The 115,343-nt window shown below is 27.0% G+C and carries 132 protein-coding genes, 1 other RNA gene, 1 pseudogene and 1 riboswitch; of the genes and pseudogenes, 31 read left to right on the top strand and 103 right to left on the bottom strand.

Translation table 4 applies throughout. The features are described from left to right. Positions 1 to 45: 45 nt before the first annotated feature. From ACOBWH_RS00670 to ACOBWH_RS00610, 13 genes are all read left to right on the top strand, one after another. Entirely contained in the window at positions 46 to 516 is a 471-nt protein-coding gene (locus tag ACOBWH_RS00670) for a hypothetical protein (RefSeq protein WP_424526631.1), read from the top strand. Next, a complete protein-coding gene (locus ACOBWH_RS00665; protein WP_424526630.1) occupies positions 500 to 1,033 on the top strand; it encodes a hypothetical protein in 534 nt (177 codons plus the stop codon). The genes ACOBWH_RS00670 and ACOBWH_RS00665 overlap by 17 nt, the downstream gene beginning before the upstream one ends. A 298-nt stretch (positions 1,034 to 1,331) precedes the next feature. Next, positions 1,332 to 2,588 carry a DNA cytosine methyltransferase gene (locus tag ACOBWH_RS00660; protein WP_424526629.1) on the top strand — a complete coding sequence of 419 codons (1,257 nt, stop codon included), beginning with the start codon at positions 1,332 to 1,334 and terminating at the stop codon, positions 2,586 to 2,588. Positions 2,589 to 2,911: 323 nt separating this feature from the next. Then, the gene (locus tag ACOBWH_RS00655; RefSeq protein WP_424526628.1) at positions 2,912 to 3,157 is read left to right on the top strand and encodes an Mbov_0395 family pilin-like conjugal transfer protein; all 246 of its coding nucleotides are present in this window, start codon (positions 2,912 to 2,914) and stop codon (positions 3,155 to 3,157) included. A gap of 30 nt (positions 3,158 to 3,187) precedes the next feature. Further along, positions 3,188 to 4,291: an Mbov_0396 family ICE element transmembrane protein gene (locus ACOBWH_RS00650; RefSeq protein ID WP_424526627.1), complete on the top strand. Its 1,104-nt coding sequence runs from the start codon at positions 3,188 to 3,190 to the stop codon at positions 4,289 to 4,291. Between the two features lie 353 nt (positions 4,292 to 4,644). Next, on the top strand, positions 4,645 to 4,782 hold the full coding sequence (locus ACOBWH_RS00645; protein WP_424526626.1) for a hypothetical protein: 138 nt from the start codon (positions 4,645 to 4,647) through the stop codon (positions 4,780 to 4,782). A gap of 38 nt (positions 4,783 to 4,820) precedes the next feature. Further along, on the top strand, positions 4,821 to 5,117 hold the full coding sequence (locus ACOBWH_RS00640; protein WP_424526625.1) for a hypothetical protein: 297 nt from the start codon (positions 4,821 to 4,823) through the stop codon (positions 5,115 to 5,117). Next, on the top strand, positions 5,087 to 5,338 hold the full coding sequence (locus ACOBWH_RS00635) for a hypothetical protein (protein WP_424526624.1): 252 nt from the start codon (positions 5,087 to 5,089) through the stop codon (positions 5,336 to 5,338). The genes ACOBWH_RS00640 and ACOBWH_RS00635 overlap by 31 nt, the downstream gene beginning before the upstream one ends. Before the next feature lie 58 nt (positions 5,339 to 5,396). Then, positions 5,397 to 5,606, top strand: coding sequence for a S1 RNA-binding domain-containing protein (locus ACOBWH_RS00630; protein WP_424526623.1), 210 nt, complete (start codon positions 5,397 to 5,399; stop codon positions 5,604 to 5,606). Positions 5,607 to 5,785: 179 nt separating this feature from the next. Next, positions 5,786 to 5,941, top strand: coding sequence for a hypothetical protein (locus ACOBWH_RS00625; RefSeq protein WP_424526622.1), 156 nt, complete (start codon positions 5,786 to 5,788; stop codon positions 5,939 to 5,941). Positions 5,942 to 5,989: 48 nt separating this feature from the next. After that, on the top strand, positions 5,990 to 6,118 hold the full coding sequence (locus ACOBWH_RS00620; RefSeq protein ID WP_424526621.1) for a hypothetical protein: 129 nt from the start codon (positions 5,990 to 5,992) through the stop codon (positions 6,116 to 6,118). A 162-nt stretch (positions 6,119 to 6,280) separates the two neighbouring features. Then, on the top strand, positions 6,281 to 7,201 hold the full coding sequence (locus tag ACOBWH_RS00615; RefSeq protein WP_424526620.1) for a hypothetical protein: 921 nt from the start codon (positions 6,281 to 6,283) through the stop codon (positions 7,199 to 7,201). 747 nt (positions 7,202 to 7,948) lie between these two features. Then, positions 7,949 to 8,389: a hypothetical protein gene (locus ACOBWH_RS00610; protein WP_424526619.1), complete on the top strand. Its 441-nt coding sequence runs from the start codon at positions 7,949 to 7,951 to the stop codon at positions 8,387 to 8,389. 285 nt (positions 8,390 to 8,674) lie between these two features. Here ACOBWH_RS00610 and ACOBWH_RS00605 read toward each other — a convergent pair whose 3' ends face one another. The 10 genes from ACOBWH_RS00605 to ACOBWH_RS00560 form a co-directional block, all read right to left on the bottom strand. After that, a complete protein-coding gene (locus ACOBWH_RS00605) occupies positions 8,675 to 8,800 on the bottom strand; it encodes a hypothetical protein (RefSeq protein WP_424527470.1) in 126 nt (41 codons plus the stop codon). Beyond that, complete coding sequence (locus ACOBWH_RS00600; RefSeq protein WP_424526303.1) at positions 8,793 to 9,806, bottom strand: hypothetical protein; 1,014 nt, start codon at positions 9,804 to 9,806, stop codon at positions 8,793 to 8,795. The genes ACOBWH_RS00605 and ACOBWH_RS00600 overlap by 8 nt, the downstream gene beginning before the upstream one ends. After that, entirely contained in the window at positions 9,806 to 10,009 is a 204-nt protein-coding gene (locus tag ACOBWH_RS00595; protein WP_004028252.1) for a DUF2649 family protein, read from the bottom strand. Before ACOBWH_RS00595 ends, ACOBWH_RS00600 begins: the two co-directional genes overlap by 1 nt. A gap of 152 nt (positions 10,010 to 10,161) precedes the next feature. Then, on the bottom strand, positions 10,162 to 10,596 hold the full coding sequence (locus tag ACOBWH_RS00590) for a DUF3627 domain-containing protein (RefSeq protein ID WP_424526304.1): 435 nt from the start codon (positions 10,594 to 10,596) through the stop codon (positions 10,162 to 10,164). Between the two features lie 1,135 nt (positions 10,597 to 11,731). Next, on the bottom strand, positions 11,732 to 11,983 hold the full coding sequence (locus ACOBWH_RS00585) for a hypothetical protein (RefSeq protein ID WP_126821177.1): 252 nt from the start codon (positions 11,981 to 11,983) through the stop codon (positions 11,732 to 11,734). Continuing rightward, positions 11,983 to 12,132, bottom strand: coding sequence for a hypothetical protein (locus ACOBWH_RS00580; RefSeq protein WP_127092929.1), 150 nt, complete (start codon positions 12,130 to 12,132; stop codon positions 11,983 to 11,985). The genes ACOBWH_RS00585 and ACOBWH_RS00580 overlap by 1 nt, the downstream gene beginning before the upstream one ends. 106 nt (positions 12,133 to 12,238) lie before the next feature. After that, on the bottom strand, positions 12,239 to 12,388 hold the full coding sequence (locus tag ACOBWH_RS00575; protein WP_424527466.1) for a hypothetical protein: 150 nt from the start codon (positions 12,386 to 12,388) through the stop codon (positions 12,239 to 12,241). 52 nt (positions 12,389 to 12,440) lie between these two features. Continuing rightward, complete coding sequence (locus ACOBWH_RS00570) at positions 12,441 to 13,121, bottom strand: hypothetical protein (protein WP_424526618.1); 681 nt, start codon at positions 13,119 to 13,121, stop codon at positions 12,441 to 12,443. Next, on the bottom strand, positions 13,081 to 13,935 hold the full coding sequence (locus tag ACOBWH_RS00565; RefSeq protein WP_424526617.1) for a phage terminase large subunit: 855 nt from the start codon (positions 13,933 to 13,935) through the stop codon (positions 13,081 to 13,083). Before ACOBWH_RS00565 ends, ACOBWH_RS00570 begins: the two co-directional genes overlap by 41 nt. Before the next feature lie 46 nt (positions 13,936 to 13,981). After that, positions 13,982 to 14,296, bottom strand: a complete 315-nt coding sequence (locus ACOBWH_RS00560; RefSeq protein WP_424526139.1) for a hypothetical protein — start codon at positions 14,294 to 14,296, stop codon at positions 13,982 to 13,984. A 278-nt stretch (positions 14,297 to 14,574) separates the two neighbouring features. Between ACOBWH_RS00560 and ACOBWH_RS00555 the strand changes: the two genes are divergently transcribed. Beyond that, the gene (locus ACOBWH_RS00555) at positions 14,575 to 15,513 is read left to right on the top strand and encodes an IS30 family transposase (RefSeq protein WP_424527357.1); all 939 of its coding nucleotides are present in this window, start codon (positions 14,575 to 14,577) and stop codon (positions 15,511 to 15,513) included. 28 nt (positions 15,514 to 15,541) lie between these two features. On the opposite strand, the gene ACOBWH_RS00550 is transcribed toward ACOBWH_RS00555, so the two are convergent. From ACOBWH_RS00550 to ACOBWH_RS00460, 19 genes are all read right to left on the bottom strand, one after another. Next, positions 15,542 to 16,543: a rolling circle replication-associated protein gene (locus ACOBWH_RS00550; protein WP_424526616.1), complete on the bottom strand. Its 1,002-nt coding sequence runs from the start codon at positions 16,541 to 16,543 to the stop codon at positions 15,542 to 15,544. A gap of 79 nt (positions 16,544 to 16,622) precedes the next feature. Then, positions 16,623 to 16,823, bottom strand: coding sequence for a hypothetical protein (locus ACOBWH_RS00545; RefSeq protein ID WP_424526615.1), 201 nt, complete (start codon positions 16,821 to 16,823; stop codon positions 16,623 to 16,625). A gap of 181 nt (positions 16,824 to 17,004) precedes the next feature. Next, complete coding sequence (locus ACOBWH_RS00540; RefSeq protein WP_424526614.1) at positions 17,005 to 17,241, bottom strand: hypothetical protein; 237 nt, start codon at positions 17,239 to 17,241, stop codon at positions 17,005 to 17,007. Positions 17,242 to 17,529: 288 nt separating this feature from the next. Then, the gene (tuf, locus tag ACOBWH_RS00535) at positions 17,530 to 18,720 is read right to left on the bottom strand and encodes an elongation factor Tu (protein ID WP_424526613.1); all 1,191 of its coding nucleotides are present in this window, start codon (positions 18,718 to 18,720) and stop codon (positions 17,530 to 17,532) included. Positions 18,721 to 18,834: 114 nt separating this feature from the next. Then, positions 18,835 to 20,913 (bottom strand): elongation factor G, encoded by a 2,079-nt coding sequence (gene fusA, locus ACOBWH_RS00530; RefSeq protein ID WP_424526612.1) that lies wholly within the window; start codon positions 20,911 to 20,913, stop codon positions 18,835 to 18,837. Positions 20,914 to 20,936: 23 nt separating this feature from the next. After that, on the bottom strand, positions 20,937 to 21,404 hold the full coding sequence (gene rpsG, locus ACOBWH_RS00525) for a 30S ribosomal protein S7 (protein ID WP_070406314.1): 468 nt from the start codon (positions 21,402 to 21,404) through the stop codon (positions 20,937 to 20,939). A gap of 22 nt (positions 21,405 to 21,426) precedes the next feature. After that, on the bottom strand, positions 21,427 to 21,849 hold the full coding sequence (rpsL, locus tag ACOBWH_RS00520; RefSeq protein WP_070406313.1) for a 30S ribosomal protein S12: 423 nt from the start codon (positions 21,847 to 21,849) through the stop codon (positions 21,427 to 21,429). Positions 21,850 to 21,984: 135 nt separating this feature from the next. Then, positions 21,985 to 25,737, bottom strand: a complete 3,753-nt coding sequence (rpoC, locus tag ACOBWH_RS00515) for a DNA-directed RNA polymerase subunit beta' (RefSeq protein WP_424526611.1) — start codon at positions 25,735 to 25,737, stop codon at positions 21,985 to 21,987. A gap of 15 nt (positions 25,738 to 25,752) precedes the next feature. Then, a complete protein-coding gene (locus tag ACOBWH_RS00510; protein WP_424526610.1) occupies positions 25,753 to 29,667 on the bottom strand; it encodes a DNA-directed RNA polymerase subunit beta in 3,915 nt (1,304 codons plus the stop codon). A 169-nt stretch (positions 29,668 to 29,836) separates the two neighbouring features. Beyond that, positions 29,837 to 29,992, bottom strand: a complete 156-nt coding sequence (locus ACOBWH_RS00505; protein ID WP_424526609.1) for a hypothetical protein — start codon at positions 29,990 to 29,992, stop codon at positions 29,837 to 29,839. Between the two features lie 63 nt (positions 29,993 to 30,055). After that, positions 30,056 to 31,003 carry a hypothetical protein gene (locus ACOBWH_RS00500; protein WP_424526608.1) on the bottom strand — a complete coding sequence of 316 codons (948 nt, stop codon included), beginning with the start codon at positions 31,001 to 31,003 and terminating at the stop codon, positions 30,056 to 30,058. 92 nt (positions 31,004 to 31,095) lie between these two features. Then, positions 31,096 to 32,010 (bottom strand): ABC transporter permease, encoded by a 915-nt coding sequence (locus ACOBWH_RS00495; protein ID WP_424526607.1) that lies wholly within the window; start codon positions 32,008 to 32,010, stop codon positions 31,096 to 31,098. Continuing rightward, positions 32,010 to 34,175, bottom strand: a complete 2,166-nt coding sequence (locus tag ACOBWH_RS00490) for an ABC transporter permease subunit (protein ID WP_424526606.1) — start codon at positions 34,173 to 34,175, stop codon at positions 32,010 to 32,012. Before ACOBWH_RS00490 ends, ACOBWH_RS00495 begins: the two co-directional genes overlap by 1 nt. Then, positions 34,159 to 35,724: an ABC transporter ATP-binding protein gene (locus tag ACOBWH_RS00485; RefSeq protein WP_424526605.1), complete on the bottom strand. Its 1,566-nt coding sequence runs from the start codon at positions 35,722 to 35,724 to the stop codon at positions 34,159 to 34,161. Before ACOBWH_RS00485 ends, ACOBWH_RS00490 begins: the two co-directional genes overlap by 17 nt. A gap of 18 nt (positions 35,725 to 35,742) precedes the next feature. Next, the gene (locus ACOBWH_RS00480; protein WP_424526604.1) at positions 35,743 to 37,143 is read right to left on the bottom strand and encodes a BMP family ABC transporter substrate-binding protein; all 1,401 of its coding nucleotides are present in this window, start codon (positions 37,141 to 37,143) and stop codon (positions 35,743 to 35,745) included. Between the two features lie 647 nt (positions 37,144 to 37,790). Continuing rightward, positions 37,791 to 40,664, bottom strand: coding sequence for a hypothetical protein (locus ACOBWH_RS00475; protein ID WP_424526603.1), 2,874 nt, complete (start codon positions 40,662 to 40,664; stop codon positions 37,791 to 37,793). A 21-nt stretch (positions 40,665 to 40,685) separates the two neighbouring features. After that, positions 40,686 to 41,348: a hypothetical protein gene (locus tag ACOBWH_RS00470; RefSeq protein WP_424526602.1), complete on the bottom strand. Its 663-nt coding sequence runs from the start codon at positions 41,346 to 41,348 to the stop codon at positions 40,686 to 40,688. Next, positions 41,335 to 41,697: a hypothetical protein gene (locus ACOBWH_RS00465; protein ID WP_424526601.1), complete on the bottom strand. Its 363-nt coding sequence runs from the start codon at positions 41,695 to 41,697 to the stop codon at positions 41,335 to 41,337. The genes ACOBWH_RS00470 and ACOBWH_RS00465 overlap by 14 nt, the downstream gene beginning before the upstream one ends. Positions 41,698 to 41,814: 117 nt before the next feature. Beyond that, entirely contained in the window at positions 41,815 to 41,988 is a 174-nt protein-coding gene (locus tag ACOBWH_RS00460; RefSeq protein ID WP_424526600.1) for a hypothetical protein, read from the bottom strand. Positions 41,989 to 42,042: 54 nt separating this feature from the next. Between ACOBWH_RS00460 and ACOBWH_RS00455 the strand changes: the two genes are divergently transcribed. From ACOBWH_RS00455 to ACOBWH_RS00385, 15 genes are all read left to right on the top strand, one after another. After that, positions 42,043 to 42,279, top strand: a complete 237-nt coding sequence (locus ACOBWH_RS00455) for a hypothetical protein (protein ID WP_424525690.1) — start codon at positions 42,043 to 42,045, stop codon at positions 42,277 to 42,279. A gap of 392 nt (positions 42,280 to 42,671) precedes the next feature. Continuing rightward, the gene (locus tag ACOBWH_RS00450; protein WP_424525688.1) at positions 42,672 to 42,830 is read left to right on the top strand and encodes a hypothetical protein; all 159 of its coding nucleotides are present in this window, start codon (positions 42,672 to 42,674) and stop codon (positions 42,828 to 42,830) included. Between the two features lie 12 nt (positions 42,831 to 42,842). Continuing rightward, on the top strand, positions 42,843 to 43,067 hold the full coding sequence (locus ACOBWH_RS00445; protein ID WP_424525686.1) for a hypothetical protein: 225 nt from the start codon (positions 42,843 to 42,845) through the stop codon (positions 43,065 to 43,067). Then, positions 43,046 to 43,228, top strand: coding sequence for a hypothetical protein (locus tag ACOBWH_RS00440; RefSeq protein ID WP_424525740.1), 183 nt, complete (start codon positions 43,046 to 43,048; stop codon positions 43,226 to 43,228). The genes ACOBWH_RS00445 and ACOBWH_RS00440 overlap by 22 nt, the downstream gene beginning before the upstream one ends. A 1-nt stretch (position 43,229) precedes the next feature. Beyond that, entirely contained in the window at positions 43,230 to 43,472 is a 243-nt protein-coding gene (locus ACOBWH_RS00435; RefSeq protein WP_424525683.1) for a hypothetical protein, read from the top strand. Between the two features lies 1 nt (position 43,473). Next, positions 43,474 to 43,755, top strand: coding sequence for a hypothetical protein (locus ACOBWH_RS00430; RefSeq protein WP_424525738.1), 282 nt, complete (start codon positions 43,474 to 43,476; stop codon positions 43,753 to 43,755). A 1-nt stretch (position 43,756) separates the two neighbouring features. Further along, complete coding sequence (locus tag ACOBWH_RS00425) at positions 43,757 to 43,948, top strand: hypothetical protein (protein WP_424525577.1); 192 nt, start codon at positions 43,757 to 43,759, stop codon at positions 43,946 to 43,948. 28 nt (positions 43,949 to 43,976) lie between these two features. Beyond that, positions 43,977 to 44,132, top strand: coding sequence for a hypothetical protein (locus ACOBWH_RS00420; RefSeq protein WP_424525579.1), 156 nt, complete (start codon positions 43,977 to 43,979; stop codon positions 44,130 to 44,132). Continuing rightward, complete coding sequence (locus tag ACOBWH_RS00415; RefSeq protein WP_424526599.1) at positions 44,132 to 44,920, top strand: hypothetical protein; 789 nt, start codon at positions 44,132 to 44,134, stop codon at positions 44,918 to 44,920. The genes ACOBWH_RS00420 and ACOBWH_RS00415 overlap by 1 nt, the downstream gene beginning before the upstream one ends. A gap of 1 nt (position 44,921) precedes the next feature. Next, positions 44,922 to 45,779: a recombinase RecT gene (locus ACOBWH_RS00410; protein WP_424525734.1), complete on the top strand. Its 858-nt coding sequence runs from the start codon at positions 44,922 to 44,924 to the stop codon at positions 45,777 to 45,779. Next, the gene (locus ACOBWH_RS00405; RefSeq protein WP_424525732.1) at positions 45,764 to 46,240 is read left to right on the top strand and encodes a hypothetical protein; all 477 of its coding nucleotides are present in this window, start codon (positions 45,764 to 45,766) and stop codon (positions 46,238 to 46,240) included. Before ACOBWH_RS00410 ends, ACOBWH_RS00405 begins: the two co-directional genes overlap by 16 nt. A gap of 2 nt (positions 46,241 to 46,242) precedes the next feature. Then, a complete protein-coding gene (locus ACOBWH_RS00400; protein WP_424525671.1) occupies positions 46,243 to 46,434 on the top strand; it encodes a hypothetical protein in 192 nt (63 codons plus the stop codon). Then, positions 46,427 to 46,924, top strand: a complete 498-nt coding sequence (locus ACOBWH_RS00395; protein WP_424525669.1) for a Panacea domain-containing protein — start codon at positions 46,427 to 46,429, stop codon at positions 46,922 to 46,924. The genes ACOBWH_RS00400 and ACOBWH_RS00395 overlap by 8 nt, the downstream gene beginning before the upstream one ends. Continuing rightward, entirely contained in the window at positions 46,917 to 47,105 is a 189-nt protein-coding gene (locus tag ACOBWH_RS00390) for a hypothetical protein (RefSeq protein WP_424525667.1), read from the top strand. Before ACOBWH_RS00395 ends, ACOBWH_RS00390 begins: the two co-directional genes overlap by 8 nt. 4 nt (positions 47,106 to 47,109) lie before the next feature. After that, positions 47,110 to 47,265 (top strand): hypothetical protein, encoded by a 156-nt coding sequence (locus tag ACOBWH_RS00385; RefSeq protein ID WP_424525665.1) that lies wholly within the window; start codon positions 47,110 to 47,112, stop codon positions 47,263 to 47,265. Positions 47,266 to 47,301: 36 nt separating this feature from the next. On the opposite strand, the gene ACOBWH_RS00380 is transcribed toward ACOBWH_RS00385, so the two are convergent. The 6 genes from ACOBWH_RS00380 to ACOBWH_RS00355 form a co-directional block, all read right to left on the bottom strand. Beyond that, complete coding sequence (locus tag ACOBWH_RS00380; RefSeq protein ID WP_424526598.1) at positions 47,302 to 47,634, bottom strand: hypothetical protein; 333 nt, start codon at positions 47,632 to 47,634, stop codon at positions 47,302 to 47,304. A gap of 75 nt (positions 47,635 to 47,709) precedes the next feature. Continuing rightward, on the bottom strand, positions 47,710 to 48,327 hold the full coding sequence (locus ACOBWH_RS00375) for a hypothetical protein (RefSeq protein WP_424525661.1): 618 nt from the start codon (positions 48,325 to 48,327) through the stop codon (positions 47,710 to 47,712). A 15-nt stretch (positions 48,328 to 48,342) separates the two neighbouring features. After that, positions 48,343 to 49,626: a hypothetical protein gene (locus ACOBWH_RS00370; protein ID WP_424525659.1), complete on the bottom strand. Its 1,284-nt coding sequence runs from the start codon at positions 49,624 to 49,626 to the stop codon at positions 48,343 to 48,345. Further along, on the bottom strand, positions 49,616 to 50,554 hold the full coding sequence (locus tag ACOBWH_RS00365; RefSeq protein ID WP_424525657.1) for a hypothetical protein: 939 nt from the start codon (positions 50,552 to 50,554) through the stop codon (positions 49,616 to 49,618). Before ACOBWH_RS00365 ends, ACOBWH_RS00370 begins: the two co-directional genes overlap by 11 nt. A gap of 6 nt (positions 50,555 to 50,560) precedes the next feature. Further along, the gene (locus ACOBWH_RS00360; RefSeq protein ID WP_424526597.1) at positions 50,561 to 51,931 is read right to left on the bottom strand and encodes a hypothetical protein; all 1,371 of its coding nucleotides are present in this window, start codon (positions 51,929 to 51,931) and stop codon (positions 50,561 to 50,563) included. Positions 51,932 to 51,948: 17 nt separating this feature from the next. Beyond that, a complete protein-coding gene (locus ACOBWH_RS00355; RefSeq protein ID WP_424525653.1) occupies positions 51,949 to 52,410 on the bottom strand; it encodes a hypothetical protein in 462 nt (153 codons plus the stop codon). A gap of 273 nt (positions 52,411 to 52,683) precedes the next feature. Between ACOBWH_RS00355 and ACOBWH_RS00350 the strand changes: the two genes are divergently transcribed. After that, positions 52,684 to 53,199 (top strand): lipoprotein, encoded by a 516-nt coding sequence (locus ACOBWH_RS00350; protein ID WP_424526596.1) that lies wholly within the window; start codon positions 52,684 to 52,686, stop codon positions 53,197 to 53,199. Between the two features lie 29 nt (positions 53,200 to 53,228). On the opposite strand, the gene ACOBWH_RS00345 is transcribed toward ACOBWH_RS00350, so the two are convergent. From ACOBWH_RS00345 to ACOBWH_RS00330, 4 genes are all read right to left on the bottom strand, one after another. After that, a complete protein-coding gene (locus ACOBWH_RS00345) occupies positions 53,229 to 56,459 on the bottom strand; it encodes a hypothetical protein (RefSeq protein WP_424526595.1) in 3,231 nt (1,076 codons plus the stop codon). 3 nt (positions 56,460 to 56,462) lie between these two features. Further along, positions 56,463 to 57,854 carry a hypothetical protein gene (locus ACOBWH_RS00340; protein ID WP_424526594.1) on the bottom strand — a complete coding sequence of 464 codons (1,392 nt, stop codon included), beginning with the start codon at positions 57,852 to 57,854 and terminating at the stop codon, positions 56,463 to 56,465. Positions 57,855 to 58,123: 269 nt separating this feature from the next. Then, a complete protein-coding gene (locus ACOBWH_RS00335; RefSeq protein WP_424526593.1) occupies positions 58,124 to 59,584 on the bottom strand; it encodes a PBSX family phage terminase large subunit in 1,461 nt (486 codons plus the stop codon). Next, the gene (locus ACOBWH_RS00330; protein WP_424525643.1) at positions 59,577 to 59,993 is read right to left on the bottom strand and encodes a hypothetical protein; all 417 of its coding nucleotides are present in this window, start codon (positions 59,991 to 59,993) and stop codon (positions 59,577 to 59,579) included. The genes ACOBWH_RS00335 and ACOBWH_RS00330 overlap by 8 nt, the downstream gene beginning before the upstream one ends. 328 nt (positions 59,994 to 60,321) lie before the next feature. Between ACOBWH_RS00330 and ACOBWH_RS00325 the strand changes: the two genes are divergently transcribed. Beyond that, positions 60,322 to 61,305, top strand: a complete 984-nt coding sequence (locus ACOBWH_RS00325; RefSeq protein ID WP_424526592.1) for an IS30 family transposase — start codon at positions 60,322 to 60,324, stop codon at positions 61,303 to 61,305. 108 nt (positions 61,306 to 61,413) lie between these two features. Here the strand turns inward: ACOBWH_RS00325 and ACOBWH_RS00320 are convergent, their stop codons facing one another. The 64 genes and pseudogenes from ACOBWH_RS00320 to dnaA all read right to left on the bottom strand — a co-directional run bounded on the left by ACOBWH_RS00320 (position 61,414) and on the right by dnaA (position 115,343). Beyond that, entirely contained in the window at positions 61,414 to 61,674 is a 261-nt protein-coding gene (locus ACOBWH_RS00320; RefSeq protein WP_424526591.1) for a hypothetical protein, read from the bottom strand. Positions 61,675 to 61,684: 10 nt separating this feature from the next. Continuing rightward, positions 61,685 to 62,224: an L-threonylcarbamoyladenylate synthase gene (locus ACOBWH_RS00315; RefSeq protein WP_424526590.1), complete on the bottom strand. Its 540-nt coding sequence runs from the start codon at positions 62,222 to 62,224 to the stop codon at positions 61,685 to 61,687. 20 nt (positions 62,225 to 62,244) lie between these two features. Beyond that, positions 62,245 to 63,675, bottom strand: coding sequence for a polypeptide chain release factor methylase (locus ACOBWH_RS00310; RefSeq protein ID WP_424526589.1), 1,431 nt, complete (start codon positions 63,673 to 63,675; stop codon positions 62,245 to 62,247). A gap of 34 nt (positions 63,676 to 63,709) precedes the next feature. Then, entirely contained in the window at positions 63,710 to 64,567 is an 858-nt protein-coding gene (gene prmC / locus ACOBWH_RS00305; protein WP_070406300.1) for a peptide chain release factor N(5)-glutamine methyltransferase, read from the bottom strand. Continuing rightward, complete coding sequence (prfA, locus tag ACOBWH_RS00300; protein ID WP_424526588.1) at positions 64,567 to 65,643, bottom strand: peptide chain release factor 1; 1,077 nt, start codon at positions 65,641 to 65,643, stop codon at positions 64,567 to 64,569. The genes prmC and prfA overlap by 1 nt, the downstream gene beginning before the upstream one ends. 111 nt (positions 65,644 to 65,754) lie before the next feature. After that, entirely contained in the window at positions 65,755 to 66,063 is a 309-nt protein-coding gene (locus ACOBWH_RS00295; protein WP_424526587.1) for a hypothetical protein, read from the bottom strand. A 17-nt stretch (positions 66,064 to 66,080) separates the two neighbouring features. Continuing rightward, positions 66,081 to 66,665 (bottom strand): thymidine kinase, encoded by a 585-nt coding sequence (locus tag ACOBWH_RS00290; RefSeq protein WP_424526586.1) that lies wholly within the window; start codon positions 66,663 to 66,665, stop codon positions 66,081 to 66,083. After that, entirely contained in the window at positions 66,665 to 67,630 is a 966-nt protein-coding gene (locus ACOBWH_RS00285; protein ID WP_424526585.1) for a DHH family phosphoesterase, read from the bottom strand. The genes ACOBWH_RS00290 and ACOBWH_RS00285 overlap by 1 nt, the downstream gene beginning before the upstream one ends. Positions 67,631 to 67,646: 16 nt before the next feature. Then, on the bottom strand, positions 67,647 to 69,572 hold the full coding sequence (locus ACOBWH_RS00280) for a hypothetical protein (RefSeq protein WP_424526584.1): 1,926 nt from the start codon (positions 69,570 to 69,572) through the stop codon (positions 67,647 to 67,649). 108 nt (positions 69,573 to 69,680) lie between these two features. After that, positions 69,681 to 70,322, bottom strand: coding sequence for a hypothetical protein (locus tag ACOBWH_RS00275; RefSeq protein ID WP_424526583.1), 642 nt, complete (start codon positions 70,320 to 70,322; stop codon positions 69,681 to 69,683). 2 nt (positions 70,323 to 70,324) lie between these two features. Continuing rightward, the gene (locus tag ACOBWH_RS00270; RefSeq protein WP_424526582.1) at positions 70,325 to 70,579 is read right to left on the bottom strand and encodes a hypothetical protein; all 255 of its coding nucleotides are present in this window, start codon (positions 70,577 to 70,579) and stop codon (positions 70,325 to 70,327) included. Between the two features lie 51 nt (positions 70,580 to 70,630). After that, a complete protein-coding gene (locus ACOBWH_RS00265; RefSeq protein ID WP_424526581.1) occupies positions 70,631 to 71,098 on the bottom strand; it encodes a hypothetical protein in 468 nt (155 codons plus the stop codon). A 79-nt stretch (positions 71,099 to 71,177) separates the two neighbouring features. After that, a riboswitch (cobalamin riboswitch) is annotated at positions 71,178 to 71,346 on the bottom strand. A gap of 56 nt (positions 71,347 to 71,402) precedes the next feature. Then, a complete protein-coding gene (rpmE, locus tag ACOBWH_RS00260; RefSeq protein ID WP_424526580.1) occupies positions 71,403 to 71,708 on the bottom strand; it encodes a 50S ribosomal protein L31 in 306 nt (101 codons plus the stop codon). Positions 71,709 to 71,792: 84 nt separating this feature from the next. After that, a complete protein-coding gene (locus ACOBWH_RS00255; protein ID WP_424527355.1) occupies positions 71,793 to 72,401 on the bottom strand; it encodes a nitroreductase family protein in 609 nt (202 codons plus the stop codon). 57 nt (positions 72,402 to 72,458) lie between these two features. Continuing rightward, the gene (locus tag ACOBWH_RS00250; RefSeq protein WP_424526579.1) at positions 72,459 to 73,802 is read right to left on the bottom strand and encodes an FAD-dependent oxidoreductase; all 1,344 of its coding nucleotides are present in this window, start codon (positions 73,800 to 73,802) and stop codon (positions 72,459 to 72,461) included. A gap of 74 nt (positions 73,803 to 73,876) precedes the next feature. Then, positions 73,877 to 75,424: a dicarboxylate/amino acid:cation symporter gene (locus tag ACOBWH_RS00245; protein ID WP_424526578.1), complete on the bottom strand. Its 1,548-nt coding sequence runs from the start codon at positions 75,422 to 75,424 to the stop codon at positions 73,877 to 73,879. 107 nt (positions 75,425 to 75,531) lie between these two features. Beyond that, the gene (locus tag ACOBWH_RS00240; RefSeq protein ID WP_424526577.1) at positions 75,532 to 76,017 is read right to left on the bottom strand and encodes a hypothetical protein; all 486 of its coding nucleotides are present in this window, start codon (positions 76,015 to 76,017) and stop codon (positions 75,532 to 75,534) included. Then, positions 75,977 to 77,389 carry a YhgE/Pip domain-containing protein gene (locus tag ACOBWH_RS00235; protein WP_424526576.1) on the bottom strand — a complete coding sequence of 471 codons (1,413 nt, stop codon included), beginning with the start codon at positions 77,387 to 77,389 and terminating at the stop codon, positions 75,977 to 75,979. Before ACOBWH_RS00235 ends, ACOBWH_RS00240 begins: the two co-directional genes overlap by 41 nt. Positions 77,390 to 77,410: 21 nt before the next feature. Continuing rightward, positions 77,411 to 78,721, bottom strand: coding sequence for an ABC transporter permease (locus tag ACOBWH_RS00230; protein WP_424526575.1), 1,311 nt, complete (start codon positions 78,719 to 78,721; stop codon positions 77,411 to 77,413). A gap of 75 nt (positions 78,722 to 78,796) precedes the next feature. Further along, a complete protein-coding gene (locus ACOBWH_RS00225; RefSeq protein ID WP_424526574.1) occupies positions 78,797 to 79,168 on the bottom strand; it encodes a hypothetical protein in 372 nt (123 codons plus the stop codon). Positions 79,169 to 79,188: 20 nt separating this feature from the next. Further along, entirely contained in the window at positions 79,189 to 79,443 is a 255-nt protein-coding gene (locus ACOBWH_RS00220; RefSeq protein WP_424526573.1) for a hypothetical protein, read from the bottom strand. 88 nt (positions 79,444 to 79,531) lie between these two features. Then, positions 79,532 to 79,759, bottom strand: coding sequence for a 30S ribosomal protein S18 (gene rpsR / locus ACOBWH_RS00215; RefSeq protein WP_370281048.1), 228 nt, complete (start codon positions 79,757 to 79,759; stop codon positions 79,532 to 79,534). Between the two features lie 15 nt (positions 79,760 to 79,774). Further along, on the bottom strand, positions 79,775 to 80,224 hold the full coding sequence (locus ACOBWH_RS00210) for a single-stranded DNA-binding protein (protein WP_424526572.1): 450 nt from the start codon (positions 80,222 to 80,224) through the stop codon (positions 79,775 to 79,777). Between the two features lie 20 nt (positions 80,225 to 80,244). Then, the gene (gene rpsF / locus ACOBWH_RS00205; RefSeq protein WP_424526571.1) at positions 80,245 to 80,694 is read right to left on the bottom strand and encodes a 30S ribosomal protein S6; all 450 of its coding nucleotides are present in this window, start codon (positions 80,692 to 80,694) and stop codon (positions 80,245 to 80,247) included. A 113-nt stretch (positions 80,695 to 80,807) separates the two neighbouring features. Further along, the gene (locus ACOBWH_RS00200; protein WP_424526570.1) at positions 80,808 to 81,494 is read right to left on the bottom strand and encodes an IspD/TarI family cytidylyltransferase; all 687 of its coding nucleotides are present in this window, start codon (positions 81,492 to 81,494) and stop codon (positions 80,808 to 80,810) included. Next, a complete protein-coding gene (locus tag ACOBWH_RS00195) occupies positions 81,495 to 82,499 on the bottom strand; it encodes an asparagine synthetase AsnA (RefSeq protein WP_424526569.1) in 1,005 nt (334 codons plus the stop codon). It lies immediately after the preceding gene. 8 nt (positions 82,500 to 82,507) lie between these two features. Then, on the bottom strand, positions 82,508 to 84,010 hold the full coding sequence (gene lysS, locus ACOBWH_RS00190; RefSeq protein WP_424526568.1) for a lysine--tRNA ligase: 1,503 nt from the start codon (positions 84,008 to 84,010) through the stop codon (positions 82,508 to 82,510). Positions 84,011 to 84,026: 16 nt separating this feature from the next. Then, positions 84,027 to 85,004: pseudogene (gene dusB / locus ACOBWH_RS00185) on the bottom strand (tRNA dihydrouridine synthase DusB). 177 nt (positions 85,005 to 85,181) lie between these two features. Continuing rightward, entirely contained in the window at positions 85,182 to 85,796 is a 615-nt protein-coding gene (locus ACOBWH_RS00180; RefSeq protein WP_424526567.1) for an FtsX-like permease family protein, read from the bottom strand. Positions 85,797 to 85,940: 144 nt separating this feature from the next. Then, entirely contained in the window at positions 85,941 to 87,071 is a 1,131-nt protein-coding gene (locus ACOBWH_RS00175; protein ID WP_424526566.1) for a spiroplasma phage ORF1-like family protein, read from the bottom strand. Positions 87,072 to 87,131: 60 nt separating this feature from the next. Further along, a complete protein-coding gene (locus tag ACOBWH_RS00170) occupies positions 87,132 to 87,362 on the bottom strand; it encodes a hypothetical protein (protein WP_424526565.1) in 231 nt (76 codons plus the stop codon). A 16-nt stretch (positions 87,363 to 87,378) separates the two neighbouring features. Then, positions 87,379 to 87,618 (bottom strand): hypothetical protein, encoded by a 240-nt coding sequence (locus ACOBWH_RS00165; protein WP_004027929.1) that lies wholly within the window; start codon positions 87,616 to 87,618, stop codon positions 87,379 to 87,381. Next, the gene (locus tag ACOBWH_RS00160) at positions 87,611 to 87,901 is read right to left on the bottom strand and encodes a hypothetical protein (protein ID WP_424526196.1); all 291 of its coding nucleotides are present in this window, start codon (positions 87,899 to 87,901) and stop codon (positions 87,611 to 87,613) included. Before ACOBWH_RS00160 ends, ACOBWH_RS00165 begins: the two co-directional genes overlap by 8 nt. 69 nt (positions 87,902 to 87,970) lie before the next feature. Then, entirely contained in the window at positions 87,971 to 88,678 is a 708-nt protein-coding gene (locus tag ACOBWH_RS00155) for a hypothetical protein (protein WP_424526564.1), read from the bottom strand. Position 88,679: 1 nt separating this feature from the next. After that, positions 88,680 to 88,877: a hypothetical protein gene (locus ACOBWH_RS00150; protein WP_004027932.1), complete on the bottom strand. Its 198-nt coding sequence runs from the start codon at positions 88,875 to 88,877 to the stop codon at positions 88,680 to 88,682. Positions 88,878 to 89,056: 179 nt separating this feature from the next. After that, positions 89,057 to 89,263: a hypothetical protein gene (locus tag ACOBWH_RS00145; RefSeq protein ID WP_101519332.1), complete on the bottom strand. Its 207-nt coding sequence runs from the start codon at positions 89,261 to 89,263 to the stop codon at positions 89,057 to 89,059. Between the two features lie 89 nt (positions 89,264 to 89,352). After that, positions 89,353 to 89,526: a hypothetical protein gene (locus ACOBWH_RS00140; RefSeq protein WP_424526228.1), complete on the bottom strand. Its 174-nt coding sequence runs from the start codon at positions 89,524 to 89,526 to the stop codon at positions 89,353 to 89,355. A 1-nt stretch (position 89,527) separates the two neighbouring features. Continuing rightward, on the bottom strand, positions 89,528 to 89,716 hold the full coding sequence (locus ACOBWH_RS00135) for a hypothetical protein (protein ID WP_424526199.1): 189 nt from the start codon (positions 89,714 to 89,716) through the stop codon (positions 89,528 to 89,530). Beyond that, on the bottom strand, positions 89,709 to 89,885 hold the full coding sequence (locus tag ACOBWH_RS00130; protein WP_424526227.1) for a hypothetical protein: 177 nt from the start codon (positions 89,883 to 89,885) through the stop codon (positions 89,709 to 89,711). Before ACOBWH_RS00130 ends, ACOBWH_RS00135 begins: the two co-directional genes overlap by 8 nt. A gap of 3 nt (positions 89,886 to 89,888) precedes the next feature. Then, the gene (locus ACOBWH_RS00125) at positions 89,889 to 90,110 is read right to left on the bottom strand and encodes a hypothetical protein (protein ID WP_424526201.1); all 222 of its coding nucleotides are present in this window, start codon (positions 90,108 to 90,110) and stop codon (positions 89,889 to 89,891) included. A 125-nt stretch (positions 90,111 to 90,235) separates the two neighbouring features. Then, positions 90,236 to 90,583 carry a hypothetical protein gene (locus tag ACOBWH_RS00120; protein ID WP_424526202.1) on the bottom strand — a complete coding sequence of 116 codons (348 nt, stop codon included), beginning with the start codon at positions 90,581 to 90,583 and terminating at the stop codon, positions 90,236 to 90,238. A gap of 405 nt (positions 90,584 to 90,988) precedes the next feature. After that, a complete protein-coding gene (locus ACOBWH_RS00115; RefSeq protein ID WP_424526563.1) occupies positions 90,989 to 91,918 on the bottom strand; it encodes a rolling circle replication-associated protein in 930 nt (309 codons plus the stop codon). Between the two features lie 158 nt (positions 91,919 to 92,076). Continuing rightward, a complete protein-coding gene (locus tag ACOBWH_RS00110; RefSeq protein WP_424526562.1) occupies positions 92,077 to 92,538 on the bottom strand; it encodes a hypothetical protein in 462 nt (153 codons plus the stop codon). Between the two features lie 72 nt (positions 92,539 to 92,610). After that, positions 92,611 to 92,742: a hypothetical protein gene (locus tag ACOBWH_RS00105; protein ID WP_424526561.1), complete on the bottom strand. Its 132-nt coding sequence runs from the start codon at positions 92,740 to 92,742 to the stop codon at positions 92,611 to 92,613. 60 nt (positions 92,743 to 92,802) lie between these two features. Further along, positions 92,803 to 93,696 carry an FtsX-like permease family protein gene (locus ACOBWH_RS00100; protein WP_424526560.1) on the bottom strand — a complete coding sequence of 298 codons (894 nt, stop codon included), beginning with the start codon at positions 93,694 to 93,696 and terminating at the stop codon, positions 92,803 to 92,805. A gap of 59 nt (positions 93,697 to 93,755) precedes the next feature. After that, positions 93,756 to 94,826, bottom strand: a complete 1,071-nt coding sequence (locus ACOBWH_RS00095; protein ID WP_424526559.1) for a hypothetical protein — start codon at positions 94,824 to 94,826, stop codon at positions 93,756 to 93,758. A 46-nt stretch (positions 94,827 to 94,872) separates the two neighbouring features. After that, positions 94,873 to 95,487, bottom strand: coding sequence for a hypothetical protein (locus tag ACOBWH_RS00090; protein WP_424526558.1), 615 nt, complete (start codon positions 95,485 to 95,487; stop codon positions 94,873 to 94,875). After that, positions 95,487 to 95,708, bottom strand: a complete 222-nt coding sequence (locus ACOBWH_RS00085) for a hypothetical protein (RefSeq protein WP_424526557.1) — start codon at positions 95,706 to 95,708, stop codon at positions 95,487 to 95,489. The genes ACOBWH_RS00090 and ACOBWH_RS00085 overlap by 1 nt, the downstream gene beginning before the upstream one ends. A 92-nt stretch (positions 95,709 to 95,800) precedes the next feature. Then, positions 95,801 to 96,736, bottom strand: coding sequence for an ABC transporter ATP-binding protein (locus ACOBWH_RS00080; RefSeq protein WP_424526556.1), 936 nt, complete (start codon positions 96,734 to 96,736; stop codon positions 95,801 to 95,803). A gap of 114 nt (positions 96,737 to 96,850) precedes the next feature. Then, positions 96,851 to 97,720 (bottom strand): Hsp33 family molecular chaperone HslO, encoded by an 870-nt coding sequence (locus ACOBWH_RS00075; RefSeq protein WP_424526555.1) that lies wholly within the window; start codon positions 97,718 to 97,720, stop codon positions 96,851 to 96,853. 89 nt (positions 97,721 to 97,809) lie between these two features. After that, a complete protein-coding gene (ftsH, locus tag ACOBWH_RS00070; protein ID WP_424526554.1) occupies positions 97,810 to 99,831 on the bottom strand; it encodes an ATP-dependent zinc metalloprotease FtsH in 2,022 nt (673 codons plus the stop codon). Positions 99,832 to 99,903: 72 nt separating this feature from the next. Then, positions 99,904 to 101,211 (bottom strand): tRNA lysidine(34) synthetase TilS, encoded by a 1,308-nt coding sequence (gene tilS, locus ACOBWH_RS00065; RefSeq protein ID WP_424526553.1) that lies wholly within the window; start codon positions 101,209 to 101,211, stop codon positions 99,904 to 99,906. A 9-nt stretch (positions 101,212 to 101,220) separates the two neighbouring features. Further along, positions 101,221 to 101,943 carry a tRNA1(Val) (adenine(37)-N6)-methyltransferase gene (locus ACOBWH_RS00060; protein WP_424526552.1) on the bottom strand — a complete coding sequence of 241 codons (723 nt, stop codon included), beginning with the start codon at positions 101,941 to 101,943 and terminating at the stop codon, positions 101,221 to 101,223. Position 101,944: 1 nt separating this feature from the next. Beyond that, on the bottom strand, positions 101,945 to 102,781 hold the full coding sequence (locus ACOBWH_RS00055) for a DNA polymerase III subunit delta' (RefSeq protein ID WP_424526551.1): 837 nt from the start codon (positions 102,779 to 102,781) through the stop codon (positions 101,945 to 101,947). Then, positions 102,774 to 103,418: a dTMP kinase gene (tmk, locus tag ACOBWH_RS00050; protein ID WP_424526550.1), complete on the bottom strand. Its 645-nt coding sequence runs from the start codon at positions 103,416 to 103,418 to the stop codon at positions 102,774 to 102,776. Before tmk ends, ACOBWH_RS00055 begins: the two co-directional genes overlap by 8 nt. A 19-nt stretch (positions 103,419 to 103,437) precedes the next feature. Beyond that, positions 103,438 to 104,019 (bottom strand): recombination mediator RecR, encoded by a 582-nt coding sequence (gene recR, locus ACOBWH_RS00045; protein WP_424526549.1) that lies wholly within the window; start codon positions 104,017 to 104,019, stop codon positions 103,438 to 103,440. Between the two features lie 18 nt (positions 104,020 to 104,037). Further along, a complete protein-coding gene (dnaX, locus tag ACOBWH_RS00040; protein WP_424526548.1) occupies positions 104,038 to 106,113 on the bottom strand; it encodes a DNA polymerase III subunit gamma/tau in 2,076 nt (691 codons plus the stop codon). 59 nt (positions 106,114 to 106,172) lie between these two features. Further along, positions 106,173 to 106,616 carry a deaminase gene (locus ACOBWH_RS00035; protein ID WP_424526547.1) on the bottom strand — a complete coding sequence of 148 codons (444 nt, stop codon included), beginning with the start codon at positions 106,614 to 106,616 and terminating at the stop codon, positions 106,173 to 106,175. Between the two features lie 16 nt (positions 106,617 to 106,632). Then, positions 106,633 to 106,723: signal recognition particle sRNA small type (gene ffs, locus ACOBWH_RS00030), an RNA gene on the bottom strand. A gap of 70 nt (positions 106,724 to 106,793) precedes the next feature. Continuing rightward, positions 106,794 to 108,065 carry a serine--tRNA ligase gene (serS, locus tag ACOBWH_RS00025; protein ID WP_424526546.1) on the bottom strand — a complete coding sequence of 424 codons (1,272 nt, stop codon included), beginning with the start codon at positions 108,063 to 108,065 and terminating at the stop codon, positions 106,794 to 106,796. Between the two features lie 13 nt (positions 108,066 to 108,078). Next, positions 108,079 to 110,532: a DNA gyrase subunit A gene (gene gyrA, locus ACOBWH_RS00020; protein ID WP_424527462.1), complete on the bottom strand. Its 2,454-nt coding sequence runs from the start codon at positions 110,530 to 110,532 to the stop codon at positions 108,079 to 108,081. A gap of 15 nt (positions 110,533 to 110,547) precedes the next feature. Further along, complete coding sequence (gene gyrB, locus ACOBWH_RS00015) at positions 110,548 to 112,470, bottom strand: DNA topoisomerase (ATP-hydrolyzing) subunit B (RefSeq protein ID WP_424526545.1); 1,923 nt, start codon at positions 112,468 to 112,470, stop codon at positions 110,548 to 110,550. A 237-nt stretch (positions 112,471 to 112,707) separates the two neighbouring features. Then, positions 112,708 to 113,829, bottom strand: coding sequence for a DNA polymerase III subunit beta (gene dnaN / locus ACOBWH_RS00010; RefSeq protein ID WP_424526544.1), 1,122 nt, complete (start codon positions 113,827 to 113,829; stop codon positions 112,708 to 112,710). Between the two features lie 161 nt (positions 113,830 to 113,990). Beyond that, a complete protein-coding gene (gene dnaA / locus ACOBWH_RS00005) occupies positions 113,991 to 115,343 on the bottom strand; it encodes a chromosomal replication initiator protein DnaA (RefSeq protein WP_424526543.1) in 1,353 nt (450 codons plus the stop codon).

Genomic DNA, 115,343 nt, shown 5'->3' with positions numbered 1-115,343 from the left:
AGGAAAAATAAAATTAAAAGCAAAAAAATGAGGTAGGTGTTAAATATGATAAAAAAAATTTATTTAAACCAAAATTTAATTTCACAAGAAATAAAAAATAAAACGCATATTTTAATAAACAAACAAAAAGATTGTGTTGTTTTAGATAAAAATTGTTTAGGTTTATCAAATTATAAAAATTATTTTTGTTTAAAAATTGATGAAAATAAAAATTATGCGGTTCATAGTAGTATCAATAATAAAAATGGTAATATTGTGGGAAAAAATTTAATTTTATCTTTTGAAAAATTAAAACATGAAAACAAAAAACAGTTTAATTCGCAAAACAACATTGATGCTAATAATGATTTACTAAATAAATATGATAATCATTATAAAAATAATAAAATACAACAACAAAAATTAACATTAGAAGAATTAAAACAATTACTAGAAGATTTAGAAAATATTGATAACCCCAATTATTGAGATAATGGTTTTTATTTAGGATACAACAAATATGAAAAAATTACTTAGTTTTTTAGCAATATTTTCGTTTTTATGCACAAACACAGTGAATTTGATTAGTTGTGGTAATATTGCAAATAACAAACCACACTTACCACCAGCAAAACCAAAAGAACCAATAGTCAAAGATGTTTTTTACTATGAAAAATTAAAACAAGAAATTACAGCAGAAATCAAAGAATATGATGAAGTAATTAAAGAAATTGAAAATAGTAAAAATGATTATGAAAACGAAACAGATTATCATACAGAATTAAACCAATCACAAGCAGAAAAATTTATTAAAATTTCTGAACTAAATAATTGCGAATATCAAATTTTACTATGTCAAAAAGAAAATGAGTTTACAGACGAACAAAAACAACAAGCAATTAAGTTGTTAAAAAAACAAATAAACAACTTAAATAGTACTTTAAATTTATTAAGCGAAAATAAAAATAGTGATTTTGACCAGAAAGATTTAGAAAAAATAAATACAAAAATTAAAAATATAAAAACAATTTTAGACGAAATTAAAAACAATTAAGGAAGAAATGATTTATGTATAGATAACAAAAAACAAAATAAAAGCAAATATAAAGATGAAAATACATCAATAGATTAAATTAAAAAAAACATAAATAATGAAAATAACACAAAACAAGATATTAATTATCTTGTTTTTTTAGAAAGAGGTGCAGAAATGATTAATTGCCCATTTTGTAAATATATTCATAATATTTATAATGAAAACAATATTAATATATTATTTTTTTGTTCTTATAGGTATCCCAATCCATGAATCGTTTTAGATAAAAGAAAAATTAGAAGAATGATTGTTTATTATGCTTAAAGTAATTGAATTATTTGCTGGGATTGGGAGTCAAAGAAAAGCATTAGAAAAGATTGGAATTAACCACAAAGGAATTGCTTTTTGTGATAATGATAAATACGCTGAAAAATCATATCGAGCGATTTTTAATGATTATGACACACCAAATTTAGGTGACATTACTAAATTAGAAACTTTACCGTATGCTGATTTAATAACTTGATCATTCCCATGCCAAGACATATCAAATGCCAATAATAATGGCCAAGGATTAAATGGCAAGCGAAGTGGTTTGGCTTACAAAGTTGTTGATTTAATAAGCACAATGGCAATAAAACCGCAATATCTTTTAATGGAAAATGTACCAAATTTATTAAGTAAAAAGTTTTTTGTTGGATTTCAAAATCTACAAAATCAACTTAATAAATTAGGATATCATAACCAATATTTTACAATGAATGCCAAAGATTATGGAATTCCCCAAAATAGAAAACGATTATTTATGATTTCAACATTAAAGCAAGATTTTAAATTTCAATATCCCCAACCTTGTAATTTAAAATTTTTAGTAAAAGATATTTTAGAAAACAATGTAAATAAAAAATATTTTATTAGACAAGAATCAATGAAAAAAGCAATTGAAAACAATAAACTTAAAATCATTCAACAATGTTCTTATACAATTACAACAAAACAAATGCGATGAGGAAACGCAGGAATTATTGCAATTCCCAATGATATAAAAAAACTTAATGATGGAAAATTAATGATTAATCTGAGAAATTATAATCAAGTTAATATTTTTAATGATATAACAAAAAATAATCTTATTCCAACCATTACAACAGGACACGGGAGACCACCACAAATTGCATTGCCAATTAAGGATTATGGTAATTTTATTGTTTTACCACGAGCAAAAGATGGTTTGCTAATTAATGGATCATATAATCGGTTTTGAAAAACAGAAAATAATTATATGGGAACAATCGCAGCAAGTAATGTCAATAAAATTATGATTGATAATAAAAGACAACAACAAGATAGTAGTAAAATACTATCTTTTTTAATTGCTGAAAAAGAATACTTTTTACGAGTGTTAACCCCTTGTGAATGTTGATTATTAATGGGATTTAGTAATAAAGATTTTGATAAAGCAAGCAAAGTTGTTTCAGAAACCCAACTTTATAAACAAGCTGGTAATAGCATTGTTGTTGATGTGTTAGAAAAAATATTTACAGCAATGTTTCAAATAGAAAGGAAAAATTAAAGATGCAAAATAAGAGAAAAGTTTGGTGAAAATGACTTTTATATCCTTTAACAATTATTATTGGAATTTTGTTGCTAGTAATTTCCCCTATTTTGTTTTTAATTGCCCTTGGAATTGATTGTGATTTTATGATTGGTAATTTATTATTGCATTTATTTTACTTACCTTTCAAAAGAAAAGAAAAAAATGACTAAGAAAAACAATATTAAAAATTACTTTAATAATCAACAGCAATATTATCAAAAAAAGAAAAATATTTATTATCAAAAAAGAAACAAATTAAGTAAAAGCAAATTTTTAAAATAACAAAGGAGGATGAAAATATGAAATCAAACAACACAGCAGATTTTAGCGGAATAATGGGTTTGGCAGTTGTTTTTGCAATTTGAAAATTAATTATTATTTTAATTTCAATAATGCGAAATGCTGATAATCCCGAAGCGAGAGGAAATGATTTAAGTGCTTTAAAATGACCGATTATAGCAATTATTATAATTTTAGTTGTAATTGCTGTTATGAATGTTATTTTACAAGTTATCAAAACATATAACCCTAGTATTGGAACATAGTTGATAAAAAATGAAAGGAAGTGAAAAATTATGATACTTAATGCACTGTATAAACTAATATGATCAATTTTTGTACAAGGGCCATTGCAATTAATTGCATCATTTAACACAGTCCTAAATTATTTAACGGGAGGCGTGGTTGGTGATTTAATGTTTGGATCAAAACAAGAATTTAGTTTTCAAAATATCCCAATGGCATTCTGATATTTTGTCATAACGGCTTTGTGTTTATTTTCCTTAATATTTACAATTACTATGATTAAAATTTTGTTTCAAGATGCTACCGAAACAAAAACAAAATTTATTGTTGCTTTACAAAATGGTAGTAAAGCGTTTGTTTTTATCTTTTTAATTCCAATCTTTTTCTTTTTGGCTAATTTTGCAATTGCTAACATTGCCAAAATGATTACATCGGGATTTGGTGGTGAAAACGGAAATATTGCAAACTATCTATACAATATCGGAAATACCAATTGAGATGGTAGTGGTGATAATATACCAAGCAATTATGCTTATCCTGATAATATTGGTGATTTTAATATGATTGCCGAAGTTTTTGGAGTGTGATTTATGTTATTTGCAATGTTTATGATTGGAATTGCTTTGGTACAAAAAATAATCGAATTGTTTTTCTTATTTATTATTTCGCCATGAGTAATGGTTATTATGACAATTGACAATGGTAAAGGAGCATTTATTTGAAAAGATATGGTAATTGCAAAATTTCTAGCATCAACCGCCACTTTAACAGGATATTTTATTTTTATGACAACAATTCAAACAATTTTAAGCACTAATTTAGCAGGTTTAGGCATTGAGGGGATTGGAAAATCATTGTTTGTTATTTTGTTTATGTGCGGTGGCGGATTAGCAGTGATGGCGTTTTCGGATGTTGTTGCCAACTTAATTGGTGAAGCAGCTGGTGTTCGTAAGGGAATGAGTTCAAGAGCTGGGATTGTTGGTTTAGCGGGCTTTGGACTTGGGGTCACAACACTTGCCACAAGTAAACTAATTGGTGCAGCTCGCGGTGGTGGAGCAAAAAGATTTTTCCGCCAAATTAGAATTGGAGTTGCAACACCATTCAAAGCAATTGGTAAAAGATTTAACCCACAATTGGCTAGCAAAGGAAATTAAGAAAACAAAAGAAATACAATAGATTCTAGTAGATTAAGAGAAGGATTTTTAAATAAAAAACTAGGGAAAGTAAACAAAATAAAAAATAAATTAAACATTCCAAATAATACTTTTGTTTTTGTTAATCCACAAAATAAACAACAAGCAAAACACAATAAGCCAGTTAAAAAAGTTTATAAAAAAGCAGATAAACTTAATAAAAATATTGCTAGTCATATTACAAAACAAAATACTAGAAATAAAAAATGGGATGAAAAAGTTGCCAAAAAAGCAGAAAAGAAAAAGTCATAAATAAAAAACACCTGGCAAAAATTATAAATTTGGTATAATGTAAATAAAAGGAGTGATAAATTATGGGATTATGACGATTATTAGGTGGCGAAGTCAACTGAGAACGCGTTGCCAGAATGCAAAATAAAGAACATTTGAGAGAAATTCATGCTGCAATTATTGATGCACTCGGGGGGGATCATCAATCAATGTTGCTCTAAGTATTGATAGATTAAATGATGATGACAAAAATAATGTCATGTGAGTATTAGAAAAATTTGGTCGTAGTGTTCCAACAACTACTAAATATCCATGATTAAAACCAGTTGATGGTATTGGAAATTTACATCAAAAAAGAGAAAACATAAATCAAAAAGACTGAGATCAAGCTTGAGAATGATACGACAAATATAAAAAAGGTGCAATTCCATTTCTCGAATATCGCATTCAAATTCGCGAAAAAGAATTGGAAGAAGATGAAAATAAATTTATTCTTTATAAACAAGAAATAGAATATTATGAAATATGAAAAAAAAGTGAAAATGAAATAAAATAGATAAACCATCTAAAACAACACATAAATTAATAAAATACTATGAAGAAAATATTACTAAACAAAAAGCAGAAATTGCAAAATTAAAAAGAGAATTGGAATCATTGAAAGCAAAAGAAATGGAAAAACAACCTGACTTATCACTTGAAAATGAAAATTTACGCTTAAAAAAAGAAATTTTAGAAATGGAACTAAAATTAAAAGAAACAAATAAACAAAGATAAAATGTATCAAATATCAACTTATCAAAATTTAATTTAGAAAAGGAGATATATTTTATTTATGTATGAAAAAGGAAATAAAGTTATTGTTAAAATAACAAACATTACGCCCTATGGTGCTTTTTGTAGAGCAGAAAAAGCTGATGGTTTAATCCATATTAGTGAAGTTTCAGATTACTTTGTTAAAGATATTAAAGATTTTTTGATATTGGTGATGAAATTGAAGTTGAGGTACTTGATTTTGATTCAGTTAGGAAACATCTTAAATTAAGTTATAAAAAGTGTCACCCTGAACTATTAAAAAATGATGATAAAAAAATTCAAGAAATAAAAGCAGCTTTTAAAAGTTTAAATAAAAAACAAAATAAAACAGACAATATTGAAAACATTAGTAAAACAACTGAAAACGAATAAACCAGTAAAAATAATTAAATGTAAAGGGAGGAAAATATGTTAGAAATTTGTTGTCCTGGTGGAGCTCATAATTGCTATACTTGTCGTGTTTGCACGGGTTCTTTCCAAGGTTGTAAAAGTTGTTTAAAGTGTATTTCTTGTCAAGTTTGCTTAACAAAAAAATGTCAAGTTTGTATTAACGGTAGTATTTAGACAACAAGAAAATAAGAAAAAGTATAAAAAGTAAAGGATGTGATAAAAATGAAATGTTGATTTAAAAAACTATTTTGTAGAAATAAAAAACAAAATAAAGCTAACTGTAAAAATGAAACAAAAAATATTGAAAATATTAGTGAATCAAATGAAAACAAAAAATATTGAAAATATTAGTGAATCAAATGAAAACAAATAAATTATCAAAAGTAATGTAAGTTATAAACAGCAATTAAGTTTGCTGTTTTTTTATTTTGTCAAAATAGAAAGGAAAAATAAAAATGTATGAAAAAATTACTTAGTTTTTTAGCAATATTTTCGTTTTTATGCACAAACACAGTGAATTTGATTAATTGTGGTAATATTGCAAATAATAAAGCACATTTATATCCTAATTTAGAAAATGTTTTAAAAGTTAATTTAGAAACAAATATTGATTTAGAAAAAATGTACTTGCCGCACTCCGTTTTAATGCAACAGCGAGGTTATAAAGGAACTTTATTTAACCGATATAAGACAGATACTATTAAAAATTTAACAAATGCTTTTTTAAGTAAAGCAGATAATAATTTAGCAATTAAATTTAAAGCAGAATTTAGTACTTTTCAAAAACTACAAGGTTATTTAAAAATAGAACAACAAAATTACTGACAAAATTTATTGAATAATATTTGTCAACAATACCAAGATAATTTAAAGCAACTTATTTTATTGTTTTATAATTTTGTTGCTAATATTTGAAATAAAACAAATATTAGTGAAATTTTAGGAAAAATAGAAATTAAAAATATCATTGATGGTGATAATAATGTCTTAGGACAAACAAATAATCACCAAACTATTTTGCTAAACAAAAAAGTTTTATCTTGTGCGTTTGAAAAAACAATAAATAGTGAATGACACAAAGGACAATTTACAACCAATAACTTTCTGCATATTTTAATCCATGAATTAGGACATATCTTTTATTTTTATGATTGAGAAACATTTAAAATCAATCATATTTTTTATTTAAAACAATTTTTAGGACAGAAAATTAATAACTTAAATAAATTCGCAGAATTAGACAAAGAAAAAGTGTTAAAGATATTTGCCAACAGTAATTATGGATTGAGCGATGATGACGAGTTATTGCCAGAGGGATTTGCATATTGGTTATTAACAAAACAAAATATGCAAACAAAAATATGAGAATTTTGAAACGAATACTTTACAAGTTATTTACCACAAATAAGAGATAAAAAATGAAAGGAAGTGTAAATAATAATGTTAAACACAATAATCGGAATGATGGGAACAATAGCCGTAATTGGATTGTTTGGTTCTTTATGGAAGTTTCTTGGTATTAAATTACAAAAAATGAAAAAACAAATTGAGTTAACGAAATACAAAAAAACTTGTCGAATAATATTATATATTAGTATAAGTTGTTTCGTGTTATTTTTGTTGGTAATTGGATTGTGGTTTGGATTAATATATCCAACTTTGAAATAAAATGAAAAAAATATTCATATTTTTAATATTTGTTTTTCGAATTGGCAATTATTTAACTGGGATATATTTTTTCTTAACAAATTCAATATATTTAATTAAAAATTACAATACGAGTGAATGATTAATTTGATTTGTTATTATGCCAATTCATTTAATACTTTTTTATTTTATAGATTGAATATTATATAAAATAAAATGCTATATATAATTATTATTTAAAAAAGGAAATGAAGTTATATAATGTTATCTATCTATTTATTAGTTTCATTTCACATTTTTTAGATTATAAGTTTTATTACATTTATTTTATTTACTGAAAAGAAAATAAGAGTAAGCGTAAAAAAATATATATTGTGATACTTCTTTTATGGTTTCGTATTAATATTTCATATTATTTTGCAATTTCTTTTCGTTATATATTATATTTTAATATTTCAATAAAATTATTTTTTTAAAATAGAAAGGAGGTTATATGTTCTGAAAAAGATTATATTATCATGTTTATTAACATCGTTGATTGGTGTAAGTGAACCACTTATTGTCAAATCACCCATCAATGATAGTTTTTCAATCACAAAACAAGAACAAGTTATTAGTAAAAATGCAAAGAAAAGTTTTAATCCAACAGCACCAAGTTTTACAAAAAATATTAATTGAAATGATGATATTTATGCTGAAACGGGCGGGGTTTGGGGCGGTGATTATACAGAAAAAGTAGAATCATCATATTATTATATTAATATAATTGATTATGCTAGTAGTTGAAATGATTTTAAAAATAAGTATTCACAAATTAAAATAGATTTTGAGGGTTATGTTGATCATAACAAAGCAGCAAAAGTGGATTATAATTCTTATCACTATATCAATCTAAATCAAATAAGTGGCATAGCAAAAACATCACAAATTTTTCATCACTATCAAGGTTATACCCAAAATGAAGAATGAGGATAAGCAAATGTAAGATATCAATTAGAAAATAATCAAATCAAAATCGATTTTCTAGTTTATGCACGTGCAAAAAACGGATGAAATTCAAGCAATACATGAGCTAAAACATGATTAAAAGTTAATGAACTAATTTTTAATACAAGTTTTAGTTTTAATGATATGAAAAGTAATTTAACAAGAGAACTAAATAAAGAATTTAGTTATTATTCTAATATTGATAATAATCCACAAAGTTCACATAATTGAAACCAAATTAAAACACAAGTAGATAACAAAATCAAAAAAGCACTAAATGATAATAATTGTCATTGGTAATTTTGTATTTCAAATTACATCAAAAATAAACAAAAATACATCAAAAATAAAACTAAAAATCTTATCTCAATTACTACTTTCTGATAATAAATTAATCATTTTTACCACTTCCTTTTTCTTTTTTAGGTTTTAAATTCTTTTTCAAAATATCAATATCAAACAATTCTAAACGCTCTTTAACACTCAATTTAGTAATTTCTGACCAGTAATATTCTTTATAATTAACTATTTCATCATTTTTTAAATCACGAACAAACTTTAATCATTGACTATCATATTTCTGTGCAAATTCTAAAGGAATAATTATCTTAAAAAACCGAATTCCTAACCCAACATCCAACTTATGTTTTGCTCGTTTACCTTCTGCTGTTCTTTCTACTGATTTTGTTTTTCAAATTTCATAATCCGTAATATCTTGAAAAATACCAATTCGCATAATAAAGAAACGATTAAAAAAATTAAATCCTTTTTTAGCAATCGGTTTTTTCAATGAAATAGGAATAATAATACCACTTGCTAATTGTCGGATATTATTTCAAATCATACCCTCACGCTGTGCTGTAAACAAAGCACGATTACCAAAATGTCTTGCTAAAACAATTCACGGAATTTTACCACTATGAACTTTTTTCTCATCGTGCGGACTAGTTCCATCAATATATAAATAACTTTCATCAAATAAAATAACACTATCATCAGGGGGAACTGGTTTTGTTCGATCGGTAAAATCTAAATTTTTAAATGTTAAAACTTTAACTTTATCATCTTCTAACGGATAATTACTATAAATTTTATCTGTTAATAATTTCATAGTTTGTGATAAATAAGTTAAAAGTAAAGTTTTTCCAGTTCCTAATTTACCAATAATAACTGATAACGGATTATCTCAAACAAAATTAACTAACCGAAAAGCATTTAACTGATAAAATATGTTTTTTCAAACTCATCATACAAAATAAACACATTGCAAAGCAAACAATAATCAGAATACTAAACCAGTATAATTTAATGAAATTATTCAAAGTAATAAATCAATTAAACTAAACAAAATCATTGAACCACTAATATAACAATAATTTTTTAAGAAAAATATAAACTTTTTCATTACTTAAAATACCCAACTATTTTAAAAATCATTCATAACAAAAACCAAGTTAAAAACAAAATCACAATTCAAACACCAACCATCAGAGTTAAATATTCATTTTGAGTCAAAGTCCAAGTTGTAATACTTTCAACATTTATTTTATCTATAAACAAAAATATATGAATAAAAAACTCTTTTAATTTTTCTCAATCATTTTGCATATTTAAAAACTCCACATTTTTTGAATAAGTTTAAAAAACATCCCAAAAAATAAAACAATAAATAATACAAACGATATCACATATAAAAATTCAGGGGCATTTGAACCAATAATATAACTAACAAATTGAACTCAATAGTCATATAAACTCATTTAATTTAAATCTTTCAAATCATTAATCAATTCTTGCTGTTTTTCAACAGTTCAATTTGTTAAATTATTTTTAGTTGTTTTTACTTTTTTAGGTTCATTTGAAAATAATGCTTTGTGCATATTGTTAAAATAATTTTGTTTATATTGATTATACAAATTAATTAATTCTGTTCCAGTTAAATATTTTCAAATATGGCGTTTTAAATTTTCATCATATTTTACAATAGGATAAGAATTATCATAAATTAAACCAATAGCAACTTGATCAGAATGTTTTTCACTCGGATAAATAAACTTATTACTTAATCAAAAACCAATATGGCGATTATGATTAGGCAAATTTATAAAACTTGCTTTATCTGTTTCAAAAACTATTAACTCTTTACAAATAAAATAATTTTCTATATTTTTATTTTTCTTAACAAAATTACTCAATTTTATCAACTCCTTAATAAACATTGTTTCTAATTAACAATGTTATATTTAATGTTCATATATTGCTTATTTATTGATAAAAACATTGATTATTAACAATGTTATACATAATGCTAATATATTGTTTATTTAATGTTTAATAAACAATGTTATTAACAATGTTAAATATATAAAATAGTAAAAATTGGCACACTGAAAAATACTATTTAATTTATAACAATAACTATTAAAATATAAAATCATAAGTTTATAATTAAGTTGATATTATTATGGTTTTCTCTCTGTATAAATTATTTTAAATAGAAAGGAGAAATAAAATATCGAAGAAATAATAAATTCATTTTTCTATTTAATAAATTCATTTTTTACAAACGTGATACCATCTATTTTTTGCTTATCATAATGGTATCACCAATTAAAACAATTATTTCAATAATAATAGTTTTAATAACAACTTTTAACTTTATTATTTGAATTTTTAATAAATTAACAAATTTATAAATATTTTATACAGAGAGAAAACCATAATAATACCTTAAATATCACATAAAAACTAGTGTGCCTTAGTTTCTTTAAACAGGATTTTTCATCTTGTTAACTTTGTAGACAGTGTATAATGCAAAAATAAACAACAAAATTATTTATTCAATTCACATAAAAACTAGTGTGCCACTGAAAAATACTATTTAATTTTTAATAATATTTATTAAAATATAAAATTAATAATTTATAATTAAATTGATATTTTTACACTATACACTGTTTACAAATTTTAAAGAAAGTAGGTGTATTTATAAAAAATATTATAAAAATTTATTTTCCAAATCTATTACTAATATGACCTTTAATAGAAATATTCTTATTTTTATTAAATCCTACTAAAAAAATATTTTTCATAATAGACTCAATATTATGAATAATAAACAATATAGATTTATCCACTATAGAAAATATAGTTAAACTTATATGTATAATAGGAATTTTTATTATTCCAATATTAACAATAATAAAGTTTATTAAAAAATAAATTTGTAAACAGTGTATAGTGTAAAAATAAACAATAAAATTATTTAATAAAATCACATAACAAAGTTAGTGTGCCACAGCTAAAATATATAATCAGTTATACTAAATATTAAAATCCTTTAACCATAACACGGAAAAAGTTTAATATCTTAACAATAACAAAAATACCAAATGGAATTAAAATAATTCACGCATCACCTAAAAAGGTCATTAATTGTGGTAATACAGCATAAATTGCTTCTTTAACTTTCATCATTGCTTGTCCTAAACCACTTCAAATCGAACCCATTCCATCTGAAATAGTAGGCTTATCACCAACTGCTAAAAAATTAATTGCTGTTGTTAAATACATCCCTAACATTATTTCTTATCCTCCTTGTTTTCAATTTCTTTTTTATCTTTTTTCTTACCTCGAATTTGGCGAATTTTTTGATAAATTGATAAACCAATTCAAGCAAAAATCCCTAATATAATAACAACACTAAATATTGTCGTTAATCAAAATGGCATAATTTAATCCTCCTAAAAATCTAATTTTGCGACACGCTTCGCGTGTTCGCTACGCTCAAAATAAACAATATTGAATAAATTACCGCTAATAAATTACGCGAATAATTTATTCATCTTCTTTTTCATTATTAATTACAATGTTATTAACAGTATTAATAACATTATCTTTCCCATACTTAGTTACTAAGGACCGCAAAATAAAATAATGTTTCTTTTCAATAAAAAATCAACCCCTTTCTGAGTTGATTTGTTGCACTTCACTTACACGATGCCTATTTATTAGAATAAAGTATCACCAACCGAATAATTTACTCCCTCAATGGATTATCTAATGTTTTTATAAAATATTCCATAATATCCATAACAGCATAAGTCATAGCATCAAAACCATCATCAAATAATTTATTATCTTCTAATTTATAAGTAGACTTATTTGCAGGTGGTTTTCTTCATTCCATTTTTAACATATCCTTAAATAACTCTGGTGTTAATCGTTGACTAATTTGTAAATAATTCTTATTTAGCAGGATGATTATAGCATCAATTCTATCAGTTCGATATCAAACATCTTTTACTACTGGTTTAAATCTTAATCAATTAGCATCAGGAAAATATTGTCGCCTAATATTATTTAAGGTATCAATACTTACTAAACCACCATTACCATAGTCAACATTTACATCTAAACCATCTTGTAAATAATCTCATTGTGTAGCACATGTTATATAAAAATGTACTATTTCAAATAAAATCTTAGTTGTATCTTTATGTATCATTTCAGCATTACTATGTTTATATTCCATTAATGGTGACATTTTTTGATAATTTCTATCTAACCCCATTAAAATTGCATGAGTAGCATGTCCTAATGGACTATCTGTATATCCTAAATCTAATCCTGCTTTAAAATTAACTGGTTCAAAATCATATAATTTACTAAATAAATAATTAGCAAAAATAGAGCCATCTAATGCTCCTCGGCATTCCAATTCCTCAAACCTCATATTTTTTAGGTCATTCTGCTTTTAATTCATATAATTTCATTAATTCATCATAATTTAAATTATCTTTATTAATTAAATAATTAGTATAATGATTAATTACTTTTTTATCATATGCTTTTTGACCTGTTTTAGGGTCTAATACTGGAATTACTAATTTAGATATTTGTTCACCTTTACTTTCTAATTCTTTACGATTAAAAGGCATTAATTTATTTAAATAATCGATATGATCTTGATAAATACTATCAGGGTTAGTACTTGTAATTAATATTAATTTTTTATAATCACGAACTGCTTGCATAATTGCTTCTTTTTCTGATTTACTAAATTCATTAGCTTCTTCAAGTCAAATAATACATAAATCAGCACCATTTGCTCTAGCTGTTCCTTTACCTAATACTTGCGATGAATTACTTTTTCTTGCTCCTTGTAATTTAATAAAACTACCATTAGGAAATGTTCAAGTAGGTTTATTAAAACGAGCATTATATTGATAATGACCACCTTTTCATTTTTTAGTAGGGTTAAGGATTAAACCAACTTTATCTAATGCATCTTGAATATCTTGTTGCATTTCAGCAGTATCAGCACTATTTAATCTAAAACCATATATAGCTATTTTTTTATCTTTATTTGCTAATACAACACAACTTAATAATGCTATTAATTCATCAATAGAATATGTTTTACCTGCTTTACGACTACCTGCTAAATTAATCTCATCAGCAATATAATCAGTATTATTTAATAAACTAATTACTATCTTATTAAGATAACTATATTCATATAACATTGCCATTATATTTTTCTCCCATCTGTTATGTTAATTACTGGTGGAGTATAATTTATTTCAGTTTCATTTTCACGACCATAATACTGAGCATATACGGATACCCCCCCCCCTTAGTTTCGTTTAAGAGATGTAATTTTATATTATTTTCTAGTATTCTTATTTTCATTTTAAGTTCATTAAATGCTAATAAATTAGTGTCTTTTAAGGTATTATATTCATCTTCTTCTAATTTTAAATAGATTAATAATGTTTCTTTTGTTGCTAATTTATAATTATTTTCCTCACAATAGTCATCAAATTTACTTATTTTTACATCAATATTACGCTTTTTTGCATCTTTTCATCAATTAATTCCCACTTTTGCCATCTTTTTTACCTCTTTTTGTCATCACCATTCTACAAAAAAATAAAAAAAGTAAAATAAAAAAAGACTTTTTCAAGTCTCTATTTTTAGTAATTTTTAAACAAGAGATTAAGGGCTAGAAAATCCTACTTGTATTAAATTACATCACCATCCTAACATTTTTTAATAAATTATCAACAAGATTTAATTTTTATTGTATAACTTTTTTTAAGAAAGAGTTAGATTTTATGAAAAAAGAAAAGAAAAAATATAAACATACAGGTCTTGATCAAAGATAAAATTTAAAAGAACATTTGCTAGCAGAAACATTTAAGAAAAAGAATGGTACACCTAATTTATCAAAAATAGCAAAAGTATTGGATAAAAGTCCTAACACAATCAGATTAGAAGTTAATAGACTTAAAGAAGAATACGATCCTGAAAAAGCAAATGATGATTATAAAAAGAAAAGAAAAAAATCAATAAAATATACAACAATTACAAAAAAAGTTGTAAATCATGTAATAAAAATTTTAAGTAAAAAAATCTATTCACCAATGTTAATTATTCATGAATATGAAAAAAAATATAATGAAAAAAATCCATTTTCACATGTGACACTTTACAAATATATTGATCATGGTGTTTTTGATGATGAAAATACTGAAATTAAGAAAAAAATACCATTTAAAGGTAAAAAAATTAAAACAAAAAAGAGAAAAGATGATAGTGGTCAATTAACTAATATTAGATTTATTGAAAAAGCAGAACATAAAAAAGGTACTTTTGGTTGATTTGAAATGGATTGTATTGTTGGAAAAGAACATCAATCTGCTTGTTTAACTTTTACCGAAGAAAAGAGTTTATATACTATTTGTTTTAAATTAGATCATCATAATTCAGAAGAAGTTAATAAAGCAATTAAAAGTATTTTTAAAAATAAACTTTATAAAGAAAACATAAAAGGAATTATAACTGATCAAGGTAAAGAATTTAGTAAATGAAAAGAAATTGAAAAAATTACTGGATCTAATGTTTATTTTTGTGATGCTGGAACTCCGACACAAAAACCCAAAGTTGAAAGAATGAATAGAGATATTAGAGAATATCTCATTAAGGGAACAGATTTTAATCAAATTACTCAAAAAGAAATTAATAAAATTATGAAAATTATTAATGAAAAACCGCGACCGAGTTTAGGTTGATTATCCTCCAAAGAGGTATTTTTACAAAATATTTAATAATTTAATTATTAATTTTAGACTTTTATTAAAAATCATTTTTCGTGGTGCTAAAATAACTACATAATTTAAAAAAAAAAAAAAAAATATTTTTTGAAAAAATAGTTGCAATTTTTAATAAAAGATATACTATTGGATTAATAAGGGTTAAAAATCCTACTTGCATCTTTACTTTACATAACTTTAAATTAATTTGTAAATCATCTGAAAATATGACTGTCGGATTATGGGCATATCCTTTAATTTTCAAATCCAGACTATCAAATGTTGAACCATTAGCAAAAGTATTTTCATCTTTCATTTTTTCTAAATCACATAAATATTCAAAAATCAATCTAGCTGATTCAATATCAAATTCAAAATTAATTGTATAACCTATTTTCTTTAAAGTTCCATCAGATGCTTCTACTTTAATATCATTTTTCCGACCACCATATAGCTTTTTCTGAAATAACTCTTGAATGACAACATTCATTTTGTGTTCATAATTAGTTACTAAACGTTTTTTAACGGGTCTGATTAAAGTCTTGCTAGCTCTAAATAATCTTGATTTATAATCATTAATATTTTTCATTTTGCATTCTTTTGTATATTTAGAAACCTCATCAGTTTCAGAATTATTATCATAAAACATTTTAGTAATGTATTTTGACATATAAGTCGATAATTTGCCAATGGTATCTTTTTCACTAAAACTTCTATTTTCAATTTTTAAACATGTATTAAAACCATAAGGTCACAATTTTTCAATAACATTGGATTTAAAAACTGTCTGGTAACCTTTTCATTTTCCATCTTTAAATTTATTAACTGTTAATTTTTCCAAATCTAAATTAATAGTGTTTTTAAGCATTATATGAAAGTGTACTGCCACACGTTGTTGATATTCATAAACCAATAATCATTTATATTCAGCATTTCTTGTTTTTAAATATTTATTAAAACGGATATTAAATTTATTAAAATATTCATTAGCTTTCTTAATATCTGTTATATTCTCCTTAAAAGTTAAAGTTGAAAAAATAATCACCAGGAGCAAAGTTTAACTTGCATAAGTGTTGAACGTTTTGTCGACTACGGTTTAAACTACTTCTTGATTTTACAAAATCTTATTCCATCAAATTTTCATTTAATTCGTCATCAATTTGCATCGGTGAATCAGTTCCTAATCTTTTCTTATTAGCAAATAGATATGAAATCGGGATTCTAGTAGGTTTAGTCTGAATATATCTTCCTAATGTATAACTATAGTATGATTCACCATTATCCACTTTTATACTATCTAGTTCACTTCAGACTTTATAAGGCATCTGTGTGAAACGAAGATTGGCAATATCACCCAATTCAGTAAGGGTAATAATATTTTTTAATCTATATTCTCTTGAATTTGGTTCAATTATTTTAAACACCTTACTTACTCCTCTCAAAATGGAGGCGTTAAAAATTACATTATTTCTAAAACGCCTAAATTAGAAATAATAAGTTATATTTTTAATTTGATACTTCTGATAAATCAATAAAGTCCAAATCATTTAAAAACTCTTCAGTTTTTTCAAATTGCTGGTCTTCAATGTCATATTCAAAATATTTGGGAGCTTCTTCTGCAGCATAATCGAAACAAATTAAAGTTCCTAATGTTTCTTCAAAATATTTCATATCTTGATTATGTTTTTTACAATAGAATTCACATGTTAAACGTAATTCCAATAAAAATTCTCTTCTTGTCATATTAAATTAACCTCTTTCTGAAAGTTTGTGCATATATATAAATCTTGAATTTAATTAAAGCTAGAAATTATTATTTAAGTATCTAATTTAGTAAATCATTTTAGAAAGAGGTCCAACCTAACTAAACCCAAGATTTATATATATGCACTTTGCAACAAAAAAAGACTGAATTTCTTCAGTCTTGTTAACTTTATTAAATTTATGCCTAATTTACTGGGCTTTTCCAGCAAACACTTATTTTATTCCGTCAAAAAATAGCTCTTAAGCGAGCTATTTTTAAAAAGTTAATTATTTGATGATTAAAACAACTGTTCCAGCACCGATTGTACGACCACCTTCACGAATTGAGAATTTTGTTCCTTCTTCAATCGCAACTGGGGCAATTAATTCAACTGTCATTTCAACATTATCAGCTGGCATAACCATTTCTACTCCGGCTGGTAATTTAATTGAACCCGTAACATCAGTTGTACGGAAATAAAATTGGGGACGGTAGTTTCCAAAGAATGGCGTATGACGCCCTCCTTCTTCTTTACTTAAAACATAAACTTGTGCTTTAAATTCTTTATGTGGTTTAACTGAACCTGGTTTTGCAATAACTTGTCCACGTTCAACATCGTCACGGTTTACTCCACGTAATAAAACCCCAACATTGTCTCCAGCTTTAGCGTCATCTAATAATTTTCTGAACATTTCTAAGCCTGTTGCAACAACTTTTTTTGTTTCTTCTTTTAATCCAATAATTTCAACTTCTTCATTAACTTTAACAACCCCACGTTCAACACGTCCTGTTGCAACTGTTCCACGTCCTGTAATTGTGAAAACATCTTCAACTGGCATCATAAATGGTTTTGCAATATCTCTTTCTGGCTCGTCAATTCATTCATCAATTGCCTTCATTAATTCCATAATTTTTTCTTCTCATTGAGAATCACCTTCAAGTGCTTTTAATGCTGATCCTCTAATAACTGGGGTATTTTCTCCATCAAATCCATATTCACTTAATAAGTCTCTAACTTCCATTTCAACTAAGTCGATCATTTCAGTATCGTCACCCATCATATCACCTTTGTTTAAGAAAACAACCATTTTTGGTACACCAACTTGTCTTGATAATAAGATATGTTCTCTTGTTTGAGGCATTGGCCCATCAGTTGCAGCAACAACTAAAATCGCACCATCCATTTGTGCAGCCCCTGTAATCATGTTTTTAACATAATCGGCATGCCCTGGACAGTCAACATGAGCATAGTGTCTTTTATCAGTACGGTATTCAACGTGTGAAGTATTAATTGTAATTCCACGTTCTTTTTCTTCAGGCGCTTTATCGATATTATCATATCCTTGTGCTTCTGCAAATCCTTTTTTAGCTAATACAGTTGTAATAGCCGCTGTTAAAGTTGTTTTACCATGGTCAACGTGACCAATTGTTCCAACATTTACGTGTGGTAAACTTCTATCAAATTTTTGTTTTGCCATTTTAATCTTTTCCTCCTATATTTAATAGACAAATGTCATAACTATTGTAAATTAATTTGTCTTGCTTTGCAATCTTTTTTTATAATGGTGGATAAAACCATGTTTTTAATAAACTTACTCGGCTAATTTTCCAGCTTTTTTAATAATTTCTTCAGTAACTGATTTTGGTGCTTCTTGATAGTGTGAGAATAACATTGTGTATGTTCCTCGCCCTTGGGTAAAGCTTCGTAAATCAGTTGCATATCCAAACATTTCTGATAATGGAACTTTTGCCTTAACAACTTGAGCATTTCCACGTTGGTCGTTTCCTTCGATTTGACCACGACGTGATGATAAGTTCCCCATTACATCTCCATAGTATTCTTCTGGAACAGTAACTTCAACGGTCATAATTGGTTCTAAAATAACTGGTTTACATTTTTTTGCTGCTTCTTTTAATGCTAAACTAGCAGCAAATTCGTAAGCCATTTGTGATGAATCGACATCATGGTATGACCCATCATATAAAGTTGCTTTAATATCAATCATTGGATAACCAGCTAATTTCCCAGTTTGCATTGATTCTTCAATTCCTTTTTTAACTGATCCAATAAATTCTTTTGGAATTTTTCCTCCAACAATTCCATCAACAAATTCAAAACCTTTATCATGGTTTGGTTCAAACTTAATTCATACGTGTCCATATTGTCCACGTCCCCCTGATTGCTTAATGTATTTTCCTTCTACATCTGCACTATCTTTAAAGGTTTCACGATATGAAACTTGTGGTGCTCCAACATTGGTTTCCACTTTAAATTCACGCTTCATTCGATCAACTAGAATGTCTAAGTGTAACTCACCCATTCCAGCAATAATTGTTTGCCCCGTTTCTTCATCTGTTCATGTTCTAAATGTTGGATCTTCTTCCGCTAATTTTTGTAATGCTAAACTCATTTTTTCTTGGTCTGCTTTTGTTTTTGGTTCTAGGGCTAAACTAATAACTGGTTCTGGAAAGACCATTGATTCTAAGATTACTTCATTTTTTTCATCACAAAGCGTATCTCCCGTTGTTGTTAATTTTAGTCCAACTGCTGCTGCAATATCACCAGCATAAACTTCCTCAATTTCTTCACGATTATTAGCATGCATTTTTAATAACCGTCCAATTCGTTCACTCTTATCTTTTGTTGAATTTAAGATAGAACTTCCTTTTTTTAACACTCCTGAATAAACACGGAAAAATGTTAATTTTCCAACAAAAGGATCAGTCATAATTTTAAATGCTAAAGCCGAAAATGGTTCACTATCATCAGCATGACGTTCAACTTCGGTTCCGTCTTCTAAAACCCCTTTAATCGATGGAATATCAACTGGTGAAGGCAAGTAATCAATTACTCCATCCAACATTAATTTAACTCCTTTATTTTTAAAGGCACTTCCACAAAAGACTGGAAAAAACTCTCCGGTTAATGTTGCGGCACGAATTGCACTTTTAATTTCAGGAACTGAAATTTCATTTCCATCTAAGTATTTTAGCATTAACTCTTCATTAAAGTTAACAACTGCTTCAACTAATTTCGTACGATATTCTTCCACTAAATCTTTTAAATCATCAGGAATTGGAATTTCTTGAGCATCCTCATTCGCTGCGCCATCGTAATGATAAGCTTTTCGTTCTATGATATCAATAATTCCTGAAAATTGATCTTCAGCTCCAATTGGAATTTGCACTGGATGTGCATTTGCTTGTAAACGATCATGAATTGTTTTTACTGAATATAAAAAGTCAGCTCCAATTTTGTCCATTTTATTAACAAAGACAACACGTGGTACCCCATAAGTTGATGCTTGTCTTCAAACAGTTTCTGTCTGGGGTTCAACTCCTGACTGTCCGTCAAGAACTGCAACGGCCCCATCTAGTACTCGTAATGACCTTTCCACTTCCACGGTAAAGTCAACGTGACCTGGAGTATCAATAATATTTAATCGCATATTTTTTCAAAAGGCTGTTGTTGCCGCTGAAGTAATTGTAATCCCACGTTCTTGTTCTTGAGCCATTCAATCCATCTGACTAGCCCCATCATGTGTTTCTCCAATTTTATGAATTTTACCAATATGGAATAAAATCCGCTCTGTTGTTGTGGTTTTTCCAGCATCAATGTGCGCCATAATTCCAATATTTCTCGTATTTTCTAGAGAATATTCTCTTGCCATTTTTATATTCCTTTCTATGTCTCTTATCAACGATAATGGGCGAAAGCTTTATTTGCTTCGGCCATTTTATGAGTATCATCTTTTTTCTTTACTGCTCCCCCAATTCCATTTGATGCATCAATAATTTCCCTCGCTAAGCGATCAATCATACTATTTTCATTACGCAATCTTGCATAACTAATTAATCATCTTAATCCTAAAGTAACTTTACGATCATCATTTACTTCAACTGGAACTTGGTAATTAGCTCCCCCAATTCGACGAACTTTTAATTCTAAATGTGGTGTAATGTTTTCAATTGCTTTATTAAACACATCTAATGGATTACTATTTGTTTCTTCTTTTATCATATCAAATGCACCATATAAAATTGTTTGAGCATTTCCTTTTTTCCCATCAACCATAATTTTATTAATTGTACGAGTCACTAATTTTGAATTATAAATTGGATCTGGTAAAACATCTCTTTTTTCTGCTTGGCGTTTACGCATAAAATTCCTCCTTTCTTTCTAACTAAGCTTTCGCTGCTTTTGGTCTTTTTGTACCATATAGTGATCTTCCTTGTTGACGGTTATTAACTCCGGCAGTATCTAATGTTCCACGAATAATATGGTAACGCACCCCGGGTAAGTCTTTAACCCTTCCTCCACGGATTAAGACAACACTATGTTCTTGTAAGTTATGTCCTTCACCTGGAATATATGCTGTTACTTCCATTCCGTTTGTTAAACGAACACGGGCATATTTTCGTAACGCTGAGTTTGGTTTTTTTGGTGTCATTGTAGCAACACGTGTACAAACCCCTCTTTTTTGTGGTGAGGTTATATTAGTTGGTTTCTTTTGCAAAGAATTTAACCCTCTATTTAAAGCGGGGGCTTTTGTTTTTCACACTTTATCTTTACGTGGTTTACGAACTAATTGGTTAATTGTTGGCATTAAACTTGCTCCTTTCTTTTTCACATATCCGAGTGTATCAAAGAATACAATCCATATATAATATTACATAAAACCCAAAATTAAGTCAATAATTATTTAACGGTTTATTAGAGAAAAGACCATACGGTCTTTTCTCTAATATTCTTCAGCTTTAGCAGCAATTCCGGCGGTAATAATATCTTTGGGATTTTTTAATCCTGTTCCAGCTGGAATTAAATGTCCTAACATAATATTTTCTTTTAAGCCTTCTAAACGATCAACTTTTCCTTTGATAATCGCTTTAACTAATACCCGCGTTGTATCCTGGAATGAAGCTGACGATAAGAATGACTCTGATTCTAATGGTGCTTTTTTAATTCCAAAAATAACATGTTTAGCTGTTGGTGGTTTTTTCATTGAGCGGACAGCTTTAATTGTTTCATTACGATAACGTTTAATTGTCACAATTTCACCTGGTAATAATTCAGTATCTCCCGCATCAATAATTTTAACTTTATTCAACATTTGTTTAACAATAATTTCAATATATTTGTCTGAAATTTCAATTCCTTGTAAACGATAAACACGTTGCACTTCTTTTAAAATATAATTGTGAACATCTTCAATTTTAGCAACTTCTAATAATTCTTTAATGTTAATTGAACCTTCCGTTAATTTTTGACCACGAACAACTTTATCACCAATTTTAACTCTTAAAACAGCATTATATTGTGTTTTATATTTTCGTTCATCACTATCTGACGCAACATAAATGGTATGGATTCCACTTTCATCACGAATGTCACTAATAACACCATCAATTTCTGAAATAACAGCAATTGATCCTTTTGGTGTTGTAACATCTAATAATTCTTTAATCCGTGGTAACCCTTGAGTAATATCAGCTCCCCCGGCAACCCCTCCAGTATGGAAAGTACGCATTGTTAACTGTGTCCCCGGTTCTCCAATTGATTGTGCGGCAATTGTTCCAACTGCTTCACCAATTTCAACTTCCATTCCTGTTGCAAGGTTTTTCCCATAACAACGTTGGCAAATTCCTTTTTCAGCTTCACAAGTTAAAACAGAACGAATAATTACTTCTTTAATATCACTAGCAACAATCGCTGCACTATCTTCTTCTGATAACAATGTATTAGCTGGAATTACTTTACCATTTTTTAATTTAATGTCTTTTAAATTATAACGCCCGACTAGGCGATCAAATAATGGCACAATAATATTTGAGTGCTTTTGTTCAATAATATCAGAAACAACAAAACCACGACGAGCATTACAATCTTTTATTGTAATAATAATTTCTTGTGAAATATCAACTAAACGTCTTGTTAAATAACCTGAATCGGCGGTTTTCAACGCCACATCAGCCATTCCTTTTCGCGCCCCATGGGTTGAAATAAAGAACTCTGATACGGTTAATCCTTCTCGGAACGAAGACTTAATTGGTAATTCAATAATATCTCCTTTAGGATTATTCATTAAGCCCCGCATTCCAACTAACTGTGTAAAGTTTGAAACATTCCCCCGTGCCCCTGAATCAGCCATCATAAAGATTGGATTCTTAGGGTCTTCTCGTAAAACATGCTCTAATTCTGTTTGAATATTATCTTTTACTTTTGATCACACATTAATAATTCGGTGTTGTTTTTCACGACTTGTTAACATTCCCATTTTAAAGTATTCATTAATTTCTTTAACCTTATTATCTGCTTCTTTAAACTCTTCTTGTTTTTTATCATAAACCTTAACATCGCCCGCTGAAACAGTTACTCCTGATTTTCCTGAGTATTTAAACCCTAGATTTTTCATATTATCTAACATTTCAGCAGTTTTGTTAGCACCATAAATTTTAAAATAACGATCAATAATATTTGATAAATCTTTTTTCTTAAATGGTGGATTTACTTCCCATTTTTCTAAATATTCAATTAAATTAACATTATCTTTAATCAATGAACGGGCTGGTAATGCTGATAAGTTTTCAACATTTGGTTCATTTAAATATGGGAACTCTTCTTTAAAAATTTGGTTAAAAATAATTTTTCCTGGTGTTGTAATGATGTAATCATTCATTTCCTCAGATTTAAATTTTTTATTAACAAAACCACTAGCAGGAATTGCAACTAAGGCATGTAAAGCTACAGCTCCAGTTTCATAAGCAATAACTGCTTCGTTTAAATCTTTAAAAATTGTTCCTTCCCCCAACTGTCCTTTTTCCTCGTATGTTAAGTAATAATTTCCTAACACCATATCTTGGGTTGGCGTTACAATTGGTTTCCCATCTTTTGGTCCTAAAATATTACGACTTCCTAACATTAAACTACGTGCTTCAGCAACTGCTTCATCTGTAATTGGCACATGAACCGCCATTTGGTCACCATCAAAGTCAGCATTAAAAGCTGTTGTTACTAAGGGGTGCAAACGGATTGCTTTTCCTTTAACTAATTTTGGTTCAAAAGCCTGAATTCCTAAACGGTGCAATGTTGGGGCACGGTTTAATAACACTGGTCGTGATTTAATTACTTCTTCTAAAACTTCTCATACTTTGTCATCTTGGTTTAAAATTAATTTTTCCGCAATTTTAATATTTGCTGCTAAACCATATTTCACTAATTTACTAATAACAAATGGCTTAAACAATGTAATTGCCATATCACGAGGTAACCCACATTGATACATTTTTAAATCGGGACCAATCGCAATAACTGAACGCCCTGAATAATCAACTCTTTTTCCTAATAAGTTTTGACGGAAACGACCTTGTTTTCCTTTTAAAATACTTGTTAATGATTTTAATGGTCGTTTGTCTTTTCCGGTTACTGGACGTGCTTTTCGTTCATTATCTAATAATGCATCAACAGCTTCTTGTAACATCCTTTTTTCATTATTAACAATAACACTTGGAGCCCCCATTACTTTAACTTTTTTTAATCGTTCATTTCGAATAATAATACGACGATATAAATCATTAATTTCTGAAGTAGTAAAACGACCACCATCTAATTGAATAATTGGACGAATATCTGGTGGAATAACTGGAACTGCTCGTAAAATCATTCATTCTGGGCGTGAACCTGATTTTTTTAATGAGTCTAACACTTCTAAACGTTTCATTAATTTATTTTGATCTAATTGCGTTTTTTTATCCTTTAAATCTTGTTTAATTTTTTCAATCTCATCATCAATATTTAAATTTTTTAATAATATTTCAACTGCTTCAGCTCCAATTCCAAAACGAGCATTAGTATGACGATTAATAAACTGGGCACATTCATCCATTGAAAAAGGTAATGAAGTATTTTTTAAATCTTCAATCATTGTTTCACCAGCTTCATAAGCAATAGTGCCTTGTTCTAATGTATCTAAAATTTCTCGTAAGGTTTTTGTTAAACGTTGACGAGTTGCCGCCGAAGTTTTAGCATTTCCTAAATCTAAAACCATTTTTTGTTTTAATGATTTAGCATCACCAGAATCTAAAACAATATACGACACAAAATAAACAACTTCTTCTAGTTCTTTTGTTTTCATATCTAAAATTAACGCAATTCGACTTGGCGCTGCTTTTAACATTCAAATATGACTAACTGGTTCTTCTAATTCAATGTGTCCCATTCGTTCACGGCGAACAATTGCTTCAGTGATTTCAACCCCACAACGTTCACAAATTTTTCCTTTATTTTTTGATTTTTTATACTTTCCACAAGCACATTCAAAATTTTTAGTTGGCCCAAAAATTTTTTCATCAAATAAACCATCTCGTTCTGGTTTTAAAGTTTTATAATTAATTGTTTCTGGTTTTTTTACTTCTCCATATGATCAACTGCGAATATCTTCGGGGTTCGCTAAACCGATCTTAATCATACGATTATTTTTTTCATTATTTTCAATCATTTTTTTCTTTCCCCCTTAATTTAATTCTTCTTGATCATCAACATAATCAACTTCACTTTCAATCTCACCGTTACCATAAGAATCTTCTTCTAAATTATCTTGCAAATCAAACTCATCTTCGATTTTAGCAAAGCCATCTAAAATGTCATCTTGTTGTGGTTCACGATTTGTATTTAAAATAAAATTGTCAATATCAAATTCATCTTCAAATTCATCACTATCTGTTAATAAGTCTTCATCAACATAATCTGATTCATCATAACTTTTAATATTTTTAATGTTTCCTTCTTCATCAATCATATGAATATTAAATCCTAACCCTTGAATTTCACGAGTTAGAACATTAAATGATTCTGGAATACCTGGTTCAGGAATTTTTTTATCTTTTACAATTGATTCATAAGCACGAGTTCTTCCTTTAATATCATCTGATTTAATTGTTAAAATTTCTCGTAATGTATGTGCCGCTCCATAAGCTTCTAACGCTCATACTTCCATTTCTCCAAAACGTTGTCCCCCATTTTGGGCTTTTCCTCCTAATGGTTGTTGGGTAATTAATGAGTATGGCCCAACATTTCGGGCATGTAATTTATCATCAACCATATGTGATAATTTCAACATATACATTACTCCAACCGAAACTGGATTATCAAATTTTTCACCACTACGACCATCAATTAAAACTTCTTTCCCAAAGTTTTTCATATTAGCTTTTTCCATAATTTCAATTAATTCTTCATTTGTCATTCCATCAAAAACAGGAGTAGAAACTTTTTGTCCTAATTTTTTGGCAACCATTCCTAAGTGAATTTCTAACACCTGACCAATATTCATCCGTGATGGTACTCCTAATGGATTTAACATAATATCAATTGGTGTTCCGTCTTCCATGTGTGGCATATCTTCTAATGGTAAAATTTTCGAAATAACCCCTTTGTTTCCATGACGTCCGGCCATTTTGTCTCCCTCTTGGATTTTTCGTTTTTGAACAATATAAATTTTAATTACTTCTAAAACATCAGCAGATAGTTCATATTTTTCACGCGGAAAGCATTTAATTGCTTGAATAATTCCTTCTCCACCATTTGGTACTCGTAATGAATTATCTTTAACATTTTTTGATTTTTCACCAAAAATTGCTTGTAACAATTTATCTTCTGGTGATAATTGTGTTTGACCTTTTGGGGTTACTTTTCCAACTAAAATGTCACCTGGTTTAACCTCTGTTCCAATAATAACTAAACCATCATCATCTAAGAATTTACGAGCATTTTCTGAAATATTTGGAATTTCACGGGTAATTTCTTCTGACCCTTGTTTTGTTTGACGACGTTCAATTGTATATTCTTCAATATGAATCGATGTAAAAACATCTTCTGATACTAAACGTTCAGAAACAATAATAGCATCCTCATAGTTATAACCATTTCAAGTCGTGAAGGCAACAACAACATTTTGCCCTAACGCTAACTCACCCTTATCAATTGATGGTCCATCAGCTAAAACTTGGCCTTTTTCAACTTTTTGCCCATGTTTTACTAATGGAACATGTGTTAATGAAGTTCCTTGATTACTACGCACAAAAGTATCTAAATTATAGTTCTTTAGACCTTCTTTTGTTTTTAAGACAATTCTTGTTGCATCAACATAATCAACACTACCATCATATTGTGACACAATTGCTAATCCTGAATCACGTGCCGCCGCATATTCAACCCCTGTTCCAACATATGGTGAATTTGGCGAAATTAAAGGAATTGCTTGACGTTGCATATTGGCTCCCATTAACGCACGGTTTGCATCATCATTTTCTAAAAAAGGAATACAACTTGTCGCAATTGAAACAATTTGCTTTGGCGAAACATCAACATAGTCAACATCATTACGTGTTGCAATAATATTTTCTCCCTGGAACCGTGCAACTACTTGCTCGTCTAGAATTTCTCCTTTATCGCTTAAACGAATATTTGCTTGCGCAACAACATAATTTTTTTCTTGATCTGCTGTTAAATAATCATTTTCAGCAGTAACCTTACAATCAATCACACGACGGTATGGTGTTTCAATAAACCCAAAGGCATTAATCTTAGCATATGTTGCTAAATTATTAATTAACCCAATATTCGGTCCTTCTGGTGTTTCAATTGGACAAATTCGACCATAATGTGAATAATGGACATCCCGTACTTCTAATCCAGCACGTTCTCTTGATAACCCCCCTGGTCCTAAAGCTGTTAAACGACGTTTATTTGTCAACTCTGCTAATGGATTTGTCTGATCCATAAATTGTGATAACTGTGACAAATTGAAAAATTCTCCAATAATAGCAGACAACGGTTTATTATTAATAATATTTGATGGTTTCATTTTAAATAAGTTTGATGTTGACATTTTTTCTTTAACATTTTTTTCAATTCTTAATAAACCAATACGAAATTGATTTTGTAACAATTCCCCGATTGTTCGAACACGACGGTTTCCTAAATGATCAATATCATCAACTTCACCAACTCCATCTGTTAAATTTAATAAGTATGAAAATGTTGCCAAAATGTCTGGTACAGTAACATATTCATCTGTTGCATTTGGATCGATTCCAATAATATTCGCTACGCGAGTGCGAACCTCATTATCAACATAAACTTTAATTTTTTGGATTTTATTTGAACAAAGAATTTCATCACTAAATTTAACTTCTTCTAAACAAGCTCCTGCTTTTAAAATTCCTTTTAATTTATTAATGGCCTCTTTATCCATTAAAGTTCCTTCTTTAAAAACAACTTTACCATTAACATCTTTAATATCTTCAGCTAAAACTTTATTATAAATTCGGTTTTCAACTGATAATTTTTGAACTAATTTAAAGCGTCCCGCTTTTGTTAAATCATATTTACGTTTATCAAATAATAATCCATATAAATATTTTGTTGCTCCATCAGGGGTTGCTGTCTCTCCCGAACGAATTTTTTTATAAATTTCTTGAACAGCAACACTTTGATCATATGCAATATCACCAGTATATAGGTCTAATTCATAAGTACTTTTTACTAGTTTATTATCCCCAAAGATATCTAACGCATCTTCTTTAATAATTCCTAATGCTGTTAAGAAATTAGCAACCGAAACTTTTCGTGATTTATCAATTTTTACATAAAAAACATTATCAAAGCGTTCTTCTTTCCCAACTTTAAGTTTTTTATAATCTGATTCAAACTCTAACCATGTTCCTCGCGATGGAATTAAATCAACATAATAAACGTTTTCTCCATTTTTACGGTTTAAATCAATTTTATAATATGCTCCTGGTGAACGAACTAATTGTGAAACAACAACTTTTTCTGAACCATTAACAATAAAAGTTCCTTTTCCGGTCATTAATGGAAAGTCGCCAAAAAAGACCTCTCCTTCTTTTTCAATTGTAATATCCACTAATAACTTATCTTCTAGTCTTTCCTTAATTGTTACCGTACATGTTGCTGTTTCATCGCCAGAGTGAATATCATAATAAATAACATCTGTTGATTTTTTTAAAATTGTGATCATGTGCCCAACACGTTCTTCAATTCATGATTTAATTAATTCTGGTTTCCCTTTAACAATTAATTTTTCTACTTCTAAATCTTTTGAATTAATTGTTAATTTTAAATTGGAATAAATTGGTGCTTCAAAAATTTTTGATTCATCTTTTGCTTGAGAAATAGTTCGTCGTGGTTCTCTAAATTCTCAATTTAACATCTCTAAAACAATATTTCCCTCATGTCCCACAATTGGAAATACCTCACTGAACACTTCGCTGATACCGATTTTCTTAAATCAATCATATGTTTCGGTTTGAATTTCAATTAAGTTTGGTAAATCTAAATTCCCACTTACTTTCGTATAATCAATTCTTTTAGCGTAATGCCCAAATTCTTTTTCTTTTAATGCCATTAATTATTAACCTCACTTTTCACAATATACGCTTATAAATTTTATATTGGTTTAAAAGAAAAGTCAATCATTTTTGTTATTTCATTATTTTTTTATAAGTTTTTTATTCCTTCTTGTTGTGATAATTAAAAAAAGCACATTGTGCTTTTTTTAATTATCACAAGTCTTATTACTTATGACGATCACAGGCAAAAATCTCATCATCAACTGAACCAACCATTGCTTGTTTCATCTTTCCAAATAAAACTCCTGCTGTGCCGCCAGCGACACCTTGTTTTTCTTGTTCTGCAACACATTTAAAACATTTTGGATTAAAATTTGCCATCTGTTTTACCTCCTTTAAGGCCTCCTTAATTTTACTAATAAATAATTAAGTTTAACAACTTAATTATTTATTAATTAAAATTCATGCTCATCACCCGTGTTGTACCTTAATATCCCCCGCATTTGAACCATATGCCGTATAAAAAATTGAATTTATCCGATCTTGCCCAAAAGCAAATGCTAAACAAAATGACCCGTTTTTAAAATTGAAAACTATTTTGTCTTGAATTGATTCATAATCATTTTGCCCCCCAATCCACAATGGTTTGTCCTTAACTAGGTTATACATATTAAATAACCCAAGGTCAGGTAATTCTTTTGCCATCTGACTACGTTTAAAATTAGTCAGAAGTTTTTTAAAGATTTCATTTGCACTGCTAATATTATTTTTAAATTCTGTAAAGATACCTCCAACATGGAAGACACTACTATTTTTAAAATTATTAGCATCATTGCTTCCAAGAACTCGTTTTTTCAACTCAATATTATAATATTGATGAAATGCTACAATAATTTTTCCAAAATTAATTAATTTGTTTTCTAACCCTTGCCGACTAATTAAAATATTACTTTCAAAAGTTTGATTATTAATTTTTAAAGCCCCCACTAATGGTAAGCCATATAATGAAATATAATTTAAATTAACATTTAATTTTGCTAACATCATATTGTTGTGATCAACATTAAAAATTGGCAGACTTTTCTTATATGCTGTCACAAAGTTCTCTGCTGTTAAACCAGGTGGATCAACGGTCGACTGATCTTTGTTAACTAAATCATAAAACGCTGTTAATTCTGGAAAGGCATTTGAATCCTTTACATTACCATTGTTATCATAATCAGTAATAACAGAACTAACTTTACTAGCAATTTTAGTTAAACTTATCATATCATTTTGCAAATTCAAATTGTCATAATCATTAACAACATTTTTCTTATAACAACCAACCATATTGACTGTTCCACTAGTTGTTATAACCGAAATGGTTAAAATAGTTAATAGTTTTCTCATACTTTATTTCCTCCAAAAAAATACCTTTTCTATATTATAAAAAAGCAAGGAAATGAACAATAATTAATAAAAAAACAACCAATGGTTGTTTTTTAACGAAGGGACTTGTCAAAAGGAATTCCTGATGCTTTTGGAATTTTAGAGTATTTGGAGAACGCGACCATTGTTACCAATGCTAAAACAAATGGTAAGATTTTTAGCAATTGGTTTGATGGGTCAGCAATATTTCAACCAGTAAATCGTCATAATGTTCCTGCTAACGCAATTAGGAAACTAAATAAAACGGCCCCCAAAGTGATGTATTGAATTCTTCACTGACCGAAAATCATAATTGCTAAGGCAATATAACCTTGTCCTTGCACATCGCCACGAAATTGACCTGAAACATAATGGGTAAACATTGCTCCTGCCAAACCAGCTAAACATCCTGAAATAATAACTGCTTTATATCTTGTTTTAATCACATTGATTCCAGCAGCAACAATTGCATTTGGGTTTTCTCCACACCCAGCATAACGAATTCCTGTTTTAGTAAATTTAAAGAAGACAAAGGTAAAAATGGCTAGAATAATTGCAATAATTAAGAAAATATTAATAATTTGCGCTCGATCAATCCCAATTGTACTAAAACCAGTTTGAATCATATTTCCGGCAGCTAAAGCTGGAATACTGACAAAGAATAATCCTAATCCAGTTGCTAATAAGTTTAAGGCTGTCCCCGAAATTACTTGTTGTGCTTTTAAAGTAATTGAAGCAAAACCATGTAATAAGGCAAATGCTCCGCCAGCGATCGTTGCAATTAGTAAAGCAATAATTTGCATACCATTGCCATATTGCGAAAGAAATTTTCCTAATAGAGCATAAACTAAAGCCCCGATAATCATCATTCCATCAATCGCAATATTCACAACACCGGCTCGTTCTGAATATAATCCAGCCATTGCAGCAATTAATAGTACAGCAAAAAGGACTGAACCATTGGCAAATAATTGTGAAACTGCTTCCATTAGTTTTTTCCTCCTTCTTGCATTAATTTATGATATGCCGTCTTTTGACGAAGATACTCTATTTTTAAAATTTTATTATCTTCACCAACAGCCGTAATAATTGTATTTAACTTTTGATTTAATTCATTTCTTCATTGTGGTAAATTTAGACGATGTTTTTCTTTAGCAACTTTATTTTCAGCATTAAATTGTTGTTTCATTGTTGCTAATTGTGTTGTTAAGTTTTGTTTTAACACCATCACTTCTTTTTGAACGCCAGGATCATTTCTTAATTTAACATCAATTGTTTTTAATTCCTGCTTAATTTCTTTTCGCACCTGACGATTTGTTATTTTAAACTGATGCATTTCTTGCCGCTGTTGTTGTTTTAGTTTTTTGATTTCTTGATTTAATTGTTTAATAACAACCTTTTCTTTACTCTGCAATGTTTTAAAATCAGTTAAATATTTTTGTTGAATTTCATCAAAGACAGGATAATAACTTTCTCGTAATTTTTTAATAACTTCTTCTTGTCTTAAGACTAAATCACCATATTGTGTTTGTAATTGCGCTAATTTAGCATATAAATCTTTTTTAGGCAAACTATAAAGCTGTGAAAGTTCTTGTCTTGTTTGTCCTTTGCTTTTTTTAACTGCTTGAGCATAATTTCGTTTTAAAAAAGTAGCTTCTTGTTTTTTTACTAAGTACTCGTTTTTTACTTGCACAAAATGATCCATTGCTGAGCCAAGAGCAATAAAAACAGCTAAATCATATTTTGTTTTAATTCCTCGTTGACCAATTTTTGCCGCTTCTTTATATTTTGAATTTTTTAAAAAACGCATTTCTGTTTTTAAAGTTGTAAGCTTCCCAACATATAATGTTAACTGATCATTAATTTCATTTCGATAATTTTTAATTAGTTCCTTATCCCCTTGTTGTTTTAATTTATGAATTTGAGCCCGATAGGTTTTATTAAGCACTTTAATCTCTTTTTCATATGTTCTAATTTGTTGTTTATATTCATCATATTCCTGTTTTCAATCAATATGATGCCGAATATTTCACCAACGACGAATTCAAAAGATTGGTTTAAAATAAATAAACAATGCCGAAATCGCAGTCATATAAATAATAATTCCAAAGATTAACTGTCCCATTTGTTTTGACATTTGAAAATCTGGTAATTGTGTTGCTTGTAAAGCTGCTGTCTTAATAATTCCTCATAATAAGGCAATTGGTAAAATTGCAACTCCATTGGTAAAAGCAACTAACGCAACAGCAATCGCATCAAACCCGACCACTGGTAAAGCATCCGTTGTAAACTGTAAAACTGTTGATTGGGTCATATAATATAACATTCCCAAGACCCCAGCCAGACCACCTGATAAGGCCATTGAAACAATCATATAGGCAGGAACATTTGTTCCAGCATATAATGATGCATTTTTTGATTTTCCAACCGCTTTAATGCGGAATCCTAATACTGTGTAATTCATAATAAAAATAATTGTTACTAACAATAATATTGCAATAATAAACGGAATGATCCATGTTTGACCATTTAATATTAAATTAAAATTAGGTGCTGCTGTAACAATGTCAATTGTTGAGTTATGATTTGAATTTCACATTCCGTGAGCTGGATTCATAAACATTCATTTCATTACATATCAAACAATTCAGTTTAACATAATTGTTGAAACTACTTCATGAATATTAAAATACGCTTTTAATACTCCAGCAATCGCTGCTAAAGCTGCTCCAACTAAAATTGAAATAAGTAACGCTCCAACAATACCAGCCCCTTGACTAATAGCTGGGTTTTTTAGTCCTAAAACAATCGTCATACTACCAGCAAGTAGCATTTGTCCAGGAACTCCAATATTAAATAATCCCGCTTTAAACCCTACCGCAACAGCTAACCCTGCAACAATATAAATTGCTCAATATGTTAACGTTTGATTTTTTAATAAAGAATGAAAAGCTAAACGAAAAACATAACTAAAAAATAGCAATGGATTTGAAGCATTTATACCAATAATAATAAAACTAAGAATAGCTCCAGCAATAATGGCACAAATAGATGCCTTAAAATAATTCATTTTTGTTTTGAATTCATTTGAACGAAAGAAAATTTTAGTTTTTTGTCTTAACAATCAACCATAACTTTTAATTTGTTTTTGCATTAATTTGACTTCCTTTCTGTTGATATGTGCCAGCCATCATTAGCCCAATTTCTTCACGTTTAACCTTGTTTCCAAAAACTTCTCCTGTCACCCGACCATTATGTAAAACGACAATCTGATCAGCTAAACTGATAATTTCTTCTAATTCATAAGAAACAAGGAGAACTGCTTTACCTTGTGCCTTTTCTTCTAAAATTTTATTATGAATATATTCAATCGCCCCAACATCTAATCCCCGCGTTGGTTGAACAACAACTAAAATATTATGTTGGCGTGATAATTCACGACCAATAATTAATTTTTGCTGATTACCACCTGATAACCCTCTTGTCATAGCAAAACCTGAATTCGCCCCTCGGACATCATATTTTGTAACAATTTGTTGGGCATATAACTGAATTGCAGCTTTGTCTAATAACCCATAATTTGAAAATGGTTTTTGATTAATATTTTGTAACACAACATTATCAATTACATTAAAATCCAAAATCAAACCATATTTATGACGATCTTCAGGAATATGTGACATTCCATTTTGATAATGTTCATAAATACTTTTTTTTGTAACATTAATATCATTAAAAATTATTTTTCCTGATGTTACTTTTTCTAATCCTGCTAAAGCATTAACTAACTCAGTTTGACCATTTCCTTCAACACCAGCAATCGCAACAATTTCACCAGCTTGGACTGTCAAATTAAAATCATCCAAAGCCATTAGACGGGTTAAACCTTTTTTCTTTACTGATAAATTTTCAATTTTTAATAAGGTTTCCTTTCGCGGTGCTTTTCCAGCATTTTTAATGGCAACCAAATTTCGCCCCACCATTGCTTCTGCAATTTCTTTTTCATTTTTATCTTTAACATCAAATGTTTCAATAACTTTTCCACGCCGAATAACAGTTGCCCGATCAGCAATTTTTTTAACTTCATCTAATTTATGCGAAATAAAAATAATTGTTTTTCCATCCTTTTTTAAATCTAACATAATTTTTAATAACCCCTCAATTTCTTGCGGTGTTAAAACTGCTGTTGGTTCATCAAACACTAAAATATCAGCACCACGATATAAGATTTTTAAAATTTCTACTCGTTGTTGCATTCCAACTGAAATATTGGCAATTTTCGAACGAAAATCAACTTGTAAATTATATTTAATCGCAATTTGTGCAATATCTCGTGTTTCTTTTTGCCGATCAAGAAACACTTTACCAACTACTTTTTCATACCCTAACGTAATATTGTCTAAAACAGTAAAAATATCAATTAATTTAAAATGTTGGTGAACCATTCCAATTCCTAATTTGTTTGCTTTAATTGGATCACTAATATATTCGGGTTTACCATTAACAAGGATTTCACCTTTAGTTGGTTCATATAACCCAAATAAAATACTCATTAAAGTTGATTTCCCAGCACCATTTTCACCAATTAAAGCATGAATTTCACCTTTTTTAACTTTCAGGGTAATATCATCATTTGCAATTAAATCACCAAAAACTTTTGTAATTGACTTCATTTCAATTGCATATTCATTATTATTTGCCATTATTATGTCCTTTCTTAACTATAAAGCTGCTTCAATTACATTTAAAATATAATCTTTTAATTTATCACTACTTTGGTAAGTATTTGTTAATGTATGTGAAAATGCTTCAGCAGCAACTGGTGGCTGCCCGCTAATTCCGCGTGAATAAACATCTTGTAATACTTCAACGATTTTATCAAAAACAGTATCTTTTGCATGTTCATCTATTTCATTATGAATGAACGCAACAGTATCTGCATTAATTGCTTTTGTTTTTTCAATTCCCGTTCAAGTTGGATGCTGAATTGATGATTGATCAGTATTAATTCAACAATCAGAAGTTGCTTTACTATTATCTCATGTTTTATTATTTTCTTGATAACCACATGTTGATGAATAAATATTTTTTAATGCTTCTGAAGTTGAAGTTGCAATTTCTTTTAAAGCACTTGTCACAATAATTTCTTCCCCATAAATTTTTGATTGCTCAGTATCAACTCCAATAACTTTTGCCATTGATTTATTATATTTAATGCGATCAATTGTGTCTTGTGTTTGGGGTCCAGCAACTGGGAAAATAATATTTGCTTTACGAGAAATTAATTCGTCAGAAATATCTTTTCCATGTCCAACCTCAAATGATTGTGAAAACCACGATTCATTACTCTTAACAACATTTTGAACTTTGCCAATTGGTTGTAATGTGTTAACCTTTGGATTCATTTTTTGAACTTGTTTTAAAACATCATTTTTAATCTGATGTAGTTTCGGAAAACTACTATTATTAATAATTGTATTAAAGATATCAGCTGCAACAATAAAACCTCACATATAGTTTGAAACAGCACCAGGGTTATCCATTCCACCATAAGTTGCAATTTTTAAACCATCAGGATATCTTTCTTGATTAGCATTCAATCACAAGGCTGCTGCAATTCCAGCAAAGAAACCAGAAGATTCAGCTTCATAAGTTATTCCAATAATATTTTTCGCTAATGATCTTGTTGCATCCATTCCCAAGTGAATGTTTTGACTGCTTCCATCAATATAGATAATATTTTGTGCTACTTCTGCTGCCCAACCAATTGTATTACCATGGGCAAACCCTGGTAAAATTATAGTTTTAGCTCCAGCAATGTTTGCTGTTACATAGGCGGCTCTAAAGTCAGAAGGGGTTTGACTTGCTGGTTCAAAGTAACTAGCCCGTCAATTACTTTTTTTCCAATCTGCAGCGGAAACTTTCGGGTCTTTTTGTGAAAGAACATATTTACTTGCTCCATCTCATGCCGATTCATTAAATGATGCGTCAGTAATTGTTCCAGCATCAGTAATAACCCAAATATCACTATCAAAAGTGTATTTTTTTGCACAAGCGACAAGAGAAATACCTGAAGTAGTTACTAACGCTGCTGCCGTTAAAAAACTGAGCAATTTTCTCATCGTGTATTTCCTCCTATTATATTTTTAATTTTCTTTTGGCAATTGAATATTTTCTTTTATATTATATTTATGATTTTTGACGCCCCAACAATGTAATATATCATTGCTAATTTATTTTTAACATATTTTTAAAAGAAAGAAAAGCAAATAATTTTACTTTCTGCTAATAAAAAATAAATCCAACTTAATTCGGATTTATTTTTTGATAAATTTATTATTATTTTAACTATTTGCCAAAAATAACATAATTTATAACAAAAAAATAAAAAATATTGCATTATTATTAAAATTTATATATAGTTAATTTGTGGTTAAAAAAATGACTTTACCAGCCAAATAAACTACGATTCTCAGTCAGGTTTTCAAAGCGACTGAGTTTTCTTTATTAGGTTAATTTAGTTAATATTCATATTAATACAAACATTAACAACATGATTTTGTAATTTAACTGGTAAAGCTATTAATGAAGGAAAGTTCATACATAACACCTCCATTAATGCAGATATCCTGATTATCTATTAAGGTAAGCATAACAGAAAAAAATAAAATTGTCAAATTTACTATTTTTTATGGTATAATATTTTATTTTAAAATTATAATAAATTACCTTAATAAAAAAATACCTTAGATAAAACTAGGGTATTTTTTTATTTACTATTCTTTTTGCAAAATGGACAATTGGTCTCAAAAGGAATATCTTGTTTTGTATATTTTGAAATATTATGTAAATTAAGATGATTATAATCGACACGTTGGTTATTATTTAGCATCACTTCATCTTGTCCTGATGAAGGATTCTTTGCACGATAATAACTTCCCAAACCATACGGGGCATCACTAGCACTAGCTGCGCCATATGTATTTGAATATCCCTTTTTATTGTATAAATTATAGCGTGTTGAAGCTAAGTTAAGATTATCAATTTGTGGATAAAACTGATCAATTGGAACTACCCCATGATAATTAATATATTTTTTTGTTTCAACATCGGCAATTTTTTTTGCAAAATCAACTGCTTTTGTCTCCAATGTTTCCACTTTTAAAATTAAACTAGTTAAATATTCTTGTACTTCACCTAGTGTTTTTGTATGTGCTGATTGTAAATCAATTGAATTTTTAATTAAGTCTTCCAGTTTTTCAAATCGACATTCAAGATTATTATCACCTTCTGGTTGAGATGGTACTGGCACCTGTTCTGGTCCTAGTTCTTGTTTCATTGTTGTTTTGGCCACTGGTGCGGCTACTTGCTCAGTTTCATATTCAATTACTTCATCATTAAGATTTGAAAAATCACCATTCAAAATTTTATTATCTAATTCATCTAAACTATATGATATTTCATCATCTAAAATTGGTTTAATTTCTGATGGTAATGATTTAATTGGTCCACTTAAAACCACATCATCTAATAACTCACCTTCATTATCGACATTGTTCATAACTAACTTATCTTTAATATGTTCCAAATTATTTACTGTTGCTGCTTCTGTTGAAAAAGATGCTATTTTACTATCGGTAACTGTTGCGCTAAAACTTGCTATTTTTTCAGTAGTTGCTGTGGTCGTTTCTGGCTCAACAGGAGATTCTGGATCTTCGGGTAAACTTGAATCATTTACATTTCCGTCTGCTTCTTTTGACATTTCTTCAACATGTTCATCATTTTTCAATGTTACAACTTTATCATCATCAAATTTATTTGCAGTTACAATTGAATCTGCTTCATTATTAAAATCATCTAATCCTTCTAATTCAGCAAATGTATAACCATGGCTATCATCAACATAATTAATAACTTCCTTTGTCTGATTATCTGAAGTTTGAATATCCGATAATAATTTACCTTCCAATTTATCAATATTATATTTTTTTGGAATAAAGGTAAGATCTTCTTGTGGACTATCTTGTGCTGTTTCTACTGCAACAGTTGTTTCAAGAATAACTGCATCATTTTTAGAATTTTCTATTGTAGTAGCATCACTACCATCATTGAATTCATCAAGCACTAGATCATCTGTTTTTATTGAACTATCAACAACATTATTATCTTCTTCCCTAGCAATTGTTTCATTAGAAATGTTATCTAAAAGATCATCGGTTGGTGCAATAACGTTTTCGTTAAGAAAATCAGTTGTTGCTTGTGAATTATCCCCGAAGATTTCAGCAATATGCATTATTCCCAAATGCTGGTCAACCCCCAATTTTAACTTTGTTACCAACCCATTTGCTTCTTTCGCAATTAAATTATAAATTTTAGTTTTCTTTTTAATTGATTTAGTTGGCGCATTATTATTTTGAACTTCTTCTTCTATCAAGTTTTTGATATTAAGAGCTTGTTGGTACATTTCACTTCATTTATTGTAAAGTTTTTTCTCTTTTTTTGTTAATACTCTTGCATCAGATACTGATAACGGATTTAATAATTCATCGTTTAAGAAACCAAAATCAATTTCTTTAGCTGCCGTTGAATCTTCTTTTGACCCCTCATCACTTAAGTTATCATTTTCTTCTAAAGTTGTTGTTTTATCAACAAAAAACTCAACATCAGCATTAACTGCATAATCAGCGTTAATATTAGTTTCTTTGTTAAAGACATTAACATCTTTATTTTCTAACGTACTTGCCTCAGGTTCAACATCTGCTGTTGGTGCAACCGATAGTTCTTCCGCCTTTGCTGTTTCTATTGTTACATCCTTAACAATATCTGTTGGCAATGGTGGTTTTGTTAAATCATTAGGTTTATTCAATTCTGAATTAGAAGTACTAGACACTGTGTGTGTCATATCACTAATTAAATTAGCTAATTCATTTTCATCAACATCATTTTTACCGGAATTAAATAAATTATTTAATTCATTTGATGTAAAAATTGCATTTGATTTCTGCGTAAATAATTTTTTATTATCATCCACGTTTACGTAATCATTGTCTTTGAAATTTTTTCCGGTATCTTCGATCCCTGCGGTAGTCGCGCCAACTCCCATAGTTGCGCTTCCATGATACTTTCCCTCTTTATTTACCTCTCTTTCAAGTTTTTTATCCTGATGGTAAATAACAATCATGTTTCGTTCTTCAACAAAATTTTGTAAAGCTTCTACATCAAATAATGATGATTCAATAAATAATAAACCAATAAAGATGAATGCAGCAAGAACTAAAACAGCTACTTTTCCATATACTAATGAAGCAATAATTAATGCCACAAAAATCATCTTAATATATGGTTTTGCAATTCGTTGTCCTTTTTTAACGCGGTTAATTTGAAATGCTACTAATGTAATTGTTGCTAAAGCAACAAAGATTGATAATGCGATAATAGTATATGCTCATGCATCCCCAGTTAACTGGTTTAAAATTTCTTCTTGTTTAAAAATTGATGTTTGAAAAATATCGTTTATTGAATTTAAAATTGTTGGAAGCGCAACTTGTTGAATTACCAAAAGATTTAATATTGCCGCAAAAATTTGAACTATTGCGCCAATTATGATTAGGACTCATCCTAAAGTTACTAAAAATGTAAACATATCAACTTATCCTCCTCTAATTTACTTTCCGCCACGCATAGCTCAATAATCAAACCCAATTGTGTCGTCATCTTCTTCCTCTTCAACTGGGGCAAAATTTTGCATTGAATGCTGCGTCTCTTCTTCTACTTTTGATGTTACTTTTTCTACAGAACTACCTTCATCATCTCTAATAATATAGCATTTATTAAAAACACTAATTTCATGTTTTATTAATTGGTCTATTAAATTATTACCATAAATTTGTTTAACATAAGTTTCAATTAAGACTGGATTCAATGCAACAATAAACTTGAATTGAATAATTCCTTTAAAAATTGCGTGCACTAAACTAAAAACCGTTTTAAACTTAGCATATCCAACTAAATCAATGTTATTAAAAAATATTACAATATTATCTTTAATTTCATATGCTCGTAAAATTTCTTCAAATTCTTTCTTAATATATTCTAGTGGATCATCAAATTCTAATTCATTAATAATTACCACTGAATTTGAATCATTAGTTTGTTCTGATAATTCATTGTTTTTTAAAGTTCTTGCAAACAATTTAACACGATCTCATAAAACTTTTTTATCTTCTAAACTAACTTTTGGTAACCCTTTAATAATTCTTTTAAGCAAGAATAAGAATGGTGAAGCATATAACTCAATACGTAACAAATCAATATTAACCAGTGGCATTGAAAAAAAATGAACTAACAATTTCGGGCATTGAATCTTGATGTTGATTATCAATTATTGTTAAGAAAAACTGCATCTCATTATTTTTTTCTTTAAATGTTTTTATTAAATCACGAACAATTTCATAATTTGATAATACCATACCATCAATCTTACCTAATTCTTCTTCGTTTTTATTTTTTTTAACCTCATGACCACTATTTTTAAATAACTTTACTGCCATATCTTTATCCCCATTAACAACCTGTGTTAAATTCATTTTTTGTTCATTGTTCTTTGAATTATTTGGTTTTGTTTCTTCTGTATTTAATTTTAAATTTTTCATTCTTTCGAATGGATTGATGTACATGTTTAGCCCTCCTGCATCATTTCTCCATATTTAAATTATATCATATTTACTAAAAAAATTATAAAAAAAATTGCAATTTAAATTGCAATTTGGTATGATATTATTTTTTTTATAAAATTAATCTTCTTCCTCTTTTTTTAACTCGGCTAGTTCTTTTTCTAATTGCTTAATTTTTTCTGCTTTTGATTCTTTATTTTTATCTTTTTTACGGTAATCATCAAATAACTTTCTTGTTCCATCTTTAATGTTTTCTTTATTTGTATAATGTACGATGAAGCTCCAAAAAAACAACTCTTGTTAGGGTTGTTTTTTTATTTGAAATAAAACAACTCCTAAAAGGAGGTAATGATAATTAAACAACAAAAAATATGTGATGTTAATGATTGCTATAAAGTAATATCATTCATTACCGAAGAATTTTTATCAAATAAAGTTTTATGAACTTGTGAAAAACATAAAGATTTATTGAATAAAGTAAAAGATAAAACACAAAAACAATTTTATCAAAAATTAGAAAATTCAAAAATTATCTTTGATTGAGAAACTGGGTTTTTAAAACTTAAATTTTATAAAACAACTTAATGCAGTGTGGGACGGTTATTTTTAATAACTAAGTGTTTTTATTCCACAGCCTGCCGAGGCAAGTACTGAAATAGTGTATGAGGAAAAATGTAAATCGGCGCTGGTTTTTATAACTAAGCGATAGTCGTGATAAGTCCAAGGCTAATATCAAACGACAATAAAAAAAGAGATAGTGACTTAAACAATTAAATTTGCGTTTAGCATTCGGTCCTTCATATGGGTGCAAGTAAATTTAATTTCAAAAACTGAGCGTCAAATCCCAGAGCGAAAGCACAAATGGGCACGGAAGAAGGAAGACATATATGTCTGGCGTACCAACTATACAAACAACTACAAATTGTAGAACATTGTAGTTGATTTACCAACATTTACCAAGATTATAGGAGGTTTATATGAAAAAGTTAAATAAAATTTGTCTTAAACAAAGATATTGAGGTTATTGCTCAAAATGTAATCAAGAAAATAAATTAAATCAATTAATGCTTAAAAGTTATCCAGTTTCATTTGAAGAAATGACTGATGAACATTGAGCATTAGGCAGAAAGAATTAAGAGGAAAAATATATGAATTGAGAAATTAATTATAAAAACGCTTGATTAACTTTTATTAGTGTTAATTGAAATAAATGTAAAGATAAAAAATATAAGTGTTATTGAAAAGATAATTCTATTGACATATTAACATTATCAGAATTATATTTTAATTTTAAAAATACAAGCGAGTTAAATAATTTATTAAGATTGAAAATTGTTAGGAGGAATAAATTATGAATAAAAGATATTTATTAGTAATGAGATGATTTGATCATTTTAATGAGGAAGATATTTTTCAAACATCATTTTTTTATACATTAGAAGAAGCAAAGATTACTGCTGAGTTTCAAAATAAACAAGAATGATTAACAACAATTATTGATTTAGAAAGCATTCAATGAGAAGGAGTTGAATAATATGAAAGAAAAAATTAAAATTAGAGATTATGAAATGACATTAGAAGAATATCAAGTAGATACTTTATTAGATATATTAAGAGAATTTATAAAAGCAAATATTCTTAAAAATAGTGAAGAATTGATTAAAAAATTAGAACTTATAGTAAAGGAAAATACTTCAGAATTATATTCTAATATAGAAAAATTAAAAATTATGGACCCTAAAAAATACAATGAATTATTTGGTAAAGGAGATGAATAATATGGAAAAAAATAATATTAGTATTAATGAATTTTTAAATAAATATAAAGCTAACGAAGATGAAGATGATTTTAAATATGATGTTAAAGTTGGTCATTATTTTGTTGAAGGAGATTGGTCATTAAATTTTAAAGAATTACATCTTGATAAATATAATATTGATGAATTTAAACAGTTAATTAAAGATTATGATAATAATCGTAAATATTGAGAAGAAAATGAAATTTGTAAAGATTGTGAAAGAAGAAAAAGACTAAGTGAAATTTGTAAAGGAGATGAATAATATGAACTTAAAAGATTTATTAAATGAAATGTTTGATAATTATCCAGATTGTTATAAAGATTATGGTTTAGCAATTATGGATCGTTATGAAATTGAAGTTGAAAAGAAAAAATTAACACCTGAAGAAATTGATAATCTTACTCATTTATATTTTGATAAACCCAAAAATAATTATATTGTAAATGAAGATTAATACTTATTTTAGAAAGGATGATTAAAAAATGAGTAAATATGCTAGTAAAGATTGAATTAAGAAACATTCAAAAGATGGATTATATCTAAGTTATAATGAAAATTATATTTTTTGTCCAACTCATCGAAAAATGTTAAAAGTTGTAATTAATGATTTAAAAAAATTGATTGGAGATGATAAATAATGAATGATGTAGTTAAAAATATAGTAAATAATATTACATTTCAATTTCCTTTAAAAGGAGATGATTTTAAAAATGCAAGTCTTTTAGCGTATAATATTCAAAAAATTAAAGAAGAAAATAAACAAGAATTAACTGAGTATATTTTTAGACATATTAATCATTATGCATTAAATGGTTATCAAGATGTTCATTTAAAAGATATTCCAAGTGCTATTACTAAAAATAATTTTGTTTTTAAAGAATGATTAGAACCTATTCAAAAATTATTAGATGAACATAATAGAATTGGCAAAATAATTACTAATTATAGAAATTATATTGAAAGATACAGAGTTGAAATTAATAATAATTTGACACAAGCTCGCAAACAAAAACAACAAGAGTTTTTAAAAGAACAAGAATTAAAAAAGCAAGAATTAATTGAAAAAGCAAATAATTTAACTGTTGATATGGGTTTAGACATAGACCAAATTCAAGATGAACAAGTTCGTGTAATGGAAAAAATTGAAGAAATTGATAAATCACTTGATCCAAAACAATTAAAAAAAGTTGGTATTAATATAATTAAAGAAAAATTATTAGTAAAAGATATTGAATTAATTGGTATTAATGATGATTTTTTACAAAATGCAGATAAATTAGAACTTATTAATTTAATTAAAAATTATTTAATTATTGATGAAAAAATTGTTAAAAATGAAATTAAAAACCAATGAGATAGTAATAAAGATATTAATTTAATTGGCATTAAAGGTATTAATTTTAAAATAAATAAAGGAGATAAATAATATGGCAAATGAATTACAGCAATATATTAAAGGTGCAATTATTAAATATGAAATTAAAGTTAATGATAAATATTTAAAAGAAAATATTTTAGCACTTGAAGAATTAAAAATGAAAAATGGACAATCTTATATGCAATTAATTAATAATGCTGATAATGCTAAAATCACAGCATTAGGAATTATTAAATTAAGTAATAAAGGATTAATTTTTAGTAAAGATTTTAATATTATTCCATTTAAAAATAAATTAACAACTATTATTGATAGTAAAGTTTATTGTAAAAAAATTGAAGAAGCAGGATATAGTCCACGAAAAGCAATTATATTTAAAGGTGAAAAATTTGAATGAGATACTTTAAATTCATGTCCTAAAATACATGATATTAATTTTAATGCAAATACTAGTGATTATAATGAAATTATTGGTGCTTATGCTTTTGCAAAAGATATGAATGGAAATTATCAAGGTATTTTATTAAGAAAAGCAGATATTGATCGTTTAAAAAATAGTAGTCCAAGTGGAAATAGTGAATATTCACCTTGAAATAAATGACCAAAAGAAATGGTTGAAGCTAAATTATATCGTAAATTAGCATTAGAAATGGGTATTGATATTTCAGATATTGATTTAGATGAAAAAGAAATTAAAGAAGATGGTAATTTTGAATATATTCCATTTAATGATATTACTGTCGCCAAAAATAAGGGGCAAATGAGCGATGAACCATTATCAAATAATATAAATACCCCATCTTATACAGAAATAGCTAACACAAACGATAATGTAGTTAAAGAAGAAGATATATCAAATGTAGTACCAGCAGTTAATAACAATGATGAAGAATGAGCAACTTGATAAAAATTGGTATTGACCCATCAGGAACTGGTACTACCGCTATTGCTATTTTTGAAGATAATAAACTTATTAGAAAAGAATTGTTTGATAATAAAGATTGAAAATGTCATGCTACTTATATTATTGAAATTATTTGAGAATATCTATATCAAAATGAAATTATAAATATTGAAAATTGCTTATATACAAATTCTAATGGTTCAAAAGACCGTGATGATTTATTAAGATTATTAGGTGTTGTTGAAAAACAATTTTGAAATAGTATTAATTGAGTATCACCAAAACATACTAAATCAGTTGTTAAAAATATGGAAAATTTAAGTAAATATAATGATAATTGTTTATGAGAATTTGAAAAAGATGTTAATTTAACTTATGAATATGGTAAAGGTTGATTCTATAATAATGAAAAAATAAGTAATCATCTCCGCGATGCAATTATTATTGCTAATTATGAGGGTTAATTATGAAACAATCATATAATCAAAAAACAGGAAAATATTATTCTAAATTAATTCGTAATGTTAATGTTTACTTAAATGAAAACCAAGAAAAAGTATGAAATGAATTACCTGAATTATATACTAATAATCAAAAAATACAGCATTTTATTAATTATTATATTATAAATAATAAAGGAGGAAATGATAATGAATAAAGTAAAATATAAAATTAACAACGATATTATTTTTTCTATCACAAAGTATTTAGTTGAAAAATATAATATTAAAGAACCTGTTAAATTACAAAAAATTTTATATTTTTTATATTTAGATTATTTAAAACAATATGATGAAAAATTATTTGATGATGAATTTGAAGCATGGATTTATGGTCCAGTTATAAGAAAAATTTTTAACCATATAAGATATAATGGATATAATTTTATTGAAATAGAAAGTTATACTGATAAATATTTAGAAATAGAAAAAATACAATACTTAACAGATGAAAAAGTGAAAAATTTTATTAATGAAAATATAAAAAAATACATAAATATGTCATCAATAGAATTAGTAGAAAAAACTCGTTATTCATTACCATGAATAAAAGCAAGAAAAAATTTAGGGCCACACGATATATCAAAAAATAAATTATTATTTAAAGATATTCAAGAATTTACAAAAGGCAACAATGATAATGAATAACTATATATTATGTTATAAAACCTTACAAGGTAATAGGCCTTGTAAAACACCATTAGGTAATTATATTACTGGATCAGATATTGAAGATATAAATATTAATTCAACTGAATACTGAGAATATTATAAAAAAACATATGGGGAAAAGAATTTAGTTATATTAGAAAATAAAAAAGGAGGTTAAATAAATGTGTGGAAATTGTAAGTGTCAAAATTGTAAAGATGAAAACAGAAGAATTAGAAAGAAAAATTATGCTTTTGAATTTTGTGAAGAACAAATAAAGAGAAATCCAAATCAATTTGGAATCAGAATAATAATGCGTATGATAGAAGATAACTTTTAGAAAACAAATAAAAAATAACCTTAATTGGTTATTTTTTTAAATACTATTTGTTAGTTGTCTAATAGCATCTTTTTGTGCTTGTTTTTTGTCGTTTACTTTAACTTGTTTTTTAACATTTTTAATTTGACCTGTTTTTAATACTAATTCTGTTGCATATTCAGGTCCTCGTAAATGTTTTTCGTGTGCAATAACAGCAGTTCTTAATTCTCTAATTTCTGCTTTATATTTTTTAATTTTTTTAGCAGATAATCCAAGAATACCAAGACTACCCATTCCACCAGCACCTGCTAACACAAGTAAAGTAATCATTAATGTTTCATTCATTTTTTTAATTCCTTTCTTATCCTTACTCAAACAGTGGCCATCCATCCTTTCAGAACAAAATAATTTATAAATTAAACTATATAACCACCCAAAATATCAACCGCCCCTATATAGTTTATCTTAATTTATATTTAATTCTTGTTTTTGTTTTTTAATGTTTTCATTCTGTATATTTTTAAATATATCTTCTGTTATACCATCTAATTTATTTCATGCTTTTGCTATTCGTGGTTGAATAACACGCGGATTAATTCGACAATCTAAACAATGTCTTAAATGGTCTTTTTTTCATTTTGATTTATCAATTCAAATAATAATTAAAGAAATTATTAAAGTAATTAAAGGTAATATTGTAAATACTAATCCCATTTTGGATATTTTTAATCGTGGTATATCAATTTTCATATCTACTTTGGGTTTACTACTAGCAACAAATATACCCTGAATTCCGTGTGTAAATAAAGGTGTTAATAAAATAGCAATGCCATTACCTCAATATTGACCATAATTATACCAATTAATATTATCTTTAATTGCATTAATCATTCCATATTCTAATCAACAATTTAATACTAAAAATATTAATGTATAAAAACTAACTACTCAACTACGAATTTTATATTTTCTTTCTCATTCTCTAATATCTTTATGAGTTCAATTATAAGTCGGAATAGGGTCTTTTTTAAATCAATTTCACGGTAATGCACCCTTTAATCAAGTTGTTTTATCTTGTTTCATTAATTAAACTCCTTTCTAACTTATTTTTTTCTTACGCATAATTACAATATTTTTTATTTTTTCATATATTATATTTTTTTTATAAACTCTTATTTTTTTATCAGATACTTTAAATGAAATAGTATATAAATTATCTTGATTTCAAATAGCAATACAATTATTATAATAATTAATATTATCATTAATTGGATAAAAACTTAACATTCCTGATATGTTATCGTTTCCTAATCCATATACTGATATTTTATATTCATAATTGCTATCATATTTATTAAAAATATAACTTGTGCTTTCTGATATAAAATCACTAGTATCTACAATTTCTCAATAATGATGTTGCGTTGGAGTATAATCTTTTACTTCAATTGTATTATTTTCTCCCATTGTTAAAGTACGACCTAAATTAAAATTAATATGATTATCATTACTAATACTAATACCAACGCCATTTTGGATTTTATCTTGTTTAGTATTAATATCTTGTGATGTTTTTACAATATATTTACCATTTTGCTTATCAATATAATTTTTATCTAAATCACTATTTTTAATAACATCTGATGGAACATCGCCACCTTTTTTTGCTTTTCAAACTCCATTTTCATTATAAATTGTATCATTATCAAATGGAACTATTAATTTAATATATTCGTTATAATCAATCTTACTAAAATCATTAATAGTTGGATAAGTAATATTTATTGAATTATCTGTTTGTAATCGTTCTTTTAATCAAAATAATAATGTTGGATAAAAAGTTTTTTTACTAATATGTTTATATTCTTCCTCTCATGAATGAGCATAATTATCTAAACTATAATTATAAGGTCTAGATACTGTTTTACTAGATATAATATCAATAATTTCACCTGCTAATTTTAAAGCATTTTTAACATCACGAGTAATATTTTCATTTGCCTCAGGGTCATTAGTTTGTGAATAAGCAACGCCACCTTGTGAAAATGAAGCACCACCAGTTAAATCATTAACTCCTTTTGGTAAATATCAATTAATAACTGCTAATAAACAAGCAGATTGAATATAACTTAATCATTTATCATATTCAATTAAACCAGTATTATCTTTTTTTACTCAGGGAAATAAATCTTTTTTATTTATTTTATCGGAAATTGTTCCACCTGATAATCTATCCATTCATAAACTAGTTTTTAAAATAGCATTATAAATTAAATTATCATTATAAGCAGATTGTTTTCTATCATTAATAGGTTGTCAAAGTTTACTTTCTTTCACATCTTCAACTGTTATAAATAACAAATTACTTAAATTATTTTCCATATAAAACACCCCTTAATTGATTACGATATTTATTTTTTAAATTACTTGGCTTATAACTATTAACTCTTGTTCTTGTTTTCTTAATTGTTTTAATAGATTTATTAACCTGATAAAATTTATTATTAACTGGTGTTTTATATAAATTCTTAATGTTTTTAACATCACTTCGGCGTTCACGATACCATTTTTTATTATTAATTTCACCAGCAAAATTAAAATTAAAATGTCCAATTTTTAAATTATTAATAAAGTTTTTAATTTGTTGTAATTTTTGAACTGTTGGTAATGTTAATTTAGTAGTTCCTTTGGGGTATTTTTCTTTTAATGCTTGTGGTAATCGTTTTTTAATATAATTTCTTAAATGACTAGGTAATCATTTTCTTAATCAATAACGCCAAAATAAAGTTCCAGCATTAGAAACAGCATTACTTAATAATTTTCAAATTTCAACTGGAACACTAGGATAAACATAAGGTCCATAAAATTTTGGATGTTTTGCTGTTTTTGTATATATTAAAATAGTTAAATTACCTGTTAAAGTTAACTTATTTGTAATATTAAACATTCCACTATCAAGTCAACTACTATTTAAAGGTTGTCAATTAGTATTTAGATAATTTTCATTTTTAAATTGTTCTCTATTTTTAATATTATTATCTTTTTCTAATTGACTTAATATTTGTTGTATTTCTTTTTTATGACCTTTTTTAATTAAATCTAAATAAGTAAATGGATTTAATCACTGATAAATATCTTCAACTTTATTTGTAATTTTATTATATTTATCAGTAATATAATTAATTGGCTTTAATACTTTATTTTGAATTTGATTAACTTTATTAATTAAATTTACAAATTTACTTATTAAAGGTTTATTTTCTAAATTAGATACTAATAAAGTTAAAACTCGTAATATTAGTAAGTTCATTATTTATTAAGGTGCAATAGGTCTTAAAACAACTTTAATAGGATTTGTTTGACCAGTAGCGTTATTTTTACCCTCAATTTGAACAAAAACATTTTCTCCATCTACTAAATTAATAGGTCAATCAACGCCCTCACTTTCAATAAAGTAATTAAAATCATTTTCTGATAAAGAATTATCTATTTCTTTAACCGCTTTAAAAACAACATCTTTAAATTGTGGTGTTAATTCTTGTTGCGTAACACTGTTCGGATTTTTTACTTTTATATTTGGTTCATCAATTTTATTAATTTTACTAATATCTATTTTACTTGCTGCTGGAATTACATAATCAATTGGAACTCTAAATGTTTTATTTAGATTACTTTTAGCAGTATTAATTTCATCTTGTGTTGGTTGTTTTTCTAAAATAATTTTACATGTTTTTGGATATAAAATTGTTGGTGTTGCATATTGAACTTTACCAATTCATTTAGGGTTAGCAGTATCATTATCTAAAACTTGTTGAATAGTATCCATATTAATTGGATATGCTCATACTTGTTTATTAATAATTAAACCATTTACATTATTAAAATTATAACCTTTATCTCGGTTAACTTGTCCTTTTGTATATGTTTTTTCTAAATGAAAACTTTTAGATACAGGAATTCCCATTGCTGTATTTTCATATAATTCACCATTTACCATTGCTTTTAATTGAGCTTGTGAACCAATTACTTTTAAATAAGCAGGTGTTAATCCTAAATATGCTCTTCGCCCTAAAACCATAAACATTTTATCTGTTGGCAAACCAAAATATAAATTACTAATTTGGTTTGTTAATTCAATCAAAGTTTCATTTAATGTAAAGAATGCTTTATTTGCATCATCAGCATTTTCAGCTGTATAACTACGAAATGGAATTACCTCATATTGACCATCTGATAAACAATAATCATAAATAGCCTGAATTAATTCACATTCTAAATTAACAAATTTATTCTGTACAACACTAGAAATAGCATCAGCAATAACACCATTTTTAATATTTTGTTCTATTAATGCTAAATCAAAAGCCTCATTCATTAATTTTAAATTAAATCTTTTATCAATAGGAACTGGAATTCTTGTTAATCCCATTGTTTGAGTTGTTCCACCATTTGGTAATGAATAATCATTTTGTCATACCACACGATGAGTTAAATTATATAATGCTTGACCAGCATTTGGTAATCAAGCAACTTGTTCTGCTGTTGCAGTTGCATATTGCATAATACTTGCATATTCATTATATAAAGGTCCACGCAATAAAGCATTAACCATATCAACATATGCTTTTTGATCTGTTGTATTACCTTCCAATGTAAAAGGTACTTGTGGCAAATTAATTGTTGCCATAATATTTCACTCCCTTATTATCTAAGGTTTTTAAGTGTATAATCAGTTATTTTTTTAATTTCATCAGGAGTATATGCTCCTTTTTCTTTAATAGTTTCAATTTCATCATTTTTATTTTCAGTTGATTTTTCAATCATATCTTTAATAAAATTAGTTGGTGAAATTGATTGTTGTTCTTCAACAAACAAATCAGGTTTTAATTCTTTTAAAGTTTGCATTTTTTCAGTTAAAGAATTACCACTAACTTTATCTAAATTAGTTTTAATATCTTCAATTTTAGTAGATGGAACACCTTTAAATGCTTTTAACTCATCTAATTCATTAGCAACTTTTAAATACTCTTCTTTTGAAATAGTATCTTTTCGTTTTTGTATTCCCTCAATAATTTGTTTTGTTTCATTATGAAATTCATTTAAAATATTATCTGCTATTTCTTCACTTAAACCTTGTTCTATTAATTGTTCTTTTGTAAGTGCCATTTTATAAACCTCTCTTTTTTTATTCTTGTCCGAATAACAAGTCAGCATAAGTCTTTTTAAGGCGGAAAGCATAAACCGTAAATTACTTTTTTGTTAAAAGGATAAACCGTTAACTTTATTTTACACTATTATTTTAGTAATACAACTATTAATATAAATATTATAACTTAATATATTTCATTGCTAATATAGCTCTTAAAACAATTAATAAAGGTATTTACATTTATTTATATTTTTATATAATTTAACTAATAGAAAAGAGGGTTAATTGGAATGAAAAGATTATTAAGTATTATTGGTGCAATATCATTAGTAGGAACAAGTACAACGAGTTTAGTTGCTTGTAATAAACCACAACAAGAATATACAAAAGAAGAATTAGCAAAATTAAAAGAAGAAAACAAAATAAATACAACAAATCAACAAATTAAAAATAACTTAGAATGAATAGCACCACAAGAAAAACCATTTAATAAGGTTGATAATAAATATTATTATGTTGTTTGGCGTGGTGATGAAAAAATAGAATGAAAAATTATTAAATTTCAACACAATATAGATTTAAATTCTATTTCATTAAAAAGAAAACTTGACCATTATAAAGAACATGATTTATTTGTTTCTCCAAAAGGTTTAGTTATAAATAGATACGATTTTACTTATGAAAGGCCTAAATGATGAGAAATAAATAGTAATTATTTTAAATCAGTTTATCGTTGAAATTTAGATACACAAGAACCTGATTTAATTATTGATAATAATGGAAATATAAAAATTAATGGAGAATAAAAAAGATATTTAATATCTCTTTTTTATTTTTACCTTGGTTTAATTGTAATTTGAATAGGGTTATCACTATTATTTACCATATTTAATACACCCAATGCATTTAAGTCTATTGTTATATTTTTGTCATTACCAAAATATTTATAAAGTTTTACAACTGGCATATCTGAATAATAAAATGAAAAATCAGGACGAACCACTTTTGTAAATCTAATTTTTAATTTCATATTATTTGTATAATATGCTTGTAAATATGTTTCTTTAATTTTATTATCACCATTATCAAATAATTTTGTTGTTTGTAATAAAAAAGTAAAATCACAATTTTTAGAAAGAGAATAACGATTTTGATAACTTACACTTGGTAAACCATTAGTATAAGCAGTAGCAAATGTTTGAACATCATTTACTTTTATATTATCAGTATATAAAGTTATTATATTCTCAAAATTAATATTATCCTTTTGTGGTTCACCATCAAACTTTAATTTTCCGTTGGAAAACCAACCGAGATTATTTTCACAATTAGAATAACCTCCTAGAATATTTACATTCCTATCTTTAATAAATCTTTCTATATCAGGTTTGAAACAATTAACTTGTAAATTATTAAGATTACTTATTTCTATTGTTTTATAAGAACTAATAAATTTATCTATACTTTGAATTGTGGGGTCAATTTGTTTTAAATCAATTTCAGTTTCATAATAAGCATCATAATAATTATTATTAAATAAATTAATTCAGTCTTTTTTTCAAATAAAAGAAATAGTTGATTTACATTGTGCTAGTGCTGTAATTTTAGTTTTTAATGCTTTTCCTATTTTAGCATCTCAGATATCTTGTGTATAAGGTTTATAGTTATATGGTACTGGTGGGAGAACATATTGTGGGTAATTAAAGGTAGGTATTTCATAGTCGTGTGGTAATAAGAAACTAGTTTTATAGTTAGTTGTCATATCACGTAAATAATTATTTAAGGTACTTTTTGTTTTACCTCTGAAACTCCATACTGATAATCTTAAATAATCTTCTTCATTATTTGTATATGGATTATCAGCATAAAAGATAATTTCAAAATTACCTTTATATAAGGCTTGTATTGAAAACATATCAATAATATAACTACAATTTGTACCATCTGGTGTTTGTAAAAATTCTAAATCATTATCTTTTTCACTATCACTAACTGGGGTTTGAGCATCTACTGCTTTGGTTTGTTCGTTAATTAAATAAACTCGGTTAGTTTTTTCATTTAATTGTTTTAAATTATAAGTTGAATATACTAATTCTTCAGTTGGTTTACCATCATTAGTTAAAACAGTACCTTTTACTTTATCAGTTAATAAAGTAGTAAAACCTAAACTAGTAGCATTTGCTCCAAAGATAGCACCAACTTTATCATTACCTTGTTCTCTAAATATTTCAAATGGTAAATAACCTTTACCTTTGGCATCATCACCTCAAAATGCATCATTATAAAAACTATAAATATTAGCACTCATAAAACCATTAAGAAATTGAAAATTAGGTCAAGTTTTTTCATCTTGATTAATAACTCAACCTCAAGGAATACCAAATGAAATAAAGTTTAAGAATTTACCAACTCCACCTGGTATTGTAAAAGGATTAAATACTAATTTTTGCGTATAGTTTAAGGGTAATACTGTAATTTGGCGATTAATAAAATTATTCATATTTAAAATATCTCAAACATTAGAAGAACCCATTTTATTATATTCAATTTGAACTTGACCAACAGTATTACCAAATTCATCTTTTCTTCTAAAATATGATGATGCTTGCGTACTAATAATATTATCAACATTACCACTATTTACTTTAACTTTATTTGGTGGTGTTATATTTCAATTTTTAGATCAATAAAATTTAGAATTATCATCTTCTGTATGAATATTTCTACCAACACTAGAATTAGTTGCTGATGTAGTAGTTGGGTCAGTTATAACAATACCCTCACTATTTTTTTGTTTTCAAAAGTCATATCTACTTTCCATATCTGTTTTTCAATCTTTAAATCCTGTTATCATTGTTGGTTGAATACCTTGAATGTTATATCAACTTACATCAGGTGAAGCATAAGTATTAATTTTATCAGGAGCAGCAGGATACATGTTATACATTAATAAATCACGAGAATTCATTACTTTTTTATTAAATTGACCTTTAATAATTGGTCGGCCAATAAGTGGCATATCAAAAAAGATAGGATTACCATAAAATTTAACTGCCATTGCTCTAACACCAGGGTCTTTTAATAAGATATCATCTAATTCAACAATACCTTTATTTAATTTTTCATCATAAGTTATTTTAGGAAAACAATAACCTTCCCCTGGGGCACTTGTTTGTATAAATTGTCTAACTGATAAACCGCTATTACTAATTTTATCATTAATACTTGAAAATGTAATTTCTTGTCATAAAAAACTACCATCATAAGGTGAATAATAATTAATAACATTTGAAGGATATAATCATTGTCTATCTTGCGGTGAAGAATTAATATCACCACCACCAATATTTAAACCACGATCATTAAATACAGTATAAAAATTATAATAATCATTAATATTTAATTTCTCTGCATCTTCATCTAAAATTAATAAAGTATATTGTCTTTCTGTTGATTGTTGAGTAAATACTTGCTCAAATTTAGCATCACCAAATTGAATTGAGCTTCTATCATCAATCATATATGCATCTCAATATTTACCAACTTTAACCTCTTTTGTATAAAAGTTATCGGCTTTATTATCATTATTAATAAAATAACTTAATTTATATTGATTTAAGTATTCTAACATTCTATTAATATCATAAATATTTTCACCATCAATTAATTTTCAATAAACAGTATTATTTTCATCTTTTAATTTTATCGCAAAAGGTGTTTCATTATTGGCTCATATAGTTGAGTTAATAGGTTGATTTTTAAAATCATCAATAGTTAAGATATTAATTTCTTCACCTTTATATTTTTGGATTATTTTTAAACTACCTTGTCATTGAGCAATAGTACTTTCCATATTATCAAATATTCGTGTATAACTACCATAATCACTTGGTTTAGCGTTATTAGGTTTTCATCCTGTTTCTGTATCAGGTATATATGAACTATAAACATTAAAAGGAAATACCATTCAATGTCTATTATCTCGTATGTTTTCTCTAATATCTATTAAAGTATCGTGGGCTTGTCTTCTTAATTCTTCCATAACCCCTGGGTTAATTCTACTCATTTGTTAATTCTCCTTAATTTCTGTTCTACCTTGTACAGCATTTTGATTATTACCAGTTTCATCATATTCCATTAATTTATTATTATGTTCTATTTCTTTTGCTTGCATTTTATCTTGTCATGCTTCTACTTTTTCAAAATATTTTGTTGCTTCTAATTCATCAATATTATCATATTCAGTTATGGCTCTTATTGGTTCCATTGTGCCATTTTCTAATCTAGCAGTAATTAATTCATTTTGTCGCATTTGATCTACTAAACTAGCACTAACAAAATCAAATCCATAAGGTCGTTCACCATTTCCATCTCATAAACCATAATATTTTAAAACAGTATCAAACATTTTAGTATAATATTGTTTACGATATGCTTGTAAATATGCTTGTTTTTCTAAATCTTTTGTTTTAGTTAATAATGATTGTGTTTTATTTTGGTCATTATCTGATTTATCACCAAATGGACTAGAATAATGACATGCTAAATATACTTGCTCAATAATTGCTTTTTGGTCTTCTGTATATGTTTCTAAGGTTGGTGTACCTTGTACTACTTGTAAAGATTGAGATAATTGACCATCTACTGCTGATTGACCTGATTGAATAAAAATATCATCAAAAGCATTTTGTAATACTTTTTTATTACCTTTATTGTAAGCAGTCATTAAATCATCATCTAATATTCCATATCAATGAGTACGATTTGCTCATCGTTCTTTTGATTTAATATCAAAACTATCTTCTAAATCAAATTGTAATTTATAACAATTTGCCATAGTAGGTCATGGATTTAAAGTGGTTGATGTTGATAAAAATAATGGATTAGGTTCATTTATCATTTCTCAAAAAGGTACAATACCTAATTTATTTTTAAATTCTTGTACTAAAACAGGTCTAACATCATCTTTAATTTGTGTTTTACTTTGCCCAACAACTATTTCATTATTTTTAGGTCAACCTTTAATAACTATTTTATCTTTGGTACAAATTAAATTTAAAATAAAACCACTATCTGATTGATGATAATTTAATCAAATATCAGCACCTTGTTCAATTTCGTTTATTTTACTTACACGTGATGTAAAGTTAAAAGGATTAATTCATAAATCAATATTACCATCTGATGTTTCTAATAAACCAAAGATAGTTTTACCCATTAAACTTGCTGTTAATTCATTTTTATCTAATTTTTCTTTTATTTTATAAGTTTCATATCATCAATTTAATTTTTCTAAAATATCTTTACGATGAGACTTAAATAAAATATCTTTACCATTTACTAATCGCATTTGATGGCGAGCAATAATATTGGCTAAATTAATAGTTCAATCATAATTATAAAATTTTAAAACACTATTAATATCATTTAAGTTTGGTAAACTAGGGAAAGTATTATTCATGGTTATTTTGCTCCTTTAAATTTAAGATAAGTGCATAATTAATTATATTTACTGTTAATAAACTAGGTTCATTTGCTAAAACTTGTACACATACTTTAACTTTTTGATATTTCTTAATATATTCGTTATATAAATTTAATTTACATATTGCGATATTATCTTTTTTTAATTCTTGACAAACCCTTTTTTAACTTGTCCACAAACAGACATATAAGGTCTTTTTGCATTTATTACACGTTCATCATGTATTACATAAATATCTTTTTTCATTAAGTTATTCACTCCCTTTGTTGTCATAATTTATAATCTGCTGAATTATTATGTTTAACCATTGGAATTAATTCAAAGTGTAAGGCATAAAAATCACTATCAAATGTATCATCATATAAGTCCAACATTCGTTCTTCTCTGGCATCTGGTTTATCTTCTCATTGAATTAATTCATATTGAGTTTTACTTACAAGACATTTTTCTCATAATCATTTTAATTGATTAGTATTTATTAACATTGTAAACGCTTCAATACGATGTTTTATTTTAAACTTCTGCTTTTGTGCTGGTTTAAAATTCATGTATTGACCAAAAGTATAATTATATTTTTCTCTATTTAAACTTTCTAGTGTTGCATAAGCACTATCATCAACATTAATTGTGATACCTTGTTGTATTAAACTAAAATATTGATTTAATTGATTGTTGTAAAACTCTAAAATATCTTTTACTTGTTCTAATGGTCCTTTAAATTGTTGCGTAGCATTTGAATGAGTATATTCTGCTACTTTATATGCTTTTTTATCAAATGAATTATATATTCAAAAACTCGCTGCTGTTGTATGTCCCTTAGGACTGGTAGAGTTTGCTAAGTCAACACCACCTAATAACTTAGTTGGTTGTATAATATCTGTTGCTTGCATAATATCAATATATCTTGCAAAGATTGACCCACTAGTATTGCCTGGTAAACCTCAACTCCAAACTCTTGCTCTTTCAATATCTAATTGTTCTAATCTTAATTGTTCATTAACTTTATCTTGTGGTAATTCATAATTAAGTCTTCAACTAGAATAATGAATAATAATTTTCATATTTCATTTTTCAATATAGTTAATTTGTTCATATTTACTACGCATTATTTCTTCATTAAAAGGTAATATTTGATTACAATAACCAACAATATATCTTTTTAAACTTTCAGGATTACATGTATTAATTGTTATTTTATTTTGATAACCACGAATAGCAAATTCTAAATCACTTAAATCTTTTTGTTGAAATTGATCACATTCTTCTCTTCAATCAATAACTAATTTATATTTATTCAAATCAGCAAAGGCTTTTAATTTTTCTTTCCGACTTGGTGAATGTAACCCTTTACAATATATTTTGCTACCATTTGATAAAGTAAAAGTAAAATTTGATAAATTAATAGTATAAGGAATATGATTTTCATCTAACATATTTCATATGTTTTGAAATACACTATCTTTTAAATCTTTACTTCAATACATACTAGCAATAATACAAATTGGCTCTTGAATTAATAAACTAATTTTTAATAATTCACCAAACATTTTAATATTTGAAATAGTCTTACCACTATATCGTGTTCCAATTTGATTAATTTCATTAACTAACTCATATTTCTTAGCAAAGGGATATTTATTACCAATACTACTATTTTGTAATAACCAATAAGGTGTTTCTAACAAATAAGTAAAATGATTAAGCATTATTATCACTTTCTTTTTTAATATCTCTAATATCAGTTTGTAAATTAACAATTATTGGCTGTTGATTATTTAAGTTTAATTCTTTTTCAAGTTCTTTTTCTTGTAGTGAATATTTATAATTAAATGCTCGTTGTCAATATAATTTAGCACCATCAGGTGATTTCATCATAAAATTAATTATTTCACTTTCAATTCTATCAACTTGTTTTTCAAGTAAAGGAACTATCTTTTCGCTCCGATAAATTTCTTGCCTTCAATGACGAGAAAGGTTGAATTCATTGGTTAAATCATTCAAAGTATATGGTTTATTAGGTGATTTATTTTGCCAAAATTCATCTATTTTACGATAGAATGTTCGTAAACTTGCTTTATTTGGATTAAATTCTTTCATTTTTACTCCTTTTTGCATATTAAAATTGCTATTATTTAACGAATATGATTAAATAAAAGAGTAATAAAACCTATAAAACTGTATCAATATATAAAAGAACTTAATATAATATTTTGTTCTTTTTTATTATCTATATTTTACATCAAAATTAAAAAAAAGTAAATTACTTTACTTTTTATTTTAGTATACAAGCATATAGAGATAAATTGGAGCTTGTTACAATATAATTATATAATTAATAATATATTTGTCAATAATTTTAATTTAAAAAAATGTGAAAATTTATCTTTTTTATAAATTTAATGTATAACTATTTTTATAAAAGAATTGGAGGAAATATAGAGTAATGAAAGATTATACACATGTAAAATATGATGAACGAAAATTTTTTAAGGATTTATTTTTATCTGATAGTTGCAAAAAGAAAAATGGCACACTTAATTTATCTGAAATATCAAGACAAATAGGAAGAGATATTAATACTGTTAAAAGAGAAATTAATAGATTTACAAATATAGAAGATTATAATGCCCGTGAGGCACATGATGATTACTATAAAAAACGAAAAAAATCTATTAAAAAACTACCTACATTTACAGAAGAACAACAAGAATTTTTAAATTTAAGATTTAATATTTTGGGTGATTCACCAGCAGAAATTATTCAGCGATTTTTAATAAAATTTGGTATCAAATTTCCCGCTTGCCTTAAAACATTTTATAAATGAATTTTTTTAGGTCTTTTGGGTTTGTTAAAGAAAAATTTATTAAATGGTGGTAGAAGAAATAGAACAAAGAAAAGACCTGATAATCGTGGAAAATTAGATGAAAGATTTAAATCAATATGAGATATTGAAAATAAAAAAACTAATACTGGTTGATTTGAAATGAATACAGTAGTTGGTAAAGACCATCAATCTAGTTGTTTAGTATTAGTTGAACAAAATAGTAAAAATTATTTTGCTATGAAATTAGAAGAACATACTGCTAATGAAGTTTTAAAAAAACTTGAAGAATTAGTTAGAATTAATGGTTTAGTTGGAAAAATTAAAGGAATAATAACAGATAGAGGAAGAGAATTTAGTAAGTTTGAAGAAATGGAAAAGATTACTAGTTCTAATATTTATTATTGTGACCCAGGTTCACCTAAACAAAAACCCTTAATTGAAAGAATGAACCGTGAATTTAGAAAACGATATGGTAAAGGAACAGATTTTAATCTTGTTACGCAACAAGAAATAAATTTAGTAGTTGATATTATAAATGAAAAATTAAGGCCTGTTTTAAATTGAAGAACGGCAAAAGAGGTATTTTCAGAGAATTTTAAATAAGTTTATTTGAATAATTTAATAAACTATTTTTCAGTGTGTTAAAATTAAGATAAATTTACAAATAATTTAACAAATAATTTATTTTTTTTAAAAAATAGTTGCATTTCTTTAAAAGAGTGTTATTATCAAAATAACAAGAGATAAATTTGGAGCTTCATCGTACATAATACAATTCATAAATAAAAAATGGCCCATAAAATAACCAGTTACTCAAATTCCTAGCAACAAGACGCTAATTAAAAATGCAATTGTATATTTTTTTTGATTAATTACAAACAACACTGTAAAAACAATAGTTAAAATAATTAAAACAACAAGATTAACAATTTTATATCATGATCATTTTTTTAGTTTTGATTCTTTTGTCATTGTTTACCTCTTATCTAATAAATTTTTTGGTTAAAGAATTGTAAATTTTTGAAGGACGATTATCTAAATACCCATCATTGACAATAATATCAACATCAAATTTTTTTAATTCATTAAATTCTTTGGCATAATTTTGCCCACTGATATTAACACTTGTCCCATAAATTGGTCCTACTTTTTTAATAATTTTTTGTAATCATTTTGATTTTGTAATTCGAAGTCCAATTGTATTATCATTAGTAATATTATAACGACTATTAATTTCACTATTTTTGTTACCTATTATAGTAATAGTTTCATTTTTTCTAAAAATTTTTAAGTCTTCGCGGGTTAAATCAATAAATTTTTTTGCCATTCGAACAGAACTAACGATTACTGATAAATACATTCTTTCTGAACGGCCTTTAACTTTAAAAATTCTTGCTTTTGCTGTTTGTGAACCAATAATACATGTCATCCCATAAATTGTATCGGTTGGAATAATAATTACATTTTCTGCCAAATAACCCGCAATGACCTCTTTACGATCTTTTATTGTATATACTTTCATTATCTATCTAGCCTCCCATCTTATAAGTTTTTAGAATTCACTTTAATTTGTTCCTCACGATTACGATTATTATTACTTTTAATTTTTGAAATATGTGAAATCGCAATAATTGATAACACACTAATAAAAAAAGATAATAAAATCCCACTTGCAATTAATTCACTTCCTTGCAGTCAAAAATAATCTAGTTTAGTAGTTCCAAAAAGTGGTTTCATAACTGTCTCTTTAAAATGTTGATCTTGACTATTTCAATAGTCAACTGCTTGTGTCATTTGATACTGTGAAATTAAAAACATTACCAAAGACGCTCCAGTTACAATTAAAAAACTAATAAAAAAACTAATAAATCCTTTTTTGGTTAAATTTGGTTTTTTAATCATTACAAAACTAAATGCAAATAACATTGAAATAATTAAAGATGAGAAAATAATTGGGGCAATATTAATAAAAAATGACGATCCTGGCATTTTACTTGTCATATAAAAGTAATCAAGATTTGGCTGATCTAAAATACTATTTGTCCCAGGAATAATAACATTAATCGTTAATTCTGGATATAAATAAGAATACAAAATAAATCGATTTGCATCTATAAAACTGCTACCTACAATGATTGTATAAATTAATTGTGGAATAAAAGCCATACTAGAAAAGAAAATAACTCATAATGAAATGTTAAATTCATTTGGAATTAAAAATAGACTAATAATTTTTTTAGCAACACTCTGATTGAACGTATCTTTTAAGACAACTAATTCTTCCTTTTTTCCTAGGTTAACATTAGTATTTAATAATCATTCCAATTTAAAACCAACTTTTAACATAATAAAAATAACAAAAATCATTTGTAAACCTGTAATTCATCAAATTACATTAATTCCAATTCATGCTAACGGATAAGGGTTTTTCGTTCCAAGACCTGTTGCTAAGTTAATTAACGCTGCAATAATCGCATCGCGATTAGGAGTCCCTAGTTTAATCATATTATTAATGTTTTCAATGTAATCTGGTCCAGAATATCCCCCTTTTAAGGAACGGCATCATTCGGTAAATAAATCATAGTAATACTCGGCAAATGAAAACAATAAACACGTAATAAAGATAAAAGAAGTAATAGTAATTGTTCCAATTAATAACATACGATTATTAAAATTAATTGTTCGTTTTTGATAATAAATGTAGAAAACGGTACTAATAATTGCACACGCTAAAGTTGCTAAAGCAATATAGGGCAAACCAAAAATTAAAAATCGGTTTGGAAAATCAGATGTCGTAAAAGTTTCTAACACATCTTTTGGTGTTGCTTCAGTAAATGCAAAGAAATTCTTTAAGATACTATCCCTGTGCGAAACAACAATAAAAACAAAATATGGCATCATAATAAATAAAACTACTAAAAATGCAATACTAGTAACGCGGATTCTTTTAATATTTTTAATCTTATCATCCATACTTTCACCTCACACCTGAGCTCCTCTTATTTTACTACAAAATATTAACAAATAACATTCGTCATTTTTTATTTATATCTTTTCTAAAATAATATCTTTGGTTTGGAAAATATTCTTTAACTAACTTTTCTAATGCCTTTTTTTGATCATAACCATGTTCAAAACATAAAAAACCATTTTTGTTAACAATTTTTTGTCAATTCTGAAAAATTTGACGATAAAAATATAAGCCATCATTATCCCCAAATAAAGCAACATGCGGTTCATAATTTTTAACACGATGACTAATTTGTTGGTTTTTTGGGATATAAGGTGGGTTACATACTAAAATATCAGCTTTAATCTTATTCTTAAGAAAAGGCTCTAACATATCCCCTTTTAATAATTGAACATTACGACAATTTAATTGCTTAATATTTCTTTTTGCAACATCCAAAGCTAACGGCGAAATATCACTAGCATAAATTGTTAAATTTGGATTTTCTAGTCCCAAACTAATTGCGATTGCCCCACTACCAGTTCCAACATCAATTAAAGTTAATGGTTTTTTGCCTTCAAGAAAAATATCATCAATTAAAACATTAATATTATCCACCAATTCTTCTGTCTCATACCGAGGAATAAGAACATTGTCGTCAACATAAAAATCATAACCATAAAAACTCTGTAAGTTAGTAATATGTTGAATTGGTTTTCCATTTTGATATTCAACTAATTTTTGCCAATAATCATCAACCTTAAAATTAATTTTTTCATTTTGAACAGCATACAATTTGGCTAAAGATATTTTCATAAAAAATGCTATTAAAGTTTTAACATCAGCAAGATAATTAACAATATTAGATTCTTTCAGATAATCTTCTGATTTTTCAATTAATTCGTTAACTGTCATTAGTTACCTTCCATTTTCAGTCTTTGTTCTTCATTAATTAAAGCTATAATAATTTCGTCAAGATTACCTTCCATGATTTGATCTAATTTTTGCAAAGTTAAATTAATGCGATGATCCGTAACCCGATTTTGTGGATAATTATATGTACGAATCTTTTCACTGCGATCACCAGTTCCTACTGCATCTTTCCGCAATGTTCCTCGTTCTTCATTAATTTTGCGTTGTTGTTCTTCATATAATTTACTACGTAAATGCTGCATTGCTAATGCTTTATTATCGTGTTGACTACGACCATCTTGTGATGTAACTACAACACCGGTTGGCAAATGTGTAATTCGTACCGCTGAATCAGTTGTATTGACATGTTGCCCTCCGGCACCAGAAGCACGATATGTATCGATTTTTAAATCCACTGTTTTAATTTCAAAATCCACTTTTTCAATTTCAGGCAAAACAGCAACGGTTGCTGTTGAAGTATGAACCCGTCCTTTACTTTCTGTTTTTGGAATTCGTTGTACCCGATGCGCACCCGATTCAAATTTCATTTTTGAATAAACACGATCACCTTTAACAATAAATGAAATTGTTGAAAACCCACCTGCTTCTGATTCATTTTCCTCAATTACTTCAATTTTTCACTTTTGCTGTTCAGCATATTTTAGATACATTCGATATAAATCACCGGCAAAAATATTTCCCTCATCACCACCAGCAGCACCTCGAATTTCAAAAATAACATTTTTTTCATCATTAGGGTCTTTTGGCAATAACATCACTTTTAACTGTGCCGTAATTTGTTCTTTTCTAATTTCTGAAGCCTTTATTTCATCTTTAGCTAAATCAATTAGTTCTTCATCCTTTTCATTTTCTAAAATTGCTTTTGCCTCATTAATATTATTTAAAACATTTTTATAATTTAAATACAAAGCAACAGTATCTTCTAATTGTGATTGTTCTTTTGCCAAACTAGTTAATTTTTTTACATCATTAACTATTTCTGACTTTGTTAATTCTTCATTAATTAAATTCAATCGTTTTAACATTGTCTCTAATCGTTCAACTGTTTTTTGATTCATTTTACCACCTCTGCCTATTCAAACACCTAACAATTATTATAATATATTTTAAATCATAATGTCCGATTTAATCTATTATATAAAAATAAATCATAATAATTAATGATTTATTTACTGGTTCGCAATAATTTCTTGAAACTTTGGCAATTTTCTTAATTGGTCAAGTAAAGTTAAACGATATTCACAACTTTCAAAAGTTTTTTTAACGGGGTGTTTACTAATAATCTTCTGACTAATTTTAAAAACATTTCCATTAACAACAACATTATCGTTTTCCTTAACCACTAAATCTTCCATAATTGTAATTTTAGAATTAACTGGTAAATTTTCAACAAAATATACTTTAAGTTTAATAACTGTTTTTGGTCTACTATTTGTAATAAAATATGCTTCTGCATTTAACCCTGCTTTTGTTAACATTTTTTCTCCTCCCCAAGTTAATATGTTACTTCGTGGCAATGACGACAACGTGCCTCATATTTATCTTTTTCACCGATTAAAACAATGGGGTCGTAATAATTAGCTGGTTTATCATTGATTAAACGTTGAGTACGATTTGCTAAATTCCCACATTTAACACAAATTGCATGTAATTTTTTAACCTCTTCTGCTCGGGTCATTAATTGTTCAACATTTAGAAATGATTCTCCACGAAAATCTTTATCTAAACCATTAACAATGACAATAATTCCTTTATCTGCTAACGAATCTGCAACTTTAACAATATTGTTATCAAAAAATTGAATCTCATCAATTCCAATCACATTTGTTGCTGAATCAACTTGCACTAATAATGCTGCTGAATCTTTCACTGGGATTGCTTCAACTGAATTTTGGCTATGACTAACAACTTTATTCTCACTATAACGATTATCAATTTCAGGCTTAAAAACTTGAATTTTAAATTTAGCATAACTTAATCGTACTAAACGGCGAATAAACTCTTCTGTTTTTCCCGCAAACATACAACCAGTAATTACTTCAATCCACCCCATCTGTGCCTTATTATTTAAAAAATACATTATTGGCCTCCCACATATTTAACATTATTTTTAATTAAAAGACTTAAATCAGTTAGAACTTTCTCAGTATCTTTTCACTGATAAATCTTAGCCCCACTTGCCAATTGATGACCTCCACCATGGTATTTTTCAGCAACGCCATTAACAATATAAGTATTGCTTCGAATACTAATATTAATATAACCTTCTACTTTATTTTCAATTAAGAACATTCAAATTTTAAATTCCTTAACATTAGCCATAATATTAACTCACGGTTTAACAGTTTCGTAATCCATTTGATGTTCTTTTAACATTTCATCTGTTATTTTAACATAACTAATTTGATCATCATAAATCATTACTTGTGATAATAAATAATTTTTAAAACAAACATTTGCTCATTGTTCTTCATATAAATTTTGATAAATATTTTGTAAATCAAATCCTTTTACAACTAATTGGCCTGCTAACATAAAGGTTTCACCACAAGTTTTATTATACATGAAGCGATTAGAATCAGTTACAACCCCCGTAAAGATTAATCTTGCCGCTGCTGCTGAAACTTCTAATTTTGATGTTAAAACAAACTCAGCAATCATTTCACTAGCTGCAATTTTCTTTTCATCAACTCATTGTAAATCTCCATATGGTGTTACATTTGGATGATGATCAATTTTAATAATTTCCTTTCCTTCCTGCCAATATTTGCTATCAATCCGTTCAATATTAGCCGTATCTGTCACAATTACTAAAGCCCCACGATAATCTTCTTGTTTAACAAAATCAGGTGTTGCTAAAAAAGCCAAATACTTATTTGACTCACCATCAACCAAAACTTTTTTAGAAGGAAAATTATCCTTAATAAATTGTGCTAGCCCAAACGCCGAACCATATGCATCACCATCTGGTGAAATATGACGTAAGCAAATAATAGTATTATAATCTTTAATTTTTTGTAAAATTGCTTTTTTTAAATCTTGCATTTAAAATTTCCTCACTTTAAATATTAACAACTAAATTATTGTTAATTTTATCATAAATTAATAAGGCATGCTTATCAAAATATATTGTAGTCATTTTTTTCAAATTTAATTCTTTTTCAGGAACTAAGACTTTAAAAACTACTTCACTATTAGTTTCAAAAAAGCAAACAATTGACTTAACAATTTTTTTAATTGTTTTAACTTGTCCTTTATACATTAAATATAAATCCCTATTAAAAAATTTTGTTTTTTCAAAAGAAATTAAATTTGAGTTAATAGCCAATGAATAGTCCTTTTGATCAACTAATTTAATCTCTTTTGGTAACTTAATCTTAATTTTTTCATTTACAAGTATATTATCTTTTTCAAAATATTGCACTGAAAAAATATTTTCAGAGCTGTTGTACATTGTTTGATATAAGTGCATTGTCTCAGGAAAAAACTCAGCCTGTTCTTTTGACATTAATTTATAATTATTGTTTTCATCAAAGAACAATAATTTAGTAACATAGTTTTTAATATTTTCAATATTTCTTGTTAAAACTAAAAACGTTATTTGTGGATTGTAATTTTTTAGAGTCAATAAAATTTCATTTAATTCAATAGCTTCATTATGTGTTAAATTATCAAAAGTATTGTGTAAAATAATCAATTCCTTATTAGTTAAAATTGCGTTAATTAATCTAATTTTTGTATGATCAAAACTACTTAAATTTTTAGTAATTTTAAATCAATTCATTTTAATATTTAAATTACTCATTAATTCTTTTACTTGTTCAAACGCCTGATTATAAACTGTTACAATTTTTTCATTTGCTGCAGCAATCGCAAGAGAATTATCCTCTTCACGTTGGATTAATTTATTATTTAATAATGCTAAATGGTACTTATGAAAATATTCTAAAACTTTTCCTTTAATAATTGTTGCTTCATCTGGTAACAAATTAGAAATTAGTTGCTCTTGTTTTTGATTATAATTAAACCATTGGTCTTCTGCTAATTTTAATCAAGTAACAACATTAACAGAATTACTTTTATGCAAAATCCCTTTAATAATATTTTTTCGTTCACTATCACACATAACAGTGTTAAGAACATTAAGGCGATATTTTTTTAAAGCTTTCCTTGCTTTAATTAACTTATATCGTTCATAAAGAATTTCAGTTTGTAAAATTTTTAAATACTTTTCGCATACAAGTTTTGCCCCAGTAAATCCAAATTTTTTATTTTTAATCTTTCTTTTTTTGGCAATTTCAGAACAATCACATAAGTAATCTAATTCTGAAATATAATAAATCTTATCTCATAAGGCTTGCAAAAACGCAAGAAAACCTTCGTAAACACGAATCTCTTCTTTTTTATAAGTATACGTATGTAAACTTTGAATTAAAATTGAATCCTTATCATCTTCAAAAATTTTGGCAATTTCCTTTTTATGAAATTCACTAATTTGTGTTAAATAGGTTTCGATTCATTCTTCCTTAATTCAAATTGAATTATGAAAATACTCATTAATAATTTTATCTGTTTTCAATATTAAGTCTTTTTTATTTAAATCATTACCTATAAAAACTAAATTTTTATAACGATATTTATTTTTGATGTATTTTAAAGAACTATCATGTAAAAATTTTGGTGTTTTTAAAATATGATAAGCTAATCGTAACTTAGTTGGTAAAAACCCTAATCGTAGTGTTCCTGGTGAAACATAACCAATTTTTCGCTCTTTTGGAAGTAAAGCGGTAATGTTTCGATTATTTAAATAAATTTTCCCACTGCAAGGTTTTTTCTTTCCTAGTAGAAGTTTTAAAAAATATAACTGTAAAAATTTATTTTCAAAATAAGTTCCTAAAACTTCTTGACTGTTAACCTCAAAACTTAAATCAGTAAAAATATTTTTTTTATAGCGTTTATATTTTAAATTACTAATTTTTAATCCCATTTAAACACCACTCTTCTAATTATTTTTATTATACCCAAATAAAAATAATAAAAAAACACTTATTATTAAGTTAATGATTTTATTAACCTCCGTAGTGTTTTATGTAACTTACATAATTTTATATCTAATTTCCATCCCCAAATTTAATCGTGGATAATAATTTAGTCCTTCAATATTTAAGGTAAAATTAAATGTTGTATTAATTTTTACTAAACTATTAGAAGGCTCATCAAAACTCTTAATTTGATTACCTTTTGGTGGAATAATTTTTTTAAGATTAAGTTTTTTGTCAAGCCCTGAATTTTTACTAATAAAAGTATTAATAAAAGTAGTTGCTTTTTCTTGCAAATACTTTGTATTTGCAACATTATCTAAATCATTAAAATCTAATTTGCTTTTATCAATTTTAATCTCATTTTGCCCAATATATTCATTATATTTTTTAAAAATAAATTTATTTAACTCATCAGCTTCATTTGGAATAATTGGAATTTTAAAAGTTATTTTTTGTTCAACATTCATATCAGTAAAACGCATTTTCCAAACTCCACTCTCTAATCATTTTTCTGCTACTTTTAAACACTTTACAGCCAAAGTAATATTAACCATTTGATTTTCATCAAGTGTCAATTCTTGATCACTAAGAATGGCAAAGGTTGCCGCGAATTGATATTCTAAATAAAATCGAAAATCCTTAATAGTTGCAACATCCTTTGCAAATCCTAATGGTGCAATTTTACGTTGTGGCAAATTTAAAAAAGGGTACTCAATTGATCACTTGTGAGTTTAAAAAAGTATTTTTGAGTTCCCTCTTGTTTACTAATACCAAAAGAGGGATAAATATCACCTTGTATAATTGTAAAATAATTTGGTAAGGTTGGTAAATCTTCTTCATTTTTATCTTCGTTGCTTGTATTATTTTGATTTAAATTTTGACAACTAATTAAACTTATTGTTGATGTTAAACTCAACGATAAAACTAATAAATTAGTTAATATTTTTTTCATAATTATTGAAAACCCCTTTCTTAAAAAGGATAAATAGGATTATTATTTAAATTAAATCTTAGTTAAAACAAAATCAAATAATTGATCTTGTTCTCAAACATCACGAAAAATTAGACCATCAATTCCAACTGAACAATAATTTGCTGGATTAGTATTAAACTTGCAAAATGGATGTGTGCTTGAGTAAATCACTCAATAATTCTTATTAAAATTTGTTGTTCTATTGTCAACTCTAATTAATAAACATCCAAATGATGTTTCGTTAAGTCCAAAAAAATCCGAATCTGATACTAACATATCACCTAAACTTACTAATGAATTATAAAAAGTAACTGTATCAACAACTGCTCCACTTTCATTTTTTACTGTGATTTTAACACTATTAACATGGTACCCATCAGTATTCTTTTGTAATAATTTCTCACCACTTAACGAAGTTGCTTGTTGCATCGTAACATTTGCTGTAGTTGTTGTACTCACTGTTAAACTTGTTAATACAGTCAAAATATTTTTAACCATTTTCTTTTATCCTTTTGTTTTTATGCTTATATTTTTATTTTATTTCCAAAATAAATTAATCCTATTTACCTAGTAGGACTCTTATTAAATTTATAAGGACGGTCTACTGGCTTTACTTCATCCTACTAGTTAATTCTTCCCAAATATGTTATTCAGTGGTTTATTTAACATTCGTCAGTTTTACAGTTGCTAGGACAGCTTAAGACTTGCACTTAATTCCCTTTAATCCTTTATAAACTTTTAAAGTAGTCTATTTTCATTATAACGAAAAAAATTTATCTTAATAAGATAAAAGTTTTCCCCATTATTCTGCTTTTTGATTATCAGATTTTGGTTTTGCTGTTTTTTTATTAAGTTCTTTTTGTACTTTTGATGCTTCTTCTGTTTGCTTTGCTAATTTTTCTTTTTTATTAAATTTAGATTTAAAGCGTTCAACACGTCCTGCGTCATTAGCAAATTGATGATTACCTGTATAGAAGGGATGACATGAAGAACAAGTATCAACCTTTAATTCTTCCCCCTTAGTAGAACCACTCATCCGCTCTGTTCCACAAGTTGTACACATAATTTTAGTATCAAAATATTTTGGATGGATTCCTTCTCTTGCCATATAATTCACCTCTCTTTTAATAATATGGATGCATATTATTTGCACGTAAATAATGATAACACATATTGTCAATAAAAACAAAAATTATTTAATAATCTTTGCAAATTCATTAAAACCAATCCTTACTCGTGGTAACCTTCTCTTTTCATCTGTTTCATCATAATATCCTAAAGCTAAAACTAACACCGAATGTAATTTAGTTTGATCAAAAAAACAATGTTGTGATAATAAATCGTTACATTTTTTAACATTAAAGCCTCCCATAATTGTTGAGCCAATTTTTAAGTCCGCAGCTTGCAGAGTAATAAAACTAGTTACAATGTGGGCTTGTTCTGACACAAAGGCAAACAAATTTTCTTTTTGCGTTAAAAAAGTTTGATATTTATCAATTGTTATTTTTAACACATCAGGTTGAATAATATTTCGTTCCAATCGTTTTGTTAAAAATTCCGTTGAAACTAAATGTTCTGGATTAACCCCAGCAACAATCATAATACAGTTAGCATCTTGAACTTTTTCCTGATTTGAGCCACTTATGACCTCTTCTACAAACTTAGTTTTTAATTCTTTGTTAGTAATGGTCACAACATTAGTAACCTCTAAACCTAATGAACACGGCGCCAAACGTCCTGCTTCAATAATTGTTGATAAATCATTATTGTTAATAGTTTTACTACTATCATATTTTTTAATTGTTTTTCGTTAATTAATAGCATTTTTTACTGTTATTTAATACCTTTTTCTCCTTTTTTAGTTTTCATTAATCTTCGCTAAAACAACATTTAATACATCAACACTTTTTGCAAATGGTGGCGAATATGGTAAATCCAAATATTCAATTTCATTAATTTTAGTTTTTGTTCAAATTAATGGAATTAAAGCATTGATTCTTAAACTAGCTTTATTATAACCAAAGATTTGCGCTCCCACAATAATTTTTGCTTTTTGATCATAAATAACCTTAACTGTAACTAGTTTAGCATCAGCAACATAATGGGTATGATCAGTTCCCGTAATTACGACTTCTTTAACAGTAAAACGATTTACAATTGCTTGTTCCTTTGTATATCCTGTCCGCGCAATTTCACTATCAAAAACTTGGATAATAGCAGTTCCAATTGCTCCTGGAAAATGGTCTTTTTTCCCTGCTAAAATATTACCTAAAACCTTCCCATTTTTTGCAGCAACAGTTGCTAACGAAATATATTGTAACTTATTATCAATTACATTTTTTGTCATAACACAATCACCAACAGCATAAACATCTTTAATATTAGTTTCAAACTGGTCATTAACTAAAATTGCACCAAATTCATTCATTTTTAAATCTGTTGCTTTCAAAAAAGCAGTACTTGGTGTAACTCCGATCCCAACTAAAACTAAGTCTGTTGCAATCTCTTCTTCAGATGCTAATCTAACTTTTTTTACTTTATTGTTTTCAATAATAAATTCCGCTACTTTAGCATTTGTCTTAATTTTAATTCCCTTATTTTCTAAATCCGCTACTAATAATTGTGCGATATCTTCATCAATTAATTTTCGTGAAATTCATTTATCAGCTTCAATTAACGTAATATTTTTCCCAGCCAAACCAAAACTTTCACAAAATTCTAGCCCAATAAAACCACCACCAATAATAGTAACATTCTTAATTTTTGTTAAACTATCACGAAGCGCTACTGCTGCTTCTAAAGTTGTTCCTGTAAAAACATTTGATGCTTCTTCACCCATTAAATTTAATTTGCGTGGTGTTGCTCCGACACTAATAATTAACTTGTCATAAGTATCAATAAATTCTTCATTTGTTCCAAGATTGATTCCATAAACTGTTTTTGTTTTAAAATCAACTTTTGTTACTTCACATGAAGTTTTTACAAAAATTCTATTATTCTCAAATTGTTCAACAGTTCGTGCAATCATCCTTTCTGGGTTATCAAAATGCTTCCCCACATAATAAGGAATCCCACAACTACCCAGCGATGGATATTTTAATTTTTGATAAGCAATAATTTCAACATTATCTTTTAAAGTTCGTTTTAACTTACTAGCTGCTGTCATTCCGGCGGTTGACCCACCAATTATAATTACCTTCATCTTTTTCCCTTCTTTCTGTCTTATTAATAATATTATAACCTTTCCCCTTTAAAATAAAAATAAAGGTAGCACCTTTATTCTTGTTTTGACTCTTTTTTTCTGTTTCGTTTTCGCCATAAACGTGATCATTTAAACAGAATTAACTCTTCGTTTTCTAAACAATTTGTTAACCGGGCGGCAATTGTTGTTGCTTGTAATCCTCCCGCAACATTTACTGCTGTTCGACCCATATCAAATAAACCATCTAATGCCCCAATAATTGCATAAACAGGAACATATAAAGTCCCTAAGCCAAGCCCCCCCAGCACTCCAGCTGTGACAACACTAGCTGTTCCTGGAACACCAGCAATTCCTAATGATGCAACAACAACAACAATTAAAGCAATAAAGAAATTAGCAACTGTTAAGTCAAATAATCCTGCTGTTACAATAAATGAAACAATAATCCCTGCTTGTACCCCTGCACAAGCAGTTAAGCCCATTGTCGTTGTTAATGGTGCGGAAATCCCAACTAAATTTTCTTTCACTTTTATCTCATCTTTAAAAACTTTCATTGTTAAAGGCAACGTCGCATTTGAAGACTGTGTTGTAAATCCTTGAATTACTGGCTTAATAGCATATTTTCATCATTTAAATGGATTAATTCCTGATAATGTTAATAACAATGAATGTCAAACTAAAGCAACCGCTAAACATAAGTAACCAACCCCAATTACAATTCCAATTTGAGCTAAATATCCAATTGGACGTGAAACAATAGCATAAGTAATCATTGACATTACAGCATAAGGCATTAACTTAATAATAAACATTAAACATGACATGATAACTGTTCATCAACGGTCAAATCCATCACGAATTTTTTGCATATCTTCAGGGTGTCTTTTTGATGATTTTTTAACCGCAAGACCAATTAATCCGGCAACAACCATTACTGGAATAATTGCTCCTAAAAAGAATGGCGAAACAAAGTTTGAAGGTACATAATCTCAAATAATTTCTGGCAATGGTTTAGATGCCGCTTTATCGTAACTACCACTTCCTGAAATTGTAAAACCATCCCCAATATTAAAAGCAATTCCAATAAATAATGTAATAATAAACATTGCTGCAACATTCAATAATAAAATCGCAATTGTAATAATTGTTCCTTTTTTTGACGCTGCATCTTTTCCTAGTTTTGATACTGCTCGTGCAATTGCTAGGAAAACAACTGGGACAGTCATTAGTAAAATCGCATTTAAGAAGATCATTCTAAACAAGTTAACTCAAATTGAAAATTCATGAATTCATAGGACATAAATATCATTTGGAATTGTCTTCTTAGGATCAGTTGAACTTGGATCTGGAATCGTTGGATTAATCATTGTACCTGATGGATCAGCTGTATTATATGGGAAACCATTAATTGCTTGAACAATAATCCCAAAAACTAAACCAAGAGCTAACCCTAATAAAACACGAAAAATAAAACGCATTTTTGTTTTCTTAATTCAAAATCATAGTAAAAGCATAATCCCAAAGAAAAGAAAAATACTAACAAATGATTGCCAAGTTGAAATTGACAAAAAGTCATGTAAAGGGTTACTATTATCTATACTATATAATAAATTTAAATACATTTGACTTTCTCTCTTTCATAAAATAAATTAGTATTTAAATAATACCATAAAATAGCTGGTGATTCATTTAAAAAAGAAGACAAAAAATATTAAGATTATCTGTACAATTATTTATGTTGTTTTTTTAACTGCTTTTTTGTTTGTTTTGCTAATAATTGGACTGCTACTTCTGCTTTTATTAGAATTTGTTCTTCTACTGTTAAATAGTTTAAGGTACTAATACTTTTTTCATAATCCTTAATATTATCAATGTTATTCATTGCCTGATAAATTGTTTTTACTCTAATTGTTCCATATTTCATTTTTAAGAAACGATAGTAGGTTCCTACTAATCCAATTATAACAAAAGCAATAACCCAAATGAATAGAATCCCCATATTTTTGACAATTTCAGTTTGATATTCACCAATACCAATACTTGTTGGCAAAGATAAGCCATACATTATCGTGCCAATATTATGCAAACCATAGCGGAATGGTGATATATATGATAAAACATCAAAAAATTTATTTTGCATAAATGATGGAAATGTTCCTCATCCAGCTGATAAATTAATAATTAGATAAATAACAGCAATAAAACGGCCGATCATTTCGTCTGGAATTGCTAACCAAATAGAACAAATAATAACATTGAAAAGTGAACCTAAAAAGAACATTCATAGCCACAGCAAAGCATAAGTTGGACCAATTTGTCCAAAACCTAAAATTAATAATGAAAGCATCATAATTGTAACTTGAATTCAGGATGTAGATAACATTAAAATGTAATTTACTAAAATAATGTTGATAAGATAATGTGTTTTTGGTTCTTCCTTTACAGTCATAAACAAATGTTTGTGTTAAAGCTCCGACTCAAACACCAATTAACATAAACAATTCTCCCAATCCAATTCCATATTTATTATACTGATAACCCTGAACATTATATGGGATATCAATAATGCTCCCAACATCTTTTAAGTGTTTCCCCAATTCATTACTATTAATAAAATATTGGTCCTTACTAACAACATTTTCTGAGCCAAAAATAAATTGTACTAATTGTCCTTTTACTAGACCAAATACTTTTAACAACGAAGTAATAATCTTCCCTTGGGCTGAAGTTAATTTACCTTGATTAACTAAATTATTTGTTTCATTAATTAAATTACTTGTCTTAATACTTTTGATAACATAATCATCATAAGTAGTGCGGTTTACTGTTCCATCAGGATTAGACAAAATGGTATAAAGCATTGGCAGAATCAGTTGGGGGACAGCTTCACGAACAAAACTTTCTCGTAAATTGGTAAAAGTTGTTGCAAAATAACCAATTAAAAAGTTTTGTTTATAAGTAGCTCACAAGTTAATTGGATTATTGCTCATTCAAGTAATATCGGTTAAAAATTGATTATGGTCAAATGATGAATTAGCAATGTTTTTTAAAATATTAATTAGATGAACAGAATAATTTTCAGGAATTCGTAATTGGACTCAATATTTGTCAGTTGGTTCAAAATTAGTGGTTTTATTTTTTAAATAATTTAATTTTAATGTAATAGTGCTAACATCTATCTTAACATTATTATGTTCTTTATCATAATAGTTTGGACCAGTGACAACATTGTCACTAACACTTGTAAAACGTGCAATTTCGTTTGGTTTAACTGCAGCGTTGCAACTTGCTTCATCGGTTACATTAACATAATGAATATCAGTTCCATTTGCAATTGATTGATCAGTAGCGTTTTTAGGTTTATAAATCACACATAAGTTTGCATCATGATTAACAATTGCCATTGGAATTTGGTCTGTTTTAAGAAATGGATTTCAAAAAGCTCAAACACAAAAGAAACCATACAAAAATGGCACAATACAGATTGCAATGAATTTTATAATTCGTTTCTTATTTTTAACTGTTTGTTCTTGTCATTCTTTTTTAAAAATTTCTTTAAAAGTTGGCAAATTATTTTTGTTATCCATAACTTTTCTCCTCAACAATAATTATATTATGCTATCGCGGTCTTCCTCTTTTGTTTCAATTGAATAACCTTTTGCTTTAATTTTTTTAATTTTATATAAATATTTTGGATTTCTTGTAAGATCAAATTTTATTTCCATCCGCTTTATCTTTTGACTCTTTTGTTCTTCAAATGTTTGATATTGACTTATTAGAACTTGTTCTTTTACTATTTCAACTTCTTGATTACTTAAATTATTCAAAGTACGAGCAACACTTTTATTAATATTGATATTGTTTTCCATTAATACTTTTTTTAATGCTCTCAAGTTAAAAGTTCCATATTTTTCTTTTTGTCGTCATAAATAAGTTAAACTTAAACTAATTACTAATAAAATTGGAATTCAAATTAATAATATTCCCATATTTTGTAAAATTTCAGTTTGATATTGAATTAATGAACCTTCTCCTGTTCCAATTCCATAAATAATATTGCCCATTCCATGGATTGTATACTTGAACGGGGTCAAGAATGAAACAACATTGAAGAAACCAGCTTGCATAAATGATGGGAATGTTCCTCAACCTGCCGTTAAATTTAAAATTAAGTAAATAACAATTAAATATTTTCCAACATCACCATCAGCAGGAACAAACCAAATTGCATGCTCAATGATAGTAAAAATAAGGCTGCACAATAATAATCAAACATACAATAAACCAAAACTAGCTCCTATCTTGCTATATCCTAATATTGCTAACGAAATAGCTAAAATTGTTGTTTGAATTGTTGTTGTAATTAACATTAATAATAATTTTGAAAAATAATGTTGATATCATTTTGTCCGTTTTGTCCGGCAAGTACGGTCAAAAATAAATGTTTGCATTAAAACACCAACCCACATCGCAATGGCAATAAAAAATTCTCCTAAACCAATTCCGTATTCACCATATTGATAACCTTGAATGTGCACAGGGATTTGGAAAAGCGATGAATTTAAATTTGTTCAATCTCGAATTACGCGCTGTGCTTTCTCACTATATTCAGGTCAAGTAACATGGGCATCTAAATTAGGAAAAATCTCACGAACAAACTCATCAAGAAATTGTTTTCCAGTTGTTTCCACTAATTCTAAAACTTTCTTAGCAATATCATAATATTGTGGATGATTATCTTGCACATAATTTAAAATTGCTTTTCCAATTGCTGTATTTGGACCAATAATTAATAAAATATTTTCTAAATAATTACTAAAATCACGACCAGTTAAATAGTGAACATTGGCTGTTTCATCTCATTTTACAAAAGCCCAAAACATTGAAGTGCCTAAAACTTCTGGTAAAGCCGAATGCACCAGAGCTGTCTTAATTTGAGTAAAAGTATATAAAACTTGTCCCGCTAAAAAGTTTTGTTTATATGTTGATCAAAACTATGACATATTACTAATCAAATATTCTAAACTCTTAATAACTTCGGTTGGACTATGATTACCAACTGCACGCATTAGTTTAAAGATATTTTCTGTAAACCCAGGACTAACTTGTAATTGGGCCCAATATTTGTCTGCTGGTTTAAAACTAGTTTCACGATCATATAAATAGTTTAATTTAATTGTCATTCCATTTTGTTTTAATTCTAATGCTTTTGAATTAACATTATAAAATTCATTATTAGTCACTGATAAATTAACCATACTATCAAAACGATATTGTAATTTATAAATATTTTTATTAATCTTTGAATTATTGTCAAACCATTCTTGTCTTTTTTCTTGACACTCTGCAGCATTATTGACATGCAAATATTAAACAAATGGCGATGTTAATAAATTATTTTCATCAGTACCAGTTTTTTAACGGCATAAGCAACACAAGGAGGATTGTCATTATCAACAATGACCATTGGAATACTCCCAATTTTAGCTAATGGATTCCAAAAAGCTCATGCACAAATAAAACCATATAAAAATGGTACAAAACAAATTAAGATGTACTTAATTATTTGAAACCGACTCTTCCCCATTTTCTCTTTTGCTTCTGTTTTAAAAACATTACTAAACTTTGGATTCTCTATCATAATGTCATCCCGTAACTTTTTTTACTGTGCCTTACATCATATTAATTCTACACTAAAAAAGAAAAAATACTTATTTTTGTAAGTATTTTTAATCAATAACAAATGGTAATAATGCCATTTGACGTGCTCTCTTAATTGCTATCGCTAACATTCTTTGATTTTTAGCTGTTGTTCCAGTAACTCTTTTGGGCAAAATTTGTCCATTACCAGAAATAAATTTTTTTAATAATTCAATATCTTTGTAATCAATATATGTTATCTTATTTTTTGTAAAATAACATTGTTTTTTAAAACGTTTAAATTTTGGATTCATTATTTGTTTCCTTTCCTTTTAATCTCATAAAATTGCATCATCACCATCAAAACTAATACTATCATTGTTATTATTATCTTGTGATTCTGTTTGATTGAAAGAAGTCATATTATTAAAATCATTAGGATTTGGAGCTGGGGTTCCCATATTAGCAACAGTTCCTGTTCCTCGTGAATCTAAAAACGAAACAGTTTCTGCAACTACTTGCATAATTGTTGTCATTTGTCCATTAACATTATTTGACCTTGTTTGTAAACGACCATCTAAAGCAATTAATGAACCTTTTTTTAAATAACGGGCCATATTTTCTGCTGTCTTATTTCAAGCGAAACATGAAATAAATGATGCTTGATCATTAAAATTATTATTTACTGCTAAGGTAAAAGCTACAAAAGGCTTATTATTAACAGAATTTTTTAATTCTAAATCACGTGTTATTCTTCCTACTAATGAAACTCGATTTAACATAACTCTTTCACCCTCCTCAATTATTCTTTTGCTTCAACTGGTTTTGTTGCTTTAGGTTCTTCACCTTCAACGCGTTGTTCATTACGTCTGTAATAATCTGGTCTTTTACTTCCTGGTTTGCGTTCACGATCTGGTTTATCATTCTTAACTTCTGTTTTTGCATAAACAGTTGATTGAATATATCCTTTTTCTTTTTCAGTATTAATTACTAAAATTCGTAATACATCTTGCTCAATGTGACTGATACGAACAAACTCATCAATATTTTCTGAGGTCGTATTAACAATTAATACACCATAATATCCTTTTGTTTTCTTTTTAATCGGATATTCTAGAGTTCTAATTCCTCATTTACCGTGTTCTTCAATTCCTCCACCATTAGCTTCTAAAATTTTATGTAGACGACCTTCTAATTCGTTTAAATTATTTGCTTCTGGGTTTAAGATATACATAACTTCGTACTTGCGCACTTTATTTTCCTCCTCTTGGTCTAGGTCCTATTCGGACAAGGAGCTAATAATCATCATTAAAGCATTATTAACTCGTTGTCAATTATACCTTATATTATCTATAATTGTAAGGTTTATTTACCTAAATTTAATAATTTTAAATCATCTAAATAAGTTATTTTAATATTTTGCTTTTCTCCTAGTATTGTATGAATCTCCGTTTTTTCAGCAAATAATTCAACTAAATAACTATCATCATAAATTATTTTCTTATTTTTAGTATGAAAATATTCATCATAAACATTATATAATAATGTTGTTTTAAAAACTTGTGGTGTTTGAATTGTAAAATACTCGTCTCGGTTAATTGTTTTTTCAACAAGACAATTATTAATTTTTTTAAGCGTTTCTGTTATTGGCAACATTGGAACTAAAACTTCATAATTTGCTTTAGAAAAAGTTTGATTTAATTTATTAATAAAATCTAAACTAACAAAACAACGAACACCATCATGAATCATCACCATTTCATTTTTAATTTTATGATTAATTAAACAATGATAAATTGTATCAACCCGTTCTAAACCACCTATCACAAAGTGAAGTTTTTGAGATTGATAATTTTTCTTTAATAAAAAGTTTAAGATTTCATCATTAACACCTACAATAATTTCCGTACAAAAAGGATCGCTTAAAAATAATGCTAATGTTTTTTCAATAACTGTATTAGTATCATTAATTTTATATAATAGTTTATTATTTGTTTGTTTAAACCGCGATGAATTCCCTGCCGCTACAATAATTGCCGTATAATTTTTCATCTATAAAATATCAATTCCATTTTTTTCAGCATATTCTAAAAAATCATCACTTCAAACTGAAGCAATTACTTCTCCAATATGTTGTTTTTCTAATAAAAACAAATCTAACTGTGATTTATAAAGACCAAATGATAATGTCACTGGTAGTTCATTTGTTGCTACTTTTGCATCATATTCTGTTTTTAACTTAGTTGTCTCTTTTGTTACAGCTAGTTGTTCTTTTAAAACATCACGATTAACACTAGCAGCACAATAACCAATACAGATTGCTTTTTCTAAAACAAAATCATAAACAAAAATTTTTGCATATAATTCTCAATTAAAAACATCTTGTGACTCACTAATCTCAATTGTATTGTTCGTAATAACTTTTTTTAATCCATATAAAATTGTCGCCCCATGTTCTCGTGTATAACGGTTTAAACGTTCCTGATGACTTAATAACCGCATTGCTTTTTGCAATTCAGTATGGCTTGTTCAATTTAATTTCTTTCCAAATTTTTTGTTTAATTGCGGAAATTTTAATAATAAAATATCTTCAACTTCACTAATAATATTAACTGCTTTATCAATTGTTTCTTGGATTTTTAATAACGTTATCTTTTTCTCATCTAATAATAAGTCAAACCCAATTTCACTAAAAGTTACGGCCTGACTATTTAATTGTTTAATATCACGTCTAAGCACCATTGCTGTTGTTAAAATTCCTTCATTTTTATTTAACTCATAACGAACAATTGCACTTCTTCGTCATTTATTGTGTGATTGCAAAATTTCACCAACTAAATTGCTTGGTGAAATATCAAAATCAATTGGCCGCTCTGTCATTTGAAAATCATCATTTAATCCTTTTTCTTCGCTACTAATTAAAGGAGCATCAACTTTTAAAAGATTAAATTGAATAATAAAACGACGAACCAATTCACGTTTAGCTAAACTAATTGCTTCTACTGTTTCACGTAATGTTAAAATTGAACTATATCCAATTTGGATATCATATGCCATATAATCACCTATTTTCCTCTTGGACGCATGTGAGGGAATAATAAGACATCCTTAATTGAGTCTTGTCCTGTTAGTAACATAACTAAACGATCAATCCCAATTCCTAAACCACCTGTTGGTGGCATTCCATATTCCAATGCTTCAACAAAATCAATATCTAACTCTTGTGCCTCATCATTACCGTTGTCACGTTCTGCTAACTGACTAACAAAACGGTCATATTGTTCAACCGGATTATTTAATTCTGAATAAGCATTCGCATATTCACGACCTTTAATAAACAATTCAAAACGGTCAGTAAAACGAGGATCCTCTGCATTTGTTTTTGCTAATGGTGAAACTTCAACAGGATGACCATAAATAAATGTTGGTTGTATTAATTTATCTTCAACAAATTCTTCAAAAAATAAATTAATAATATGACCGACTGAAGTATGAAATTTCTCAATTGGAACATTTTTTTCTTTAGCAATTTTTTTTGCTTCTTCAAAAGTCATTCGTTCTCAAAAATCAACTCCAACAATTTCTTTAATTGCATCAACCATATGTCAACGCTTCCAAGGTTGCTTAAATGAAATTGTTACTCCACCATATTCTGTTTCATCTTTATTTAAAATATTTTTTGCAATATAACAAATTGTATCTTCTGTTAGTTGCATTAGAAAACTCATATCTTGGTATGCAACATAAATTTCAACTGTTGTAAATTCTGGATTATGACGAGTATCCATTCCTTCATTTCTAAATAAACGCCCAATTTCATATACCCCTTCAAAACCACCAACAATTAATCGTTTTAATGGTAATTCAGTTGCTACTCGTAAATAAAAATTCATATCTAATGTATTATGATGCGTTGTAAATGGCTTTGCTGCAGCCCCACCATGAATTGGTTGAAGAACTGGTGTTTCGACTTCTAAATATCCTTTGTTATTAAAAAAGTCCCGCATTAAAACAATTATTTTACTTCGTTTAATAAAAATATCTTTTGTTTCAGCTGACATAATCAAATCAACATAACGACGACGATATTTTTCTTCAATATCAGTCATTCCATAGTACTTATCTGGTAATGGACATAACGCTTTTGATAATAACACAAAGTCTTCTACACGAACTGTTAATTCACCAGTATTTGTTTTCATCATTATCCCGCTAACACCAATGATATCACCTAAATCAAAGTCAATAAATTCTTGGTACTTTTCATCACCAACTTCATCATTACGAACATAAATTTGAAAAATGCCATTTTGATCTTGTAATGTTGCAAAAGTAGCTTTTCCTGCTTCACGAAATGTTTTAATTCGTCCGGCAATTTTTACTACTGTTTTATCAACAATTGCACTTAATTCTTCCTTCGACAAATTATTAAATTGTTCATTAATCTCTTTACTAGTATGTGTTCGTTCAAACTTTGCAATTATAAAAGGATTATGACCATCTTTAACTAACTTTTCTAATTTATCGCGTCTAATTTGTTCTTGTTCTGTAAAATCACGTTTTTCCATTTTAACTCTCCTTTTATTATTTAACAAAACTACTACTATTATAATAGTCAATATATTCATTAACAAGCGTTTTTAACTCAAATATTGTATTTATTTGTGTTGCACGTGTTTTATAACTTGTTGCCTCTGGTTTTCCTTTAAAATAAAATGCTAAATTTTTTCGCATTTCACTAGCAGCAACACGTTCTCCTTTTAAATTTAACAATAATTCAGCATGACGGAAAATAATTTTTTGTCATTCATCTAATGGCAGTTGTTCAATTTTTTCACCAGTATCAAGAAAATGTTGAATTTGTTTAAATATTCAGGGATTTCCCTGCGCACCGCGAGCTAACATAATCGCATCACACCCCGTTTCGTCTAGCATCTTCACAACTAAAAACATCGCCATTGCCAATAACTAGAATACTAACATTTTCTTTTACTTTTTTAATTCAACTTCAATCAGCTTTTCCTGAATAAAATTGATTACGGGTACGAGCATGCACTGCAATTGCTTTTGCTCCTGCTTGTTCACAATACTTTGCATTTTCTACACAATTAATATTTTCCTCATCTCAACCAATGCGAATTTTAACCGTTACTGGTTTACTAACGTTTTCAACAACTGCTTTAACAACTTCATAAACACGTTGGGGATGTTTTAATAAAAATGACCCTGCTTGCGATTTAATTGCAATTTTAGGTGCCGGACAGCCCATATTAATATCAATAATATCACAGTCACTATTTTGATCAACATATTTAGCTGCTTCAACAAATGTTTCAACGTCAGTACCAAAAATCTGCATTGAGATTGGGTGTTCTAATTTATTTACTTTAATCATTTGTAAAGTTCGTTCATTTCGTTGCAAAATTGCTTTATCGCTAACCATTTCAGCATAAACTAATCCTGCCCCTAATTCATGACAAATAATCCAAAATGCCTCATTTGTAATTCCTGCCATTGGTACTAAAAAACTTGCCCCTTAATTTCAATATTCCCTATTTTCATCTTTTTAATTCCTTCTTTAATTAATAGCCATTAGATAAATCTTAATAAAAAATAACTATAAATTCAATAAATATAGAGTTATTTTTAATATTAATTTAAACAACATTAAAAATAGTTTTAATAACAATATTATTAAAACTATTTTAATTAGTTCTTTTTTATAATAACAAAGTAATTTTAATTAGTAATTTCTGTTACTCGTCGTTTTTTAATTGAATTCATTGCAACAAATCACGATGTTAATAAAATAATAGTAATAATAGCTAAAGCAATTAATGTACCTTTAATATCAATTGGAATATTTAAAACAATTTTAAAAAGACTGCAAATTAAAACCCCAATCCCTTGTCAAATTAATTTTGAAGCAATCCAAGCAACAATAAAAGTAATAACAACTCCAATGACATAACTACCCATAACAACAAAGTTAATTTTACCATTGTTATATCCAATTGCTTTCATTGTTAAAATAATTGGAATTAACTCATCAATAATGACCATTACTACAACTAATAATAAAATTAAAATAATTAACGCAACTAATAATTCAAACATCAGCATTGAACTATTCATTTTTGTTAACATCTCATCAACTGATGTTCGAAGAATATTTAACGGCAACATTCCAAAATCACTCCCTGTTGTTCCTGCCCCTGCCATGTTGCTGATTAAGGTAGCGGTTACTGTTTTCGTATTGATATTAAGTAACGCGTTTCAAATTGATTGATTATGCGTAGCGGCAATTACTAAATTATTGCCAATAAATTTTAAATTTTTAATTGATTGTGCCATATTTTTCAAGGAAAGGGGCTTCGCCCCTAGGTCGCTGCGCGACCTGTACCCCACAAACAACACACGGGCAAAAATAAATTTTTTGCACCGTGGTGTTTGCTTGTTTTTTTCTTGGTCTATGTATGTATTTGTATCTTTTTGTTTTTATAAAAATCGTAAAATACCATTAAACATCGCAAGAGTAATAATTGCCCCAAGCAATAATTTAAAAGCAATATCAAAAGCAAAGAAATTACTTATATTATCTCAAAGTAAATTAACATTTTGCATTGTATTTACTAATGCATTAGCATACTTTCCAACCTCTTTAATACCAGGCAAAGTATTAAATGCTCAAATAAAACCATTTTTTATATGACAAAACACATTATATCAAGTACAAGAACTATAAGGTAATTTTCATATATCACCAGCATTAATTTCATCATTTCAATCCATAGCATTATAAATGCTAAAATTAAAACCCAAAATTGCAATGCCACTTTTTTCTGTTAATCTAGTCGTATTAAATCTAATTAAATTAAAACCTTGATATTTTGAATTATCTGCCATATCTAATAATTTTATTGATTGAGTATATTTATCATTATTAGAAGGCAAAACATCAGTTTTATAATCTCAATTTGAATAATAAGAAAAATAATCATTAGTATTATTTATAGTATAAGCATTATATAATTGCACTTGCGGTTCTAAATAACCCGAAACTGTATCCGGAAATCTTAAAATATTAAAAAGCATTGATTTTGGATATAATAAAAAACCATTTTTTATAAAAAATACAAAACCTAAATTACCATTATCAGATGAAAAATAAATCTGCTCTTTAAAATTTGAAATATCAAATATAGTTCTTAAAACATTAGAATAAAAATAATCTAAAATTTGAAATAAATTATCTAATAAATAAAAATTTTGTTTAACATCATTAATATAATAATTACTTTCAGATTTTTTAAGAATATCCATATTAATTATTTTTTTATAATTAAAATTTAAAACTAAATAGTTCATATCAAAATGCCGATAACTTTGATTACCAATAATCGGCATAAACAAATATGGTATTATTTCTCAATTAAAAGTGAATTCATATTTTACATCATTTTTATAAACAAAAATATTTAATAATTTAGTTGACATTTGATAATCTACAATTAATCTACCTACGGAACTCTTAGAACTATTTGCTAAATTTCAACTTAATCTATAATTTCAAGCACTGTTTTTAATTTTATTAAATCAATAATTATCATCATTTTTATCAGCACTCACATTTGAAATAAAAGGAGTTTCAACACCAAAACTAAACGCATAATTACTAGGGTCTAAACCTTACATAAAATAGTCTTGTCGCAACATTAAACTAGATTGAAAATCATATTCACTCGCTTCTTTATAATTTCAATCTTTAAAAATATCATTACTTTTTAAATTTTCTGAATATAAAAAATTGGAATTAACTTTATTAAAATTATCTAAATTAGATGTTATAAAAACAAAAGGAGATATTAAAGAAAATAATAAAAAAATAACATAAAAATAAATAATAAAAACTTTTTTCATATCTGTATTTCCTTTCTTATCTAACTGCAAATATAACTCTTATAATCATTAACATAATTCCAAAAGCAATAAATAATCTAAAAATAGGATGAGTTGCTATAATAAATAAATGAGCGATTAATTTATAAAAATCATTTGAACTATTAAATCACTGTTTAATTGTCGCCATTGCTGTCTCTGACGCTAAAAAAATATTTGCAACAAATGTTATACCAATAATACTTGCTACGAAAAAAAACCATAATAATTTAACCATTATTTTTTCCTTTTTTTGAAAACTCTTTATCTGTTTCATTTATACCAAGTTTTATTTTTCCAATTGCTCCTGCTGCTTGTTTAGTATTTTGAGACATTGTACTTAATTGTGGTGCAGAACCAACCAAACGCATAACAATTCCTAAAATACCCCCTATAATTCAAAGAACATATAAAGGTATATCTGTTGCTGGTAATTTTAAAGTTCACATCCAGTCCATAATTTTCATAAATATATCAATAACAACATTAAAAGCATCATCCCAACTCGTTAATAAATTCATAATTATTTACCTCCTTTTTGTAAATTTTCAACTAATCTTGTTGCTCCCATTTTTTCTAAATCTTCTAAACTATAAAATACCAATATGAAACTTAAACTTAGGAAAAAATCAAATAAAATACTTTAATATTCCTTTAAATTGAAAAGGTGGTTTTTTACAACTTAACAGCAACATTAACCCCGTCGCTAATTCTCTATATTCTACTCAATGGTGTTTTTCTCGTTGTCCAATAAATACAACATTAATATTATATTGTCGCATAAGAACTAAACTAGGAATAACACCACTATACTTTTTCATAGCACCATCTTTAACCTCATTAGCAGGAACATATAACGCCATTTCATCTAAAACAACCAAATTACTTTCACTATAAGGTATCGGGTTTTTTAAATTATTATTATCAAACATATCAAAAGTTGCTAATGCGATATCTTCATTTTTAATAGGGTAATTAGAATATTTAGTATCATATTTAGAATTAACTAATAAATGAGTTGCTAATAATGTTTTACCGCTCCCTAAACTGCCAATTACCATTGTTATAGGACTTTGTTTAATAGTTTTAAAAAATGCAAGTTGATTTCGTAAATCTTTAAAAAATAAAAATAATACAAACACACTAAATAAATAAGCAAAAATTAAAAAAACAATATTTAATCAACCTTTAAACATATTAGGTTTAAATATAATTAAACAATTTAAAACAATCATAATTAAAGTAAAAAATCAATTCATTAAATATCAATTTATAATTCATTTTCTAATATTTAACACTTTAAAACACCACCTTACATATTTTAGAAACCATATAAATAACAAATCATATAGTAAAGAAAATAAATAATCATATAACTATCATACAAACATAATATTCAACAGTTTTATCAACCAAACCTAATTTATTTGCTGGAATAAAAAAAGCAAACTGATATAAACCTTGATAAACTTTATCTAAAAACTGATTTCAAGTCATTAACTAAACCCCCTAAATATCAATCTAAATATTCAAAAAATAACAGCAATAATAAAAGTTAAAAATAAAATAAAACATATATAGGCTAATGCTGGGGGCATATCTGCACCGAATATAATTTGCATAAATTCAATATAAATTTTACTTTTTAACTTTTTAGAGGTTTAAAATTATTAATATTAATATCCGTGAATTAATTTTCTTAATGTTTCAATTCCAAGCACTAAAAACATTAAAACAATAGGAATAATTAAAATTGCATTTGCACCTAAAAATGTTAAAAATCAAGTCGTAAATTCTTTCGCTCAATTTGCAATAACACCAACTCAGGCCTCAATTGCTTTAATAATTCCGTCTGTTCCGCTATCCATTGCCATTAAATTCATATAGTAATTCCTTTCTAATTAAAAATAATATTTTTTAAACCCCTAAAAAGTTAAAAAGTAATATAAAAATATTACTAATAATTAACTTGTTAAATTTTATTAATAACTTGTTGCTGTTTAATTTGTTCTTTAAGAGACTTAATAATTGCACGATTATTTTGAATTTCTTTGCGATGTTTAAAGGCTATAATACTATCAACAAAATAAAAACCTAAAAGTAAAAACATTGTAATAAAAACCATTACATATAAAAATATAATCATATTATTTAACCTCCTTACTTTTTCTTTTTTCCAATTCAATTTGTAATTTTCTTATTTTCTTTTGTTGTCGTAAAATTATTGAACTTTCTTTTTTTCTAATAACATTTATTATTCCTGCAATAAAGTAAGCACAAATTGGAACCATAATAATTAATAAAATAATTTCAGATAAAATCGCCAAATTAATCACTCTCCATTTCTCTTTTTAACTTTTTAATTTCCAAAGATAATTTTTCGTTTTTTAATTTTTTATTTTCTTTTTGTTCTTTTGATGCAATACACAAAGAAAAAATAATTGAAATAACCAATGGAAATAAAAGCAAGCAAGATAATACAATACTTAAAATTTCTTTATCCATATTTTAATCATTCCTTTCTATACTTAAAAATTTATCTTTTAATTTTTCATTTAAAATCAAAAACTCTTTTTCTGTAAGAATTTGTAAATTAATATTTTCTTTTTTTAATAAATGTTTTAATGCTTTTCTTAACATAAATAATGGTATTTTACTAGGTAAACATTGATGTATAACATTAACTAAATATTCTAATCGTTGTTTATATAATTTAGTTTGTTTTTTCATTGTTTAACCTAGAATAATATTGATTAATTAAAACAACATTTTCATTAACACAGTTTCAGCAATAAGTAGGACCATTTTCTCAAACAGTATCATTAATACAAACCATACATAACTGTTGTTTCATATTAACTATTACTTTCTGATATTGTTGAACTATTAGAATATTTGTTAATAAAATCTTGCTCGCTATTATTTTCTACATATGGTTCAACTGTATTAATTTTTCCATCTCATTTAAGCGAAACATAAAATAAATTACCATCAACTAAATAAGGTTTTAATTTCAAATAATTATCATCAATTACTTTAAATCATTTTGACTTTGATAAATCTTTTGTACCTTTAACAGTACCATTTTCTAACTTAATAACTGGTGTAAATGTATAACTATCTCATTTACTTTCATTACCTTTATCATCCTTAATAATTTTATCAGTTGAAATATCTATCAACTGTACTAGAAATCCATTCATAAGATTTCTCCTTTTTCTTTTAAATAATTTAATTAAATTACTTAAAAGATTTCAGGTTTAAAACTTAAATATAAAAAATGATTAATTAAAAATAATAATACAAAATTAGTGTTTTTTATTTGAATAAGTTTTTATAAATAAAGCATAAAAAAACATTTAATTATATCTAAGTTTCTTAGCGGGAAACCTTTTAAGATTTGAAACTCAAACATAATCAAATGTTTAAGTTAATTTAATAATACAATAAAAATTAAAATTGTCAAATTTTCAGCACAAAAAATAAAGATATTATAAAATATACATCCCCAACTTGTTTTTTTTTTTTTTTGTTTTAATTAATTTGTGGCAGTTGTTTTAGCGGGTAACTGCCACTTTTTAATGAGTTTTTAACTCATTTTTTTAATTTTAACACCTTAAATTTTGACTTTTTTTAGCAGTAAAATTAGTATTTTTAACTAAATTTTTAAATATTTTTCTATCAACAGAAACATATTTTTTATATTCTCTAAACTTATCTAAACCATAATAACTATCACAACTAAAACCAATTTTATAACCGTTTTCATCGCCAAAAGCAAAATAATTTAAGTTATCTTTAACTGAATAAATTAAATCTTGTTCAGATAACTCAACAACTCCAACCTTTACTCTTGGGTTTTTACAATTTTTACTAAATTGATACGCTTTAATATTTAAATCATAATGATTTTGCGACTTATCATTATTAGCAGTTTTTACAATATATTTAGCAAGATATTTAACAACATCTTCATTAGAACCTGCACGAACTTTAATATTTTTATTAATACCATATTTTCAATATTGTTGTACTACACTATTAGGTATTTTTTGATTCAATATGATATGAAAGTGAACTGCTCCTCGTTTTTGATACTCATAAGTATACATATATTTTAAAATTCCTTTATGATGTTTAGAACGAATAGGATTGTTTCATCAACGATTAATATTATTAAAAAATAACTTTAAATCATTTTTACATTTTTTAACATCTTTCTCATTAACTGCATAAGTTAAAGTCAGAAAACTTAAATTTTTTGAATTTGAAAAATTATGATACGCTTTGCGAATACAATTTCCTTGGGTGCGAATGCGATTATTTCATAGTTTTTTATCATTTTTTCCAGTATTTTTAATTCCCGTTTTATTACGAGGGTTATTATTAATTAATTCTAACGGTAAGACAATATTTTTAACATAATTACCATAAAAGACTTTTTTTAAATAATATTCTTTTTTAACATAATTTAAATCATTCATAATTACATTATGACCTTTATTTGTTAAATTATCTTGAATAAAAACATTATTCATTTTTATAAACTCCTTCCAAATAAAAAAACACTTAATTACATTTAAAAGTTTCTTAGCGGGAAACTATAAAAAGTTTGAAACTTTCAATATAATTAAGTGTTTATATTTGAAAGTTATTTTTATTGTAATATATTATTTTTAATTTTGCAATATCTATTTTAGTGATGTGCAGTTATGATAGTTAATAAATTTTTAATTGATTGTGCCATATTTTTTAAATCAATTTTACCATGATACATTTTTTGTTGTGAATACAAACCATTATAAATATTTGTTTCTGGTTGTTTCGGATCAATTGTATTTGCAACAAATAAATTATACATAACATTATTATAACTAGTATAAATGTCATCAGTAACCGTATTATTTTTAATGACCCCAACAACTTCAACTTCAACACTAGTTTTATTTGGTGTCTCTGTTTTTACTTTAAAAGTATCACCAACTTTATAGTTAGCATTCCGTGCTAATTTGTAAGAGGTCAGTCCTTTAATTTTATTTGGTGCATTTGTTGATTTAAAAATTTCATCAATTTGTTGTTGAGAAACTCCCTCTCAATTTAATGCATTATTATAATAACCTCCAACACTACCATTATTATTAAGTCCCTTAATTGTCATCCCTGGTTCATCAAGATTGCTGTCTAAAACAACTGGTAGTGAATAGAAAGTTGTTTCTTGGTTAGGGTTGTATTAAAAATCATTAAAGGTTACAACTGGATTAGTACTATCATCCATCATAATTGCATTCAACATTAAACTCATTAAGTTTGGATAAATACTTGGATCAATTCTATTTTGAAGAAAAATATTATTAATATTCATTACACTAAAAATTGTTTTTAAATCTTTTAAATACAGATATTGATTATCACCACTCTGGTTTTAAACATTATATTTTTGTAGTAAAACAATATATTGTTGTCCTGCCGTTGGTGAAGTTGGATCAATTTTATTAAAGGCATCATGAAAATTCGCTGCTGTCTGATTGGTTTTTGTAATATCACTAAGGTTATGATAAGTTTTAAACTTAAAATCATATTGGTGATATTCTTGATCATTAACAACCAATTGCCCATTTGTTTGACCATTTCCGTTAATTCGTGGGAAATTATTAAATGTTAAAGTATGATCTAATTTACTATTTAACATATTAAACATCCCACCAGTAATTGATTTAGCAATGTTTGTTACGCCCAACATTAATATTAATAATAATGATGAAAAGAAAAATAAAATAATTGTTAAAATAAATTTACCTTTATTTCGAGAAGTAAAAGCAAGTTGTAACCGTCAAGTAAATGCTTTGCCGCGTTTTGACAATAACCGTGATATAATACCAGCACGAACTGCCTTATTACTTTTTGTAACATTATTTACTAATGATAGAATTGGCTCTTTAATATATAAAAAGGTTGTAATATACGAAGCAATGGCGAAGAAGACAGGAACTACGATAAAAATTATTCCCATGAATCCTCATCCAGCATAAACTTTATCATAACTAATGGTTACCATTGATTCAAATTGCCCATACATGTAAATTTGCAACGGAATTGAAAGTAAATATCCAAAAATTAGACCACCCATAATCGTTATTAATGTTTTAACAGTAAAAATTCAAACCAACTCACTAGTACGATATCCTAGTGCTTTAAAAATTCCTAATTGTTTTCTTGTTTTATTCATTTCTTTTTTCATCACGAAGCTAATAAAAATAAATGCTAAAACAATCATTCCAATTCCTAATAAAGTGTAAATTGTTGTTGTTACTTTCATTGAACTAATCTTTGAAACTGGTCCTAATGAATCATAGGCCGTTAAAACACCACTACTTGCTAAATAAACTGATTTATCAAAGTTATTTTTTGAGCAAAAGCATTACGCAAAGTAACAAATGATGAATTATTTAAAAAATTAACTTTTTGATTTATTCCAAAATTAAAACCTTTTAATTTGTTTTGACTTAGTCAAACCTTTTGATACATTGTATTTAAAATATTGTCATTAACAAAAACTGCAGCATATTTAGAAGCATCACCAGTCATTGAAAAATAATCGACTTGTGATAAAGTATCGACTTTTGTTCCAAATCCACTAATAACTGGATGATTTAATTCTAAAACCAATGTTCCTAAACTATAAAAATTAATTTTGTCATTTAACTGATAATTATTATCTTTTGCAAATTTATCAATAACAACAATTTCATTATTTTGTGTTTTATTTTCTCCTTTTAACATAACTAAATTATTAATTCATTTTCCTAAAATAGGATTAACCTTTTTTGTTCCACTTGTAATATAATAATAACCATCCGGGGTGATCGTTGTTGGGGTCGGATATGATTCATAATAAAATTCTAAATCAACTGATAATGCAAATTGATTTTGATATGTTTCCATAATCTTACTATTAACACAATAAGATGCATCATTAAAAACTTCGCTAACTAATAATGTTCTTCCCCCATAACTAAGATCAGTTGGTGTTTCGGGATAATTAAAATAATTATTTAAAATATTTTTTAAATCTTCTGCCCATGCCAATTGGTTTTCAACATTTCCAATTGGATCATTATCTTTACTTTTTAAAGCATCATAACCAACTTGTGATAAAATTCCTAATCCATTTCAATCTTTAATTGGTGCTAAATTATAGACTGTTGATTCACTAACAAAATAATTATACGTAAACTCATTTTCAAATTTGGTTGGTGAACTAATTAAACTATAATTTCAAGTATTTGCTTTTTGATTAATACTTTTGTTTTTACCTGACAACTGTAATGGTGATGCTAAAATTCCAATTACTGCCAAAGATAAAATTGTCACAAATAAAATTAAACCTAATGATTCAACTCATTGTTTAAGATAGGTTCTAATATAACTTTTTAAAACTTTCTTCATCTTTTTTCCTTTTTTCTTAAATTTTTAGTAAAAATTTAAGAAAAAATTAATTTCGTAAAGTTAACTTTCAACCATTAATAATAATTTTTGTTTCTTTAATACTATTATCATTTTGTGTTAATAATAACTCACATTTTTCGTTAAGATTATCTTCATCATTTAGATTAACTTTGCTATTCTTATCATTAATCAAACTATTAAGATAAATTAAAAAGAAATCCATTGCATATGTTGTTGCTAATGTTTTTGCCGTTGCTTGTTGCATTTTAAGTAAACAAAAGATTGTTTTTTCCATTTTATTAGCACTAATCTTGGTAATTACTTTTTGCAGTAAATTTAAGAAACATAATTTTACCATTAATAAAACGACAAGCATAAAACATAATACTAAGATACTACGTAAAATGTTAGTTAAGACATTAAATAAAATAAAATTCAAAAGGTAATTAATAGTTTTAAATGATACTAAAAATGTTCATGGTGTTAAAATTAAAAATAAAATAATTAACAAAATTGTTTTTGTAATTAAAAAGAAAAAATTGTTTTTAGTTAAAATGGCAGTAATCCATAAAATTCAGGTTGGAATAAAAAAATATCAAAAATATGTGTGTAATAAAAAAGTTGCACTTTCAAATTTTATTCGTGTAAAAAACACTGGCATTAAGAAGGCAAAATACAACTATAAAAATAATTTACTTGGTTAAAATTTTGGTTTTTATGATTATTATATTTAAACATTGACTTGAAATTAATTAATAAAGTAACTCCCGTAATGATTAGAAAAGAGGCAACATAAAAAGCATAACTACCAATATTAGAAGAATAAGGAACATCATTATTTCAAATCATTTTTTCATTAACATAATCTTGATACAATCTCATTATTGACACTACTCCTTTCCTTTTTGTTTTTAAACATTTATATTTATTATAATAAAAAAATCTATAAAACGCTAATAATAGAGTTTCATAGATTAAGATCAATCAATTTCACTTGGTTTTTTAGGATGTGTATTTTTCTTAATTTGATCAATTAATCCATTACGAACATGAATAACTGTATTTGCAATATCAGCAATATTTGGGTTATGAGTAACAATAATAACTGTTGTTTTATATTTTTTATTAACATCAACTAAAATCTCAAGTACTTTCCGACCCATTTCTTCATCTAAAGCTCCCGTTGGTTCATCACCAAATAAAATGTCAGGATTTTTTGCTAATGCTCTAGCAATCGAAACCCGTTGTTGTTGACCACCCGACATTTGATGAGGATACTTGTTCATGTGTTCTTCCATTCCAATTGTCTCAAAAATATCTTTAATTGTCATATCTTTATTTTTATTTTTACTTAGGTTTTCACCAACTTCGGCATTTTCTTTTGCAGTTAAATTAGTTAATAAGTTATATTGTTGAAAAATAAAACCAACATTATCTCTTCGGAATTTTGTTAAATCAACATCTTTTAATAAAGACAAATTATAACCAATAACAAAAACATCACCACTTGAAACTTTATCTAATCCTGAAATAATATTTAGCAAGGTTGTTTTCCCTGATCCAGAAGGACCCAAGATAACAATGAAATCTCCTTTTTCTAATTTTAAATCAATTCCTTTTAAAACTGGTGTTTCAACTTCTCCGGTAATATATAATTTTTTAACATCTACTAACTCAATAACATAGTTACTTGTATCTGGTTTTGTGCTAGTTGTTGAAATTACTTCCCCTTTTAAAATTTGTTTTGAATATAATTTAGTTTGTTTCTTTTGTTCTTTTAGTTTTTGTTTAAATTCTTTAACTGCAGTATAATCGATTTTTTCTTTTTTCTCTTTTGGTTCTTTTACTTTAGACTGCTTTCCTTTAGTTTTTGTTTCTTCTGTATTAGGTGCTTTCCCCATTTCAGCCATTTTGTTTTTTCCTCCCCTGGTAAATATCACATTACATTTTGCAATTAATTTTTATCATATTAATATCATAACAAAATTATTTTAATTTTATCAACTTATTTATATTTATTAAAGTTATTCTTTTAAAAGACTTTTTAAGTCAGCAGCTTTAATTGCATATTTTTTACGACAAAAATCACACGCAATTTCAACTTCGCTATTTTTTTCTAAAATTTCATTCAATTGTTCATCACCTAATAATTTAGCTGATGACAAGGCTTTTTCATATGAACAACTACATTCAAATACCACAGAATCAGTTTCCAATACTTTTGCATTTTCATCAATTAATTTAAAAATATTAGTTAGATCACTTTCGGTAATCAACTTCTGACTAATACTTTCTAAATTACCAACTTTTTCTTCTAAATAATCAATATCTTCATCCTTATATTCTGGTAATAATTGCGCATAAAAACCAATTGCTTTAGCAATTGTATTATCATCATTCATTTTAATTGAACAAGCAATTACTGATTTAATCTGTTCACTTTGTGCTAAATAATAAGTAAAATCTAAATTAATTTCACCAGAAATCAATTCAATTTGACCAGAAAAGCTGTCTTTCATTCCCAAGTCTTTCATTACTCGTAAATAACCATCAGTTCCCACTACTTGCGAGATTACGTTGTTACTACGGTCAATTTGTTCAACATCAAATTGCGGATTTCCACAAAAAGCACGAACTTTATGACCAGTATATTCTGCCATAATTGTTCCAATTGGGCCATTTCCATTAATAATAGCTGTCATTTTATCCGTTGCATTTTTCATATCACTACCAATTAAAATTGTTGCTAATACAACTCTTGACAAAGCAATTATTGCTAATGGATTAGTTTCATGTAATTTGATAATGTTATTTAGTGCTTCAGTTGCATCCACAACAGTCATTTTTACATTGTGGGAATTACTAATTGCCTTAATTACTTTATCTTTACTCATTTTATCAAACTCCTTCATAATTCTGTTCACTCTGCAATTATAGTACAACTATTTTTAAAAGTAAAATAAAGAGTAGGTTTTGATTATTCCTACTCTTTATCATCTGATTCTTTTTTATTTTCTTCTTCAGGATGATCTTTTTTTCGTTCTTTTGGTTTAACTTCTAAAATTTCACCTTTTTCTTCTTTTTCTTTATGTCTAGCTGCACGCTCTTTTTCACGAATTACTTCATCTGGTACTTTATTATATTTATTAATATATTCAATTTGCTCAGCAGTAATTATTTCTAACACTTTTAAACTTTCAGCAATTAAATCTAATAACTCACGATTTTCTGAGATTAATGCTTTTGCTGTAACATAACAGTCATCTAAAATTTTACGAACTTCCGTATCAATTTTAGCAGCAACATCTTCTGAATAACGTTTTGTTGCACCAGTGTATTCATCTTTTGGTGATTCAAATTGCACTAATCCTAATGAACTCATTCCATATTCAGTAACCATATGTCGAGCAATATTTGTTGCTTTTTCTAAGTCATCATGTGCTCCAGTTGTTATTTTGGTTTTTCCAAAAATAATTTCTTCTGACGCACGCCCACCCAAGTAACCAGTAATTGTTGCATATAAGTTTTCTTTACTATGAAACATTGTTTCTTCTTTTGGTGTCATGATTGTATATCCACCAGCTTGTCCACGTGGAATAATTGTTACCTTTTGAACTTTGCTAGCTGCTTCTAATTTTAATCCAATTAAAGCATGTCCAGCTTCATGATATGAGACAATGTCTTTGTCCATAACTGAATATTTACGTGATTCTTTTGCTGGTCCCCCAACAACACGATCAATCGCTTCATCAATAATATTAATTGTAATAATTTTTAAATTATTACGAACACATAAAATTGCTGCTTCGTTTAAGACGTTTTCTAATTGAGCTCCCGAAAAACCAGGTGTTCTTTCTGCAATTCGTCTAAAATCAACTTCAGTTGAAACAGCTTTATTACGAGCATGTAATTTTAAAATTGCTTCACGTTCATTAATATCTGGCAATGAAATTTGAATTTGGCGGTCAAAACGACCAGGTCTTAATAACGCTGAATCTAAAACATCAACACGGTTTGTTGCTGCCATCACAATAACTCCGGTATTAGTGCCAAAACCGTCCATTTCAACTAATAATTGGTTTAATGTTTGTTCATTAGCACCACTACCAATTGAAACAGTTCTTTTTCGCCCAACAGCATCAATTTCATCAATAAAGATAATACATGGGGCTGCTTTTTTTGCCGCAATAAACATTTCACGAATTCTTGAAGCACCAACCCCAACAAACATTTCTTCAAATTCAGAACCTGAGATTGAAAAGAAGGGCACTCCTGCTTCACCAGCAACAGCTTTTGCTAACAAGGTTTTACCCGTTCCCGGTGGGCCTTCCATTAATACTCCTTTTGGTGCACGTGCTCCCATACTTGAATACTTTTGTGGATTTTTTAAGTAATCAACTAACTCAACTAATTCTGTTTTTTCTTCGTTAATTCCAGCAACATCCGAAAACTTAACTGTTGATTGAATTTGACGAGCTTTATTTTTCCCCATTGAGAATGGATTTGCGCCACCCATTCCACCTGACATTTTTGATAATCGCATAACCATAAAGACAGCAACTCCTATTAATAGTAACCATGGAATTAACTGAATTAATATTACTTGTCATGGTGGGACAAATTCACGGTCAACTGAAACAAGACCACCTTTTAATTTGCTACCAAAGTTTTTATCTCAAGTGTTTTGCTCTTGACCTGTTGGATAAGAATAATTGTTAAATCCTTCACGATTTCACTCTGAGCTATAACGAACAGTTTTTGTAACACCATTGTCAACATATTTAATAACACCTGACATTTGAACACTATTACGACCAACACCAGCAGTAATAGTGATTTCCTCAATTTGGTTATCATTATACTTTTGCGTATTACCAATGGTTCTCATATTGCCTTCACTAATTTTTGTAACATCTGAGCGTGTTCATAACAGAATTGTTAACACAATTAACCCAATAAAAATAAATGAACTTATAACAGCAAACCACATTCTTTTTTTATTCATAATCATTTCCTCTCCATCAAGACTCTGAAACTAATCTTTTTAAGTCATTTAAAATAATGACCTAATTCTAAACTATTTTATCATAAAAAAAAATAAATTGTGTTTTTCCGGTCAAGTATTATTAATAAATTTATTAATTTTTAAATCAATCAAATTATTAACATAAACAAGTTTATTTTGAGCATCCAAAATAAAATAACTTTTTCGAGCTAAAATTGGGATCTTATTTTTAATAAACCATCGATTCAAAGGTGTTTTTGCAAGAATCACTTTCTGTAAAAAAAGAACATCATTTGTAATTGTTAATGGAAATTGATCGACTCCTATTTTAAAAGCATAACTTTTGTTTGTTCCTTGCGAAATTATCTTTTCTTTTCATTTAATAGGAAACTTTGTTATCATTGTAATTTTAACAGTTATTGGCTGTAAAGCATTATTATTAATAATTTCAACATTATCATATGATTTAACTAAAGAATAATCATTATTAACTTTAATAATAATATTTGGTTTTTCACTTTTTAGTTCTTTAATTATTTCATTTAAAAATTTTCTTTTTTTATTGCTAATTAACTGAACAAGATTATTCATTTTAAAATAATTAAAAATAATAATCTTTTGCAATTGCATATTATTAATAATATTAAAACTAGCAACATTAATTTGCCCAAAATTATCAATTAAATATTTTTTTGCCATTAATTTCAATTGCTCATTTTCACTATTTTTTTGGTTAATTTCTAATAACATATCTTGTAAATTAATTTGTTGAATTTCATTTCTAATAATATTACGATTATAAATTCCTAGAATATTAGTTGAATCAATTGCATAGTTAACTTGATTATGAAAAAGATATTCAATAATTTCTTCTCTAGTTATTTGCAACATTATTCGAATTATTTTAAGTTCAGAACCTAATAAGTGTGAATGATAATAACTAATTTGATTTAAACCATAATGTTCAACAATTCCGTTGCGTTGTTTTTGCAAGATGTATGTTTCAATATGATCAGTCAAATTGTGAGCAATTAAAACACCCTGACAGTGATGTTTTTTACTAATTTGGAAAAAAAAAACATAACGAATATCACGAGCAATATTTTGAAAATTATGAGAAATTGTTTGGTACTGATCGTAATCTGCTGGTGTTACTCTTTTAACATAAATTTTAATATTTCGTTTTTTACAATATTCAATAACAATTTGTTCATCATAATCACTATCCTCTCGTTTTTGATAATTTATTAAACAAACAATAAAATTATTAATATCTAATTCAGGATTATGATAAATGTTGTCAAGCAAAAACATACTATCTGGGCCACCTGATACCCCAATAATATATTTTTCATTACGATTTAAAAGTTTGTCATCCATTTTAATCACCTATTTTCGAAATAATTTTAAAACTGTGTCACTATATTGATAATCATTATTATGTACTATAATTGGTCTTTCAATAATAAGACCATCGCCACCTTGAAACCGTGCTTCAATTAAAACATTATTAGCTTCACTTTCTTGAAACGGATGAATAAATTGTAACCGTTTAATGTTAAAACCATTTTTAGTTAACAAAGTAGTAATTTCAAATAGTCTTGTTGTGCGATGAATTATTGTAAAATAGCCCCGGTTAGCAATTAATTTCTTTGCAGCTAAAATAATATCTTCTAATGTTAAAGTTGTTTCATGCCGTGCTGGAATTAGTAATTTACTTTTTTCATTTAATTTTGATTCACCAATTTTAAAAAATGGTGGATTACATAAAATCAAATCATATTTAAAATTCGCATATATCTTAACATATTCGTTAATATCATCATGAACAATTCTAATTTGCGTGGTCTTTTGATTCAATACCACATTTTCTTCTGCTAATTGAACTGCTTCTTGTTGTAACTCAATTCCAGTAATTTCTGCTGAAGTTAATGTTGATAAAATTAATGGAATTGCAGCATTATTAGTTCCAATATCAAGAATTTTTTTAGTTTTAGCATTTAAAGTTGCAAACCGTGCCAATAAAACAGTATCTAATGAAAAGTTAAACATATCTGTTCGTTGGTTAATTTTAATTCCTTCATAATCTAACAAATCATTTAAAACTTTCACTTTACACCTCGTTATATAAATCAATCAATCCTTTTTCTAAAACTAACTCTTTATTTAAATTCTCTAACAATAAATTAGCAATCGTATAAGAAATTTCAATTAATTTAGTATTTTTATCATTTAATTTTTTAATTAAAGTTTGATCTATAATTTCATATTTACTTCATTCTTTTTTTTTAAAAATATTAGCAATCTCTAAAAAAAGTTGACGAGACTCTAAATGATCATAACCATTTAATTGACGAATATGAATAAAATTATTTTCTGGTGTGCTTGCAAAATTTTTAAAGAAAGTTTGAATAAACTTTGTTTTAAAGTCATCAATATCTAATTCATCAGCTGTGTTTTCTAAAATAACATTTAAGCAACGTGATTTGATTGTATCAATGACTTTTGTTTTATTTGTTGTTAATAAAAAAGCATATGTATTTTTACTAGGCTCTTCTAAAAATTTCAATAATGAATTAGCAGCTTCTAATGTTAATAAATCTGCACCATTAATAACATATACTTTAATTCCAGTTTGTTCTAATGCTGAATAACTAAAAGTTTGAATGATTTCTTGAATTGTCTCTTTTTTAATTGTTGTTTCAAAATCGCCACTAATTTTTAAATCATAATAGGTTTTATTATTGATACGTTGACAAGTTTCACATTGACAATCAGAATCTTTTTTCTCTTGACATAATAAAAACTTAATGATTTCAGTTGTAAAAGTTTCTAACTTAATTTTATTATTACAAGAAATTAAAAGTTGATTTGATAAATTATTTTTTAAAATTAAATTTTTAAATAATGCCATTTTCTCTGCATCACTTTGCGAAAATAAATTATTCATTTTTCTTATCCTTTATTTTCTGAATTATTTCATCAACATAATAATAAACCTGTTCTAAAACTTCGTTAACTGACTTACGAGCATCAACTACTTTAATTCGCTCAGAATGTTCGCTAATTAAAACTTGATACCCTTCATATACTTTTTCATAAAATGATTCTTGTTCCAAGTCTAAACGATTCATTTCACTTTCATTTCTAACTTTCATCCTTTCATTTGCCATTGCTGGTTCAATATCAAAAAACAAAGTTAAATCTGGTTTTGTCGTTCCTAAAACAATTGATTGAACTTCATCTAATGTCCGAATTCCTAAACCACGAGCATAACCTTGATAAGCTGATGTTGAATCCATAAAACGATCACAAATAACAATCGCCCCTTCTTTCAACGCTGGCAAAATATCTTCCATAACATGTTGTTTTCGTGCAGCAATATATAATAAAGCTTCTGTCCACGGATCCATTCCTAAATTATGTTTACTCAAAATAACATTTCGAATTTGTTCAGCAATTTCATTGCCTCCTGGTTCTCTTGTTAAAACAACTTGGTATCCTTCTGAACGTAGTTTTTCTTTTAGCAATTTTGAAATTGTTGTCTTTCCAGAACCATCAATTCCTTCTAATGTTATAAATAGCATTATTACACACTCTCCGTTCTTAAATATCTTTTCGACCTTCTAATGCTTGTTTTAAAATTACTTCATCAACATAATCTAACGATCCTCCAATTGGAATTCCTCGAGCTAAACGTGATATTTTCACATTAAAAGGCTGCAAGACTGTTTTTAAATATTGTGCTGTTACTTCACCTTCAAAAGTAACACCAACAGCAATAATAACCTCTTTTATAATTTTATCATTCATTCGAGATTCTAAAACAGGAAAAGTTAATTTATCCGGTGCAATACCATTTTTAACATTAATTTCGCCATTTAAAACATGATAAACACCATTAAAAACTTTTGTTGCTTCAATTTTTATTACATCAAAAAAAATACTAACAACACAAAGTTTTGTTTGATCTCGTAAATCATTTTGACAAAATAAACAAATATTATTTTGCATTAATGTTAAACATATTGGACATTGTTGAAAGTTATCTTTTATTTCTTTAAAAACGTTCTCTAACGAGTCAAATAATTCTGGCTTAATAATTAACTTATTAAAAATTCTTTCTGCCACTTTTTTACCAACACCTAAAGTAGTTTTTAATTCCATAACTAATTCTTCGTAAGTCATAATTAAGTCTCCTATAAATTAATCAATTATCTTAATATTATCAAAAATTTGCTTTCCTGTCTCAAGGAGATTTTTATGATCATCATAATTATCAATTTGTTTAACCAATAAATTTTGATAAAATTCCTCCACATCCGTTAAAGTTGCTTCTGGTAATTTATTTGCTTGACGAATTTTAACATAATCATCACGGACATTATTTCATTCACTTTCGCTTAAAGCAATGATAACAAAATCAAAATCAAATGCCTGAAATATTTTATTACGGAACTCTCAATCACACATTTCAAAACTAATTCAATTCGCTTCTGGTTTCGTATTTGTTACAATGATTAAACCTTGTTCTGATGCAGCAGCATATTTAACATCATAAAAACTAATTAGTTTATCTAATTTAACAACTTTTCCTTTTTCATTGATTAATTCCATAAACTTACTTTCAAACTTTTCTCGTTCTTCTTTATTAGCTTTAATTAAAATATTAAAAATTTGATTAATTGAGTAATTAATGTTAGTAAGTTCATAAATATTAATTTTATTTTTCATATCATCACGATACTTCTGCAAATCAGTTATGCCTTCTAACTCTTTCCCATATGGAGTTTGTTCTAATTCTGTTGGAAAACTATTTTCCTGTTGAGAACCTTTACTAGCATTAAATTCTGTCATAATATCCTCAGTTATTTTTCCTGATGTTGATGGTGCTGGTTGTGTAAAAGAAACATTGTTTGATTCTTCATCATCAAATAATGAAATATTACGAAATAACGGTTGTGAATTTGGTATTTTTCTTTCTGAATGATGTTCAACATTTTCAGCATTTTTTTCCTTAACTTGTTGTGGCTCTGAAAGTGTTTCACTAATGGTTTTATTATTATCGTAATTATTTTCCATTATTTCTATATTTTTGGTAATTATATCTGAATTATCCATCTTACTATCTACTACTTTTTCAACGCCAGTAGCAATAGTAAGATCACTTAATTCCAGATCATCTAAGTTTTTAACATTACCTTCAAACATGGCTAAAGCTTTTAACAAGATTAATTCAAAATACATTTCTTGTGTTCTGCTACTACGCATTTTGGTTGATGCCTCTGTAAATAAATCAAGTAACATTAATAACTCTTCTGAGGTTACTTTATTTGCAAATACTTTTGCTTGATTTTCTGATAATAAATTTAAAAAAACAATATTCCCAGTTTGTTTATATTCAAAAACTTCTTTTAAAATATCTAACAAATTTAATGTTAAAATTTCAAAATCAGAACCAGCCTCATAAATTTTTTTACTAGTTAGTAAAACCTCTTCTGTTTTATCTTCTAAAATATCTTTTAATAATTTTAACTTAACATTTTTTGAAACTGTTGCAAAAATAATATTAACACTCTCTAGGGTAATATTACGATCAGAAAACATAATTACTTGTTCTAAAATACTTAATGAATCACGTGCGCTCCCATCTGCTAGAATTGCAATTTCTTTGATTGCAACTAAGTCATAATTGATTCCTTCTTTTCGTAAGATTTCAATTATGTTATTTTCTAATTCAACTTTTGGTATTTTTCGAAAATTATATTGTTGACAACGTGAAATAATTGTTGCCGGAATTTTGTGACTCTGTGTTGTTGCCAAAATAAAAACAACATGTTGAGGTGGTTCTTCTAATGTTTTTAGCAAGGCATTAAAAGCTGAATTAGTTAACATATGAATTTCATCAATAATGTAAACTTTATATTTTGCCATTGTTGGTAATAACTGGACATTATTTCTGATTTCTCTAATTTCATCAACACCATTATTTGAAGCCGCATCAATCTCAAAAACATCAACTGCTCCACCACGATTAATTTCATTACAACTTGAACAAGTATTGCAAGGATTACCATTATCTAAACTAGTACAATTAATTGCTTTTGCAAATATTTTTGCAATCGAAGTTTTCCCTGTACCACGTGGGCCAGAAAATAAATAAGCATGTGAAAAAGTGTTGTTAGTAATTGCATTTTTCAAAGCTTTTCTAATTTCAACTTGACCAACAATTTTATCAAAAGTATTTGGTCGATATTTACGATATAACGAAATATATTCCATTTCCTTACCCCCATAATTATTATTTATAGTTTTATTTTACTCTTTTAATTTAAAATATTCTATCTTAATTGCTCAAAGAATTTTTTCATTAAATTTTTAAACATTATATTTTCTTCATTTTTTCGAACATGGTGAACTTTCATTTTTGATAAGTCAAAAGTATGATTTGATTTTACGAAACCAAATTTTTCATTTGATAAATAATAATAAATAACTTTAATTCCTGAATTAATTATTGCTCCTAAACACATCATGCATGGTTCAACAGTCACTCAAATTGAACAATCATTAATTTTATTTGTTCTTTTTTTGCGACAAGCTTTATTTAAAGCATAAATCTCAGCATGTGTTGTAACTGAGTTTTTTGTTGTTTTATTATAACCGATTGCAATAATTTTACCTTTTTGATCAACAACTAATGCAGAAATTGGAACATGTTTTTTCTTGTATGCTCGTTGTGATAATTTATATAATTTATTAAAAATTAGTTCGCTTCCCTTCATAAACTCACCCTTATCATAAAAAATGTCATTACACATAGTCCTTAGTCTTATGGCTGCTACCTTCCGGTCCTGACCAGTTTCAAATGTAACTATTGTAATGACATAAATAATTATAACATATAATTTTTGTTTGACTATGTTTTAATTAAAATAGTCAAATGTTTCACGTGAAACATTTTAAGCAATAACTGTTTGCCCTTGTAAATAACTTTGTATTTTCTGGGGAATATTAATAGTTCCATCTTCATTTTGATAATTTTCTAAAATTGCTGCAATTAAACGATCAACGGCTAATCCTGAACCATTTAAAGTGTGAACAAAATTTGTTTCATTATTATCATCGCGATAACGCATTTTCATTCTTCGTGCCTGAAAGTCAAGACAATTTGAACATGATGAAATTTCACGATATTTATTTTGCCCTGGCATTCATACTTCAATATCATATGTTTTTGCCGAAGAAAACCCCATATCACCTGAGCATAATAATATTACTCGATATGGAATTTCTAATAATTGTAAAATATTTTCGGCATCTAGGGCCATTTTTTCTAATTCATCAAATGAACTTTCTGGTTTAGTAAACTTAACCATTTCAACTTTTCTGAATTGGTGTAAACGAATGATCCCTTTTGTATCACGCCCTGCTGACCCAGCTTCTTGTCGAAAACATGGTGTATAAGCAGTATGATAAATTGGTAAATCTTTTCCTGCCAAGATTTCCTCACGATATAAATTAGTTAACGGTACTTCTGCAGTTGGAATTAAATACAAATTATCTTTTTCAATATAATATGTATCTTCCTTAAATTTTGGTAAATTTCCTGTACCATACATAATTTGTGGTTGTACTAACACTGGTGGCTCAATTTCAACATACCCCCGTTTTGTGTGCTCATCTAACATAAAATTCATTAAAGCCCGTTCTAATTTAGCTCCCATGCCTTTATAAACAACAAAACGTGATCCTGATAATTTTGTACCTCTTTCAAAATCAATAATATCTAATTTTGAAGCTACTTCTCAATGTTCTTTTATGTTTAGGTTTGATGTGGTTTTCCCTCATTTTCGAATTTCAAGATTATCATTTTCATCTTGACCAGTTGGAACTGAATCATCCGGAATGTTTGGCGTAACTTCCAAGATTGCTTTAATTTTTTCTTCGACTTGGTTTAATTGATCATCAATTATTTCCATTTCTTTTTTCATTGTAACAATTAATTCTTTATTTTTTTCCGCTTCATGATCTTTTTTTTCAGCAACTAATGCTCCAACTTTTTTTGACTCAAGATTTCGTTGTTCTTTTAATTTCTCTGATTTAACAATAAGTTCACGACGTTGTTCTGATAATTTTTTAACATCTTGTAAATATGAAAAATCATCTTGACGGCGACTTAACTTTTTGATTATTTCGTCAAGGTTTTCAACCACTTTTTTTTGATCCAACATTGTTTTGTTCTCCTTATTCACTACTATCTTTCTTTTTTAAAATTTCAATAACTTCTAATTTATCATCTTGATCTAATCGCATAATTTTAACACCCGATGTTGTTCGACCAAACAACGGAATTTGTTCTAATGAAACACGAATAACATTTCCATTCTTTGTTCCTACCAAAAGATCTTCATCCCCAACAACTGTTTGAGCAAATTTTAAATATCCTGTTTTTTCTGTTAAGTTTATTGACTTAACGCCTTTTGTATTTCTCCCTGTCAACCGGTAATCTTCAATTGGTGTTTTTTTTGCATAACCATTTTCTGTTACAGATAACACATATTTTACGGATCGGCCAGAACTTACCCCAATTGTTATACCTGATTTATCGTTAGAAATTCCCTTAACTCCAACAGATTGGCGACTCATGGCCCTAATTTCTTTTTCATTAAAACGAATTACTTTCCCAATGTTGTTTCCAATGATAATATCATCAGTTCCTTTTGTAATAATAACACTTACTAATTCATCTTTTTCCTTTAATTCAATAGCAACTTTCCCTGTTTGGCGAATTTGATTAAATTCACTTAATTTTGTTTTTTTAATCAATCCTTTTTTTGTTACAAAGAATAAGTTATCTTGTTCGGAAATTGTTTCATCTAAAGCTAGAATTGTTTGAATATTTTCAGTTTTATCAATTGCAATTAAATTAATAATTGGTAATCCTCGTGCATGTCGTGAATAAGTTTCAATTTGATACGCTCGCAGTTTATAAACCTTCCCAAAATTTGAAAAAATCAATAAAAAATCAATACTATTAGCACTAACAATTTTTTTCAAACTATCTTCCATATTTGCTAAACCAGTAATCCCTTTTCCACCACGATTTTGTAATTTAAATGTATTATCAGCAACACGTTTAACATAACCATCTTGGGTTAATATAATTAAAATATCTTCCCGACGGATTAATTCTTCTGAATCAATTTCAGTTAGTTCCTCTTTAATAATTTGACTACGACGTTCATCACCGTATTTTTTCTTAATTTCAATTAACTCATTAATCATAATTTCAATTTGTTTTTCATTATTATTAATAATTTCTTCTAATGCTATAATTTCAAGTTTAATTTCCCTAGTTTCATTATTAATTTTTTCAATTTCCAAACCTGTTAAACGTTGTAAACGCATTTCTAAAATTGCTCGTGCTTGTTCAGTAACTAACTTAAATTGATCAATTAAAGCTTCTAAAGCAATTTGTGTTGTCTGCGATTTTTTAATTATTGTAATTACTTCGTCAATGTGATCAAGGGCAATTTTTAATCCTTCTAAAATCACTAACCGATTCTGATTTTTATGCAATTCAAACTGACTACGCTTAACAATAATATCAATTTGGTGTTCAATAAAATATTTTAAAATTTGCTTTAACCCCATTACTTTTGGCTGATTTTTATACAAAGCTAAAATATTTAACGAAAAATTAGTTTGTAATGGCGTTAATTTATATAATTTATTTAAAATAACATTTTCTTGGGCGTCACGTTTTAATTCTAAAACAACACGAACCCCTTCCATATTTGATTCATCACGAAGATCAGAAATACCATTAATAATTTTATCGCGTACTAATTCTGCAATTCGTTCTAATAATTTTGCTTTATTCACTTGATATGGAATTTCAGAAACAATAATTCGACGTTTATTATTATTTTCTTCAATATCAATTTTTGAACGAATTGTAATTGTCCCATTCCCTGTCTCATAAGCTTTAATTAGACTATTTCCAGCAGTAATTAAAGCTCCTGTTGGAAAGTCTGGTCCCTTAATAACTTTCATTAATTCAACTGTTGTAATATCCATATTTTTGGTAAGAGCAATAACACCATCAATTACTTCATTTAAATTATGCGGTGGAATATTAGTTGCCATTCCAACAGCAATTCCGCTTGCACCATTAACTAGTAAATTTGGAAAATAACCTGGTAAAAAAGTTGGTTCTTGTTCACTACCATCATAATTATCAATAAAAATTGTTGTTTCTTTTTCAATATCGTTAATTAATTCACCAGCAATTTTACTCATTCTTGCTTCAGTATATCGCATTGCCGCTGGCGCATCACCATCCATTGATCCAAAATTACCATGACCATCAATTAAAGGATAACGATAAGAAAAATCTTGTGCCATTCGCACCATTGCTTCATATACAGCAGTATCACCATGGGGATGATATTTCCCAATTACTTCCCCAACAATTCGCGCTGATTTTTTATGTTGTTTATCATATGTCATATTTAAGTCTCACATTGCATAAATAATTCGACGATGAACAGGTTTTAATCCATCACGAACATCAGGAATTGCACGTGAAACAATAACTGACATTGCATAATCTAAAAAGCCACTTTTCATTTCATCAGCAATATCAATATCACGGATTTTACCATTATAATCATATGTATCGTTCTCTGGGTTCAATTTACTCACCTCCTCTTATATATCTAAATTTTTAACATATTTTGCATTTTCACGAATAAATTTTTTACGTGGTTCAACATTTTCTCCCATTAATTCATTACAAATTAAATTTGCCTCAAAGGCATTATTGCCCGAGACTTTTAATAATAATCGTCGCTCTGGATTCATTGTTGTTTCTCATAATTGCTCAGGATTCATTTCCCCTAATCCTTTGTAGCGTTGAATCATATAATTTTTAATATTTTTTACTAATAATTCTTCTTTATAAGTTTCTAATTCATTATCAGTATAAACATAACGAATATTATTACCATTTTGAATTTTATATAATGGTGGCTGTGCAATATAAACATTTCCATTTTCAATTAAATCTTTCATATAGCGATAAAAGAATGTTAATAGTAAAATCCGAATATGAGCACCATCAACATCAGCATCAGTCATAATAATTACTTTTTGATAACGTAGTTTTTTTTCATTAAAACTGTCTTTAACACCAGCCCCTAATGCTGTAATAATTGAATTAATTTCATTATTTTCAAAAACTTTTAATTGTTTTGCTTTTTCAACATTTAATATTTTTCCTCTTAATGGTAGAATTGCCTGAAATCTTCGATTTCGTCCAGCCTTTGCACTTCCTCCAGCAGAATCTCCTTCGACAATATAAAGTTCAGCAATATTAGAATCTTTTGTTTCACAATCAGCTAATTTCCCTGGTAGAGAAAAACTATCCATTACTGTTTTTCGGCGAGTTGTTTCTTTTGCTCGTTGTGCCGCAATTCGTGCTTTTAAAGACAAGTTTATTTTCTCAATAATATTTTTAGCATCTTCTGGATTTTCCAATAAATAACTATTTAATCCTTTCCCGACAATATTTGACACAATTTTTTTAACTTCACTATTCCCTAACTTTGTTTTTGTTTGTCCTTCATATTGTGGATCAGGATGACGAATTGAAATAATTGTTGTCATTCCTTCTTTTACATCATCTCAGGTAAATTTATCTTCATTTCCCTTATTATTTTTATTAATATTTTTAAAGTAATTATTTAATTCGCGCACAATTGCTAACTTTGTTCCTTCTTCGTGTGTTCCTCCCTCGTGGGTATTAATATTATTACAAAAAGAAAAAATATTTTCAGAATAATTATCATTATATTGTAACCCAAATTCAACGATAATATTATCTTCAATGCCTTCCACATAAAAAACATCATTCAATGGTGTTCCAATTGTTTTATTTAACTCTAAAACATAATCTTTAATTCCATTATTAAATTGATAAACAACTGATTTTTCTTCATCTTCTTCACGTAAATCAACTAATGATATTTCTAACCCTTTGTTTAAAAAAGCTAATTGTTTAATCCGATTTTGAATTGTTGAAAAACTAAAAATTGTTGTTTCTTTAAAAATTTTTTCATCCGGTAAGAAAGTAACTGTTGTCCCAGTTTCATTGGTTGTCCCAACTTCTTTAATTGGTGTTAAAATTTGACCGCCATTATGAAACTCCATTAAATATTGTTTATTATTTTTTTTAACTTCAATTTTTAAGTATTTACTTAAAGCATTAACAACACTAGCTCCTACTCCATGTAGACCTCCAGAAATTTTATAAGTGTTTGAATCAAATTTTCCTCCTGCATGTAACACAGTGAAAACAGTTTCTAAGGTTGAAACTTTTGTTTTTGGATGGATTTCGATTGGAATTCCCCGCCCATTATCAATAACTGTAATTGACTCATCTTTATTAATTGTAATTGTAATTTTATTCGCAAAATTTGCTAATACTTCATCAATAGAATTATCAACAACTTCTCAAACTAAATGATGTAAACCCCTTACATTAGTAGCTCCAATATACATTCCAGGACGTTTACGAACTGCTTCTAAACCTTCTAAAACTTGAATCGAACCTGAATTATAATTATCGCTCATATAATTTTCTCCATTTCTGTTCAATATTATTTTACCATTATTACCTAATTTTAGGGTTAAATTATCAAATATATTTTAAAATATATTAAAAATATATTTTTTATTTTTAGTGTCTAATTTTACCCTTTAAAAAACTTATAAAATAAAAAAATAAAAGGTTAAGTTTCTATTTTTAATATAACTTAACCTTTTATTAATTTTATTTCCTATCATTTAAATTGTTTATTATTTCAATTTTTAATATGATCGAATTGGTAAAACTAATTGTTGCAATGAATCATCTTCATTTGCCGTAATAATCAATGGTTTTGTCTCATCAATCATTTTAATAGTAATTTCTTTTGTTTTAAATGCTTTTAAAGCATCTAAAATATATTTTGAATTAAAAGCAATTGTTTGATCTGAACCTTCAATTTTAAATTCTTTAATTTCCTCTTCAGTATTTCCAATTTCTTGCGTAAATGAAGTGACTAAAACTTTTTGTTCTTTAATTTTTAATGTTACAATTGTTGTCATTGCTTCATTTGATAAAACACTAGCTCGTTCAATAATTTTGATTAATTCACGGTTATTAATTGTTAATGAAGTATTAAAGGTTTCTGAAATAACTTTACTTGTATCAGGATATTTTCCCTCAATAATTTTTGTTTGAACAATTGTATTATTAATAATAACACTAACTGATTTATCTGTAATTTTCATTCTAATTTCTTGATCATTTTCTGAAATTAATCGCCCAATTTCATTGATAAACTTTCCTGGAATAATAACATCAAAATCATAACTATTGTTATAACTAATTTTTTTACATGACAATCGGAATGAATCAGTTGCTGTAATCACTAATTGTTTATTATTTTGATCAGTTTTAATATTTAAACCATTAAAAACAATTCTTTTTTCTTTTTCTCCAATTGCAAAACTTGTTTGTGAAATAATTTCTTTTAATAAAACACTAGTAAAAATTATTTCTTTCCCTTCCGTATCAAACGATAAATGCGGATAATCAATTGCATTTAAAGTATTTAAAATTGAGTCAAAGTTATTTGCTTTAATTTTAATTAAACTACCTTCCACTGCTTCTAAGGTAATAAAATCATCCTCAATCTTACGAATAACTTCAATAATAAATTTATTCTTTATTAAGGCATTTCCAATTGATTTAATAACTAAATCATTTCCCACCAATATTTCTGATTTAATTGATGTATCACCATCAGAAGTAATAAAAGTAATTTTATCTTTTTTAACTTCAATTAGAATTCCTAATAATGATGGAACTAATGTTTTTTGAGAAATTATTCGACTTACTTTTAATAATTCGTCTAATATTTTATTTCTTTTAATGCTTACAATCATTTTGTTACTCCTTACTAAACATATAATATATTTAAATTATATACTATTGTTAAAAATTGTTTTTTATTTATTTATTATTATAATGTAGGAAATGTGGAAAACTTTACAAAATTTTGAATAATATAATTTTTTCTGGGAAAAAAGCGGTGGAAAACATTGTGTTATTTTCCTTCAATTTTCTTACGAATCGTATTTACTAAATGTTTAAATTCTTTATTTGTTGCAATTTGAGATTCAACTTTTTTTACACTATTCATTACTGTTGTATGGTCTTTTCCCCCAAATTCAGTTCCAATTCTTGTAAAAGGATCATCTAATAATGTTCGGCAAAAATACATTGCTAATTGCCGAGCTTGCATTACGTTGCTAACTCGAGATTTACTCATCATTGCTTTAACAGTAATATTATAGTTGTCAGCAACAATTTGTTTAATTTTTTTCGGGGTAATCTTTTCATTATTTTGCAAAGGAGCATTTTTAAAGGCTTTTTCAACATCAACTAATGTAATAATTTCATCTGGTTTTTTATTCATAACTGCTAAAAATAATAAACGTTTAATTGCCCCTTCTAATTTTCGAACATCACTATTAAAATTTAAGGCAATAAATTCTAATGATTCTTCAGAAAACAATGCTAAGTTATTTTGATATTTTAATTTTTGTTCTAGTATTTTAAGAGCAGTTTCAAAATCAGGTGAATCTAAACCAATACTTAAGCCATATGAAAAACGAGAAATAATTCTAGCCTCAAAACCGCCAAGATCATCAGGATATTTATCTGAAGTAATAACAATTTGTTTGTTTTTTTCAATATATGAGTTAAAAATATGAAAAAATAATTCATTTGTTTTATTTCGTTTTGCTAATAATTGAATGTCATCAATTAGTAAACAATCATAAATATCATATGATGTTTTAAAAGCTTCTATAATTTCGTGACCTTGATTTAAAATATCTATTGCAATTTTTCCAAATTCATCAGCTTTTAAATATTTAACCTTAGTATTTGTTTTATAAATTTCATTTACTTTATTTTCAATTGCATGTAATAAATGCGTTTTTCCTAATCCAGAATCACCATAAATAAATAGAGGGTTTCATTTTTTTCCCAAATCTAACGCAACAGCTAGTGCTGCTTGCATTGCTTCACGATTAGAATCACCACGAACAAAGTTTTCAAAGGTATAATTTTCATAATAAGTACTGTTATTATTTTCCTTTAAGGTATCAATATTATTAATAACAGATGCTTGTTTGTTAATATTCTTTTCTAATTCAAAAGAAATGTTATATTCAATTCCAGTTAATTTTTTTAAGATATTTTTAATTTTATCATTTAATCCTGCTTCAAAAACTCCAATTGCAATTTCTGATTTTGTTGTAATTAAGCAATTATTATCAGATACGGTATATAGATTAGTATCACTAATATAATAATTATAAATTTCTGGGGAAACTGTTTCATCGCGGGATAGAATTTCTTTAACCTCACTTCATAATTCTTTTGTGTTCAT

The sequence above is a fragment of the Spiroplasma endosymbiont of Glossina fuscipes fuscipes genome (genome assembly GCF_049669535.1).
Taxonomy (GTDB): domain Bacteria; phylum Bacillota_I; class Bacilli_A; order Mycoplasmatales; family Mycoplasmataceae; genus Spiroplasma.
Note: the sequence above shows the minus strand (reverse complement) of the source record. Positions and strands in the feature narration are given on the sequence as shown.